General features: G+C 41.9%; 96 protein-coding genes, 1 tRNA gene and 10 pseudogenes (2 of these 107 only partly in view). 79 read left to right on the top strand and 28 right to left on the bottom strand.

Annotated elements, in window-relative coordinates:
• Positions 1–590: the 3' portion of a tetratricopeptide repeat protein gene (locus tag DQQ01_RS13415; RefSeq protein WP_242980403.1), read on the top strand. It extends 442 nt beyond the left edge of the window; the window shows 590 of its 1,032 coding nt (coding positions 443–1,032); its start codon lies beyond the left edge, outside the window; the stop codon is at positions 588–590.
• 156 nt (positions 591–746) lie between these two features.
• Here the strand turns inward: DQQ01_RS13415 and DQQ01_RS16725 are convergent, their stop codons facing one another.
• The 3 genes from DQQ01_RS16725 to DQQ01_RS16960 are packed head-to-tail and all read right to left on the bottom strand — an operon-like array spanning position 747 to position 3,562.
• The gene (locus DQQ01_RS16725) at positions 747–2,066 is read right to left on the bottom strand and encodes a discoidin domain-containing protein (protein WP_242980402.1); all 1,320 of its coding nucleotides are present in this window, start codon (positions 2,064–2,066) and stop codon (positions 747–749) included.
• A complete protein-coding gene (locus tag DQQ01_RS16965) occupies positions 2,038–2,667 on the bottom strand; it encodes an endo-beta-N-acetylglucosaminidase (RefSeq protein ID WP_278278152.1) in 630 nt (209 codons plus the stop codon). The genes DQQ01_RS16725 and DQQ01_RS16965 overlap by 29 nt, the downstream gene beginning before the upstream one ends.
• Positions 2,621–3,562, bottom strand: coding sequence for an endo-beta-N-acetylglucosaminidase (locus tag DQQ01_RS16960; protein ID WP_278278151.1), 942 nt, complete (start codon positions 3,560–3,562; stop codon positions 2,621–2,623). Before DQQ01_RS16960 ends, DQQ01_RS16965 begins: the two co-directional genes overlap by 47 nt.
• A 184-nt stretch (positions 3,563–3,746) precedes the next feature.
• Between DQQ01_RS16960 and hflX the strand changes: the two are divergent.
• Positions 3,747–4,998: pseudogene (gene hflX, locus DQQ01_RS13405) on the top strand (GTPase HflX).
• An 83-nt stretch (positions 4,999–5,081) separates the two neighbouring features.
• Here the strand turns inward: hflX and DQQ01_RS13400 are convergent.
• Entirely contained in the window at positions 5,082–6,308 is a 1,227-nt protein-coding gene (locus DQQ01_RS13400; RefSeq protein ID WP_111920428.1) for an argininosuccinate synthase, read from the bottom strand.
• Between the two features lie 111 nt (positions 6,309–6,419).
• On the opposite strand from DQQ01_RS13400, the gene DQQ01_RS13395 reads away from it, so the two are divergent.
• The 12 genes and pseudogenes from DQQ01_RS13395 to holA all read left to right on the top strand — a co-directional run bounded on the left by DQQ01_RS13395 (position 6,420) and on the right by holA (position 18,991).
• Positions 6,420–6,689 carry a hypothetical protein gene (locus DQQ01_RS13395; protein WP_111920427.1) on the top strand — a complete coding sequence of 90 codons (270 nt, stop codon included), beginning with the start codon at positions 6,420–6,422 and terminating at the stop codon, positions 6,687–6,689.
• A 31-nt stretch (positions 6,690–6,720) separates the two neighbouring features.
• Positions 6,721–7,761, top strand: a complete 1,041-nt coding sequence (gene argC / locus DQQ01_RS13390; RefSeq protein ID WP_111920954.1) for an N-acetyl-gamma-glutamyl-phosphate reductase — start codon at positions 6,721–6,723, stop codon at positions 7,759–7,761.
• 18 nt (positions 7,762–7,779) lie between these two features.
• Positions 7,780–9,005 (top strand): annotated as a pseudogene (argJ, locus tag DQQ01_RS13385) (bifunctional glutamate N-acetyltransferase/amino-acid acetyltransferase ArgJ).
• Positions 9,006–9,053: 48 nt separating this feature from the next.
• Positions 9,054–9,947 carry an acetylglutamate kinase gene (gene argB / locus DQQ01_RS13380; protein WP_111920426.1) on the top strand — a complete coding sequence of 298 codons (894 nt, stop codon included), beginning with the start codon at positions 9,054–9,056 and terminating at the stop codon, positions 9,945–9,947.
• Positions 9,937–11,124: an aspartate aminotransferase family protein gene (locus tag DQQ01_RS13375; protein WP_111920953.1), complete on the top strand. Its 1,188-nt coding sequence runs from the start codon at positions 9,937–9,939 to the stop codon at positions 11,122–11,124. Before argB ends, DQQ01_RS13375 begins: the two co-directional genes overlap by 11 nt.
• A gap of 69 nt (positions 11,125–11,193) precedes the next feature.
• On the top strand, positions 11,194–11,628 hold the full coding sequence (locus DQQ01_RS13370; RefSeq protein WP_111920425.1) for a DMT family transporter: 435 nt from the start codon (positions 11,194–11,196) through the stop codon (positions 11,626–11,628).
• Positions 11,629–11,925: 297 nt separating this feature from the next.
• Complete coding sequence (locus DQQ01_RS13365) at positions 11,926–12,603, top strand: ComEA family DNA-binding protein (protein WP_111920952.1); 678 nt, start codon at positions 11,926–11,928, stop codon at positions 12,601–12,603.
• Between the two features lie 10 nt (positions 12,604–12,613).
• A pseudogene (locus DQQ01_RS18245) lies at positions 12,614–13,304 on the top strand (response regulator transcription factor).
• A 9-nt stretch (positions 13,305–13,313) separates the two neighbouring features.
• A pseudogene (locus DQQ01_RS13355) lies at positions 13,314–14,742 on the top strand (sensor histidine kinase).
• Positions 14,743–14,753: 11 nt separating this feature from the next.
• Positions 14,754–15,704 carry a GerMN domain-containing protein gene (locus DQQ01_RS13350; RefSeq protein ID WP_242980401.1) on the top strand — a complete coding sequence of 317 codons (951 nt, stop codon included), beginning with the start codon at positions 14,754–14,756 and terminating at the stop codon, positions 15,702–15,704.
• Positions 15,697–17,967, top strand: a complete 2,271-nt coding sequence (locus DQQ01_RS13345; protein WP_162624323.1) for a DNA internalization-related competence protein ComEC/Rec2 — start codon at positions 15,697–15,699, stop codon at positions 17,965–17,967. Before DQQ01_RS13350 ends, DQQ01_RS13345 begins: the two co-directional genes overlap by 8 nt.
• Positions 17,968–18,010: 43 nt before the next feature.
• Positions 18,011–18,991 (top strand): DNA polymerase III subunit delta, encoded by a 981-nt coding sequence (gene holA / locus DQQ01_RS13340; RefSeq protein WP_111920423.1) that lies wholly within the window; start codon positions 18,011–18,013, stop codon positions 18,989–18,991.
• A 65-nt stretch (positions 18,992–19,056) separates the two neighbouring features.
• Here holA and rpsT read toward each other — a convergent pair whose 3' ends face one another.
• Entirely contained in the window at positions 19,057–19,320 is a 264-nt protein-coding gene (gene rpsT / locus DQQ01_RS13335; protein WP_111920422.1) for a 30S ribosomal protein S20, read from the bottom strand.
• Positions 19,321–19,544: 224 nt separating this feature from the next.
• Here rpsT and gpr point away from each other — a divergent pair, with 224 nt between their 5' ends.
• From gpr to DQQ01_RS13205, 26 genes are all read left to right on the top strand, one after another.
• Positions 19,545–20,456: a GPR endopeptidase gene (gene gpr / locus DQQ01_RS13330; RefSeq protein ID WP_111920421.1), complete on the top strand. Its 912-nt coding sequence runs from the start codon at positions 19,545–19,547 to the stop codon at positions 20,454–20,456.
• A 40-nt stretch (positions 20,457–20,496) separates the two neighbouring features.
• The gene (locus tag DQQ01_RS13325) at positions 20,497–21,732 is read left to right on the top strand and encodes a stage II sporulation protein P (RefSeq protein ID WP_111920420.1); all 1,236 of its coding nucleotides are present in this window, start codon (positions 20,497–20,499) and stop codon (positions 21,730–21,732) included.
• A 103-nt stretch (positions 21,733–21,835) separates the two neighbouring features.
• The gene (locus DQQ01_RS13320; RefSeq protein WP_111920419.1) at positions 21,836–22,552 is read left to right on the top strand and encodes an IspD/TarI family cytidylyltransferase; all 717 of its coding nucleotides are present in this window, start codon (positions 21,836–21,838) and stop codon (positions 22,550–22,552) included.
• A gap of 12 nt (positions 22,553–22,564) precedes the next feature.
• Entirely contained in the window at positions 22,565–23,617 is a 1,053-nt protein-coding gene (locus tag DQQ01_RS13315; RefSeq protein ID WP_111920418.1) for an NAD-dependent epimerase/dehydratase family protein, read from the top strand.
• Positions 23,618–23,696: 79 nt separating this feature from the next.
• A complete protein-coding gene (locus tag DQQ01_RS13310) occupies positions 23,697–24,563 on the top strand; it encodes a LicD family protein (RefSeq protein WP_207657629.1) in 867 nt (288 codons plus the stop codon).
• Positions 24,560–25,135 carry a polysaccharide biosynthesis protein gene (locus DQQ01_RS13305; RefSeq protein ID WP_111920416.1) on the top strand — a complete coding sequence of 192 codons (576 nt, stop codon included), beginning with the start codon at positions 24,560–24,562 and terminating at the stop codon, positions 25,133–25,135. The genes DQQ01_RS13310 and DQQ01_RS13305 overlap by 4 nt, the downstream gene beginning before the upstream one ends.
• Positions 25,071–25,826 carry a lipopolysaccharide biosynthesis protein gene (locus DQQ01_RS13300; RefSeq protein ID WP_207657628.1) on the top strand — a complete coding sequence of 252 codons (756 nt, stop codon included), beginning with the start codon at positions 25,071–25,073 and terminating at the stop codon, positions 25,824–25,826. The genes DQQ01_RS13305 and DQQ01_RS13300 overlap by 65 nt, the downstream gene beginning before the upstream one ends.
• Before the next feature lie 98 nt (positions 25,827–25,924).
• Positions 25,925–26,992: a glycosyltransferase family 4 protein gene (locus DQQ01_RS13295; protein WP_111920414.1), complete on the top strand. Its 1,068-nt coding sequence runs from the start codon at positions 25,925–25,927 to the stop codon at positions 26,990–26,992.
• Positions 26,989–27,693, top strand: coding sequence for a glycosyltransferase family 2 protein (locus tag DQQ01_RS13290; protein WP_111920413.1), 705 nt, complete (start codon positions 26,989–26,991; stop codon positions 27,691–27,693). The genes DQQ01_RS13295 and DQQ01_RS13290 overlap by 4 nt, the downstream gene beginning before the upstream one ends.
• Positions 27,690–28,055 (top strand): DUF2304 domain-containing protein, encoded by a 366-nt coding sequence (locus DQQ01_RS13285; RefSeq protein WP_111920412.1) that lies wholly within the window; start codon positions 27,690–27,692, stop codon positions 28,053–28,055. The genes DQQ01_RS13290 and DQQ01_RS13285 overlap by 4 nt, the downstream gene beginning before the upstream one ends.
• On the top strand, positions 28,056–29,951 hold the full coding sequence (locus DQQ01_RS13280) for a DUF2142 domain-containing protein (RefSeq protein WP_111920411.1): 1,896 nt from the start codon (positions 28,056–28,058) through the stop codon (positions 29,949–29,951).
• A 144-nt stretch (positions 29,952–30,095) separates the two neighbouring features.
• Positions 30,096–32,093: an LTA synthase family protein gene (locus tag DQQ01_RS13275; protein WP_111920410.1), complete on the top strand. Its 1,998-nt coding sequence runs from the start codon at positions 30,096–30,098 to the stop codon at positions 32,091–32,093.
• Positions 32,094–32,168: 75 nt separating this feature from the next.
• Entirely contained in the window at positions 32,169–33,983 is a 1,815-nt protein-coding gene (gene lepA, locus DQQ01_RS13270) for a translation elongation factor 4 (RefSeq protein ID WP_111920409.1), read from the top strand.
• 19 nt (positions 33,984–34,002) lie between these two features.
• Complete coding sequence (gene hemW, locus DQQ01_RS13265; RefSeq protein ID WP_111920408.1) at positions 34,003–35,145, top strand: radical SAM family heme chaperone HemW; 1,143 nt, start codon at positions 34,003–34,005, stop codon at positions 35,143–35,145.
• Positions 35,146–35,267: 122 nt separating this feature from the next.
• Positions 35,268–35,687 (top strand): CBS domain-containing protein, encoded by a 420-nt coding sequence (locus tag DQQ01_RS13260; RefSeq protein ID WP_111920407.1) that lies wholly within the window; start codon positions 35,268–35,270, stop codon positions 35,685–35,687.
• Positions 35,688–35,977: 290 nt separating this feature from the next.
• The gene (gene uvrA / locus DQQ01_RS13255) at positions 35,978–38,818 is read left to right on the top strand and encodes an excinuclease ABC subunit UvrA (protein WP_111920406.1); all 2,841 of its coding nucleotides are present in this window, start codon (positions 35,978–35,980) and stop codon (positions 38,816–38,818) included.
• A gap of 87 nt (positions 38,819–38,905) precedes the next feature.
• Entirely contained in the window at positions 38,906–39,901 is a 996-nt protein-coding gene (mreB, locus tag DQQ01_RS13250; RefSeq protein WP_111920405.1) for a rod shape-determining protein, read from the top strand.
• A 32-nt stretch (positions 39,902–39,933) separates the two neighbouring features.
• Positions 39,934–42,162, top strand: coding sequence for an SF1B family DNA helicase RecD2 (recD2, locus tag DQQ01_RS13245; RefSeq protein WP_111920404.1), 2,229 nt, complete (start codon positions 39,934–39,936; stop codon positions 42,160–42,162).
• The gene (locus tag DQQ01_RS13240; RefSeq protein ID WP_242980400.1) at positions 42,159–42,872 is read left to right on the top strand and encodes a ComF family protein; all 714 of its coding nucleotides are present in this window, start codon (positions 42,159–42,161) and stop codon (positions 42,870–42,872) included. Before recD2 ends, DQQ01_RS13240 begins: the two co-directional genes overlap by 4 nt.
• A 91-nt stretch (positions 42,873–42,963) precedes the next feature.
• Positions 42,964–43,395 carry a hypothetical protein gene (locus DQQ01_RS13235; protein ID WP_111920403.1) on the top strand — a complete coding sequence of 144 codons (432 nt, stop codon included), beginning with the start codon at positions 42,964–42,966 and terminating at the stop codon, positions 43,393–43,395.
• A complete protein-coding gene (locus DQQ01_RS13230) occupies positions 43,392–44,426 on the top strand; it encodes a hypothetical protein (protein ID WP_111920402.1) in 1,035 nt (344 codons plus the stop codon). The genes DQQ01_RS13235 and DQQ01_RS13230 overlap by 4 nt, the downstream gene beginning before the upstream one ends.
• A 66-nt stretch (positions 44,427–44,492) precedes the next feature.
• A complete protein-coding gene (gene cdaA, locus DQQ01_RS13225) occupies positions 44,493–45,389 on the top strand; it encodes a diadenylate cyclase CdaA (RefSeq protein ID WP_111920401.1) in 897 nt (298 codons plus the stop codon).
• The gene (locus tag DQQ01_RS13220; protein WP_111920400.1) at positions 45,367–46,653 is read left to right on the top strand and encodes a CdaR family protein; all 1,287 of its coding nucleotides are present in this window, start codon (positions 45,367–45,369) and stop codon (positions 46,651–46,653) included. Before cdaA ends, DQQ01_RS13220 begins: the two co-directional genes overlap by 23 nt.
• A gap of 21 nt (positions 46,654–46,674) precedes the next feature.
• Positions 46,675–46,938 (top strand): HPr family phosphocarrier protein, encoded by a 264-nt coding sequence (locus DQQ01_RS13215; RefSeq protein WP_111920399.1) that lies wholly within the window; start codon positions 46,675–46,677, stop codon positions 46,936–46,938.
• Positions 46,939–47,015: 77 nt separating this feature from the next.
• Positions 47,016–47,720, top strand: coding sequence for an AzlC family ABC transporter permease (locus DQQ01_RS13210; protein WP_111920949.1), 705 nt, complete (start codon positions 47,016–47,018; stop codon positions 47,718–47,720).
• Entirely contained in the window at positions 47,717–48,022 is a 306-nt protein-coding gene (locus tag DQQ01_RS13205) for a branched-chain amino acid transport AzlD family protein (protein ID WP_111920398.1), read from the top strand. Before DQQ01_RS13210 ends, DQQ01_RS13205 begins: the two co-directional genes overlap by 4 nt.
• 39 nt (positions 48,023–48,061) lie before the next feature.
• Here DQQ01_RS13205 and DQQ01_RS13200 read toward each other — a convergent pair whose 3' ends face one another.
• A complete protein-coding gene (locus DQQ01_RS13200) occupies positions 48,062–49,288 on the bottom strand; it encodes a glycosyltransferase family 2 protein (protein ID WP_111920397.1) in 1,227 nt (408 codons plus the stop codon).
• 177 nt (positions 49,289–49,465) lie between these two features.
• Between DQQ01_RS13200 and DQQ01_RS13195 the strand changes: the two genes are divergently transcribed.
• The 5 genes and pseudogenes from DQQ01_RS13195 (at position 49,466) to DQQ01_RS16715 (ending at position 54,138) form a co-directional block, all read left to right on the top strand.
• The gene (locus tag DQQ01_RS13195; RefSeq protein WP_111920396.1) at positions 49,466–50,242 is read left to right on the top strand and encodes an ABC transporter permease; all 777 of its coding nucleotides are present in this window, start codon (positions 49,466–49,468) and stop codon (positions 50,240–50,242) included.
• A gap of 10 nt (positions 50,243–50,252) precedes the next feature.
• A pseudogene (locus DQQ01_RS13190) lies at positions 50,253–50,986 on the top strand (ABC transporter ATP-binding protein).
• A gap of 23 nt (positions 50,987–51,009) precedes the next feature.
• A complete protein-coding gene (locus DQQ01_RS13185; RefSeq protein WP_111920395.1) occupies positions 51,010–51,615 on the top strand; it encodes a hypothetical protein in 606 nt (201 codons plus the stop codon).
• A gap of 23 nt (positions 51,616–51,638) precedes the next feature.
• On the top strand, positions 51,639–53,861 hold the full coding sequence (locus DQQ01_RS13180) for a glycosyltransferase family 2 protein (protein ID WP_242980398.1): 2,223 nt from the start codon (positions 51,639–51,641) through the stop codon (positions 53,859–53,861).
• 55 nt (positions 53,862–53,916) lie between these two features.
• On the top strand, positions 53,917–54,138 hold the full coding sequence (locus DQQ01_RS16715; protein ID WP_242980396.1) for a hypothetical protein: 222 nt from the start codon (positions 53,917–53,919) through the stop codon (positions 54,136–54,138).
• Between the two features lie 206 nt (positions 54,139–54,344).
• On the opposite strand, the gene DQQ01_RS13175 is transcribed toward DQQ01_RS16715, so the two are convergent.
• Positions 54,345–55,667, bottom strand: a complete 1,323-nt coding sequence (locus tag DQQ01_RS13175; RefSeq protein WP_242980394.1) for a D-alanyl-D-alanine carboxypeptidase family protein — start codon at positions 55,665–55,667, stop codon at positions 54,345–54,347.
• 142 nt (positions 55,668–55,809) lie between these two features.
• Between DQQ01_RS13175 and DQQ01_RS13170 the strand changes: the two genes are divergently transcribed.
• From DQQ01_RS13170 to clpX, 8 genes are all read left to right on the top strand, one after another.
• Positions 55,810–57,639 carry a glycosyltransferase family 2 protein gene (locus DQQ01_RS13170; protein WP_111920394.1) on the top strand — a complete coding sequence of 610 codons (1,830 nt, stop codon included), beginning with the start codon at positions 55,810–55,812 and terminating at the stop codon, positions 57,637–57,639.
• Positions 57,640–57,651: 12 nt separating this feature from the next.
• A complete protein-coding gene (locus tag DQQ01_RS13165; protein ID WP_111920393.1) occupies positions 57,652–58,608 on the top strand; it encodes a glycosyltransferase family 2 protein in 957 nt (318 codons plus the stop codon).
• A 25-nt stretch (positions 58,609–58,633) separates the two neighbouring features.
• Complete coding sequence (locus DQQ01_RS13160; RefSeq protein WP_111920392.1) at positions 58,634–60,514, top strand: polysaccharide biosynthesis protein; 1,881 nt, start codon at positions 58,634–58,636, stop codon at positions 60,512–60,514.
• A gap of 78 nt (positions 60,515–60,592) precedes the next feature.
• Positions 60,593–61,990: an undecaprenyl-phosphate glucose phosphotransferase gene (locus tag DQQ01_RS13155; protein ID WP_111920391.1), complete on the top strand. Its 1,398-nt coding sequence runs from the start codon at positions 60,593–60,595 to the stop codon at positions 61,988–61,990.
• A 21-nt stretch (positions 61,991–62,011) separates the two neighbouring features.
• Positions 62,012–63,274: an LCP family protein gene (locus DQQ01_RS13150; RefSeq protein ID WP_111920390.1), complete on the top strand. Its 1,263-nt coding sequence runs from the start codon at positions 62,012–62,014 to the stop codon at positions 63,272–63,274.
• Between the two features lie 114 nt (positions 63,275–63,388).
• Positions 63,389–64,303 (top strand): glycosyltransferase family 2 protein, encoded by a 915-nt coding sequence (locus tag DQQ01_RS13145; RefSeq protein ID WP_111920947.1) that lies wholly within the window; start codon positions 63,389–63,391, stop codon positions 64,301–64,303.
• A 111-nt stretch (positions 64,304–64,414) separates the two neighbouring features.
• On the top strand, positions 64,415–66,067 hold the full coding sequence (locus DQQ01_RS13140; RefSeq protein WP_111920389.1) for a S1C family serine protease: 1,653 nt from the start codon (positions 64,415–64,417) through the stop codon (positions 66,065–66,067).
• Positions 66,068–66,284: 217 nt separating this feature from the next.
• Entirely contained in the window at positions 66,285–67,712 is a 1,428-nt protein-coding gene (gene clpX, locus DQQ01_RS13135) for an ATP-dependent Clp protease ATP-binding subunit ClpX (protein ID WP_111920388.1), read from the top strand.
• Between the two features lie 178 nt (positions 67,713–67,890).
• Here the strand turns inward: clpX and DQQ01_RS13130 are convergent.
• Positions 67,891–67,974: transfer RNA gene (locus tag DQQ01_RS13130), tRNA-Leu, on the bottom strand.
• A 214-nt stretch (positions 67,975–68,188) separates the two neighbouring features.
• Here DQQ01_RS13130 and DQQ01_RS13125 point away from each other — a divergent pair.
• The 5 genes and pseudogenes from DQQ01_RS13125 (at position 68,189) to DQQ01_RS13105 (ending at position 74,644) form a co-directional block, all read left to right on the top strand.
• Positions 68,189–69,262: a carbamoyl phosphate synthase small subunit gene (locus DQQ01_RS13125; protein ID WP_111920387.1), complete on the top strand. Its 1,074-nt coding sequence runs from the start codon at positions 68,189–68,191 to the stop codon at positions 69,260–69,262.
• Positions 69,262–72,459 carry a carbamoyl-phosphate synthase large subunit gene (carB, locus tag DQQ01_RS13120; protein WP_111920386.1) on the top strand — a complete coding sequence of 1,066 codons (3,198 nt, stop codon included), beginning with the start codon at positions 69,262–69,264 and terminating at the stop codon, positions 72,457–72,459. Before DQQ01_RS13125 ends, carB begins: the two co-directional genes overlap by 1 nt.
• An 11-nt stretch (positions 72,460–72,470) precedes the next feature.
• Positions 72,471–73,344: pseudogene (locus DQQ01_RS18240) on the top strand (undecaprenyl-diphosphate phosphatase).
• A gap of 39 nt (positions 73,345–73,383) precedes the next feature.
• Positions 73,384–74,168: pseudogene (locus DQQ01_RS18460) on the top strand (threonine/serine exporter family protein).
• Complete coding sequence (locus tag DQQ01_RS13105) at positions 74,165–74,644, top strand: threonine/serine exporter family protein (protein WP_111920385.1); 480 nt, start codon at positions 74,165–74,167, stop codon at positions 74,642–74,644. Before DQQ01_RS18460 ends, DQQ01_RS13105 begins: the two are co-directional and overlap by 4 nt.
• 54 nt (positions 74,645–74,698) lie before the next feature.
• On the opposite strand, the pseudogene arcC reads toward DQQ01_RS13105, so the two are convergent.
• Together arcC and DQQ01_RS13095 are read right to left on the bottom strand one after the other, a co-directional pair.
• A pseudogene (arcC, locus tag DQQ01_RS18235) lies at positions 74,699–75,642 on the bottom strand (carbamate kinase).
• A gap of 232 nt (positions 75,643–75,874) precedes the next feature.
• The gene (locus tag DQQ01_RS13095; protein ID WP_111920384.1) at positions 75,875–76,909 is read right to left on the bottom strand and encodes a M42 family metallopeptidase; all 1,035 of its coding nucleotides are present in this window, start codon (positions 76,907–76,909) and stop codon (positions 75,875–75,877) included.
• Positions 76,910–77,095: 186 nt separating this feature from the next.
• On the opposite strand from DQQ01_RS13095, the gene DQQ01_RS13090 reads away from it, so the two are divergent.
• The 7 genes from DQQ01_RS13090 to DQQ01_RS13060 all read left to right on the top strand — a co-directional run bounded on the left by DQQ01_RS13090 (position 77,096) and on the right by DQQ01_RS13060 (position 83,936).
• Entirely contained in the window at positions 77,096–78,259 is a 1,164-nt protein-coding gene (locus tag DQQ01_RS13090; RefSeq protein WP_111920383.1) for an FprA family A-type flavoprotein, read from the top strand.
• 34 nt (positions 78,260–78,293) lie between these two features.
• Complete coding sequence (gene nrdR / locus DQQ01_RS13085) at positions 78,294–78,743, top strand: transcriptional regulator NrdR (RefSeq protein WP_111920382.1); 450 nt, start codon at positions 78,294–78,296, stop codon at positions 78,741–78,743.
• Positions 78,744–79,035: 292 nt separating this feature from the next.
• On the top strand, positions 79,036–80,610 hold the full coding sequence (locus tag DQQ01_RS13080; RefSeq protein WP_199797961.1) for an ABC transporter substrate-binding protein: 1,575 nt from the start codon (positions 79,036–79,038) through the stop codon (positions 80,608–80,610).
• A gap of 31 nt (positions 80,611–80,641) precedes the next feature.
• Positions 80,642–81,586 (top strand): ABC transporter permease, encoded by a 945-nt coding sequence (locus DQQ01_RS13075; protein ID WP_111920381.1) that lies wholly within the window; start codon positions 80,642–80,644, stop codon positions 81,584–81,586.
• Positions 81,587–81,596: 10 nt separating this feature from the next.
• The gene (locus DQQ01_RS13070; protein WP_111920380.1) at positions 81,597–82,403 is read left to right on the top strand and encodes an ABC transporter permease; all 807 of its coding nucleotides are present in this window, start codon (positions 81,597–81,599) and stop codon (positions 82,401–82,403) included.
• Between the two features lies 1 nt (position 82,404).
• The gene (locus DQQ01_RS13065) at positions 82,405–83,226 is read left to right on the top strand and encodes an ABC transporter ATP-binding protein (RefSeq protein ID WP_111920379.1); all 822 of its coding nucleotides are present in this window, start codon (positions 82,405–82,407) and stop codon (positions 83,224–83,226) included.
• Complete coding sequence (locus DQQ01_RS13060; protein ID WP_111920378.1) at positions 83,223–83,936, top strand: ABC transporter ATP-binding protein; 714 nt, start codon at positions 83,223–83,225, stop codon at positions 83,934–83,936. The genes DQQ01_RS13065 and DQQ01_RS13060 overlap by 4 nt, the downstream gene beginning before the upstream one ends.
• A gap of 7 nt (positions 83,937–83,943) precedes the next feature.
• On the opposite strand, the gene DQQ01_RS13055 is transcribed toward DQQ01_RS13060, so the two are convergent.
• Positions 83,944–84,456: a DUF4364 family protein gene (locus DQQ01_RS13055; RefSeq protein ID WP_111920377.1), complete on the bottom strand. Its 513-nt coding sequence runs from the start codon at positions 84,454–84,456 to the stop codon at positions 83,944–83,946.
• A 3-nt stretch (positions 84,457–84,459) separates the two neighbouring features.
• Complete coding sequence (locus tag DQQ01_RS13050) at positions 84,460–85,389, bottom strand: tRNA modification radical SAM protein MnmL/YtqA (protein ID WP_111920376.1); 930 nt, start codon at positions 85,387–85,389, stop codon at positions 84,460–84,462.
• A 139-nt stretch (positions 85,390–85,528) separates the two neighbouring features.
• Here DQQ01_RS13050 and DQQ01_RS13045 point away from each other — a divergent pair, with 139 nt between their 5' ends.
• The 13 genes and pseudogenes from DQQ01_RS13045 (at position 85,529) to xylB (ending at position 99,806) form a co-directional block, all read left to right on the top strand.
• On the top strand, positions 85,529–86,107 hold the full coding sequence (locus DQQ01_RS13045) for a DUF4317 family protein (RefSeq protein ID WP_111920375.1): 579 nt from the start codon (positions 85,529–85,531) through the stop codon (positions 86,105–86,107).
• Positions 86,108–86,203: 96 nt separating this feature from the next.
• Positions 86,204–87,928 (top strand): sensor histidine kinase, encoded by a 1,725-nt coding sequence (locus tag DQQ01_RS13040; protein WP_111920374.1) that lies wholly within the window; start codon positions 86,204–86,206, stop codon positions 87,926–87,928.
• On the top strand, positions 87,918–88,769 hold the full coding sequence (locus DQQ01_RS13035; RefSeq protein WP_162624321.1) for a response regulator: 852 nt from the start codon (positions 87,918–87,920) through the stop codon (positions 88,767–88,769). Before DQQ01_RS13040 ends, DQQ01_RS13035 begins: the two co-directional genes overlap by 11 nt.
• Positions 88,770–89,377: 608 nt before the next feature.
• Positions 89,378–89,575, top strand: coding sequence for a helix-turn-helix domain-containing protein (locus tag DQQ01_RS18455; RefSeq protein ID WP_111920372.1), 198 nt, complete (start codon positions 89,378–89,380; stop codon positions 89,573–89,575).
• Positions 89,576–89,703: 128 nt separating this feature from the next.
• A complete protein-coding gene (locus DQQ01_RS13025; RefSeq protein WP_242980388.1) occupies positions 89,704–90,726 on the top strand; it encodes an ABC transporter substrate-binding protein in 1,023 nt (340 codons plus the stop codon).
• 34 nt (positions 90,727–90,760) lie between these two features.
• Positions 90,761–91,003 carry a hypothetical protein gene (locus DQQ01_RS16695; protein ID WP_242980387.1) on the top strand — a complete coding sequence of 81 codons (243 nt, stop codon included), beginning with the start codon at positions 90,761–90,763 and terminating at the stop codon, positions 91,001–91,003.
• Between the two features lie 120 nt (positions 91,004–91,123).
• Entirely contained in the window at positions 91,124–92,029 is a 906-nt protein-coding gene (locus DQQ01_RS13020; protein WP_111920371.1) for a carbohydrate ABC transporter permease, read from the top strand.
• Between the two features lie 13 nt (positions 92,030–92,042).
• Positions 92,043–92,873 (top strand): carbohydrate ABC transporter permease, encoded by an 831-nt coding sequence (locus DQQ01_RS13015; protein ID WP_111920370.1) that lies wholly within the window; start codon positions 92,043–92,045, stop codon positions 92,871–92,873.
• Positions 92,874–92,977: 104 nt separating this feature from the next.
• Positions 92,978–94,759 (top strand): beta-glucuronidase, encoded by a 1,782-nt coding sequence (uidA, locus tag DQQ01_RS13010; RefSeq protein WP_111920369.1) that lies wholly within the window; start codon positions 92,978–92,980, stop codon positions 94,757–94,759.
• A pseudogene (locus DQQ01_RS18230) lies at positions 94,760–95,969 on the top strand (glycoside hydrolase family 88 protein). It abuts the gene before it with no gap.
• A gap of 98 nt (positions 95,970–96,067) precedes the next feature.
• Positions 96,068–96,658, top strand: coding sequence for a transporter substrate-binding domain-containing protein (locus tag DQQ01_RS13000; RefSeq protein ID WP_111920368.1), 591 nt, complete (start codon positions 96,068–96,070; stop codon positions 96,656–96,658).
• Positions 96,659–96,845: 187 nt separating this feature from the next.
• On the top strand, positions 96,846–98,324 hold the full coding sequence (locus DQQ01_RS12995; protein WP_111920367.1) for an L-fucose/L-arabinose isomerase family protein: 1,479 nt from the start codon (positions 96,846–96,848) through the stop codon (positions 98,322–98,324).
• Positions 98,325–98,336: 12 nt separating this feature from the next.
• The gene (gene xylB / locus DQQ01_RS12990; protein ID WP_111920366.1) at positions 98,337–99,806 is read left to right on the top strand and encodes a xylulokinase; all 1,470 of its coding nucleotides are present in this window, start codon (positions 98,337–98,339) and stop codon (positions 99,804–99,806) included.
• 200 nt (positions 99,807–100,006) lie between these two features.
• On the opposite strand, the gene DQQ01_RS12985 is transcribed toward xylB, so the two are convergent.
• The 10 genes from DQQ01_RS12985 to DQQ01_RS12930 form a co-directional block, all read right to left on the bottom strand.
• Positions 100,007–101,197 (bottom strand): site-specific integrase, encoded by a 1,191-nt coding sequence (locus DQQ01_RS12985; protein ID WP_111920365.1) that lies wholly within the window; start codon positions 101,195–101,197, stop codon positions 100,007–100,009.
• 78 nt (positions 101,198–101,275) lie between these two features.
• Positions 101,276–101,479 carry an excisionase gene (locus DQQ01_RS12980; RefSeq protein ID WP_002322728.1) on the bottom strand — a complete coding sequence of 68 codons (204 nt, stop codon included), beginning with the start codon at positions 101,477–101,479 and terminating at the stop codon, positions 101,276–101,278.
• 374 nt (positions 101,480–101,853) lie between these two features.
• A complete protein-coding gene (locus DQQ01_RS12970; protein WP_002322727.1) occupies positions 101,854–102,108 on the bottom strand; it encodes a helix-turn-helix domain-containing protein in 255 nt (84 codons plus the stop codon).
• Between the two features lie 3 nt (positions 102,109–102,111).
• Complete coding sequence (locus tag DQQ01_RS12965) at positions 102,112–102,531, bottom strand: RNA polymerase sigma factor (RefSeq protein WP_002322726.1); 420 nt, start codon at positions 102,529–102,531, stop codon at positions 102,112–102,114.
• Positions 102,532–102,822: 291 nt separating this feature from the next.
• Positions 102,823–103,197 carry a GntR family transcriptional regulator gene (locus DQQ01_RS12960; protein ID WP_002323006.1) on the bottom strand — a complete coding sequence of 125 codons (375 nt, stop codon included), beginning with the start codon at positions 103,195–103,197 and terminating at the stop codon, positions 102,823–102,825.
• A gap of 47 nt (positions 103,198–103,244) precedes the next feature.
• Complete coding sequence (locus tag DQQ01_RS12955; RefSeq protein ID WP_002323005.1) at positions 103,245–104,246, bottom strand: sensor histidine kinase; 1,002 nt, start codon at positions 104,244–104,246, stop codon at positions 103,245–103,247.
• A complete protein-coding gene (locus tag DQQ01_RS12950; protein WP_009264385.1) occupies positions 104,243–104,902 on the bottom strand; it encodes a response regulator transcription factor in 660 nt (219 codons plus the stop codon). Before DQQ01_RS12950 ends, DQQ01_RS12955 begins: the two co-directional genes overlap by 4 nt.
• A 58-nt stretch (positions 104,903–104,960) precedes the next feature.
• Positions 104,961–106,940: an ABC transporter permease gene (locus DQQ01_RS12945; protein WP_002323003.1), complete on the bottom strand. Its 1,980-nt coding sequence runs from the start codon at positions 106,938–106,940 to the stop codon at positions 104,961–104,963.
• Positions 106,930–107,700 (bottom strand): ABC transporter ATP-binding protein, encoded by a 771-nt coding sequence (locus DQQ01_RS12940; protein ID WP_002323002.1) that lies wholly within the window; start codon positions 107,698–107,700, stop codon positions 106,930–106,932. Before DQQ01_RS12940 ends, DQQ01_RS12945 begins: the two co-directional genes overlap by 11 nt.
• Before the next feature lie 199 nt (positions 107,701–107,899).
• On the bottom strand, positions 107,900–108,418 hold the full coding sequence (locus tag DQQ01_RS12930; protein WP_003436077.1) for a nitroreductase family protein: 519 nt from the start codon (positions 108,416–108,418) through the stop codon (positions 107,900–107,902).
• A gap of 125 nt (positions 108,419–108,543) precedes the next feature.
• On the opposite strand from DQQ01_RS12930, the gene DQQ01_RS12925 reads away from it, so the two are divergent.
• Positions 108,544–108,867, top strand: a complete 324-nt coding sequence (locus DQQ01_RS12925; RefSeq protein ID WP_003436079.1) for a winged helix-turn-helix transcriptional regulator — start codon at positions 108,544–108,546, stop codon at positions 108,865–108,867.
• Between the two features lie 57 nt (positions 108,868–108,924).
• Here the strand turns inward: DQQ01_RS12925 and DQQ01_RS12920 are convergent, their stop codons facing one another.
• The 6 genes and pseudogenes from DQQ01_RS12920 to ltrA form a co-directional block, all read right to left on the bottom strand.
• Positions 108,925–109,155: a hypothetical protein gene (locus DQQ01_RS12920; protein WP_002322999.1), complete on the bottom strand. Its 231-nt coding sequence runs from the start codon at positions 109,153–109,155 to the stop codon at positions 108,925–108,927.
• A gap of 102 nt (positions 109,156–109,257) precedes the next feature.
• A complete protein-coding gene (locus tag DQQ01_RS12915; RefSeq protein WP_111920364.1) occupies positions 109,258–110,160 on the bottom strand; it encodes a conjugal transfer protein in 903 nt (300 codons plus the stop codon).
• Positions 110,161–110,175: 15 nt separating this feature from the next.
• Positions 110,176–111,183, bottom strand: coding sequence for a C40 family peptidase (locus tag DQQ01_RS12910; RefSeq protein ID WP_002322996.1), 1,008 nt, complete (start codon positions 111,181–111,183; stop codon positions 110,176–110,178).
• On the bottom strand, positions 111,180–113,378 hold the full coding sequence (locus DQQ01_RS12905) for a CD3337/EF1877 family mobilome membrane protein (protein ID WP_021390039.1): 2,199 nt from the start codon (positions 113,376–113,378) through the stop codon (positions 111,180–111,182). Before DQQ01_RS12905 ends, DQQ01_RS12910 begins: the two co-directional genes overlap by 4 nt.
• Positions 113,378–114,322, bottom strand: a pseudogene (locus tag DQQ01_RS12900) (ATP-binding protein); the annotation flags it as partial. The gene DQQ01_RS12905 and the pseudogene DQQ01_RS12900, both read right to left, overlap by 1 nt.
• A gap of 112 nt (positions 114,323–114,434) precedes the next feature.
• A protein-coding gene (gene ltrA / locus DQQ01_RS12895) for a group II intron reverse transcriptase/maturase (protein WP_002298631.1) crosses the window boundary here: on the bottom strand, positions 114,435–115,343 show its final stretch. The gene runs 918 nt beyond the window's last position; the window shows 909 of its 1,827 coding nt (coding positions 919–1,827); the start codon falls outside the window, past its right edge; the stop codon is at positions 114,435–114,437.

Below are 115,343 nucleotides of genomic sequence, written 5' to 3'. Positions count from 1 at the left end.
ACAGTGATTTCTCCAGAGTGGTTTCCGGCTCTGAAAATTACGAGGATTATCTGGATATTTACAAAATTTATAAATCCTGCGAGTTGAATGCAGACGGCAGCACCTATCTGGAAAGCGCTTTGGAGATTAAGGCAAAATCCCCGGAGGATTATTACAATCAGGGGAGAGTGTATTATCATCTGCAAGAGTATGAAAAAGCGGAGAAGGCTTTAAAAAAGGCCTGGGAAGAGGAATACATCCCGGCGCTGGTGTATCTGGGAAAGGTTTATACAGAGGCACAGCAGCCTCAAGAGGCAGCCTCCATGTATAAAAAATGCCTGGAGCAGGAAGGGCTGAAGGCAGAAGGATATAACGGTCTTGCCTATTGCGCTATGCTTCAGGAAGATTATGCCGGAGCTTTGTCCTATGTAGAAAAAGGGCTGAAGGAAAAGGACGCCCAGGTGCAGCAGGCACTTTTGTTTAATGAAATTGTGATTTATGAGAAGCAGATGGACTTTACATCTGCAAAAGAAAAAATGCAGGAATACCTGGAATTGTATCCGGCAGATAAAGAGGCAGTGAGAGAGAATTACTTTTTGCAGACCAGATAGAGAATAAGAGAAACACATAGAAAAGTGCTGCCCCGGGAAAGTATATATGGAATACTCATAAAACTATTCCATATATACTTTTCCCGGGGCAGTATTTTTGTGTCATAGGACACATTTTCCTATGACACAAAAAACGCTTCACGAAATTCTTTTTTATTACAGGACAGGGGTTTCGCTTCCGTAAACCTGTACCTCATAGATGCGGGCAGCGGAGTCAGAACCCTGTGTAGGTTTCACAACAGATAATTTCACATATCTTGCATTTACCGGAGCAAAGGTATCCAGTGTTTCTCCGGCAGTGTTTTTGGTGACTGTGACAACTGGTGTATATTCCGTGCCATCTGCGCTGACAGAAATGGTGTAGGCCTTGGTATTCATATCTGCGCCTTCGCCGCCTGCTTCTGCATGGCTGAGAGCAATCTGACTTACTGTCATTTCTTTGCCAAGGTCAATAGTCAGATCATGAGGTGGAGTTCCGGTTGCACACCATTTCTTTGTGATATCTCCGTCTACTGCAAACTGAGGCGCTTCATTCTCATTGGTGAAGGCAGTTGCCTCAGCGGCCTTTCCCTGAGATAAAAGAGCAAGTTCACAATCTTTTGCCAGGTCAGAGGAAACCACAATACAGCCGGTGAGTGTTTTGGTATCTTCTCCAGATTCATTTTTTGCAGTTACGGTTACGTCGTAGATTCCTTCTTTGTCATAAGTCGCGGTTACAGAATCGCCCTCTGCGCTTTCCTGGCTGGAGCCCGGCAGTTTCCAGGTGATGTTTTCTGTGTTCTGTGAACAGCCGCTTTCAAAGGTAATGCTGGAACCAGGACCTACCAAGGTCTGAGAGGCTTTGGCGCCTGCCTTTGGAAGGCTATTATCCGGCCATTCAATCGTTGTTGAAGCAGATTTTCCTTTTTCCATAGTATTGGTAACCGGTACTACCATGAATTCGGATTTGTTTGTTTCATCAGTTCTTGGCAGAGTATTGATGTAGAAGCACTCTGTGTTGGATACACCCAGTAGGGACAGGGATTTGTCCTGATTTACCCGGTAAACTTCATAATAAGAAGCTGGCTGGCTGCTTTCCCAGGACAGGCGCACACCTGCGTACAGGCCGTCTTCATCAAATTCTACATCGTCTGCCGTAACCTTGGAAACCTCTGCTGTCTTTTCTTTTTCGGCTGTCATGGTAATGTTTCCGAAATACAGTTTATAAGAATCTGCATTTTCTTTTGTGGTTAATTCATAGGCGATTTTGCGAATATCTTTGCCTTCAAATTTGGAAAGATCATAGGTAATGGTTGTCCAGTCTTCTCCTGCTTTTTTGTCGCCTTTTATAGTTTCCGTGCTGTTGTCATCAAAGGTAAGAACCGCATTTACCTGAGTTTCCTGTGTGGCTTTTACTGTTGTGGTAAAGGTGGTATCCTTTTCTACCGGAAGGTCTGCGCTGTAAAGGTCAATGGTAGAAGCCGTGTCTTTTGCCATATTTCCCAGAAGGCGCAGGGAGGTTCCGCCATACCCAGGCATTTCCCACGTCAAAGGCGGCTGTGAGATGATTTTCCCCTTCGTTTTTAATAATCCAGCGATAGGTTGGAAGAATATCTCCGATGCTGCGGTTGTTCCAGTCCAGCTTGGAAATCTGTTCTCCGTCTTTAAAGAAGCTGTAGCCGCTTCCGGTGTTGAAATTGGTTACAAAAGGCAGAGAAGTAATGGCAGATTTTTCTGTTACATAAGTGGAAACACCGTGCCACTGTTCTGCAGAAGCATATTTTATGTCTGCGGAAGGGTCGCTCTTACTGTTTACCCAGAGGTTGTTTTCTTTTTTATGGAAGTCATCCAGGTTCTGTGCAGAGGAATAAGCCCAGTTCGGACAGTACAGCCCGAGAGAAGTATGTGCAGTGCCGTCTTCACCTGCGAATAAATCCCAGCGCACAGGAGTCATATATCCGTTTGCCTGTACGTCTACACCTGCAAACAGGTCATAGGAATCCAGCCCCAGCTCTTCTGCTTTTTTGGCAGAGGCTTCCAGAAGTTTCTGGTCAGCCAGTTTGTCTTCTGTCCACCAGAAGTTTAAGAAACATTTCATCAGCCACAGGGTTTCCCTCAGAATCCTGAAGGAACATGGAGTTCTTATCTGTCAGGGCATTCTGCCAGTCGATTTTTCCCTCAGAGGTCATGGAATCATAGTAGATTACCTTGGATTCCGGGGCTTTTTCTTTCATGTATTTGATAAAAGCCTGCATTTTTGTGGCATATTCCGGTGTCAGAGGTTTGCTTTCACTGCCTTCTGTTTCCTGATTAATGAACCAGCCGTCAAAGCCGTAGAGTTCTGCTACTTCAATGAGCTTATCTGCCAGAGGGAAGGATTTGTCTTCTTTTTGTGTCAGGAAGGTATCCAGCCATTCTGTTTTTCCGCCAGATACGTCCTGCGGGAAGAATACAGTACCAATAACAGGCACACCGTTTTTGTGCCCCAGGTCTGTGACATCAGGGCTTGGAGGCACAATCAGACCTTCGCCTGAAGAGCCGCCCCAGTACACCAGTTCATCGACATACTGCCAGTAAGTGAAGATATTGCAGTCTGCCTTATTCAGTCCATGAGGTGCATTACCGCTGGTGCTGGAGTTCATAATGGAAATTGCCATAACTTCAGTATCTGTATTTTGGGTACTGTTTACAGGGGTGAGGTTATCTTTATCCACTCTTTCGGCAAGAGGAATCGTGCTGACATTGTAAGCCAGATCTTTGTCCTCATCAGGATTCCATTCCAGAAGCTGTTCAGGAAACCAGTAAGAGGATTCCGGTTGCTTGTTCATGACAAGCTCTTTGTTTTCGTTTTCCTCTGTGACCTGATATTTACTGTCTGTCTTTTCTGCTTTTGGGGAATCAGAAGACGGAGTCTGACAGGAACACAGACTGGCAGCCATAAGCACAGACATTCCTGCGGCTGCCGGTTTTAAAAATTTTGTTTTCTTTTTCATAAGAATCTCCTTTCATAAGTTCTCCTTTACAGGATAATATACTAGAAAAAATGCAAGAAAAATAGTGGAAAGATAATAGGTTTTCTGTACGAATTATATAATAATTGGAGAAAAAAGTGCGGGGGCTTGCGGGAACGGAGAGAAGGAAGTATCATAAGAGCAAGAAAAAAGACAGGAGAAGTGTATGGAGTTATATGAATTAAAGGAAGAACAGGAACGTGTGGTTTTAGTAGGCGTACAGACGCAGGACGGAGATGATACAGAGGAATCCTTAAAGGAACTGGAGGAGCTGGTAAAGACAGCAGGAGCAGTGTCGGTGGGAACTGTAATACAGAGCCGGGAAGCGATTCACCCGGGATATTATGTGGGAACTGGAAAACTGGAAGAAATCCGCATGGCAGCAGATGCCTATCATGCAACAGGAATTGTGTGTGATGACGAGCTTTCCCCTTCTCAGATGAATAATCTGGAGCGGGAGCTGGGGTTGAAAATCATGGATAGAACTGTAGTGATTCTGGATATTTTTTGCTGCCAGAGCCAATACCAGCGAGGGTAAAATACAGGTGGAGCTGGCGCAGCTTCGATACCGGGCAGCCCGACTTACCGGCCTGGGAACTTCCATGTCCAGACTGGGTGGTGGAATCGGAACCAGGGGACCGGGCGAGAAGAAGCTGGAAATGGACAGGCGGTTGATTAAAGCCCGGATTTCTCAGTTAAAGAAAGAACTGGAACAGGTGAAACGCCACAGGGAGCTGTTGAGAGAGGGCAGAAAGCGGGAGAATATCAAAACCGCTGCTATTGTTGGCTATACAAATGCAGGAAAATCTACACTTTTAAATACCCTTACAGATGCCTGTGTACTGGAGGAGGACAAATTATTTGCAACTTTGGACCCTACGACCAGAGTGCTGGAGCTTCCGGGAAAGCAGAAGATTTATCTGACAGATACGGTAGGATTTATCCGAAAGCTGCCTCATCATTTAATTGAGGCATTTAAAAGTACCCTGGAGGAAGCAAAATATGCGGATTTTATTATCCATGTAGTAGACGCGTCCAATCCTCAGATGGAAGAGCAGATGTATGTGGTGTATGAAACCCTTCAGGAACTGGGCGTACAGGATAAAAAAATGGTTACCTTATTCAATAAGCAGGATAAATTAACTGATGAAGGAATTTTCCGTGATTTTAAGGCTGATTATGTAATTAAGACGGCTGTTAAGACCGGACAGGGGCTGGAGGAGCTGAAAAAGGTTCTGGAAAAGCTGCTGACAGAAGACCAGATTTATATAGAGCGGGTGCTGGATTATCAGGAAGCAGGACAGGTACAGCTTATACGCAAGTACGGACAGTTGATTTCTGAAGAATATACAGAAGCGGGAATTGAGATAAAGGCAAGGGTACCGAGGGATATATACGGAAAAATCGGCGGAAAATAAAAATTCAGCCAACCACAGGGTGCGAAATGTGGTTGGCTGAATTTTTTATACGGAAATCAAATTTCCTCTATCGAAAAGTAGTCTTATTTCTGATTTTTTTTAGCCTCAGCCATTTTCATAGCACGAACTTTTAACGGAAGTCCGAATAAGGTGATGAAGCCGTCTGCATCGTGATGGTCATATAAGTCGCCGGTTGTAAAGGAGGCCAGAGATTCGTCATATAAGCTGTATGGAGAGGTTGTGCCTGCTTTGATGATGTTGCCTTTATACAGTTTGAATTTTACTTCTCCTGTTACATACTGCTGTGTGGATTCCACGAATGCCTGGATTGCCTCGCGAAGAGGTGTGAACCATTTTCCTTCGTATACAATCTGTGCAAACTGGCTGCCCAGCTTCTTTTTCATTTCCATGGTGTCGCGGTCTAAAATCAGTTCTTCTAACTGGTTGTGTGCTTCCATAAGAATGGTTCCGCCTGGTGTTTCGTATACGCCGCGGGATTTCATACCCACGACACGGTTTTCTACGATATCAATGATACCAATGCCGTTTTCGCCGCCTAATTTATTCAGTTCAGTGATGATTTCAGATACCTTCATGGCTTTTCCATTTAAGGTTTTGGGAACACCGGCTTCAAAAGTCATAGTTACTTCTGTTTCCTTGTCCGGAGCTTTCTGAGGGGTCACACCTAACACCAGCAGGTCATCATAATTTGGTTCTGCAGCAGGGTCTTCCAGTTCCAGTCCCTCGTGGCTGATATGCCATAAATTTCTGTCACGGCTGTAGCTGTGGCTTGCGTCAAAGGGGAGGTCAATTCCGTGAGCTTTGCAGTAAGCAATTTCATCTTCACGGGACTGCATCGTCCAAACATCAGTCATACGCCATGGGGCAATAATTTTTAAATCAGGTGCCAGAGCCTTAATACCCAGCTCGAAACGAATCTGGTCATTTCCTTTGCCGGTCGCACCGTGACAGATAGCAGAAGCGCCTTCTTTTCTTGCGATTTCTACCAGACGCTTTGCAATACCCGGGCGAGCCATGGAAGTACCCAGAAGGTATTTGTTTTCATAGACAGCGCCTGCCTGTACGCAGGGAACAATGTAGTCATCACAAAACTCATCAACAATATCTTCAATATATAATTTGGAAGCGCCGGAAAGTGCGGCACGTTCTTCCAGTCCGTCCAGCTCTGCACCCTGACCGCAGTCGATGCAGCAGCAGATTACTTCATAATCAAAGTTTTCCTTTAACCAGGGAATTAAGGCTGTAGTGTCCAACCCGCCGGAATATGCTAAAATTACTTTTTCTTTCATGATGAATATCCTCCTTATCATTCACAACATTTATATGAATTTATCTGTTTTGTTTTCGTTGGTATTAATATACAACAAAAATTATAATTATGCAATAGAAAAATGCAAAAAATGAAAAAAATTTTAGGAGTGCAGACAGATATAAAGAAAGGTTATGTCTGCCATTACTCAGAAGAATCCTATGTATTCCTATTATATATAGGGATATGTACAGGGGATGAAGAAAAGAAAAGGAAAAAAGAAAAAAGTGAAAAATTACAAAAAATACTTGCATATATAAATGGAGAGATGTATAATTATTCAAAAATTCATAGAAATATGCAGGAAGAAAAAGAAAGGATACACAGAATTTCTTGCAGAGAAAAATATTCAGGAGTATGATGAATAAAATATGGAAGCGAGGGTGAAGACCATGATTAAAGTAGGAATTATTGGTGCGACAGGATATGCAGGACAGGAACTGGTTCGGCTTTTAAAAGGACACGGCAACGCAGAGGTCAAATGGTTCGGCTCCAGAAGCTATATTGATAAAAAGTATGCCCAGGTTTATCAGAACATGTTTGAGATTGTAGAGGACACTTGTCTGGACGACAATATGGAGGAATTGGCAGAGCAGGTAGATGTGATTTTTACGGCAACTCCCCAGGGGCTGTGTGCCTCCATGGTAAATGAGGATATTCTTTCCAAGGTGAAAATCATTGATTTAAGTGCAGATTTCCGCATCAAAGATGTATCTGTATATGAAGAATGGTATGGATTAGAGCATAAATCACCTCAGTTTCTGCCCGAGGCGGTGTATGGTCTGTGTGAAATAAACAGGGACAAAATCAGACAGGCAAGACTGGTAGCAAATCCGGGGTGCTATACGACTTGCAGTATTCTCACCTGTTATCCATTGGTAAAGGAAGGGATTATTGATGCTAATACCCTGATTATTGATGCAAAATCCGGAACCTCCGGTGCAGGAAGAGGGGCGAAGCTGGATAATCTGTTCTGTGAGGTCAATGAAAATATAAAGGCTTACGCAGTAGCAACCCACCGCCACACACCGGAAATTGAGGAACAGCTTGGATATGCAGCAGGAAAGGAAATTACACTGAACTTTACCCCGCATCTGGTTCCTATGAACAGGGGAATCCTGGTGACAGTTTATGCGTCCCTGACAAAGCAGGTATCTTATGAAGAGGTAAAGGCTGTATATGATAAATATTATGGAAAAGAGCAGTTTATCCGTGTGCTGGAAAAAGACGTAAATCCCCAGACCCGCTGGGTGGAAGGCAGTAATTATACGGATATTAACTTTAAAATTGATCCCAGAACAAACCGCATTGTTTTAATGGGCGCCATTGATAATCTGGTCAAAGGAGCTGCCGGACAGGCGGTGCAGAATATGAATCTGTTATTCGGAGAAAAGGAAAGCAGGGGGCTGGAACTGGTACCCATGTTCCCATAAGAAGGAGGAGGCAGACTGATGAAGGTTATTGAAAACGGAATTACAGCGGCAAAAGGATTTCAGGCAGCAGGAATCGCGGCAGGGATTAAAAAAGGAAATAAAAAAGATATGGCAATGGTGTACAGTGAAAAACCCTGTCAAACAGCTGGAACCTTTACCACAAATGTAGTAAAGGCAGCTCCTGTAAAATGGGATAAATATGTGGTGGATCATGCAGCTTTTACCCAGGCCATTGTATGCAACAGCGGCATTGCAAACGCCTGTACAGGGGAAGAGGGATACGGCTATTGTAAAGAAACCGCCTTGGCAGCAGCAGAGGCGCTGAAAATTCCACAGGAGGCTGTGCTGGTAGCTTCTACCGGAGTCCATCGGACCAGCAGCTTCCCATTGAAACCTTAAAGGAAGGGGTGAAAAATCTGGTTCCTGTGCTTTCTGATTCCAGAGAGGCAGGGATTCTGGCAGCCCAGTCTATTATGACTACAGATACTGTGAAAAAAGAATGTGCTGTGGAAATTGAGCTTTCCGGAGTCAAGGTTACCATTGGGGGTATGTGCAAGGGTTCAGGTATGATTCACCCCAATATGTGTACCATGCTGGGATTTGTCACCACAGATGTACATATAAAGAAAGAACTTTTGCAGGAAGCTTTAAGCGAAATCGTGCAGGATACTTACAATATGATTTCCGTAGACGGGGACACGTCTACAAATGACACAGTTTTGGTATTGGCAAACGGTATGGCGGGAAATCCTGTTATTCAGGAAAAAAATCAGGATTACGAGATGTTTAAAGACGCGCTTTTATATGTAAATACCAGTCTGGCAAAGCAGATTGCAGCAGATGGCGAGGGAGCTACCGCGCTTTTTGAAGTAAAGGTAACAGGAGCAAAGATGAAAGAAGACGCTGTGACACTGGCGAAATCTGTAGTGACCTCCAATCTGACAAAGGCAGCTATTTTCGGACATGATGCCAACTGGGGAAGGATTCTCTGTGCCATGGGATATTCCGGGGCGCAGTTTGATCCGGAAAAGGTAGATTTGTTCTTTGAAAGCACAGCGGGGAAAATACAGATTTTAAAGAATGGTGTGGCGGTGGATTACAGTGAAGCAGAGGCAACAAAGATTCTGTCTGAGAAAAAAGTGACAGCCATTGCAGATATGAAAGAGGGAGATGCAGAAGCTGTGGCGTGGGGCTGCGATTTGACCTACGACTATGTAAAAATCAACGCGGATTACAGGTCTTAATCAGTGAGGGATGATAGAGATAGAAGACAGAAGGGCAGGGAGAAGAATATGGTAAAACAGAAATATCTTGATAAGGCAGAAGTATTGATTGAGGCGCTTCCTTATATTCAGCGCTTTAACCGGAAAATCATTGTGGTAAAATACGGCGGCAGCGCCATGGTGGATGAAGAATTAAAAAAAAGCGTGATACAGGACGTGGTTTTATTAAAGCTGGTGGGATTTAAGCCCATTATTGTACACGGCGGAGGCAAGGAAATCAGTCGATGGGTAAACAAGGTGGGAAAAGAACCCAAATTTGTCAATGGACTGCGTGTTACAGATGCGGAAACCATGGAACTGGCGGAAATGGTCCTGGGAAAGGTGAATAAAGAACTGGTAAGTCTTGTGGAATCCCTGGGAGTAAAGGCTGTGGGATTAAGCGGCAAGGACGGAGGGCTTTTAAAGGTGGAGAAAAAGTTTTCCGATGGGCAGGACATTGGTTTTGTGGGAAATGTGACAGAAGTGAATCCTAAAATTTTGTCAGATCTTCTGGAAAAGGATTTTCTTCCTATTGTCTGTCCCATTGGTATGGACAGTGAATATGCTGCCTATAATATCAATGCTGATGATGCAGCCTGTGCCATTGCCAAAGCCATGCATGCAGAAAAGCTGGCGTTTCTGACAGATATTGAAGGCGTTTATAAAGATCCGAAAGACCCGGAAAGTCTGATTTCCAAGCTGTTTGTAAAAGAAGCAAAGGAATTGATTTCCAATGGAAATGTGGGTGGCGGCATGATTCCCAAGCTGCAGAACTGTATTGACGCCATTGAGGAGGGAGTTTCCAGAGTCCATATTCTGGACGGAAGAATTAAGCATTGTCTGCTTCTGGAAATTTTCACAGATAAAGGTATCGGAACCGCGATTTTAAGGAAGGAGGCCATACAGCATTATGATGTGCAGTAAGGATTATATAGAATTGGCAGAAAACAGTATTCTGCATACCTATAACCGTTTTCCAGTAGTACTTGACAAGGGAAAAGGTGTGTACCTCTATGATTTGGAGGGAAAAGAGTATCTGGATTTTGGAGCAGGGATTGCTGTTTTTTCTCTGGGATACGGAAATGAAGAATACAACGAGGCGCTAAAGGGACAGATTGACAAGCTGATACATACCTCAAACCTCTATTATAATGTACCTATGGCAGAGGCAGCGGATAAGCTTTTGAAGGCGTCAGGCATGAGTCGGGTGTTTTTTACCAACAGCGGAACAGAGGCTATTGAGGGGGCAATTAAGGCAGCCAGAAAATATGCCTGGTTAAAGGATAAAAGCACAGACCACGAAATCATTGCCATGCGCCATTCCTTCCACGGCAGAAGCCTTGGGGCATTGTCCGTCACAGGAAACAGACATTATCAGGAACCATTTAAGCCCTTAATCGGAGGTGTGAAATTTGCGGATTTCAATGATTTGGACAGCGTAAAGGAAGCAGTGACAGAGAAGACCTGTGCCATTATTCTGGAAACAGTGCAGGGAGAAGGCGGCATCTATCCTGCAGAAGAGGGATTTTTAAAAGGGATAAAAGAAATCTGTGCGGAAAAGGATATTCTTCTGATTCTGGATGAAATTCAGTGCGGTATGGGACGGACAGGAAGCATGTTTGCCTGGCAACAGTACGGTGTAGAGCCGGATATTATGACCTGCGCAAAAGCATTGGGCTGCGGTGTGCCGGTGGGAGCTTTTGTGCTGGGAGAAAAGGCAGCGGCAAAATCTTTAGAACCTGGGGATCACGGAACCACCTATGGGGGAAATCCCCTTGCCTGTGCAGCCGTGAGCAAGGTGTTTGATTTATTTGAAAAACAGGATATTTTGGCGCATGTGCGAGAAATTACCCCTTATTTGGAGGAAAAGTTGGACGCACTTGTGGATAAGTATGATTTTTTGAAAGAGCGGCGTGGAAAAGGTCTGATGCAGGGACTTGAGGTTATGGGAAGACCGGTAGGTGAGATTGTTTCAAGAGCATTGGGAAACGGGCTGATTGTGATTTCGGCAGGAACCAATGTCCTGCGTTTTGTACCGCCTTTGATTATAAGCCGCAGTCAGATTGATGAAATGACAGAAAAGCTGGAAAAAAGCTTTTAAAAAGAAGAGGTATAAAAACCGTTCCTCTGGAAATTCTATGTAACAAGATAGAAACGGAGGGACAAAATCATGTGGGGAATTTTGATTGCCTTGCTTTCCGGCGCGTTGATGAGTGTGCAGGGGGTTTTTAATACCGAACTTACAAAGCAGACCAGTCTGTGGGTATCTACCGGGTGGGTACAGATTTCGGCTTTTCTGATTTGCGTGCTGGCATGGCTTTTCACCGGAAGGCAGGAGGTGAGCGCGCTGGCGCGGGTAGATCATAAATATTTACTTTTGGGAGGAGTTATCGGTGCGTTTATTACCGTGACCGTGATTCAGAGCATGTCTTCCCTTGGACCGGCCAAGGCAGCCATGCTCATTGTAGTGGCGCAGCTTGCCGTGGCATATGTCATTGAGCTTTTGGGGCTGTTCGGAGTGGAAAAGGTAAGCTTTGAATGGCGCAGACTTTTTGGCATGGCTGTTGCTATTGTGGGAATTATTATTTTTAAGTGGGAAAAATAGAAAAAAACAGCGCTATTCCATAAAACTTCTTTTGTGGGACAGCTCTGTTTTTTGACTTGCAGAAAAACCTGTAAAGTGCTATAATACAAATACATATCAGATTGATATCCGGCGTTTCAGCCAAAGATTTCCAGAGATTGAACAAAAGTAGTAAACAGCAGAAGTGTGTTGTTTTGCAAAGAAGTTCCGATTTTGATATTGTAAAGAGTTTTCAAATTCGTTACAATAGGAATGTATGTACACATCCTGCTGTTTTGCAGAGTTCTTTTGCAGTATGCAGAAAGCAGGTGTGTGAAAATGAAGAAAACGGGTTTTTTAGGAATGTTTCTGGTAGTTTGCTGTCTGTGGATAACTAGCTGCAGCAGGGAAGAACTTGTGATTGAACAGCCCGAAGGAAAACAGGCCCAGGAAGCAGAAGAGGCAGAGTTGGAAACAGAATCCGGAGAACAGAAGTCTGCAATGGCAGAGGAGCAAAACCAGAGCAGCGGGCAGAAAGAAGACGACAGAGAAATCTGGATAGACGTAAGCGGGGCGGTGAAAACGCCAGGAGTTTACAGGCTGAAAGAAAATGCCAGAGTTTTTGAGGCTGTGCAGGCAGCAGGGGGATTTTCTGAGAACGCAGATACCCAGTGGCTGAATCAGGCGGCCTTGCTGGTTGACGGAGAGAAAATTCAAGTATATACTTTGGAGGAAACCAGACAGCTGAAGGAGCAGGGGGCTATACAGCCAGGCTGTGTATCAGACACTACAGAGGTTTCAGATACAGAATCCGGGGGAGGCAGCAAGGTGAATATTAATACTGTTGATGCAGCCGGACTCCAGGAAATTCCGGGTATCGGAGAAGTCAGGGCAAAAGCCATTGTAGATTACAGAGAAGAAAACGGGTTGTTTGGAAATATTGAGGCAATACAGGAGGTTCCCGGTATTAAGGGAAAAACCTTTGAAAAAATACGGAACTATATCACCACAGAATAAGGAGAATGAGATGAGTAAGCGAGTATTGGTCGTAGATGACGAAAAATTGATTGTAAAAGGAATTCGGTTCAGTCTGGAACAGGAAGGCATGGAGGTAGACTGTGCCTATGACGGAGAGGAAGCCCTGGAAAAGGCGAAGACAAAGGAATACGATATGATTCTTCTGGATATTATGCTTCCAAAGCTCACAGGACTTGAGGTGTGCCAGCAGATTCGGGAATTTTCTTCTGTTCCCATTATTATGCTCACTGCAAAGGGTGAGGATATGGACAAAATTCTGGGACTGGAATACGGTGCAGATGATTATATTACAAAGCCCTTTAATATTCTGGAGGTGAAAGCCCCGCATTAAGGCAATTATGAGAAGGACCAGAAAGGAAGAAAAAAAAGAAAGTGCAGGAAAAACCCTGGTAAGCGGTGATTTGAAGCTGGACTGCGAGGGGAGAAGAGTATTTATTGCGGATCGGGAAATTAATCTGACAGCAAAAGAATTTGATGTGCTGGAGCTTCTTGCCAAAAATCCAAACAAGGTATACAGCAGAGAAAATTTGCTGAATCTGGTATGGGGATATGAGTATCCGGGCGATGTCAGAACTGTTGACGTGCATATCCGGCGTCTGCGCGAAAAGATTGAAACCGTTCCCAGCGATCCGAAATATGTGCATACAAAATGGGGAATCGGATATTATTTTCAGGGATAGGAAAAACAGATGAAGATAAAGAAGCAACTGACTTTTTTTAAAAGTCTTAGATTTCGGATTATGGTGCTGCTGGTGGTGATCGGGTATCCTGCCCTGCCTGATTACAGAACGGTTTATTGTACGCAGCTATGAAAAACAGGCTGTGGAAATGCGGAAAATCAATGTAAAGAATCAGTGCGATATTCTGGGTAATCAGCTTATGAAGGAGGGCTATCTGAAATATCAGCAGTCAGAGATTATTAATAAAGAGCTTTCTCTGCTTTCTACTATTTATAACGGCAGAATCCTGGTTATTAACCAGAGCGGCAGAATTGTAAAGGATACCTACGGGATTGACGAGGGCAAATATGCACTGTCAGAAGAGGTGATTCAGTGCTTTGAAGGGGAGGATACCAGTTGTTATGACAAAGAAAATGCCTATATTGAGCAGACCATTCCTCTGACTGACGAGCAGACGAAGCAGATTGAGGGCGTGATGCTGGTCAGCACTTCCACAGGAGAAATTGTGGATAGCATTGCAGTTCTGGAACACAGAGGCGGACTTTTGATGCTGGCAATCTGTGTTATTGTGCTGGGACTTGGCTTTGTATTATCCAAAGTACTTGTGAAACCTTTCTCCAGAGTAGGAAAGGCTATTGAAGAGCTGACAGATGGTTATCTGGACGAGGAGATTTCTGTGCCGGATTATACGGAAACAGAGATGATAAGCAGTGTGTTTAATAAAATGCTGAGACGTATGAAGGTTCTGGACGATTCCAGACAGGAATTTGTGGCAAATGTATCCCACGAACTGAAAACTCCCATGACGTCCATTAAGGTTCTGGCAGATTCTCTGGCAGGGCAGGAAAATGTGCCGGTGGAGTTGTATCAGGAATTTATGCAGGATATTGCAGTAGAAATTGACCGGGAAAATCAGATTATCACAGATTTGCTTTCTCTGGTAAAAATGGACAAAAAGGCTTCGGAGCTGAATATTGAAAAGGTCAATATCAATGAGCTTATGGAAAACATCTTAAAGAGGCTGAAGCCCATTGCAGATAAGAAAAAGGTAGAGCTGGTGCTGGAAAGCTATCGTCCCATTGTGGCAGAGATTGACGAGGTGAAACTGAGTCTGGCGCTTACCAATCTGGTAGAAAACGGGATTAAATACAATGTGGAGGACGGCTGGGTGCATGTGACCTTAAACGCAGACCACAAGTATTTCTATGTGTCTGTAGCGGATTCAGGCATTGGTATCCCAAAGGAATCCATAGACCGGATTTTTGAACGTTTTTATCGGGTGGATAAGTCTCATTCCAGGGAAATCGGCGGAACCGGGCTTGGACTTGCCATTACCAGAAATGCCATTGTGATGCACAGAGGCGCCATTAAGGTAAAGAGCGAGGAGCATAAAGGAACTACCTTCTCTGTGAGAATCCCTCTGAATTACATTGCATAAGGAGATGTAACGTGAAAAAAAGAATAACCGCTGCGCTGCTTCTTCTGGCAGCAGGCCTTATGGTTTTACTGGCAGGCTGTAAGGAAGAAGAGGAGCAGAAGAGCAAAACAGAATATCATATGTATTATCTGTCCCCTACGGAAACCACTTTGGAAGAAACAGATTACGAGCCTTCTAAGCGAAATACAGAGGCTATGGTGCATGAAATTGTGAACATGCTGCAGGAAAAACCCAAAAGCGAGGAATATCTTTCTCTGTTCCCAAAAGAAGTTGTTATTGAGGACTGTGTTTACGAAGGACAGACAGTCACCCTTACTTTTAACCAGGAGTATAAAAAGATGAAAAATACCAGAGAACTTCTGGCAAGGGCGGGAATTGTCAAGGCGCTGACACAGATTCCCGGAGTCACTTATGTGGAGTTTTATCTGGGAGAAGATCCTATGTCAGATTCTGCCGGAACCGTTATCGGAAAAATGGATTCTGCGTCCTTTGTGGAAAATGAGGGAGAAAATATCAATTCCTATGTGCAGAGCAATCTGAATCTGTATTTTGCCAGTGAAGACGGAGAAAAACTGGTGAAGGAAAATGTTTCTGTGTATTACAGCAGCAATGTCCCCATTGAGCGAGAGGTGGTAGAGCGGCTTTTAAAAGGACCGGGAAGTTCCGGGCTGCAGCCGACCCTTTCTCCTAATACAAAGATACTGGGAGTTTCTATTGTGGAGGGAATCTGTTATGTCAATCTGGACAAAAGCTTTTTAAGCGATACCATGAATGTACAGGAAAAGCTGCCCATTTACTCCATTGTCAATTCCCTGACAGACGCCTGCAATGTCCGTGGTGTACAGATATCCGTGGAAGGAGAAACAAAGGTGACTTTTCGGGAGAGTATGAAACTGGACGAAATTTACCATGCAGACTATGAGATGGTACAGGACAGTGAGGAGCAGGAGGAAAATGAATAAAAGACCATTGTGTATGGCTGCTGTTTGCTGGGCAGTCCTGCTGTGGCTTTTGGGACAGGCGGGGATATCGTTTTTTACTTATGCCCCGCCCGTGCTTCCTTTGCAGGCTTCGGCCTCAGGAGCAAGGGTAACCGGCATTGTTTACCGGGTAGACTGCTATAGCTACAGCACAAATCTATATCTGAAAAAGACAAATCTGATTTTAAATTCTAAAAAATATCCCATAGACAGAATCAAAGTAACTGTGAAAAATGAAAAAACACCAGAGAAGATAAAACCTGGCTGTGAAGTGCTGGTAAAGGGTGATTTGCAGGAAATTCCCCTGCCCTCTAATCCGGGACAGTTTCATGAGCGGGCATATTATTATCCAAGGAAGATCAAGTGGTATCAGGAGGCATCAGGGGTAGAAGTCACAGAGCCGGAAAAGGATAAGTTTTTGTGTGTACAGGCAAAACTGAAGGAAAGGCTGAAAAAAGGAATATACAGTACAGTATCGGAAAAAAAGGCTGGTATTTTGGAAGCCATGCTTTTGGGGGACAAGGGAAATATCGGGACGGAAAACAAATTTCTGTTTCAACTTATGGGTTGTTCCCATATTCTGGCAGTATCGGGAACCCATTTATCTGTAATAGGCGGTTTGCTATTTGGTTTTCTGAGAAAAATAAGAATTCCCTATAAAACGGCAGGGGGCATGACAGTTCTATCCATGGGCTTTTATGGAAGTCTGACCGGAAACGGAGCGGCCATTTTACGGGCTGTAATTATGTTTGCAGTGTCTGTGGGAGCGTTCTGGACAAAACGCACCTATGATTTTTTGTCAGCAGCAGCTCTGTCAGCGATTTTGCTTCTGTTAGAAAGCCCTCTGTATCTTTATGACAGCAGTTTTTTGCTTTCCTTTGGTGCGATTCTGGGATTGGGGTCTGTTTTTCCTGTCCTTTTTTCTGAAAAAGCAGGAGAAAAAAGAGGAGAAAGCAGAAAAGAAAAGCTGTGCAGAGGAATTGCGGCAGGTTTACAGTTGGGAATTTCTGTATGGCTTGTATTGTTGCCTGTTGTCATGTACTTTTTTTATGAAATTCCTGTATGGGGAATTTTTATCAATCTTCTGATTTTACCCACTGCCGGGATTTTGCTCACTTTTGGGCTTTTGGGCTGTTTGCTGGGAATGGTTTTTCCGCTGTTTGGAAGAATAGTGATGCTTCCCGCAGCAGGGATTCTGGAAATATACCTGGATACAGGGAAGTTAGCCGCTTATATTCCAGGGGCTTTGTGGATAACAGGGCAGCCAAAGCTGTGGAAATGTGCAGGATACTATGTGCTGCTGTCCCTGGGACTTTTTTGGAAATGTAAAAAAGAAAGACAAAAGAGAAAGTGCGAAAAAGACAGAAAAAGGAGGGAAGAACTTGTACTGTGGGGTATGCTCACAGGAGCCTGTTTGCTGTTGCTCATCAGGCTTCCCGGTTCAGGGGTAATTGTTACCTTTCTGGACGTGGGGCAGGGGGACTGCGCCTGTATTCAGACAGATGCACACAGCGGATATCTCATAGACGGAGGAAGTAGTACCGTGTCCGGAGTTGGCACGTATCGGATTCTGCCTTTTCTGAAGGCATCGGGAATCAGAAAAATAAAGGGGATTTTTGTATCCCATATGGACGAGGACCATGTAAACGGTATTCTGGAATTACTGGAAAGCATCGAAAAAAGAAAAACCTCTCTGAGGGTGGAACGAATTTTTCTGTCCGCATGCAGGGAAACTGAGGAAAAGAGGAGGGAGCTGGAAAGGGTGGGGAAGGCAGCAGGCTGTGAAATCCTTTATGCAGAAAAGGGAACATGCATAAAGGACAAGTCTGTGGTGCTGGAATGTCTGTCGCCTTCTGGCAAATACCGGGGAGATTGGGAAAGCAATGAGGCATCTCAGGTGTGGAGAGTTCAAAGCAGGGGCTTTTCTATACTGTTTACCGGAGATGTACAAGAGCGGGGAGAAAAGGGGCTTCTGGGAGAAACAGGGAAGTGTCAGGTATTAAAGGTGGCGCATCATGGATCTAAAAATTCTACACCGGAGGAGTTTTTAAAGGAAGTAAAACCAGAAGCTGCTGTTTTGTCCTGCGGAGAGGAAAATCAGTATGGGCACCCACATAGAGAACTACTGGAAAGGCTGGAAAAATATGCCGGACAGATTTATAATACAGCAGAGGTTGGAGCCGTGGGTATGGAAGTGGGAAAAGGGAAAATCAAGATTTTCTGTTACAGGGAAAGGGAATCGTGATATAATAATTACACGTTGACGAGAATAAAAGAGGATAGTGATTATGAAAAGCTTACAGGAAGATATAAAAAATCAGGATTTTAAGAAGGTGTACCTGCTCTGCGGCGAAGAGGATTATTTAAAACAGCAGTATAAAAGAAAACTAAAGCAGGCGCTTCTGCCGGACGAGGATACCATGAATTTTGCTTATTTTGAAGGAAAGAAGACTGAGCCGGGGGAGGTTATCAGTCTGGCGGATACGCTGCCCTTTTTTGCGGAGCGACGAGTACTTCTTCTGGAAAATACAGGCTTTTTTAAAGGGCAGTGCCAGGAGCTGCCGGAATATCTTGCAGGACTGCCGGATTATTTGTGCATGATTTTTGTGGAACAGGAAATAGATAAGCGAAGCCGTATGTACAAAGCAGTGAAAAAATACGGAAGAGTCGTGGAGTTCGGAACACAGGATACCAACACTTTGATGCGCTGGGTTCTGGGTATGATGAAGAAAGAGGGAAAGCAGATTACCCAGAGGGATATGGAGTTGTTTCTGCAGAAGACAGGCACAGATATGGGAAACATAGAAAGAGAGCTGGAAAAACTCCTGTGTTATACCATGGGAAGAAATGTAATTACAGCAGCAGACATTGCAGCAGTCTGCACCACACAGATCACGAATCATATTTTTGATATGCTGCGGGCAGTGACAGATAAAAACCAGAAAAAAGCCCTGGATTTATACTATGATTTATTGGCATTAAAAGAGCCGCCTATGCGGATTCTGTTTCTTCTTGCCAGACAGTTTCATCTGATTTTGCAGGTAAAGGAGCTGGCAAAGGAAGGCTATGACCAGAGTCAGATAGCAAAGAAGGCAGGATTGCAGCCCTTTGTGGTGAGAAATTATCTGGCATATGCCCGTAAATACAGAGAAGAGGAGCTGCGAAATGCTGTGGAGGAATGTGTGAACACAGAAACAAAGGTAAAGACCGGATATATGACAGACAGTATGAGTGTGGAGCTTTTGCTGGTAAAATTCAGCAGTAAATAAAAATCGCCTGACTGATGACGGTTCAGTCAGGCGGAACTTTTCTATTTTGAATTTATCAGAAAAAATTATGCAAGAGTGTTTACTGCTTTAGATAAGCGGGAAACTTTTCTTGCAGCTGTGTTTTTGTGATAAACACCTTTAGTAGCTGCTTTATCAATAGTAGAGATTGCATTCTGTAATGCTACAGTAGCTGCTTCTTTGTCTTTTGCTTCAATAGCAACTTCTACTTTTTTGATAGAAGTCTTAACTGCTGATTTGATAGATTTATTTCTTTCAGCTTTTTTTCTGTTTACTAATACTCTTTTTTTTGCAGATTTAATGTTAGCCAAAGCGTACACCTCCAAATATCATTTACTGGTTTATCATTTATTTTTTTATCAGAGAAAGACACGGAACTCTCCGATATAACATGCTTTTTTATTCTAGTTGATTTAATGGAAAATGTCAATACATAAAATCCTTTAAATTGCAAAAAATGTTATTATCCTGCCTTTCTTTCAGGGAAAACCAAAGAATGGAGGAAGTCTGAAGAAGCAAAGAGAGGAAAAGTAAAATGGTATTGGGAAGAATCCGCACAGACCTGGCACTGGAAACAAAAGAAAAATTTGAAGAGGAGCGGGCAGAAGTCAGAGGTGTGGCAGTAAAAGAGGAGTACAATGAGGAAAAGGATATCCGAACCACTACAGTGACCATTGAAACAGAAAATGGGGCAAAAACTATGGGAAGACCACAGGGAGTTTACATTACGCTGGAAGCCCCGAATCTGTCTGTACCGGACGAGGGTTACCACAGAGAAATTTCAAAGGAGCTGGCAAAGCATATGCGAAGCCTGCTTCCCCCAAAAAAGAATTTAAGCATTCTGGTGGTGGGACTTGGAAATCGGGAGATTACTCCGGATGCCCTGGGACCTGACGTGGTTTCCAACCTGCATATTACCAGACATATCATCAGGGAATACGGAGCCGAGGGAGCAGGAGAGGAAGCTGTACACAGCATAAGCGGTCTGGTTCCGGGAGTTATGGCGCAGACAGGAATGGAAACTCTGGAGATTGTTCAAGGGGTGGCAGAGGAAACAAAGCCAGACGTGATTGTTGCTATAGATGCCCTGGCTGCCAGAAGCATTAAGAGATTGAATCGTACCATACAGATTACAGATACTGGCATCAGCCCGGGCTCCGGCGTAGGAAATCACAGAAATGGTCTGAACCAGGAAACTCTGGGGAAAAAGGTGATTGGAATCGGAGTGCCCACAGTTGTGGACGGCGCAACCATTGTAAGAGATTCTATGGCACATCTTTTGGACACTCTGGAAGAAGAGGAAAAAAAGGAATTTCTGGAGGAAATGATTGCTCCCTCTCTGCACAATATGTTTATGACGCCCAAAGATGTAGATGACACCATAAAGCGTCTTTCCTTTACGATTTCAGAAGGTTTGAATATGGCGTTTTCAAAAGCAGAGGAATAATCGAAAAGGATTCTCTCATATATAGATATGAGGTGATAGGGTGAAAAAAAGAAAAGCAGAAGCAGTGATAACCGCGGCAATATGGCTGAGTATGGCTGTACTTGCTGTTTATATTGTAATAAAAGGGCTGGCGCTTGACAGAAATACCGTGAAGCAGATGATGTATCAGGTGCAGCAGCAGGCAATAGAAACTTATTTTCCGGGTATTACAAGAGAATATGAAAAAAAAGACTTGAAAAAATGGATTTTAGACGCCATGGAATCCTGCCTGCCGCTGTTTCCTTTGGAGGAGAAGGAAACAACACAGCAGGCAGATACAGCAACTGCTTCTAAAATCGTGGAGGAGAATACAGAATTTTTGCAGGCAAAGCTTTTGGAGGAAAACCAGGAGGCCGGACCTCCGGAGTTGGGATATGAAAATACAGGAGGTGTAGACGCACAGAGCAGCCAGGTAGAGGAGCAAGTGGAGGAAACAGCAGCAAATCAGATAAAGCAGCCGGTGACCGACATTCCACTGGAGAAATTCCAGGATTTTGATTTTGTCATGAACAGCTTCTATACAGTAGACAAAACCACCAGTATGACAAAGGAGCAGCTAGATGCCCCAGCGCTGGTACAGATGGATATGAGAATGAAGACAGACAACAGTCAGCCTCAGATACTCATTTACCACAGTCATTCCCAGGAGGAATTTATTGATTCCATTCCCGGAGATGTATCAACCACCATTGTAGGTGTGGGGGAATATCTGGCATCTCTTTTGAGGGATACATACGGCTATCAGGTCATTCATGTGACAGATACTTTTGATATTGTAGATGGAAAACTGGACAGGGATAAGGCCTATACTTATGCCCAGGAAAGGGTGAGCGCAATTCTGGAGGAAAACCCCAGCGTAGAGGTGGTTATTGACCTGCACAGGGACGGTGTACCGGAGGGAAAGCGCCTGGTTACAAATGTCAATGGAAAGGAAACTGCCAAAATTATGTTCTTTAATGGTCTTAGCAGGACAAAAAAGAATGGGGATATTACCTATCTCCCAAACCCTTATATCAGAGAAAACCTTGCGTTTTCCCTGCAGATGATGTTGGAAACAAAGAAATATTACCCGGATTTAGCAAGAACGATTTATCTGAGGGGATACCGTTACAACCTCCATCTGCGTCCCAAAACTCTTTTGGTAGAATGCGGCGCCCAGACCAATACGGTGCAGGAGGAGATGAATGCAATGGAACCTCTTGCTGATGTTTTAAATAAAGTTTTGACGGGAAGTTAAAGGATAGCTTGAAATTCTTTAAGTTTTTTCGTACAATGTTATATAAATGTTAAAGAAGATTTAATAAATCCAATAGAGCAAACTACAAAGGAAGGAAAACAAAATGGCGAATGTGGCATTGATTATTGCAGGCGGTTCAGGAGCCCGTATGCACCAGAGTATACCAAAGCAGTTTTTGTCCGTAAACGAGCGTCCGGTCATTATTTATACACTGGAGGCTTTTCAGAAGCATGCAGATATTGACGCAATTGCAGTGGTCTGTATCAGCGGCTGGGAGCAGGTATTGTGGGCTTATGCCAGACAGTTTAATATTACAAAGCTGAAATATGTGATTCCGGGAGGGGAGAATGGACAAGGTTCTATCCGAAACGGTGTCTTTGAGTTGGAAAAGCATTTTGGAGAGGAAGATATTGTATTGATCCACGATTCCATACGCCCTATGGTTTCTGCTGATATTATTTCCGACTGTATTGTAAAAACAAAGCAGTACGGCTGTGCCATTGCCACAATCCCCTGTGCTGAGGCTATGCTGCAGACAGAGGACGGCATGTGTTCCACCGGAAGTTATCCCAGAGATAACCTGAAAAGAACGCAAACCCCCCAGGGCTTTCCCCTGGGGAAGATCTGCGATTTACACAGAAGAGCGCTGGAGCAGGGAATCACCAATTCTGTGGCGTCCTGCACACTGATGATAGAAATGGGCCAGCAGGTGCATTTTTCTCTCGGCTCAGAAAAAAATATTAAACTGACCACAGTGGAAGATTTGGATATCTTTAAAGCACTTCTTCTGGCAAAGAGAGCAGATTGGCTGAAGGACTGAGAGGAGAGAACTATGAGATTGTACAGCAGCAGGGTGTATGTACAGGATTTAGAGGAAGCTGTTTACAGGGTTAAGGAACTGGAGCAACTAAAGGGAAAAACTGTATTTCTTACAGGAGCATCAGGACTTATCGGCTCTTATCTGGTGGATATGCTTCTAACCGCAAACCGTATTTTAGATTTACAGGTGAGAATTTATGCGGCAGGCCGCAGCAGGGAAAGACTGAGAGAACGGTTTAAAGGAGCAGAAACAGAATCCCTTGTTTATGTGGAGCAAGATGTGGAAAAGCCTGTAAATCAGGGCTTTGCAGTGGACTATGTAATTCATGCAGCCAGCAATGCCTATCCGGCTGCTTTTTTGCAGGATCCGGTGGGGACTGTTATGGGAAATATTGCAGGTACGAAAAATTTGCTGGACTATGCCAGAACCCATGGAGCAAAACGTTTTTTATTTGTTTCCTCAGGAGAGGTATACGGACAGGGGGCTTCTGATGTGGAAGCTTACACAGAAGAATACAGCGGTTATGTGGATTATCTGTCTGTGCGTTCCTGTTATCCTGCTGGGAAAAGAACAGCCGAAACTCTGTGCTGTGCGTATACCAGTCAATATGGACTGGATACCGTGATTGTCCGTCCAAGTCACATATATGGACCAAATACTACAAAACAGGACAACAGGGCAACTGTACAGTTTATGGAAAATGTCATGGATGGAAAAGACATTGCTTTAAACAGTGCGGGGAATCAGATGCGATCGTATACCTATGTGGCGGACTGCGGAGCAGCAATTCTCACAGTCTTGCTGCAGGGAAAAACAGGACAGGCTTATAACATTGCCAACCGAAATTCCAGAGTTACCATTGCAGGATTTGCCAGGGAAACCGCAAGGCAGACCGGGCATCAGGTGGTTTTTCAGAATCCGGATAAGGTGCAGCTTGCCCAGAGAACCCCTGTTGCAAGACAGGTACTGGACAGCAGTAAACTGGAGGGGCTGGGATTTGCCCCTGTCTTTGATATTGAAGCCGGAATTTCCCATACGCTGCAGGTGATGCAGGAAATGAGATAGTTCTGGAAATACAGAGAATTTTATGTTATTCTGAAAAACATGCAGATATATACATTGATTGTTTAGAATGGGGAAAACTATGTTATATAAAGAATACGAGCCTGAAGTATTGAAAAAGCTTCAAAGGGCAGAAGTAGAGATACTGAAGGATTTTGATGAATTGTGCCAGAAGCATGGCATTGACTATTTTGTATGCGGCGGTACTGCCATCGGCGGTGTCCGTCATCAGGGTTTTATTCCCTGGGACGATGATATCGATCTGGGTATGACAAGAGAGCATTACGAACATTTTCTGGAAGTAGCGGAGCAGGAATACGGAGAAAAGTATAAAATTGTAAATGCAGATACGAATCCTGACTTTCCGGTAACCTTAACAAAATGGTACAGAACCGGTACCGTTTTCAGAAATGAAGAAATGATAAATCTGGATCTTCACATTGGAATTGCCATTGATATTTTCTGCTTTGATAATGTAGCAGACGAGCTTCCCAAGTTCAGACGTCAGGCAATGAGAGCATGGACCTGGGGAAAGCTGATGGTTCTGCGTCAGGTGGGGAATCCCACTATTTATGTGGATGGGTGGAAAGCAAAGATTACGCTTCTGGTGGCAAAGCTGGCACACTGGGGCTTAAAGGTGCTGCACTTTTCACCGCAGTTTTTGTACAAAAAGGCAATGAAGGCGGCCATGCAGTACAAAGATGTACATACGAAAAGGGTGGCGTATCTCTTTGATCCTACCCCGTATACCAGCGTTATTGACAAAAGGGATATTTATCCCACAGTACGGCGCAAATTTGAAACCATTGAATTGAATTTTCCATGCCATGTGGAAAAATATCTGGAAAGACGCTATGGAAGCAATTATATGGAATTGCCGCCAGAGGATAAACGTCATAACCATGCGCCTGAAGAGCTGGACTTTGGCAGGGAGTTTGCAGATATATGATTGAAAAATTTTTTATGCCCTCCAACCACAATATGAAACGGACGTATATCTGGACCGTACTTGCAGGTTCTGTTTATGCAGGAAGCTCGTTTTTGATGTCCATGTTTACCTCCAAGTGTATTGGTGTGGCAGAAGCGGGAATATTAGCACTGGCGTTGACGATTGGAAATCAGTTGGTAACCATTGGATTTTACAATATCCGTACCTTTCAGGTGTCAGATGTAACAGAAAAGTATACCTTCAGTGATTATTGCTTTCTGCGTGTGATTACAGTTTCTGCCATGCTGCTTGTAGGTTTTGTTTGGGTGTTAAAGGATTCACACAGAGGAGTAAAGCTGGCGGCTATCAGCTTTGCCATTCTTTTTCGTGCCATAGAGGCTGTATCAGATTTGCTGGAAGGAAGATATCAGCAAAAGGGCAGGTATGATGTGGCATGCAAAGGCGTGTTTGTCAAGGTATTGTCTTATCTGGCAGCTTTTCTGATTACACTTTTTATTACAAAGAACATTGGCCATTGCTCTGGGCGCTCTTGCAGTAACTTATCTGATTGTGCTTTGTATAGTCGACAGTAGGCTGATTGGAAGATTTGGAGGTGTTTCTTTCCATACGACCTTTATGCGGCAGAAAGGATTGCTGCTGGAGGGACTGCCTTTGTTTGTCAATGCATTTTTAAACGCCTATATTATTAATGCCTCTAAGTATGCGTTGGATAAATATTATGATTCGGAAACCCTGGGTATTTTCAATGTATTATATATGATGGCGTTTGTGGTAAATATGTTTGCTTCCTTTGTATTAAAGCCCATTATCTCTGTTCTGGCAGAAAAATATGTGAAACAAGATATTTCCGGCTTCGTGAAGCTGGTTGTCAGACAGATTGTTGTTATTTTGCTGGTGACCTCTGTGTGTATCGCAGGAGCCTGGCTTTTGGGTGTGCCGGTGCTGGGCTTTTTATTTGGCGTGGACTTGACAAATTACAAAGGTGCGCTGTGTGTGGTTCTGATTAGCGGCGGCTTTACGGCGCTTTATCAGCTTTTGCAGTATGGAATTATTATTATGCGTCATCAGTATAGCACCTTTGTCTGCTGCGGTCTGACAGTAGTGCTCACATATCTTGTAACTCCGGTGCTGACAAAGCGGTATGCAGTAATGGGGGCATCGGCCAGTTATACGATTTCAATAGGATTTATGTCAGCTCTGTTTCTGGGCTTTTTTATCTATCATCTACAAAAAGACAGAAAACAGATGAAACACAGAGATTAAGAGGAACAGCATGAGAAAAAATATGTATTTTTGCATCTCATTACTTCCCTTATCTGGGAGGAATTGAGAGATATACCTACAATCTTTCAAAAGCACTTATGGCTTTGGGAGATGAAGTGTTGGTAGTTACTAATAATGATGTAAAAGAAAAGAGTTTTGAAGTTATGGACGGAATCGGCGTGCTGCGTCTGCCCTGCTTTAATGTTATGGGAGGCAGATATCCGGTGACAAAACCGGACAAAGCATTCCGAAATCATTTGAAAAAGCTCTGGGAAAAGGAGTTTGACCTGGTGTTGATTAACGCAAGATTCTATCCTCATACACTTTTAGGTGCATGGTTTGCAAAGAAAAAAGGGATTCGGTGTGTGATTTTAGACCACGGAACCAGCCATATGACGGTGGGAAGAAAGCTGCCGGATTTGGCTTTTGCAGCAGTAGAACATGTGATAACCTGGGGTGATAAATGGCTCTGCAAGGAATATTTCGGTGTGTCAAAGGCATGCTGCAAATGGCTGGAGCATTTTCACATTCAGGCAGAGGGTGTTTTGTATAATGCGGTTGATGCAGAAAAAATAGCCCGTCTGGCTCAAGAACCGGTAAAGGATTATCGGAATGCCTACAGCCTTTCAGAGGATACGGTTTTGATTGTGTATACAGGAAGACTTTTGAAGGAAAAGGGAATTTTTAAGCTCATAGAAGCTGTGGAAAAAATAGAGAGTGACAAAAAGGTCTGTCTGTTTCTTGCAGGAGATGGAGAGGAAATGGAGGCAGTAAAAGTGCGGGAGAGTGAAAGAATAAAACCTCTCGGAAGGCTGGATTTTAAGGACATTGTTTCTCTTTTGGGACAGGCTGAGATTTACTGTCTTCCGACAGAATACCCGGAAGGCTTTCCCACGTCTGTGCTGGAGGCAGCAGCGGCAGGGTGCTATGTTATAACAACCAACCGCGGCGGTTCCGGAGAACTGATTTTAGATAAGAGCTATGGAACCATTCTTGAGAATGTGACGGTTCAAAATCTGAAACAGGAGCTGGAACGCGCTCTGGAACAGAAAGAGGAATGCAGGCTTGCAGCACGAAAAGCACAAAAGCGGGTGCATGAGCTTTTTACCTGGGATAAGACAGCGCAGAAGGTACACAATCTTGCAGAACAAGGAGTAGCAAAATGAGAAAGAGGAAATTAATTATTATTCCTGCTTATAACGAAAGCGCCTGTATAGAAAAAACGGTAAAGGATATTCAGAAATATGCTCCAGAGTTTGATTATGTGGTGATTAATGACTGTTCTACAGACAATACCAGAGAAATCTGTGAACAGCACGGATTTCATCTGATAAATCTTCCGGTGAATCTGGGAATTGGGGGAGCGGTTCAGACGGGATATTTGTATGGATATCGGAACGGCTATGAAATGGCAGTTCAGGTAGACGGTGATGGACAGCATGATCCTGCATTTTTAAAAGAAATGGCAGAAATTCTGGAGAAAGAAGGGCTGGATATGGTGATTGGTTCCCGGTTTATTGAGAAAAAGGGATTTCAGTCTTCCAGTATGAGAAGAGTGGGAATTCGTTATTTCAGCGCATTGATTAAACTGCTGACCAGAGCCCGTATCACAGACCCGACTTCTGGTCTGCGTATGGTAAACAGGAGGGTTATGAAGGAATTTGCACACAATTATCCTAAGGATTACCCGGAACCGGAAAGCGTAGTGGCAATTTTGGAAAGAGGTTGTAAAGTGAAGGAAATTCCGGTAGTTATGCGGGAACGTATGGGCGGTGTATCTTCCATTTCTATGAAGAAATCTGTGTATTATATGGTGAAGGTTTCGCTGGCTATTGTGATTGAGAAAATCAGAGGAGGGAAAAAATGAATATTCGTATTCAGGTTTTAATTGTAGCGGTTGCTCTTCTGTGTATGTTTTATGTGATAAACAAAATCAGAAATAAGGGAATTGAACTGAAATACAGCCTTATCTGGCTTGCTTTGGGAGTAGGGATTCTTCTTTTTACCTGTTTTCCACAGCTGACAAAGTGGCTGGCACATATGCTGGGAATCAGTCAGCCAATGAACATGCTGTTTTTTGCAGGATTCTGCTTTATGCTTCCTATTATTTTTTCTTTATCTGTGTCAGTTTCCAAGCTGTCCAATAAGGTGAAGAGGCTGACCCAGGAGGTAGCGCTTTTGGAGGAAGAGAAGAGGAAAGAAAATGAAGGCGACAGGGAGATTGAATAAATGAAAAAAAATAACTGGAAGGCTTATTTACTTAGAGTGATTCTTATTTTAGGTATTGGTTTGTTGGCAGGAACGATAGCGGAATCATTATATGAATTGAATACATGTCGCAGAGCCAAAAAAGGCGGTTATGAGATAGAAAAAGAAGAAATTTCCAAGCAAAACATTACAATTATTGACAATGGGGTTGTGGCGGAAGGAGAGCAAAAAACAAAAACAATTCATGTGCAAATTCCAGAAAGATATGTGAATAAGCTGAGATATGACTATAGCAGCGAAGTGACTTTTACACCTAACATACAGATAAATACAAAGGATATTTATAAGAATCCGGAAATGCGCACAATAAAAGACATTAGTCGATATAATTTGAATGAGTCCGTAATAAATATTAAAGATTATGTGACAGAAGTAAGAATTATAGTTCCGAGTAATGTGGAGATTGGAAAAATTATTGTTGATAATACATGGGATTTTAACTGGTACCGAGTATTTTATATCAGTATATTTGTTTCTTTAATCCTATTTGTTATTAACTTCAGAGGGGTACTTGCAAAAAAAATTGAGTATGGGTTTGCTGTAATAAGTTTGAGCTGCGGTCTTCTTTTTATAGCCATACAACCGCCGGAATGTGTGAGTTGGGACGAGCATATTCACTTTAGTAAAACTTTTGATTGGTTTGAGAATGGTATAGCAGATAGAAGCATATCAGAAGATTATATTTATAATAATCAAGAGGATTTTGAACGTTCCGCCTTTTTTTCCAAAGAAGAGAAAAGTATGCAGATTGAATACTTAAATGAAAATGCAGATACGGTAGCTTCTACATATGAACGAAATGCATTTTCTCTGAATGCAGTTGGGGAATTCCACATGGCGTTTCTGGTTAAAGTTGTGAAGCATTTGGGCTTGTCATTTTATGGACAATACCTGGTTGCGAAGATTGCAAATTTATTATTGTATACGATTTTGATGTTTTTTGCAATCCGTATTGCGCCAATAGGAAAAAAATTTCTTGCGGTAACTGCACTTATGCCATCTGCAATGCTTCAGTCCGTATCGATTACATATGATGTGGTTGTAATTGGATTTACAGTTTTAGGGTTCACATGTATTGTAAAAGAATTCTATGAAATACAGACAAAGTTCACATGGAAAAAATTATTTTTTATTACAATGATTTTTGTGATAGGCAGTTGCCCGAAACCAGTATATATTTTTCTGCTGGCAACACTCTTGGCACTTCCAAAGACCAAGTTTAGTTCTGGCAAGCAAAGAATTCTTATGAAGGGTATTATTGTAATCGTTTGTTTATGTATGATTATGACGATGCTTCTTCCAGCGGCGGCGGGAGCTGTAGAAGGCGATGAAAGAGGCGGTGACACGAATGTTATGGAACAGTTTGCATTAGTGCTTACTCACCCGTTTGCTTATATAAAAATATTTTTTAAGGATGTTTGGAGTAGTCTTGACGCATATTTATTTGGAAGCGAGAGTTTGGGATTTCTGGCATATGCAAATATGCACCCTTGGACTTCATTTTTGGGAGTTTTTAGTATTGGGGTTGCACTTACCGAAAAAAAGAAAGAGCTGGTTTTAAAAGGGAAAACTAAGATAATGTATAAGGTATGGTTAGGGACGTTGATATTTGTAGTAATAGGTCTTATCTGGTCATCGTTATATATTGTATTCACACCAGTTGGAGCAACGAGTATATTGGGGGTACAGGCAAGATACTACCTTCCGCTTTTATATCCTTTATGTATGGCGTTTTATTCAGAAAAAATAGAAGGAAAGTGGAATGAAAAGACATACACCATGATAATTTTGCTGGTAATGCTTTGGGTTACGCATGGAGCTTTTTATCAACAATATTTTCTGACATATTGTCAATAATTATTATAAACTATAAGACTGTTATATTAAGAGCGTATTAATAATACTTAGATGTTTATTCAGAAAAGACACAGGTGTTGTTAAAGGTTCTTTGATGTAATAGTCTTTTTAAACGTAAATAATTTTCAGATAAAGGATAAAAAAATGAAAAAGACGAAATTGGGAAAATATAAATTTCAAGATGTTGGAAACAAGTTATATAAAAAATTTTTTGAGAAAAGCAGCAAAGTCAGAATTCTGGGTGCGGCAGCAGTTTTCTTAATATATATATTTTTCTGGAATTTTATGGATACACAGATGAAAGCAGAAACAGAGAATCTTGGTGGTCTGTTTACTTTAGATGGAATTTTGATTTTAGGGCTGATGATAAAGTTCAGAATACCGGATAAGGTAAAGGAGTATTTGTCCTTGTTTTTATTTCTGGGAGCGCCGGCATTTTGCGTAGGGGTTATCGAATCCCTTCATGATAATTCTGTGGCAAAGATGCAGTTTTTATTTGTATTTTTAAATTATTTTCTGATACTGACCGTTTTTATGCTTCTGTATTTTCTTTTCAATAATACAGCCTGGACAGTCGCGGCGGGAACCGGAATTTTTACCTTTTATGGATTGTTGTACAGCTTTGTCAAGGAGTTTCGGGGAAACGGACTTCGGGCAGCGGATATCTATGCAGTGAAGACAGCCGCTAATGTGGCAGAAGGATATACTTTAGATTTTACGGAAGAAAGAATGCAGGTTCTTTTATGGGCAATCCTGCTGGTGCTTACAGGATTTTATATTTTCCGTAAAAATAAAAAAAGAGTCCGAATCATAACAGGCGCAGTCAGTTTATGTTTTATCAGTATTCTATCCCTGCTAATAGCAGATGAACCTTTTTTGGAGGAATACTCTGTAAAGCCGTATTTATGGGAATTGGAGGTCAGTGAAAAAGACCATGGCGCGTTTTTGGATTTTGCAGTAGGGCTTCCGTTTTTAAAGGTGGAAAAACCGGAAGGATATGAGCAGGAGGCAGTAAAATCTTCAGAAGCTGCAAAGGGAAGCCGGGAAGGACGGGGATTGAAGGTGGAAACCTCAGAGAATATAAAAAAACCCCATATTATAGCCATTATGAATGAATCCTTTTCGGATTTCAGAAAGCTTGGGGCTATAGAAACCAACAGGCCATTTATGCCAAACTGGGACAACAGACAGGAAAATGTTATCAAAGGGTTTGTGAGTGTACCGATTTTTGGAGGGTGGACGGCAAATTCTGAGTTTGAATTCCTGACAGGCTTTTCCAATGCGTTTTTCCCAAGCGGAACCATTCCTTTTCAAAACTATGTAAAGCAGGGAACTCCCAGTCTGAACAGTCAGTTGAAAGCGCATGGATATACTTCTGTATTTATGCACCCCATGGACAGCAGTGGCTGGAATCGAAAAAATGTATATGAATTTTTGGGCTTTGATGAGGCATTGTATCTGGATGATATGAAAAACCCGGAAACTCTGAGAGGAGTAGTGTCTGACAGAGGAGATTACAAAATTCTGAAAGAAGAATTTGAAAAGCATAAAAAGAACGGTCCACTCTTTCTATTTAATGTAACCATGCAGAACCATGGAGGATATACAGGAAGCGGTATGCCGAATCCCATACAAATTACAAATCCGGGAGAAAATTTTGTAGGGGCGGAAGAATATCTTACTCTGGTAGAGGAGTCTGATAAAGCTCTGGAAGAATTGCTGCAGTATTTTGAACAGGAGGAAGAACCTGTAGTTGTCTGTGTATTTGGCGACCATTACCCCAAAGTGGAAGAAGAGATTTACGAGGCACTGGAAGATACTGTTGCGGGAACTCCTGCAGAAAAAACATCGCTGAAATACCAGGTTCCCTTTATGATTTATGCAAACTACGATATCGCAGAAAAGCAGTATGAAAACATCAGTCTGAACTATCTGTCCACTCTTCTCTGTGAAACTGCGGGAATTTCGCTTACAGATTATCAGAAGTATCTGGAAAATTTGTATGAGAGCTATCCGGTAGTCAATGTTTATGGTGTGAAAAACAGTCAGGGAGAATGGTTTACCTGGGACGAGGCATCAGAATTTGAAGAAATCCGGGAATATGAGAAAATCCAGTATCGAAATTTGTTTGATAACAACTGATGAACATGGTATACTCAGACTGTATATTTTGAGAGTAAAGAAGTATAAGGAGAAAAGAGCATAGGAGGAACATATATGCCATTTATAGACCAGAGCAAAATTCGTAATTTTTGTATTATTGCCCATATTGACCATGGAAAGTCCACACTTGCGGATAGAATTATTGAAAAGACAGGACTTCTGACAAACCGCGAGATGCAGGCACAGGTTCTGGACAATATGGATTTGGAACGGGAACGAGGCATTACCATTAAATCTCAGGCTGTGCGTATTGTATATAAAGCACAGGACGGAGAAGAATATATTTTTAACCTGATTGATACACCGGGACATGTGGATTTTAACTATGAGGTGTCCAGAAGTCTTGCGGCCTGCGATGGCGCTATTTTAGTAGTGGACGCTGCCCAGGGCATTGAAGCCCAGACGCTTGCTAACGTGTATCTGGCATTAGACCATGATTTGGACGTTTTTCCGGTTATAAATAAGATTGACCTGCCAAGCGCAGATCCGGAGAGAGTTATTAATGAAATTGAGGACGTTATCGGTATTGAAGCCCAGGATGCACCTCTGATTTCCGCAAAGACAGGACTTAACGTGGAAGAGGTTTTGGAGCAGATTGTAACCAAAATTCCGGCGCCAAAGGGCAGCCCGGAGAATCCTCTTCAGGCATTGATTTTTGACTCTGTATATGATTCTTATAAAGGGGTTATTGTTTTTTGCAGAATTAAAGAGGGAACTGTGAAAAAAGGCACAAAAATCCGTATGATGGCAACCGGAGCAGTGGAAGAGGTTGTGGAAGTGGGGTATTTCGGTGCAGGACAGTTTATTCCCTGTGAAGAGCTTTCAGCAGGTATGGTAGGTTATATTACTGCCAGCATTAAAAATGTAAAGGATACCAGAGTAGGTGATACCATTACAGACAATGACGGTCCCTGTGCAGAGCCTCTGCCGGGTTATAAAAAGGTGAATCCAATGGTATTCTGCGGGGTATATCCGGCAGATGGAGCCAAATATCAGGACTTGCGTGAAGCCCTGGAGAAGCTGCAGTTAAATGATGCTTCTTTGTTTTTTGAACCGGAAACCTCCATTGCCCTGGGATTTGGATTCCGTTGCGGATTTTTAGGACTTTTGCATCTGGAGATTATCCAGGAAAGACTAGAGCGAGAGTACAACCTGGATTTAGTGACAACCGCGCCAGGCGTTGTGTATAAAGTGCATAAAACCAATGGAGAAGTCATTGATTTGACTAATCCGTCAAATTTGCCGGATCCTTCGGAAATTGAATACATGGAAGAACCTATGGTAAAGGCAGAGATCATGGTGACGACAGAGTTTATCGGGCCGATTATGGATCTGTGCCAGGAAAGAAGAGGGCAGTATCAGGGCATGGAGTACATGGAAACCACAAGAGCGCTTTTGCACTATCATTTGCCGTTGAATGAAATTATTTATGACTTCTTTGACGCTTTGAAATCCCGTTCCAGAGGCTATGCGTCCTTTGATTATGAAATGCTGGGATACGAGCAGAGTAATCTTGTGAAGCTGGATATTCTGGTAAATAAAGAAGAAGTAGACGCTCTGTCCTTTATTGTGTTTGCGGATTCTGCTTACGAGCGAGGCAGAAAAATGTGTGAAAAACTGAAAGAAGAAATTCCAAGACAGCTTTTTGAAATTCCTATTCAGGCAGCAGTGGGAAGCAAGATTATTGCCAGAGAAACCGTAAAAGCCATGAGAAAAGACGTGCTGGCAAAATGTTACGGCGGCGATATTTCCCGTAAGAGAAAGCTTCTGGAAAAGCAGAAGGAAGGAAAGAAAAGAATGCGCCAGATTGGAAATGTAGAAATTCCGCAGAAGGCATTTATGAGCGTATTAAAGCTGGACGATAAATAAGAAACCGGGGAAGGTATTTATGAAAAAAGATTTGGGATTGTATGTGCATATTCCCTTCTGTATGAAAAAATGCGGATATTGCGACTTTTTGTCCTGGTGCGGCACTGTAGAAGAGAAGGAAATTTATGTACAGGCATTGTTAAAAGAAATTGAGAGTTACAGGGAGTTTGCAAAGGGTTATCGGGTTTCTACCGTGTTTTTCGGCGGTGGAACCCCTTCCATTCTGGAAGCAGAACAGACAGAGCGAATTTTAAAGAAAATTCAGGAGATTTTTGAACTGGAAAAAAGACCGGAAATCACTCTGGAAATGAATCCGGGAACAGTTACAGAAGAAAAGCTTCGCTGCTATCAGGAAAATGGGGTGAACCGTCTGAGCATAGGACTGCAGTCTGTAAACAATGAAAAGCTGAAGCTTCTGGGCAGAATCCATACTTATGAGGAATTTTTGGAAAGCTATGAACTGGCAAGACAGACAGGATTTGATAACATCAGTGTGGATTTGATTTCTTCCATACCGGGTCAGAAGCTGGAGGAATGGAAAGAAGAACTGTCCGTTCTTGCCGCGCTCTCGCCGGAGCATATTTCGGTATATCAGCTCATTCTTGAAGAGGGAACCCCTTTTTTTGAGAAATATGCAGAGCACCCGGAGCTTTTGCCGGAGGAAGAGGAAAGCCGGGAGATTTACCTCTGGACAGGGAAATTTTTGAAAGAGCAGAGATATGAGCAGTATGAGATTTCCAATTATGCGAAACCGGGCAGGGAGTCCAGACACAATCTGAAATATTGGGAAAGAGGCGACTATCTGGGGCTTGGCCTGGGGGCGGCTTCCATGGTACGAAATATCCGTATGAGCAACACAAAGGATATGAATATTTATCTGGAACGCTGCGGGCAGCCGAAAACCATGCGGGAAGACGTGCAGTTTCTGGAAGAGGCGCGTCAGATGGAAGAATTTATGTTTCTGGGACTTCGTAAGACAAGAGGGGTATCCAGAAAAGAATTTCGCCGTACTTTTGGCCAGGAGCTTGATATGGTTTATGAGAAAGCACTGCACAAATGTCTGGAAAATGGTATGTTAAAAGAGCATAAGGACAGAATTTATCTTTCACAAGAGGGTGTGCTTTTAAGCAATTTGGTTTTGTCTGAATTTTTGTTTGACTGACTGGATAAGTAATAAAAAAGTTTCCGGGATTTTATAGATTTTTAATAAAGTTTAATGGTTTTGTTCTGGAATTCCCTTTTCTAATGTGGCAGAATAGAGAAGGAAAGCAGGGGAGGAACGACATGAACATATTATTTTTTCTTACCCCCAAAGTAGATGTAGCTTATATTTATGATACCTTCAGTCTTAGGCAGGTTCTGGAAAAGATGGAGTATCATAAATATTCCTGTATACCAATTATTAATGAAAACGGAAAATATGTGGGGACAATTACAGAAGGCGATTTATTGTGGGGATTAAAAAACCGTGCAGATTTAAATTTAAAAAGTGCGGAAGATGTGCCGATTACTTCTTTTAAGAGAAGGGCGGATTATACACCAGTGCGGATAGATTCTGATATGGAGGATTTGCTGGATAAAGCTATGCGGCAGAATTTCGTACCGGTGATTGATGACCAGAAGAATTTTATAGGAATTGTGACCAGAAGAGATATTATGCAGTATATCTGCTCTTCCTGTAAAAAGGAGCAGGAAAAAGCATAAGAAGACAGGCGCTGCCGCAGAAAACAGCAGTTGGAAATAACAATTTGGATTTCTGATGTGCGTATATGCGGCAGCTTTTTTCATTTATCAAAGCAACAGGACAAAATTTTTACAATTCAAACAGACTGTGACAGAAAAATACACAGTTTTCAGATTTATTTTCCCTATATTTTTGTGAATTAGAAAACAGAACAAATGTTTGAAAAATCCTGTGGGATATGATATAGTTATTTTACGAATAAAACTGACAGATACAGATAAAGATAAATATTATTTGGAGAGGTACAACTATGGCAGTGAAAATGCAGGCAAGACAATTTATTAAGATAAGGGGAGCGAATGAGAACAATCTGAAGAATCTGGATGTGGATATTCCCAGAAATGAACTGGTGGTTCTTACCGGACTGAGCGGTTCCGGTAAAAGCTCTCTGGCATTTGATACCATTTATGCAGAAGGACAAAGACGATATATGGAGTCCCTGTCTTCCTATGCCCGTCAGTTTTTGGGACAGATGGAGAAACCGGACGTGGAGAGCATTGAGGGGCTTTCTCCGGCTATTTCCATTGACCAGAAGTCTACTAATAGGAATCCACGTTCTACAGTGGGAACAGTTACGGAAATCTATGACTATTTCCGACTGCTTTATGCCCGTATTGGTACCCCTCACTGCCCGAAATGCGGAAGAGAAATCAGGAAGCAGACCGTAGACCAGATGGTGGACCATATTATGGGACTGCCGGAAAGAACCAGGATTCAGCTCCTGGCGCCAGTAGTCAGGGGAAGAAAGGGAACTCATGCCAAGCTTTTGGAGCAGGCTAGAAAAAGCGGGTATGTGCGTGTGCAGATTGACGGAAATCTCTATGAACTCAGTGAAGAAATTAAGCTAGACAAAAATATTAAGCACAACATTGAGATTGTAGTAGACCGGCTGATTGTAAAGGAAGGAATCGAGAAGAGGCTCACGGATTCCATAGAAACCGTGTTAAACCTGGCAGAGGGAAAACTTGTGGTGGATACCATGGACGGAAATCAGATAAACTTCAGCCAGAATTTTGCATGTCCTGACTGCGGCATCAGTATTGAAGAAATAGAGCCCAGAAGCTTTTCCTTTAACAATCCCTTTGGTGCATGTCCTTCCTGCTTTGGCTTGGGGTACCGCATGGAATTTGATGTGGATCTGATGATACCGGACAGAAGTCTGAGCATTTCGCAGGGAGCAATTACAGTTATGGGTTGGCAGTCCTGTACAGATAAAGGCAGCTTTACCAGGGCAATTTTGGACGCTCTGGCAAAAGAATATCACTTTGATTTGGATACTCCTTTTGAGAATTATCCTCAGCAGATTCAGGACATTCTGATTCACGGGACCAACGGAAGGGAAGTAAAGGTCTATTATAAAGGTCAGAGAGGCGAGGGCGTTTATGATGTTGCCTTTGAGGGGATTGTAAAAAATGTGGAGCGTCGCTATCGGGAAACCGGTTCTGACACAATGAAGCAGGAATATGAAAGTTTTATGAGAATTACTCCCTGCCCCTCTTGTAAGGGACAAAGACTGAAGCCGGAGGCTCTGGCAGTGACAATAGGAGGAAAGAATATTTATGAGGTTACCTCTATGTCCATTGAAAATCTGCAGCATTTCCTGCTGAATCTGGAGCTGACACCCACCCAGCAGATAATTGGAGAGCAGGTATTAAAGGAAATCAGGGCAAGAGTGGGATTCCTGGTAAATGTAGGCCTGGATTATCTTACTTTGGCAAGAGCTACAGGAACGCTTTCCGGCGGAGAGGCGCAGAGAATCCGTCTGGCAACACAGATAGGTTCCGGGCTTGTAGGGGTTGCCTATATTTTAGATGAGCCAAGTATTGGTCTTCATCAGAGAGATAATGACAAGCTTCTGGCAACCTTGAAACATCTGCGAGATTTGGGAAATACGCTGATTGTAGTAGAGCATGATGAGGATACCATGCGGGCAGCAGACTGCGTGGTAGATATCGGACCTGGCGCAGGCGAGCATGGCGGCAATCTGGTTGCCATAGGAACGGCAGAGGAAATTATGAAGAATCCTAATTCCATTACCGGACAGTATTTAAGCGGAAAGCTGCAGATACCAGTTCCTGCTGTACGGAGAAAGCCAACGGGATTTTTGACGATTCGTAAGGCGGCAGAAAATAATTTAAAGAATATTGACGTAAAAATACCGTTGGGAGTGATGACCTGCGTAACCGGGGTTTCCGGTTCCGGAAAAAGTTCTCTTGTAAATGAAATTTTGTATAAAAGTCTGGCAAGGAAACTGAACAGAGCCAGAATCATTCCGGGAAAACATAAGTGCATTGAAGGTGTGGAGCAGTTAGATAAGGTCATTGCTATAGATCAGTCCCCGATTGGAAGAACTCCCAGGTCAAATCCGGCAACCTATACAGGTGTGTTTGACCAGATTCGTGATTTATTTGCTGCCACAGCAGATGCCAAGGCAAGAGGCTATAAAAAGGGAAGATTCAGCTTTAACGTAAAGGGTGGCAGATGTGAAGCCTGCAGCGGAGATGGTATCCTGAAGATTGAAATGCATTTTCTCCCGGACGTGTATGTTCCCTGTGAGGTCTGCCATGGGAAGCGGTACAACAGAGAAACCCTGGAAGTAAAGTACAAGGGAAAAAGTATTTATGATGTGCTGAATATGACAGTGGAAGAGGCATTGGAATTTTTTGACCATGTACCGTCTATTAAGAGGAAAATACAGACACTTTATGATGTGGGGCTTTCCTACATTCGTCTGGGACAGCCGTCCACGGAGCTTTCCGGAGGCGAAGCCCAGAGAATCAAGCTGGCTTCTGAGCTGAGTAAAAGAAGCACGGGAAGAACGATCTACATTCTGGACGAGCCAACTACAGGTCTGCATTTTGCAGATGTTCATAAACTGATAGAGATTCTGCAAAGACTTTCTGAGGGTGGAAATACTGTGGTAGTCATAGAACATAATCTTGATGTGATTAAAACCGCAGATTATATCATTGACATTGGACCGGAAGGAGGAGATAAGGGAGGAACTGTGATTGCAAAGGGAACACCGGAGCAGGTAGCAACCAATCCGGATTCTTATACAGGTCAATATGTGTCAAAATATTTGAGATGATTGCCCCTTTTCAATGAAGGGGAAGTTGTATATAATGGAAAAGAAACCGGACTTGACGGTTAAAAAGTTCAGGAAAGGGGTAGTAAAATGGCAGCATCAGATATTGGAATTGATCTTGGAACAGCCAGTATCCTTGTCTATGCCAAGGGTAAAGGAATTGTTTTGAAGGAACCTTCCGTGGTTGCATATGATAAAGAAAGTAATAAGATAAAGGCAGTGGGAGAGGAAGCCCGGCAGATGATTGGAAGAACACCGGGAAATATTGTAGCAGTCAGGCCTCTGCGTCAGGGTGTCATATCGGATTATGAGGTTACGGAAAAAATGCTGAAATATTTTATTTCCAAGGCCATTGGAAAAAGAGCGTTTCGGAAACCCCGTATCAGCATCTGTGCGCCCAGTGGAATTACGGAGGTAGAGAAAAAGGCTGTGGAAGAGGCAACCTATCAGGCAGGAGCCAGAGAAGTGTCGATTATAGAGGAACCCATTGCCGCTGCCATTGGAGCAGGAATTGACATTACCAGACCGTTTGGAAATATGATTGTGGATATCGGAGGCGGAACGACAGATGTAGCGGTGATTTCTCTGGGAGGCACAGTTGTTTCCACATCGATTAAGGTGGCCGGAGATGATTTCGACGAGGCAATTACCAGATATGTGAGGAAAAAACACAATCTGATGATTGGAGAGCGCACTGCAGAGGATATTAAGATTCAGATTGGAACTGTATATGCAACACCTCAGGCAAAGAGCATGGAGGTGAAGGGGAGAGATACCATTACCGGACTTCCCAAAAGCGTAACGCTGAATTCCGAAGAAATCCGGGAAGCTTTAAAGGATGCGTCTGCACAGATTATGGAAACTATACACAGCATTCTGGAAAAAACACCGCCTGAACTGGCGGCAGATGTGGCGGAAAGAGGCATTGTGCTTACCGGAGGAGGAGCGCTTCTGGGAGGACTGGAGGAGCTTATAGAAGAGGAAACAGGCATTAATACCATTGTGGCAGAGGAGCCAGCTCTTGCAGTGGCAATCGGTACCGGACAGTATATGGAGCTGATGAGCAAAATGAACGGCAGGCTGTAAAATACAAAGTCAGAGAAACAGAGGGAAAAGACGTGGAAGAAATCATAGAGGGATATGTAGACCATATTATATACCGTAATCAGGACAATGGATATACAGTTGCCTGTTTGGTTGTAGATGGAGAGGAGCTGACCTGTGTAGGAACCTTTCAGTTTTTAAATGAAGGAGAAAATATTAGGGCAAAAGGGCATTATACAGAACATCCGTCCTATGGACAGCAGTTTTCCGTATATTCTTATGAAGCAGTGATTCCCCAGGATTCTTTGGCTATGGAGCGCTATCTGGGGTCAGGAGCTATAAAGGGAGTAGGCGCAGCTCTGGCTGCCAGAATCGTGAAAAAATTCGGAGAGGACACACTGAGAATTATTGATGAAGAGCCGGAGCGGCTTGCTGAGATAAAGGGTATCAGTGAAAGAAAGGCCAGAGAAATTGCCGAACAGGTGGAGGAAAAGTCAGATATGAGGAAAGCCATGATGTTTTTGCAGCAATATGGCATTTCTCAGAACCTGGGGGCAAAAATCTATCAGCAGTACAAGCAGGATATGTATCGAATCCTCAAAGAAAATCCTTACAAAATGGCTGAAGATATCAGCGGGGTGGGATTTAAGATTGCAGATGAAATTGCAGCCAGAATCGGGATTCATACAGATTCTGATTATCGTATCAGAAGCGGCCTTTTGTACATATTATTGCAGTCCACGGTGGAGGGGCATGTGTATCTTCCGCAGAAGATTTTGCTGCAGAGGGCAGAGGGGCTGCTGGGAGTAAAGGCACAGTATATGGAAAAACACATTGCAGACCTTTCCATTGACCGAAAAATTGTTTTAAAAGAAATAGAAACACAGGCAGGCAAAGAGCGTATTGTATACGCCAGCCAGTATTATCAGACAGAACTTCATACAGCCCAGATGCTTCATGAGCTGAATTTAAAGGATACGGCAGATGACCGTGTGATTCAGGATAAAATCAGGAGAATCCAGAAAAGCGAAAATATCGAGCTTGATGAAATGCAGCAAAAGGCAGTGGCAGAAGCTGTAAAAAATGGATTACTGATTGTTACCGGAGGCCCCGGAACAGGAAAGACTACAACCATTAACGCGATTATCCGTTATTTCGAGATGGAGGGCTTGGACATTGCCCTGGCAGCGCCTACAGGAAGAGCGGCAAAGCGTATGACAGAGGCAACCGGATATGATGCAAAGACCATACACCGCCTTTTGGAATTATCGGGAATGCCGGAGGAATCTTCAGGAGGGATTTACTTTGAGAGAAATGCCCAGAATCCTCTGGAAGCAGATGTGATTATCATAGACGAAATGTCTATGGTGGATATTTTCCTCATGCATGCCCTTTTATCAGCCATTGTATCAGGTACCAGGCTGATTTTGGTAGGCGATGTGAATCAGCTTCCCAGCGTGGGACCGGGAAGTGTTCTGAAGGATATTATTTCTTCCGGAAAATTTTCAGTAGTGGAACTGGTAAAAATCTTCCGTCAGGCGTCCCAAAGCGATATTGTGGTGAATGCACATAAAATTAATCAGGGCATTCCCGTTTCCCTGGATAATAAGAGCATGGATTTCTTCTTTTTAAAGAGATACGACGCCAATGTTATCATCAGCGTGCTGATTACGCTGATACAGAAAAAACTTCCGAAATTTGTTGATGCAGAGCCCTATGATATTCAGGTGCTGACTCCTATGCGGAAAGGACTTTTGGGAGTAGAGCGGCTGAATGTGATTTTACAGCAGTATCTGAATCCGCCGGAAAAGGAAAAGAAAGAAAAGGAATACAGAAACGGCCTTTTCCGTGAAGGCGATAAGGTAATGCAGATTAAAAATAATTATCAGATTGAGTGGGAAGTCAGGGGACTGTATGGGATTCCGGTAGAAAAGGGCGTGGGCGTCTTTAATGGAGATACCGGTATTCTGAGAGAAATCAATGCTTTTGCAGAAACTGTTACCGTAGAGTTTGAGGAGCGGAAATTTGTGGAATATTCTTTCAAACAACTGGACGAGCTGGAACTGGCATATGCAATTACTATACATAAAGCGCAGGGAAGCGAATATCCGGCAGTGGTGATTCCCCTTCTGGGAGGACCTAAAATGTTAATGAACCGGAATTTGCTTTATACGGCAGTGACCCGTGCCAGAAAATGTGTAACTCTGGTGGGAGATGAGAACACTTTTTATGAAATGGAAAACAACCGCATGGAGCAAAACAGGTATACGACCCTGGATTTGCGTATAAAGGAGAGCTATTGATAAGCAAAGCAGGAAAATTATTTTTAGATATTCTGTACCCCAGGCGCTGCCCTGTCTGTCATGATATTGCAATGCCAAGGGGGAGCAGAATTTGCAAAGGCTGCAGGGGAAAATTAAAGCCTGTGACAGGACCCAGATGCTTTAAATGTTCTAAGCCTCTGAAAAGTGGGGAGCAGGAATACTGCAGAGATTGTCAAAAATCGCGTCTTTTTGATGAGGGAATCGGAATATTCCCTTACAGTTCAATTCTTCAGGAATCTTTATTTAAGCTGAAATACGGAAAGCGGCAGGAATACGGCAGCTTTTATGGACAAATCGCAGCAGTTTATTCACGTGAACTTATAAAAAAATGGAAGATAGAGGTACTTATCCCCATTCCTCTGCATCAAAAGAGAATAGAAAAAAGAGGATATAACCAGGCAGAGCTTATTGCAGAAGCATTAGGAAGAAGCCTGCAGCTTCCGGTTGATTCCTGTCTTATCAAAAGAAAAGTCAATACCAGACCGCAAAAGGAATTGGATTATAAAGAAAGAAAACGGAATATGAAGGGCGCTTTTTCTCTTTCAAAAAAGAATCCTTATCATTGCGTTTTGCTGGTAGATGATATTTATACAACCGGAACAACCATGGAGGCGGCTGCAAAGCTTTTAAAAGACAGCGGAACAGAAAGGGTATTCTTCCTTACCATTGCCATAGGCGCAGATAGCTGAAAGGTCTTGATTCACTTGTCAGGAATATGCTATAATGCAATATGTATGATTGTAAGTTTTTCAAAAGGATAAACTTGGAAAGAGGTACGTTATGCTAAATAACCAGAAAATCAAGAAAATGCATAAATTGGCTGTTTATGAGTCCGGAGAGGGGAAAAAGCATCTTGCCATAAGCAATTACTATAGAAGTGATTATATCGGACTGGCATTAATCAAAAATTTTTTTCTGACGACCATAGCCTATGGATTGCTGCTGATGATTTATTTTGGATATAGAAGTGAGTATTTTATGGAAAACATTCATAAAATGAATCTGGTTTTTATGGCAGCAGAGGTGATCGGGCTGTATATTATTCTGTTAGTTGCTTACAGTATTCTGACATATGTTTACTGTTCTGTGAAGTATTCCAAAGCACAGAAGGGAATCCAGGAATACTACAGAGGTCTGACGCAGATGAAGAAAGCCTACGACCGAGAGGAAAGAAGAAACGGAAGAATTACAGGGAGGAGAACAAAAGAATGACCGTATTGTTGGAGTTAAAGCAGAAAATAAAAGAATTTTACAGCGAGCATGATGTGCTGCTTCTTTCTGTATTTAAGTTTTTTCTGGCTTTTCTGTTGTTTAACAGCATTAATTCCAGTCTGGGATTTATGGAAAAACTGGATAATATTTTTATTGTGTTGATTTTATCTATCATTTGCGCCGTACTTCCGGTAAATGTTATGACCGTGATTGGCTGTGTCCTGATTGTTCTGCATTGTTACGCAGTAGGACTTGAAGTGGCCGGATTTGCAGCTCTTTTGATTATTTTGCTGCTGATTTTATTTTTAAGATTTACATCAGAGGATAATCTGGCTCTGGTGCTTACACCTGCAGCCTTTCGCTTCCATATTTCAGCGGCTGTTCCCATTGGAGGAGGACTTTTAAGAGGTCCGGCCTGTGTTGTGCCTGCAGGCTGCGGGGTGATTTTATATTTTTTCATGCAGGTGGTAAAAGATAAAAGCACAGTTCTGCAGGGAAAAGAAACAGAAGCAGTACAAAAGCTGCAAATCTTGTTAGATGGTTTGATGAAAAATCAGGAAATGTGGCTGAATGTGCTGGCGTTTGTTGTGGTACTTATGCTGGTTTATACTATTTCCAGATGCTCTTTTGATTATTCTTGGAGAGTGGCAAATGCAGTAGGAGCTGTGGTTTATATTGTTATTATGATCTTAGGAGGCATGTTCCTCAATGTGGATATTTCTATGGGAAGTGTTATCTTATCAGCAGTTCTGTCCCTGATCATAGGATTTGTGCTGGAGTTTGCAGTTCTTGGTGTGGATTATTCCAGAAGTGAGAAGACACAATTTGAAGATGATGAATATGTCTATTATGTAAAAGCAGTTCCGAAGTCTTATGTGGCACAGAAAGAGAAGAGTATAAAAACAATTTCATCTGATTATGATAGAAAACCGGAGGAAGAACCGGACGATGATGCGATTCCTGTAGAGCGTGTGAATGAAGAGAATTTTGACTTTGAAAAGCAGCTGGAGGAATCATTAAAGGATTTGTAAATATCAGGTATCTGCCTCTGAAACAGAAAAAAAGAAACGTTGCTGAAGAAAGGGGAGGTGAAGAAAATGGGCAGGATTTTTGATTTTCTGGAAAATTATTTTGGCGCCTTTGCGTCCTTTTCCACGATTCGCTGGATTGATATTGTAGAAATACTGCTGATAGCAGTATTTGTATATCAGTTCATGCTTTGGATTAGAAATACCAGAGCCTATTCTCTTTTAAAGGGTATTTTAATTGTATTAGTATTTACGTTTATTGCATATCTTCTGGAAATGAACACCATTTTATGGTTGGTGTACAATGCCGGTGGATATGCCATTACGGCAATTCTGATTATTTTTCAGCCGGAGCTTAGAAAAGCGCTGGAAGAACTGGGACATAAGAAAATTGTGAGTACCCTGATTCCCTTTGACAGTAATAAAAAAGAAGAAACAGGACGTTTCAGTGACAGAACGGTGAATGAAATTGTACGCGCCAGTTTTGAAATGGGTGCAGTAAAGACTGGAGCATTGATTGTTATTGAAGAAGATACCATTTTAAATGAGTTTATCAGAACCGGGATTAATCTGGACTCTTTAATCAGCAGTCAGCTGTTAATTAATATTTTTGAACATAATACACCGCTTCATGACGGAGCAGTCATTGTAAGGGGTGACAGAATTGTAGCAGCAACCTGTTATCTGCCGCTGTCGGATAATCTGGAACTGAATAAAAATCTGGGAACCAGGCACAGAGCCGGAGTGGGTATCAGTGAGGTCAGTGATTCCCTTACCATTATTGTGTCAGAAGAAACGGGAAGAGTTTCTGTGGCAAACCGGGGCAGACTTCAGGTCGGTGTGACAAAAGAGGAATTAAGGGAAATCCTGAAAGTAGAACAGAATAACGTAAAACAGGAAAAACTGAAAAATAAAAGAAAGTTTTGGAAGGGACTGATGAAGAATGAAAAAAAGTCTGATGAATAAATTTACACTGAAAATTCTTTCCCTGTTTATTGCGGTTCTTATTTGGCTGATTGTCAAAAATGTTCAGGATCCTGTGATTGTTCAAACCTTTTATGAGATTCCGGTAACCCTGGTCAATGAATCTTATCTGGCAAATGATATGAAGATTCCTCTGCTTATGGAAGGAAACGATACGGTAAAGGTACGCATCAAAGCAGCGGAAAGTGTAATAAAGGATTTAAAAAAAGAAGATATTATAGCGCAGGCAGATATGACTCAAATTTACATGGAAGGGACTCCGAAAATGGTGCCGGTAGAGGTTTCCTGTAAAAATATCAGTGATGACAATCTTACGGTAACGCCCAGAAATATTCAGGTAGATATTGAAAATCAGACAAGTGTGGAGAAGACCATTGCAATCAATACCGGAGATACAACGCCGGACAAGGATTATGAGGTGGGAAATCTCCAGGCGAATCCTGCAAAGGTGACGATTTCAGGTCCGGACTCCATTGTGAATAAAATTGATAAAGTTGTGGCAAAGATTGATGTTACAGGCATGAAGAGCGAAAATGACGGAGAGATAGATTCTGAACTGAAAATATATGATAAAAACCAGGAAGAACTTTCAGAAAAGCAACTGTCGTATCTGAATCTGGCAGGAATCCATAACAATCAGATAAAGGTTCAGACAGAGTTCTGGAAAGTGAAGAAAAATGTGCAGCTTCAGGCAGAATACAGTGGTTCGCCGAAATATGGATATGAAGTGGATTCTGTCAGCGTGGTGCCGGAAACCGTGAGTCTGGCAGGTACAGATGAGGAGCTGCAAAGGCTGGCAGAGCTGGGAAATGTACTAACCATACCGGGTGGCTATATAGATGTTTCCGGTCGGGATTCAGACTTTGATGTAGAGGTTGATATCAGTGAACTGCTTCCGGAGGATATGCGTCTGGCAAGGGATATTAACAGCACGGTGATTGCAACAGTGAAGATATTGCCTTATAACAGCAGAGATTATGAGGTATCTCCAACACAGATTAAGGTGGAGAACAAGCCGGAGGATATGAATTACAAATTTGAACCGGATAAGGTGATTGCCCGCATCAAAGCAAAAGAGGAAGATTTGGATAACCTGAAGACAGAGGATATTCAGATGAAGATTAATTTGAAAGATGTCAAAGCAGGAGAAAATACTTTGCCGGTATCTGTATCCCTGCCTAAAGGATATGAACTGGTAGAGGATATTACTGTTAAGGTAACGTTGATTGAAGCATCTGAAAAATAGAAGAGGACAGGAAGTGAGTCTATGGTTAGTCAAAAAGTAACGATTACAAATCCCACAGGTCTTCATTTAAGACCAGCAGGACTTTTGTGTAAAGAAGCTATGAAATTCAAGTCGCTGATTACCTTTCGTTTTAAGGGGAATACTGCAAATGCAAAAAGTGTTTTGAGCGTACTTGGCGCATGTATCAAGTGTGGAAATGAAATAGAGCTTATCTGCGAAGGGGAAGATGAAGAAACTGCCTTAAAGACGTTGGTGGCGGCAATAGAGAGCGGACTTGGAGAATAGGAAAAGAAGGGCTGTTGTTTTGAGCGATGGTCCTTTTCTTTATAGAAAAAATAAAAAGAGGGTACGGGAGAGAAAAAATGGTACATAATAATATAAAAAAGGGAGTGAAGGACGGGATTCCCATTGGCATTGGTTATTTTTCAGTGAGTTTTACCTTTGGAATGCTGGCAGTGAAGGATGGAATTTCCCCTTTTCATGCAGTTTTGATTTCGCTGTTGAATCTGACATCAGCAGGGCAGTTTGCCGGATTAAATGTCATTGTTTCCGGAGCATCTCTTATGGAGATGGCACTTACACAGCTGGTAGTGAATATTCGATATGCACTGATGTCCCTGTCTTTATCACAGAAGCTGGATGCTTCTGTAAGTCTGGCTGACCGTATGTTGATTGCCTATGGAAATACAGATGAAATTTTTGCAGTGGCAAGTTCCAAGCCGGGGACTGTGGGAAAATGGTATATGTATGGACTTATGCTGCTTCCGGTCATAGGCTGGAGCGGAGGAACTCTGGCAGGAGCTGTGGCGGGCACCTTGCTTCCGGCAGATATTATCAGCGCTCTTGGTATTGCGCTTTACGGTATGTTTATTGCTATTGTAGTTCCTGTGGCAAAGGAACACAGAGAAATTGCAGTTGTAACCGTGACAGCACTGATACTGAGTACAACCTTTTACTATCTGCCTGTACTGAAGGAGATTTCTTCCGGTTTTTCTATGATTCTTTGCACAATATTGGCAGCCGGGCTTGGGGCTGTACTTTTCCCGGTCAAGGAGGAAGAGAAATGATTTACATCTATATTTTGGTAATGGCAGGTGTCACATATTTGATTCGTATGTTGCCATTGACTTTGATTCAGAAGAAGATTTCCAATGTCTATGTTCGTTCTTTCTTATATTATGTGCCCTATACCTGTCTGACAGCTATGACCTTTCCGGCGATTTTATATGCAACGAAATCTCCGCTTTCGGCGCTTGCAGGCTTTGTCATGGCTGTACTGCTGGCCTTAAAGAAAAAAAGTCTGGTAACTGTGGCTTTGTTTTCCTGCGGGGCAGTGTTCGTGGCAGAAAGAATTATGGAATTGCTATGATTTTTTTCAGGGTCTCATTTTTTTCAGGATACACATAAATCAGGTATGCTTCCGCAAATGCTCCAAAATATGACGGATGGGAGCAGTCAGTTTCCAGGAAGTAGAAGAGGTAAGCAGTTCAAGAGTATCGGATAGTACTTCTATTTGTTTTCTGGATTCCTCTAACTGTTTTTGGCAATCCGTCAAATGCTTTGTTAGTTTTTCGATTCTAACGGAATCAGATTCTGCAGTAAGGAGAGAGTCCTGAATAAACGAGTCGCAGAATATATGCTGTTGAGTGAGCTTATAATATGATTTTGCTGTAAAACCATAAGTATTTTCCAGTACTTCAGCGGTGGAAGGGCTGTTTAAAAGCTCTTCCAGCTTCATGATGCCAAGTATAGGATTTGCTTTGCCGCCATAATTACAGTTACAGAGTAAAAAAGCCTGTTCACAGAGCAGTTCTTCGCGGGAAGAGGCTTCTGCTTTGCGAAAATAAGGACGGAAGGTACGGACAAACAGCTCTGGATTCATGTCATCAAAAAAATGTTTGCGAACTAGTAAATATTCGTTCAGATATCTGGTTGTATCTTCTTCTGTTACGGAACTTGTATTCAATGCAGAGGAGGACAAAAAGCGACGCATAGCAGTTAGTTTTTCTTCCATAACAAAAATCGGATATTTTTTTGCAATGCGAATCCAGTAATCAAAATCGTGGACTTGGCGATAAGCAGGGTTAAATGCGCCGATTTCCTGTTGTATTTTAGTTTTCATTAACAGAGAAGGGTGAGAAAGACAATTTCCATGTATAAAGAAAAATTCCAGCCAGTGTTCCTGGCAAGAAGGGTGTTGTCCGTTAAACAGGTTGTAAAGATCTTGCTCTGAAGTATTAATATTTTTTCCGTTTTCATCAATCAAATCTGTCCAGGAAAAACATATCTCACAATCAGGTGTTTTTTGCATAAAGTTCAGCTGCTTTTGAAGTTTATCAGGATACCAGATATCATCACTGTCTATTCTTGCAAGATATTCCCCGGTTACTTTGCTGAAACCGAAATTTGTAGCATGGCAAATATGACGGTTTTGGGTTAAAAAATAATATTCAATACGGGAATCTTTTGCTGCATAATCAGCTATGATTTTCTGTGAGTTATCTGTAGAACCATCATCTACAATAACGAATTGAATATTTCGGTAGGATTGCGCCAGAACGCTTTCAATTGCCAGGGGAAGATGTATTTCATGATTATAGTTTACCATTAAAATACTTATTTTAGGGTTAAACATAGGACACCTCGATTTTATTATTACTGTCAGAGTATCACGGTGTGGAACATTTGTAAAGTGATATATAATTTGAAGAATATAGAGGGAAATCTCGGAGATTGAAAAAGCTTTAAGGAAGTGCTATAATACAACATAACTGAATATACAGTACAAGAATAAATGATTGGAGGATAAACTGTGTCAGTATATGTACAGAATTTTTTAAAATTCCGGCCACTTCTTAAAGAACTGGTTACAAGAGATATTAAGACAAAGTACAGACGATCCATTTTAGGTGTATTATGGACTCTTTTGAACCCTTTGCTGATGATGCTTGTGTTGTCAGTGGTATTTTCTCATATTTTTAAATTTCAGGTAGAAAATTATCCACTTTATATTTTAAGTGGACAGGTTGTGTTTAACTTTTTCTCAGAGTCAACGTCAAGTGCAATGTCTTCAATTATTCAAAATGCACCTTTGATTAAGAAAGTATATATTCCCAAATATTTGTTTACTCTTTCAAGAGTAGCATCGAGTATTGTCAATGTTATGGCTTCTTTTTGCGCTTTAATTGTCGTAATGATATTTTCAGATGTGGAACTTAATTTTACTGTTTTATTACTGATTGTACCAATGGCAATACTCATTGTGCTTTCTACAGGTGTCGGATTGCTGTTGGCAACAATTGCAGTAAAATTCAGAGATATTATTCATTTATACGGAGTTTTGATTACGGCACTGACATATTTAACTCCTGTTATTTATCCAATATCAATTCTTTCACCCAAAATAAGATTTTTTGTAGAATTGAATCCGCTAACAGGAATTTTAAATATGTTTAGAAATTTGATGCTTTATAATACATTACCTACTTTGGGGCAGCTTTTGATAAGTTCAGTGATAGCAGTAGGAACATTTTTATTTGGATTATTTGTATTTTATAAGAGTCAGGATAAATTTATTCTTAATATTTAGGAGAGAAAATATGTCAGAGATTATGGTGGAAGTTTCAAATGTTTCCGTAAGGTTTCATTTATCGCGGGAACGGATTGACAGCATAAAAGAATATATTATAAAGAAAATTAAAAAGCAGATAGAATACGATGAGTTTATGGCACTTCAGAATGTAAGTCTGACTGTAGAAAAGGTGAATCGGTTGCATTGATTGGACTCAACGGATGCGGGAAAAGTACATTGTTAAAAACTGTAGCAGGTGTATTAAAGCCATATACAGGAAGTGTCAAAGTTTATGGGACAGTAGCACCCTTAATTGAACTGGGAGCAGGATTTGACCATGATTTGACTGCGAGAGAGAATATTTTCCTGAATGGGGCAATTCTGGGATATGACAGGAAATCTATGGAAGCACATTATGAGGATATTGTAGAGTTTTCAGAACTCAGAGATTTTATGGACGTTCCAATTAAGAATTTTTCGTCTGGTATGCTTGCACGTCTTGCTTTTGCAATTGCAACGATAGGTACTCCTGATATTTTGATCGTAGATGAAGTGCTTTCTGTTGGAGATTTTAGATTTCAGCAAAAATGCGAGAAGCGTATTCAGCAGATGATGAAAAAGGATACGTCTATTTTATTTGTATCCCACAGTATTGAACAGGTTAAAAAGCTGTGTACGAAAACAGTATGGATTGAAAAAGGGCATGTTCGAATGATTGGACCCACAGAAGAAGTATGTGCTCTTTATGAACAGGCATATTAAAAGAAGGTCAGAGTGAGGTTTATATGAAAAAAATAGCAAAGAGAATAATCATCATGCTTCTTATGGTAACAGTTGGGGCTGTTCATGCATATGGACAGTGGAAACAACCAATATATGATATGACTGTAGATGCAGCAGCTTATCAGAATGTAGGAGAAATCAGCAATGGAGCAGAGATAGAACAGGAATTTGTAGTGCATTATAATGGAATGAACGGACTTCTGATTCGTACTTCTACCTGGGGACGGTCAAACGATAAACAGTTGACATATGAATTGGTAAATGTTAAAGATGATTCTGTTGTAGCGGAAGGCAAGTTGAAAATTTCAGAATTTGTAGATAACGATTATAAAGAGATTTCTTTTCCAGAGGTGAAGAACAGTAAAGAAAATCAGTACCGTCTTACGATTAGAGGGGACGGGGTTGATACAGGAGAAGGAATCAGTATTTTTACCACAAAAAAAGAAAACAGTGCAAAGTCCTTAAAAATAAATGGAACAGAACAGAATCAGGCGCTTGTTCTGAAAGTACTGGCAAAAGAGTTTAATATCAAGGATTTTATTGTTTTGATTGGTCTACTGTTATATGTAGTTGGATTTGTTAAACTGTTGTATAAATTTTTAAAATAAGAAATAGACAGATTGGAGAAAACATGCAGTATAAAAGTTGTATTGATGTAATCAAATACCGGATAAAGCCTGATGAATCTTATATTCGGGTCAATGGTTGGGCGTTTGAAAAGAATGGACAGCCTTTTGAACTAATTACAGAAATTAATGGAAAAGTAGTTGCCAATAGATTAAAAAAAATTAAAAGACCAGACGTGGTAAAAAAATTCAAACATTTTGCTGTAGATAAAATGTGCGGTTTTCATATAAAGGTATATGTAGACCCAGAAGAAACAATTGAAGAATTCCAGTTTTATATCCAGGCTGAGGGAAAGAAAAAGCTGATAAAGAAATTGGAAAAACAGGAAATATTGGATATTGTTGACAGAAGCAGCATATCACATAATATTGACCAATACTATATTGATAAAGAACATATTGTAGTTTCCGGCTGGACATTTTCAAATATAGAAAATATGTCTGTGAAATATAAAGTGTTTGATAGTGATGAAAAAGAAATAAAATTTACTGCGCAGATTTTAAACAGACCAGATCTTGTTGAGGCCGGATTTGCTTCAAAAGAAAACAGCAGATGTGGATTTCATCTGGAGTTTCCGTATGAAAGAGGAAAAACTTATAAACTGCGTCTATCAGATGGAATAAATGCGATTAATATTCATCTTTTTCCAGAAAAACTTATGCGAAGACAGAAAGTAAAATCAACCATTGGATTTGCAAGACAGGGAATAAAGAAAACAAATCCAAGAACTATAAAAAAGGTTTTTCACTATATGCGGGAAAATGGAGTGAGAGGCCTAAAAGCATACATCATACAGGGAGTAAATCGGAGAGAAAAGCCTTATGCAGAGTGGTTTGCAGAAAATATGCCTTCTGAGGAAGAACTGCAACAACAGAAAACTAAGATTTTTGAAAAACAGCCTAAAATCAGCATCATTGTTCCAACTTACAAGACACCAGAGGGTTTTTTGCGAGAAATGTTAGATTCTGTTGTCAACCAGACATATGCCAACTGGGAATTATGTGTTGCTGACGGCAGTGAAGGGGACAAAACAGTAGAAGAAATTCTGGATAATTATGCGAAAAAGGATAAAAGGATTCGCTATTGTATTTTGGATAAAAATCTTGGTATTGCAGATAACACCAATGCAGCCCTGCAGATGGCCACAGGAGATTATATAGGGTTATTTGATCATGATGATTTGCTGGCTCCCAATGCTTTATATGAAATTGTAGCGGCTCTTCAGGAAGAGGATTATGATATTTTATATACAGATGAAGATAAAATAACCGGTGATGGAAAAGAGCATAATGACCCGAATTTTAAGCCGGATTTCAGTATGGATTTATTCCGTTCTCATAATTACATCACACATTTTTTTGTGGTAAAGCATTCTATTATGAAAAAAATAGGGGGATTTCGTTCAGAATATGACGGTTCTCAGGACTATGATTTAATGTTTCGGTGTATTGAAAATTCAGAAAAAATCAAACATATTCCTATGATTCTTTACCATTGGCGAATTCATCAGAATTCGGTGGCTGGTGATCCGGCGAGTAAGATGTATGCGTATGATGCCGGAAAGAAAGCTATTGAGGCTCATTTGAAGAGAATGCATATTTCTGCAACAGTAGAACACCAGGGACTGTGGGGAATGTATCATGTGAAATATGATACACCTGGGAATCCAATGATTTCCATCGTAATCCCTAATAAAGACCATGTAGAAGACTTGGACACATGTATTCGTTCCATACAGAGTAAAAGCAGTTACAGGAATTTTGAATTTGTTATTGTGGAAAATAACAGTACAGAAAAAGAAACGTTTGCTTATTATGAAAGCATCCAGAAAGAGTTTGATAATGTAAGAGTAGTAACCTGGAAAGGTATTTTTAATTATTCAGCTATCAATAATTTTGGAGTAAACTATACAAATGGAGAGTATCTTTTATTCTTGAATAATGATACAGAGATGATTTCTGAAGATGCATTAAAGGAAATGCTGGGCTGCTGTATGAGAGAAGAGGTTGGAGCTGTGGGGGCAAAGCTTCTGTATGAAGATGATACAGTTCAGCATGCCGGAGTTGTAGTTGGCTTCGGAGGATATGCCGGACATGTCAATACAGGAATTGGACGGGATGACTATGGTTATATGGTCCGGGCAGTGATTAACTGTAACTACAGTGCAGTAACTGCTGCGTGTATGATGACAAGAAAAAGCCTGTTTCTTAGAGGCGGGGGGATTTGATGAACAGTTTGTTGTAGCCTGCAATGACGTGGATTACTGCTTGCAGCTTGGCAAAATGAATAAACTGATTGTGTATAATGCATATGCCGAGTGGTATCATTATGAATCAAAATCAAGGGGATATGAGGATACCCCCGAGAAACTTGCACGTTTTGAGAGTGAAGTGAATAAATTCCAAAAAAAATGGCCGGAAATTCTGGAAAAGGGAGATCCGTATTATAATCCCAACTTCCCAGTTACACAAGCTCCGTTTACTTTAGGTGAAAAAACTAAGTAAGATTAAAGAAAATTTTAGTTGATATCCTTCCTCATTCAAAGTATAATTTTTGTATAATAATATAGGGGTTCGCATACCTGTATTTTACATCAATAGCCGGATTTTTCAAAATCCGGCTACAATTTTTTGCACAGAAAAGGAGCTGCACACTGATTATTTAGTGTGGCAGCCCCAGTTGCGTTTTGTAGGGATTTTATGGTTCTATATCAATTCTTTTTCCCTTTCTTCCTTCTCTTTCGTTCTTTTTTTTCTCTCACGTCTTTTACAATTATCCACATCAGCATAGCACTGAGCCCTGTAAATACGATGACCATGCCCGGCAGTAGCAGGGGAGATACAAAACTTTTTTTTACGGTCTGTGTCTGGAACATGGACATATCTGAAGTGGTTCGTGTTTCTATCTGCAGGGGGAATTCTGCGGAAAGCTGCAGAATTTCTCTTCCCTGATAAGAGTAGGTTCGTACTCTGGCACTTTCCGTGTCCTCCTCTGTTATCAGCATAGCTCCTGTGGAAGCACCTTTGGGGAGAACTGCATAACCGTCAGGTGTGCCGGATTCTGAGGAATTCAGCCAGTACACAGGCTGTCTGGCAAAATTGTCAAAGCCATAGTCAAACAGTTTTCTGGTATCTGTAAAACGCTCATCGCCTTCTGAGCGCATAACAACACAGACCAGAGTCATATCTTCTCTTTTTGCCGCAGTAATCAGGGTATTTCTGGCAGCTTCTGTGTGTCCGGTCTTTCCTGCAAGAGCGCCTTCATAGTGGTATTCCCCTTCTGTGAGAAGTGCATTGTGGTTTTCCAGATTCCGGGGTGTTGAGGTTTTATTAGTTGCCGGAATGGTGTATTTGGCTGCACCGGCGATTTTACAGAAATTTTCGTTTTTTATTGCCTCAGATAAAATCAATGCCAAATCATAGGCAGTAGTGTAATGATTCGGATCCGGCAGACCGTTGGCATTGACAAAATGGGTATTTTTACACCCAAGCTCAGCAGCCCGCTGGTTCATCATATCCGTAAAAGCGCTGACAGATCCGGCTACCTCGACAGCCATTTGGGTACAGACTTCGTTAGCAGAGGCCAGCATAATTGCATAAAGACATTGCTCTACGGTCAGCTCTTCGCCTACCTGGGCATTAATAGTGGAATTACCTGGCGCCAGGTCAGGGAGAATGATATCAGTAAAGGTGATTTTTTTATTGATATTCGAAATGTTTTCCAGGATTAAAAGGGCAGTCATAGCCTTTGTGGTGCTGGCAGGATAACGGATTTCATTCATATCTTTGTCAAAAAGTACCTGTCCTGTGGAAGCTTCCAGAAGAACGCCGGTTTCATCTGCAATTTCAGGTGCAGATGGCCAGCCGGAAACAGAAGGATTCCGGGGCAAAGCGGTTGTATCTGCCTGTGCAGCTTCTGTGGTTTGCTCAGAATTATCTGCTTTTTCGGCAAAGGCCGGAGAAGCCGGTGTAAGTATTAATAAAAATGCCAGCAGAGGGCAAACTAGTTTTTGAAGTTTAAATTTTTTACTCAAATTAATTCCTCCTTTATGCAAATCAATATCAGTATACCATATTAATGGTTTCCTTTAAACAGAAAATGTGTTAGAATAAGGCAGGAATTAGTAATAAATAGTGGGATACACACTAAAATCCAGGTAAAGGCAGGTATCTTTTATGCCAAAGGGAAAGATAGAATGGGGGCGGCTGATAAGCAAAATGTCACCCTATACAATACAAAAGGGACTGCGCTATTTAAAGCACTACGGAGTAAAGGAATTCTGGGTGCGTCTTCATGAGCGGTTTGAACCAGAGGAAGTGCCGTATGGTCCCTGGTATGAAGCATACATACCAACCAGAGAGGAACTGGAAAAGCAGAAAAAGAAAAAATGGAAGTATAATCCCAAAATCAGTATCATTGTTCCAGCTTATAAAACGCCGGAGATGTTTTTACGTCAGATGATAGACAGTCTTCTGGTGCAGACCTATGAAAACTGGGAGCTGTGTATTGCCAATGCCAGCCCGGAGGACGCTTCCATGGAATATGTGCTGAAGGAATATGCGAAAAAAGACAGCAGGATTCTTTGGAAAAAGCTGGAGGAAAATAAAGGTATTGCAGAAAATACAAATGCAGCTTTTGAGATGGCGGGCGGCGAATTTGTAGGACTTTTGGACCATGATGATTTGCTGGCGCCCAATGCACTTTATGAAATTGCGGAAGCGCTGGAAAAAGAGCCGGATCTTGATGTTCTTTATACGGACGAGGATAAGGTTAGGGGCGACGAGATTCTGGAACATTTCCAGCCTCATCTGAAACCGGATTTTAATATAGATTTGTTGCGTTCTAATAATTATATCTGTCATTTTTTTGTTGTGAGAAAGGCCTTGCTTGAAAGAGTAGGGGGATTTCGGAAGGAATATGACGGAGCTCAGGATTATGATTTTATTTTCCGATGTACACAGGCAGCAGGAAAGATTCATCACATTCCGGAGATTTTGTACCACTGGAGAACTCATCAGTCCTCCACAGCAGACAATCCGGTCAGCAAGCTGTATGCCTTTGAGGCGGGAAAGAGAGCCATTGAGGAAAATCTGTGCCAAAACGGGCTTGTGGGAGAGGTGAGCCATACAAAGGATTATGGCTTTTACAGAGTGAAATATCCGGTACAGGGAGAACCTCTGGTTTCTATTATTATTCCCAATAAAGATGCAAAGGAAGATTTGGAAAAATGTATTTGCTCTGTTTTGGAAAAATCTACTTATAAAAATTATGAGATTTTAATTGTGGAAAACAACAGTACCGGAGAGGAGATTTTTCATTATTACAAAGAGATTTCCGAAAATCCTCACATTCGTCTTCTTCGGTGGAAGAGGGAGTTTAATTATTCCGCAATTAATAATTATGCAGCAAAAAAAGCAAAAGGTGAATATTTACTGTTTTTAAACAATGACACAGAGGTTATCACACCGGATTGGATTGAAGAGCTGCTGGGCTTTTGTCAAAGACCGGGGACAGGCATTGTGGGAGCCAGACTATATTTTGGTGATAACACCATTCAGCATGCGGGAACCATTATCGGAATTGGCGGTATTGCGGGACATATGTTTACAGGTATGGAGAGAGAACGCTCCGGATATATGCACAAAGCAGCTCTTATACAGGATTTAAGCGCTGTGACAGCAGCCTGTATGATGGTAAAACGTCAGGTTTTTGAAGAGGTTCAGGGGTTTGAGGAACAGCTTTCTGTTGCCTTTAATGATGTAGATTTCTGTCTTCGGGTGCGGGAAAAGGAGTATCTGGTAGTTTACAATCCCTATGTGGAGCTGTATCACTATGAGTCCAAGAGTCGAGGCACAGAGGACAGCAAGGAAAAGGTGCGTAGATTTCAGTCAGAGATTGAGTTTATGCGCTGCAGATGGGAAACACTTTTAAAGAAGGGGGACCCTTATTACAATAAGAATCTGTCTTTGGTGAAATGGAATTATTCTCTGAAACCAAAAGACTGAAAGGTTTAAAACATGTGTGAAGTTTCAGTAATTATTCCGAATTTCAATGGAAAGAAGTATCTGACAGACTGTTTGCATGCATTGGAAAACCAGGATTGGGAAAATTTTGAAGTGATTTTGGTAGACAATGGCTCCGAGGACGGCAGTGTGCAATATGTCAGGGAATGTTTCCCCAAGGTCAGACTTATAGAGCTAAAGGAAAATGCAGGCTTTTGTACAGCAGTCAACACAGGGATTAAAGTCAGCCGGGGAAATTATGTGCTTCTTTTAAATAATGATACCATTGCAGAAAAATCCTTTGTCAGGAGTCTGGTGAAAGGAATCCGAAAACACCCGGGAGCATTTTCCTGTCAGGCGAAAATGATACAGATGCATGACAGAGAGAAAATGGACGATGCAGGTAATTATTACTGTGCTTTCGGCTGGGCATTTGCAGACGGAAAGGGCAAAGCACAGGAGTATTACAGTACAGAGCGAAAAATTTTTTCTGCCTGTGCAGGGGCAGCCATTTACCGGAAAAAGATATTTGATAAAATCGGGCTTTTTGACCAAGAGCATTTCGCTTATCTGGAGGATTTGGATATTGGCTACAGGGCAAAGCTTTACGGATATGAGAACTGGTACTGTCCAAAGGCTGTAGTGTATCATGTGGGAAGCGGTACCAGCGGTTCCAGATACAATCTTTTTAAAGTACGCTATTCTTCCAGAAACAATATTTATATGATTTATAAAAACATGCCATTTTTGCAGATCATATGGAATTTTCCTCTGCTTCTGCTGGGATTTGGGTGCAAGGCGCTGTTTTTTGCAAAAAAAGGCTTTGGACGAGAGTACCTGGCAGGAATTAAAAATGGAATCACGATTTCACGGAAAAATCGGGAAAAAAAGGTAAAAGATATTGGAGTGGGGACATACCTGAAGGTGCAGTGGGAATTGTACTGTAATATCATAAGATTTCTCAGAAAATAGAGCTGAGAGAAAGGACAATAAAGATATGTGGAAAAAGGGCGGTATTTTATCAAGCAGAACCTTTCTGCTGATTTTACTGGATATATTGACCGTACAGGTGGCGGCATTTATGGGGCTTTTTATAAGATACGAATGTCGATTCAACAGCATTCCGGTGTATGAAATGGAACAGGTACTATATTATCTGCTTCCGAATACCATTATGACGCTGCTTGTTTTTGCCGTTGCAAAATTGTACCGAAGTGTGTGGCATCATGCCAGTACCAGAGAACTGGTGAATATTATTCTGGGCTGCAGCGCCATGTTCTTTATTCAGACAGCAGCGGCTGCTGTGTTAAAGCCGGTCATTCCCCGTTCTTTTTATTTTATTTACTTTTTTGCCATGGTGCTTGGAGTGAGCTGTACCAGATTTTCTTATCTGATTTACGGATTTTTGAAAGAAAATCTTATAGAAGTATCAAAGGCTGGAAAAAAGCGAATTAACGTTATGTTGATTGGAGCCGGAGCAGCAGGAAATTCTATTTTAAAAGAAGCCCAGGAAAGCCGATATCTGAATCTGAAAATAAGATGTATTATTGATGATAATCCTGCAAAGCTGGGAAAGTATCTTCGCGGTGTGGAAATTGTAGGAAACAGAAACGACATTCTGGATAAGGTACAACAGTATAATATCCAGGAAATTATTCTGGCTATCCCTTCTCTGGGGAATACAAAAAAGAAGGAAATTCTGGATATCTGTAAGGAAAGCGGCTGCAAAATCAGAATTGTACCAGGTATTTATCAGTTTATCAATGGAGATGTAAGTGTTTCCAAACTGCGGGAAGTACGTATTGAGGACTTGTTAGGCAGAGAGCCTATTGAGGTTCAGTTGGACGAAATTATGGGCTATGTACAGAATAAAACTGTGATGGTTACGGGCGGCGGCGGTTCTATTGGAAGCGAGTTATGCCGTCAGATAGCAGCACACAATCCTAAGACCCTGATTATTGTGGATATTTATGAAAACAATGCTTACGATATACAGCAGGAGCTTATTCGCAAATATCCGGATTTGCACTTGGTAGTATTAATTGCTTCTGTGCGGAATACACACAGAATGAATAATATTTTTGAAAAATACCGTCCCAATATTGTGTATCATGCAGCAGCACATAAGCATGTTCCTCTTATGGAGGACAGCCCAAATGAGGCAATTAAAAACAATGTGTTTGGCACTTATAAGACAGCAGAAGCGGCAGACCGATACGGAGTAGAGAAGTTTGTCCTGATTTCCACAGATAAGGCAGTAAATCCCACAAATATTATGGGAGCATCAAAGCGCATGTGTGAAATGATAGTGCAGATGTTTGCCAGACAGTCTAAAACAAATTTTGTTGCCGTACGGTTTGGAAATGTGCTGGGAAGCAACGGAAGCGTCATTCCTCTGTTTCAGAAACAGATTTCAGAGGGTGGTCCTGTAACAGTTACACACCCGGATATTATTCGGTATTTTATGACAATCCCGGAAGCTGTTTCTCTGGTACTTCAGGCAGGAGCTTATGCAAAAGGCGGAGAAATTTTTGTGCTGGATATGGGAAAGCCGGTAAAAATCGTAGATTTGGCCACAAATCTGATTAAACTGTCAGGTTATAAGGTGGGCGATGATATTAAAATTGAGTTTACAGGTCTCCGTCCGGGAGAAAAGCTTTATGAGGAGCTGTTAATGAGTGAAGAGGGGCTGCAGAATACAGCAAATAAAATGATCCATATAGGAAAGCCAATAGAATTTGATGAAGAAGAATTCAGACAGCAGTTGGCAGAACTGGAAGTATTGAGCAAAAATGACTCTCCGAATATTAAAGAAGCAGTACAAAAAATGGTTCCCACTTATGTCATTACTCCCAACAAAACCAGCCTTCCGGAATAAGAATTGCGTTTTTTAAAAAAATATGATATATTATTAAGAACTTATTAACTAATCTTAGCTATAGAGGGTGATAAAACCTTGATTAAAGAAAACCAAAAGCATTTTAACCGTTTACAGGTATTGATAGATGCTTTTGTAATTATAGTTTCCTATGTGGCAGCATGGGTCATTAAATTTCAGATTATCAGCAATGATGATGGAGCACTTTCCACCGGTACTTATATGCTGGCTCTGCCCATTACGGCAGTGGTGTATTTAGGGCTGTACTATTTGTTTAATCTGTATACGCCAAAGCGGGTGCAGGGCAGGCGTCTGGAACTGTGGAACATTGTAAAGGCCAATACGGTGGGAATTGCCTTATTTCTGGGGGTTCTGTATCTCATAAAGATGATGCACTTTTCCCGCGAAATGCTCTTCATCTTTTATGTAATTAATATTAGTCTGGAAACGGCAGCACGGAATCTGATTCGATATTTTCTTCGCAGTATGCGGAGAAAGGGATATAACCTCAAGCATATTGTGCTGGTTGGATACAGCCGGGCAGCAGAGGAATATATTGACCGGATTCTCGATAATCCCCAGTGGGGCTACAAGATCAGAGGCATTCTGGACGACCATATAGAAGCAGGAACAGAATACAGAGGAATAAAGGTTTTAGGGAGAATTGACAATCTTATGGTTATTCTTCCTGAGAATCGGTTAGATGAAATTGCCATTACTCTGGGTCTGAGTGAATACGACAGGCTGGAGGAAATTGTGGGATTGTGTGAAAAGTCAGGTGTGCATACCAAGTTTATTCCGGATTATAATCGTATCATTCCCACAAAGCCCTATACCGAGGATATTCTGGGGCTTCCGGTCATAAATATCCGGCACGTTCCGCTTACTAATACCTTTTATGCGGCAATCAAGCGGCTTATGGATATTGTGGGAGCGATTTGTGCCATTATTCTGTTTTCGCCGGTTATGCTGTTTTCTGTTATTATGATTAAACTTACCTCACCGGGACCTTTGATTTTTAAGCAGGAAAGAGTAGGTCTGCATAATCATACCTTTATGATGTATAAATTCCGTTCCATGGAGGTGCAGGCTCCGGATAAGGAAAAAACCAAATGGACAGTAAAAGACGATCCCCGTGTGACAAACTTTGGAAAATTCATGCGGAAGACCAGTATTGATGAGCTTCCTCAGCTTTTTAATGTACTGAAGGGAGAGATGAGTCTGGTGGGACCAAGGCCGGAACGCCCGTTTTTTGTGGAAAAATTTAAGGAAGAGATTCCAAGATATATGATTAAACATCAGGTGCGTCCTGGGCTGACCGGATGGGCACAGGTCAACGGATACCGCGGAAATACTTCTATTCGAAAGCGAATTGAGTATGACTTATATTATATAGAAAACTGGACACTGGGACTGGACATAAAGATACTGTTTTTGACTGTATTCAAAGGCTTTATTAACAAGAATGCTTATTAGTAAGGATAAAGGGGAACAAAAATGTCTAAGATGAAGAAAAAGAAAAGACACATAGGACGCAAGATTCTGTTTGGCGTGGAAATCGTTGTACTGCTGCTTTTGGTTGGCGCTTTGTTCGTCTATGCACAGATTAATAAAAAGATGGACAAACTGGATATGAAGGACGATGAAAAGCAGGAGCTTCAGGTACAGATGAATGAAAATATATCCGGGAATGAAGTGTTGAGTGGATACACCAATATTGCCCTGTTTGGCATTGATAAGAGAGCAACCGATGGTGGATATGGAAACAGCGATACGGAAATGATTGCCAGTATTAACAATGATACCAAGGAAGTTCGCATTGTTTCCTTATACAGAGATACTTATATGAGAGTTGATGAGGATTCTGAGGGAAATGGTATTTATAAAAAGTGTAATGCAGCTTTTAATATCGGCGGACCGGAAAAGGCTATTTCCATGATGAATACCAACCTTGACCTGGATATTCAGGATTATGTAGCCGTAGATTTCAGCGCGATGTCAAAAATCGTAGATTGTCTGGGAGGACTGGATATTCCTCTTACTTATCAGGAAATTATTCATACAAATAATTATTGTAAAGGCACTTCAGAGGAAACAGGAACGAGTTATGATCCCATTCCTATACCGGATCCAAAACCGGAAAATGAAGCGGAAATATATGGAACTTACCATTTAAACGGTGTACAGGTGACTTCTTATTGCCGTATCAGACAGACTGCTTCTATGGATATGGGACGTACAGAAAGACAGCGCCGGGTACTGGGACTTTTGGCAGAAAAAGCAAAAAAATCCAGTTTAACCACATTGCTGAATGTTCTAGACGAAGTGTTCCCCATGGTTCAGACCAGCTTCTCAAAATCTGAGCTGATAAAATTGGGAAGCAGTATTTTATCCTATAAATTTGGAGAAACCATAGGTTTTCCGGCAAGCTATGTGATGGGACCTGAGGTGACAAAGCCGGTAACAGGGTTAGATTGTCTGATTCCTACAACCCTGGAAGTGAATGTGCGGTATTTGCACGAGTTCCTGTTTGCGTCAGAAGCTTATGAACCTTCTGACACAGTGAAAATCAGAAGTGACTTTGTAGCAGATAAAACAGGATTTGGAAATACTTCGGTGAAGGAAGAATGGCAGCGATTTGTAAAAGAGCGAACCGAAGAGGTTTCCGATGATACCTCAGGTGAGGAGTCTGATATCTATACAGAAGAAGATTATGATGGATACAGTGATGACGGCAGTTATGAGGTAGACGGAGAGTAGTAAAAAGCAGGGCTGTTGGGGCTGCTGTACGAAGGGCAGAAAATGCGGCTTCGTACAGCAATTCCGGCAGTTTTTTGTTTTTTGATAACTTGTCTGTGGAAGGGAGATTTAGAAATGACAGTAACCGTAATTATTCCAACCTATAAGCCGGATAAAAAATTCCGAAGCTTAATAGAAATGCTGACAAGTCAGACGCGCAAAGCGGATCGGGTTGTGATTATGAATACAGAAGAGCGGTTTTGGAAAGACAGTTTCATGGATGGATTGGAAAACTGGGAGGTGCATCATCTTTCCTGTGCAGAATTTGACCATGGAAAAACAAGGGGGGAGGGTGCAAAAAAGACAGACAGTGATATTTTGCTGTATTTTACCCAGGACGCAGTACCGGCAGACGAAAAGGTACTGGAAAATCTTTTAAGGCCATTTGAAAATTCCAAAGTAGGAGCAGCTTATGCAAGACAGCTTCCGGCAGAGGACTGCAGACTTGCAGAACAGTATACCAGAAGCTTTAATTACCCGGATAAAAGCAGAATAAAAACAAAAGAAGATATTCCTGTTCTGGGGATTAAGGCGTATTTCTGCTCCAATGTGTGTGCAGCTTACCGAAGAAGCATTTATGAGGAAATGGGAGGCTTCATTTCCAGAACCATTTTTAATGAAGATATGATTATGGCAGCTAAGATGATGCAGGCAGGATATGCAGTGGTTTATGCAGCGGAGGCGAAGGTGGTACATTCTCATAATTACGGGTATGTGCAGCAGTTTCGCAGAAATTTTGACCTGGCAGTTTCTCAGGCAGAACACCCGGAGATTTTTGCAGCCGTTTCTTCAGAAAGCGAAGGTATTCGTCTGGTGAAGAGCACGGCAGCCTTTTTGATGAAACAGGGGAAGCCCTGGCTGATACCGGATTTGATTATAAGCAGTGGATTTAAGTATCTGGGTTACAAAATGGGGAGAAAATATAAGCGTTTGCCCCATTCCTGGATCAGGCATCTGACGATGAATCAGGCTTATTGGGAAAAAGAATAAAATCTACAGATTTTCACGTTTTCTTTTCTTTTTTATCACAATTTGAACACAATTCATTGATAAACTAAATTTCGTAAAAGGAAAAGAAAGATACGAAAGGGAGTTAGCGTTATGAGTGAAGAATACAGAAATGATATAAATACATTGGGAAATGACTCGGAAAAAAATAGAGAAACAGGCGTTGAGAAGACAGAAGCCCAAGGAGCAGCAGGAGAAGTATCTAACACAGAAGGTACAGTCAATACAGAAAAGTTTTCTGCAGAGCCGGGAAAAGCGCCGACTGCAGAAAATCCTTATTATGCGTACTCTTATAAAAGAGAAGCTGAGAGCGGAAAAGAGAGTCAAAGTCGGAATACAGAAGAGCAGAATAACCGGGGGGCATACAGTTCTTATCAGTTTACTCCGGTTCCTCCAAAGCCGGAAAAGCCAAAACAGAAAAAGTCAATGGGAACAGCGAAGAAATTCGGTTTTGTTGTGGCAGCGGCAGCGGTATTCGGCATTGTGGCAGGAGCAGCTTTTCAGGCTGTGAATTATGTGGGAAATCAGATGTTTCCACAGGAGAATACAAAAATTGAAAATACTCGGACCACACAGGGAAGCGAAGGAGCAACACAGAACATCAGCACCTCAGAGAGCGGAACAAGTGTAGCAGAAGTAGCAAAAAACGTAATGCCTTCCATTGTTTCCATTACAAATATCAGTATACAGGAAATTCCAAACTACTTTGGATTCGGTACACAGCAGTACGAAGGTCAGAACAGCGGTTCCGGTATTATTGTAGGACAGAATGATGCCGAGCTTTTGATCGCAACAAATAACCATGTAGTACAGGAAGCCAACAGTCTGACGGTATGTTTTACAGACCAGACGGGAAATGCAGTGACTGCTCAGGATTTAGAGAAAACCAGTGCAGAGAAAGAAACAGAAGACAGCGGAAACAGCACAGACTTGGGCGAAGGTACTGCAGTTCCGGCACAGATTAAAGGCACAGATTCTGATAATGACCTTGCTGTTATTGCAGTAAAGATTTCCGATATTCCGGAAGATGTATTGAGCCAGATTAAGGTGGCAACGCTTGGAGATTCGGATTCGCTGACCATAGGCGAGCAGGTAGTAGCCATCGGAAATGCCCTGGGATATGGACAGTCTGTGACAAGCGGTTATGTCAGCGCATTAAACAAAAAAGTAAGCTCTGAAAGTGTAGACAGCACTTTTATTCAGACAGATGCAGCCATTAATCCGGGTAACAGCGGCGGAGCTCTTTTAAATATGAAAGGAGAGCTTATTGGTATCAATTCAGCGAAAATTGCTTCTGATGAGGTAGAAGGTATGGGATTTGCCATTCCGATTTCAAAGGCAGAGCCGATTCTGGATAATCTGATGAGCAGAAAGACAAGAGAAAAGGTGGAAGATGAGAACAAAGCAGCTTATCTTGGAATTACCTGTAAAAATGTAACAGCAGAAGCATCTGAAATGTATAATATGCCAGTGGGTGTCTTTGTTGACAGCCTTGTAGAGGACGGCCCGGCAGCAGAAGCAGGCTTAAAGCCAGGGGATATTATCTGCAAGATTGACGGAACAGCAGTGGAAACCTATGACAACCTGACAGGACAGTTGGAATATTATGAAGCCGGAGAAGAAATTGAATTTGAAATTTCAAGAGCAGACGGTGGAGAATACAAAGAAAAGACTATTACAGTAAAGCTGGGAGCCAAAAAAGACGCTCAGATGAATGAAAACAACAGACGGACAGGCAACCGTTAAAAAGATATAAGGAATGAATCGGGGCAGCCCCCATGAGGCAGCCCCGATTTTGTCAAGTTCAGACAGTATAAGCGGGTAAAAGAAACTGGTGAATCGTTTGCGAGAAAATCTGAACAACCGTTTATAAAAAGTTTACTTGTGACTGCTCTTGATTTGTGATAAGATACCCACAAGTAAATGTTATTATAGTGGAAACACGGAAAAGGCGGTAACTCATATGTCGGATGATAAAGAATTTTTAGATACAACCAATACGTCTGATACTCCCGGTGAAAAGGAGCATAAAGATGAATACGAAAAAATATGTTTTATGTGCAGAAGACCGGAGAGCAAAGCAGGGAAAATGATTGACCTGCCAAATGATATCCATATCTGTACAGATTGTATGCAAAGAAGCTTTGATACCATGAACAATACGAATATCAATTATGATGAACTGATGAAGAATATGCCAAATATCAGCATGATTGATTTAAGCTCTCTGCAGAATCAGATTCCTCAAAGACAGAAGGTAAAGAAAAAACAGGAGCAGCCAAAGGCAAAGACCGCTCCTAAGGTATTTGATATTAAAAGTATTCCTGCCCCCCATAAGATTAAGGCAAGCCTTGATGAGTATGTTATCGGACAGGAGTATGCAAAAAAAGTGATGTCTGTAGGTGTTTATAATCACTATAAGCGTATATTTGCAGACATTTCAGATGAGGTAGAAATTGAAAAATCCAATATGCTGATGATTGGACCTACCGGAAGCGGCAAAACCTATATGGTAAAGACGCTGGCAAGACTTCTGGACGTTCCTCTTGCTATTACAGACGCCACTTCTCTTACAGAAGCAGGCTATATTGGCGACGATATTGAGAGCGTAGTCAGCAAGCTTCTGGCAGCAGCAGATAATGATGTAGAGAGAGCAGAGCACGGTATCATTTTTATTGATGAGATTGACAAGATTGCCAAAAAGAAAAATACCAACCAGAGAGATGTCAGCGGAGAAGCTGTACAGCAGGGTATGCTGAAGCTTTTGGAAGGCAGTGAGGTAGAGGTTCCGGTAGGAGCCAACAGTAAAAATGCCATGGTGCCGCTGGCAACTGTAAATACAAAAAATATCCTGTTTATCTGTGGCGGTGCATTTCCGGATTTGGAGGAAATTATCAAGGAACGTCTGAATAAGACAGCTTCCATTGGTTTCCAGGCAGACTTAAAGGATAAGTATGACCATGACAATAAGCTTTTAGAAAAGGTAACAGTAGATGATTTGAAAAAATTCGGTATGATACCGGAGTTTTTAGGCCGTATGCCCATTATCTTTACCTTAAGCGGACTGGACAGAGATATGCTGGTAGAGATTCTGAAAGAGCCAAAGAATGCGATTCTTAAGCAGTATCAGAAACTTTTGGCTCTTGACGAGGTCAAATTGGAGTTTGAAGACGGAGCTTTAGAGGCGATTGCAGATATGGCTATGGAAAAGCATACAGGAGCCAGAGCGTTGCGGGCAATTCTGGAAGAATATATGCTGGATATTATGTACGAGATTCCAAAAGATGATAATATTGGGGAAGTAATCATTACAAAGGATTACATTACCCATACAGGCGGTCCAAGAATCTTATTGAGAGGGCAGGAACCAGCGCAGATAGAAATGAAATAAAGAAACTGAACAGACGGGGGATTGTTCTATGAAGTGAAAAGAAAAAGGTACTTCATGAAACAATCCCTTTTTAAAAATATATATTTTGTGAGTAAGCGCAGCAAAAGAAAAACTGTATGAAAAACAAAAAAAGCAGCAGGACATATCCTACTGTTAAAAATGAAAAAGATGCAAAAGATGCAGGAGATGGGACTTGAACCCACACGATATTGCTACCACAGGCACCTGAAGCCTGCGCGTCTGCCAATTCCGCCACTCCTGCATTCCTTATGTTGTTCTGTGCTCTCTCAAGCACAAGACATATAATACACGAATAATTTTGAAATGTCAACACTAAATTTAAAAAAAATTAAAAAAATTTTTCAAGGTCTTTTGAAACAAGAAAAGGTTGAAAATTATGAGGTGTTGTGATACACTTTTTACAATTTGGGGAATTTTAAGGCTTTATGCTATCAGAAAGGAAAACAGGTGAAAAAATGAAAGCATTTTTGATACTGGAAGACGGTACCGTCTTTGAAGGAACCAGCATTGGATCTACAAAGGAAATCATTAGTGAGATTGTCTTTAATACCTCTATGACAGGATACCTTGAGGTACTTACAGACCCTTCTTATGCCGGACAGGCTGTCTGCATGACTTATCCTTTAATCGGAAATTATGGCATCTGCCATGAAGACCAGGAGTCTTTAAAACCGTGGCCGGACGGCTACATTGTAAGGGAATTATCTCGTATTCCAAGCAATTTCAGAAGTGAAGATACCATTCAGAACTTCTTAAAAAAATATGATATACCGGGAATCGCAGGCGTGGATACCAGAGCGCTTACCCGGATCCTGAGAGAAAAGGGAACCATGAATGGTATGATTACCACAAATGCAGCCTATAATTTAGAAGAAATCCTTCCGCGTCTGAAGGCATACACAACCGGAAAGGTAGTGGAAAAGGTAACCTGCACAGAAACACATGTATTAGAGGGAAACGGAAAAAGGGTAGCGCTTTTGGACTTTGGTGCAAAGGACAATATTGCACAGTCCTTAAACAGGAGAGGCTGTGAGGTGACAGTATATCCGGCAGCTACTTCTGCAGAAACCATTCTGGCGTCTGACCCGGACGGTATTATGTTGTCCAACGGTCCCGGAGATCCCAAAGAATGTACTGCTATTATAAAAGAAGTGAGAAAGCTGTATGAATCAGAGATTCCGATTTTTGCAATCTGTCTGGGACATCAGCTTATGGCGCTGGCAACCGGAGCAGATACAAAGAAAATGAAATACGGACACAGAGGCGGCAATCATCCGGTAAAGGATCTGGAAACCGGAAGAGTTTACATTTCCTCTCAGAACCATGGCTATGTGGTAGATACAGAAACCTTAAATCCGGAAGTTGCGGTACCGGCTTTTGAAAATGTAAATGATAAGACAAACGAAGGACTGAAATATACAGGAAAGAATATCTTTACGGTGCAGTTCCACCCGGAAGCATGCCCGGGACCCCAGGATTCCGGATATTTGTTTGACAGATTCTTAGAAATGATGGAGGTGAATCAATAATGCCAAGAAACCCGGAAATCAAAAAAGTATTGATGTTAGGTTCAGGTCCTATTGTTATTGGACAGGCAGCAGAATTTGACTATGCAGGAACACAGGCCTGCCGTTCTCTGAAAGAGGAAGGCATTGAGGTTGTACTCTTAAACTCCAATCCGGCAACTATTATGACAGACAAGGATATTGCGGATAAGGTATATATTGAGCCTCTGACAGTGGAAGTCGTAGAACAGTTGATTTTAAAAGAAAAACCAGACAGTGTGCTGCCCACTCTGGGCGGTCAGGCCGGACTGAATCTGGCTATGGAACTGGAAGAGCGGGGCTTTTTAAAGGAACACAATGTGCGCCTGATTGGAACTACCTCAGAAACCATTAAAAAGGCAGAAGACCGTCAGGAATTTAAAGATACCATGGAGAAAATCGGCGAGCCTATTGCTGCTTCCTTAGTGGTAAGAAATGTAGAGGACGGTATTGCCTTCAGCAATAAAATCGGTTATCCGGTGGTACTGCGTCCTGCCTATACCCTTGGTGGCAGCGGCGGTGGTATTGCCAACAATGAGGAAGAACTGGTGGAAATCCTGGAAAACGGACTCAGACTTTCCCGCGTGGGTGAAGTTCTGGTAGAGCGCTGTATTGCAGGCTGGAAGGAAATTGAATATGAAGTGATGCGTGACGGAGCAGGAAACTGCATTACCGTATGTAATATGGAAAACCTGGATCCGGTTGGTGTGCATACAGGAGATAGTATTGTAGTGGCGCCTTCTCAGACCCTGGGAGATAAAGAATATCAGATGCTGAGAACTTCTGCTCTGAATATTATTACAGAGCTTGGCATTACCGGAGGCTGTAATGTACAGTATGCTTTAAATCCGGATAGTTTTGAGTACTGTGTAATCGAAGTAAATCCCCGTGTATCACGTTCTTCTGCCCTGGCGTCTAAGGCAACCGGATATCCCATTGCAAAGGTTGCGGCAAAGATTGCCCTTGGCTACACGCTGGACGAAATCAAGAACGCAGTGACAGGCAAGACTTACGCCAGCTTTGAACCCATGCTGGACTACTGTGTAGTAAAAATTCCAAGACTGCCTTTTGATAAATTTATCAGTGCAAAGAGGACACTGACTACTCAGATGAAGGCAACCGGAGAAGTTATGAGCATTTGTAATAACTTTGAAGGCGCCCTGATGAAGGCAATCCGCTCCTTGGAGCAGCATGTGGACAGTCTGATGTCCTATGATTTTACAGACCTTACAGAAGAGGAATTAAGAGAACAGCTTCATATTGTAGATGATATGCGTATCTGGAGAATTGCAGAGGCAATCCGCAGAGGTATTTCCTATAAAGATATCCATGCAGTAACAAAAATTGATATTTGGTTTATTGATAAGATTGCTATTTTGGTGGAGATGGAACAGGGATTAAAGAAACAGGAATTAAGTGAGGATTTGTTAAGAGAAGCAAAACGCATGGAATTCCCGGATAATGTTATTGCCCAGCTTACCCAAAAGACAGAGGAAGAAATTAAGGAGTTGCGTAAAAAATGGAACATTACGGCTGTTTACAAAATGGTAGACACCTGTGCAGCCGAGTTTGCGGCAGTGACGCCATATTATTATTCTGTATACGGCGGTGAGAATGAGGCAGACGGAAAGACAGACAAGAAAAAGGTTCTGATTCTGGGTTCTGGTCCGATTCGGATTGGTCAGGGTATTGAGTTTGACTTCTGTTCTGTACACTGCACCTGGGCCTTTGCAAAGGAAGGCTATGAAACCATCATTATTAACAATAATCCGGAAACTGTAAGTACAGACTTTGATATTGCAGATAAGCTGTATTTTGAACCGTTGACACCGGAAGATGTAGAAAATGTAGTAAATATTGAAAAACCGGACGGCGCAGTGGTACAGTTTGGCGGTCAGACAGCCATTAAGCTTACCGAAGCCCTGATTAAAATGGGTGTGAAGATTCTGGGAACTTCTGCAGAAAACGTAGATGCGGCAGAGGATAGAGAACTGTTTGACGCAATTCTGGAAGAGTGTCAGATTCCAAGACCAAAGGGGCATACCGTCTATACAGCCGAGGAAGCTAAAAAAGCCGCAAATGAGCTGGGCTATCCGGTATTGGTGCGTCCTTCCTATGTATTGGGCGGACAGGGTATGCAGATTGCCATTCACGACAAGGACGTGGAGGAGTATATCGGCATTATCAACCGTATTGCACAGGAACACCCGATTCTGGTAGATAAATACCTTCAGGGAAAAGAAATCGAGGTTGATGCAGTGTGCGATGGCGAAGATATTCTGATTCCTGGTATTATGGAACATATTGAGCGCGCAGGGATTCATTCCGGGGACAGCATTTCCGTATATCCTGCCCGCACCATAAGCGACACAGCGAAAAGAACCATTGAGGAATATACAAGAAGACTGGCAAAATCCCTCCATGTGTTGGGTATGATTAACATTCAGTTCATTGTGTGCGGGGAAGAGGTTTATGTCATTGAGGTAAATCCAAGATCCAGCCGTACAGTACCTTATATCAGCAAGGTAACAGGAATTCCCATTGTACCGCTGGCAGCACAGGTAATTCTGGGACATAAGCTGAAGGATTTGGGCTATACACCGGGCTTACAGCCGGAGGCAAAGCACTATGCTGTGAAGATGCCGGTATTCTCCTTTGAGAAAATCCGCGGCGCAGATATCAGCCTGGGACCGGAAATGAAGTCTACAGGAGAATGTCTGGGTATTTCTGAAAGCTTTAACGAAGCGCTTTATAAGGCTTTCTTAGGTGCGGGAATCCACCTTCCAAAGCATAAAAACATGATTATTACAGTAAGGGATGAGGACAAGGGAGATATTATCCCTATTGCCAGACGTTTTGAGGCTCTGGGTTATAAAATCTATGCCACACGCAGCACAGCAAGAGTGTTAAATGACAATGGCGTAAAGGCAATCCGAACCAACAAAATTGAGCAGCCGTCCCCGAATCTTATGGATTTGATTCTGGGACATAAGATTGATTTGGTTATTGACACACCGTCCCAGGGTGTAGATAAGGCAAAGGACGGTTTTATTATCCGCAGAAATGCCATTGAAACGGGAGTCAACGTTTTGACAGCTCTGGATACGGCAGAGGCTCTTGTGACCAGTCTGGAAAACACAGACATTGAGAAACTGGAACTCATTGACATTGCCGAGATTTAAAGGAGTATGGCATGGATTTTATTGAATTATTAAAGGTTATCTTTCTGGGAATTGTGGAAGGTATCACGGAATGGCTGCCTATCAGCAGTACCGGACACCTGATTCTGGTAGAAGAATTTGTAAAGCTGGACGTCAGCAAGGCCTTTTGGGAAATGTTTATGGTAGTCATTCAGCTTGGCGCGATTCTGGCAGTTGTGGTGTTGTATTGGAATAAAATATGGCCTTTCCAGAATAAGAAGCCAAAGCATGAAAACGTAACAAAAATTGAGAAGGCAGCAGGCTTTGTGTGCCGTTTTACCAAGATTGACAAAATGGTCATGTGGTTTAAGATTCTGGTATCCTGTCTTCCGGCCATTATCATCGGATTGCCCTTTGATGATTTTATTGAAGAAAAATTTAACAACTGGTTTGTTGTGGCAGTGATGTTAATGGTCTATGGTGTGCTCTTCCTTTTAGTAGAAGACTACAATGAGAAGAGAACCGTAAAAGTACACTCCATTGCAGATATTTCCTGGAAAATGGCGTTGTATATCGGTATTTTCCAGGTGCTGGCGCTGATTCCGGGAACTTCCCGCTCCGGTGCTACCATTATCGGCGGAATCCTTCTGGGGAGCTTCCCGTACCGTGGCGGCGGAATACACCTTTTTCCTGGCAATTCCCGTCATGTTTGGGGCAAGCCTTTTAAAGATTGTGAAATTCGGTCTGGCGTTCTCTGCGCAGGAACTGATTATTTTAGGAGTGGGAACACTGGTGTCATTCTTGGTGTCTATTCTGGCAATTAAGTTCCTTATGGGTTACATCAAAAAGCATGATTTCCGTGCTTTTGGCTGGTATCGTATTGTACTGGGTGTTGTGGTTATGCTGTATTTTACGATTTTCAAATAAATACAGCAGAATCCCGCTACAGGGAACAGAGGTGTCTGTATGAAAAGTTATGATAAAAAAGTATTAGACCTGTCCATGGAGGCAGGTCGTATTCTTCTGGACGCAGGCGCGGAGATTTTCCGGGTGGAAGAAACCATTGAGCGGATTTCCAGAGCCTTTGGCATTGAGAAATGCAGCCCCTTTGTCATGAGTACGGGGATTTTTCTCACAGCGGAAAATGAAGAGGGAGAAATTTATGCCAGTGTAAAGCACATTCCCATTCAGGGCGCAAAGCTTTACCGGGTGGCTGCGGTCAATCAGCTTTCCAGAGAAATTGTAGAAGGGAAGTATACGCTGGAGGAAGCGGAGGAACGTCTGGAAACCATAAAGAAGATGCCGGGAAAGAGGTCTTTTATGAGGATTCTGGCAGCAGGGGTTGGGCTCTGGGAAGTTTTGCTATCTTTAGGGGAGAATTTACGGATATGTTTGCCGCCTTTTTATCAGGCGTACTCTTGTACTCCGTTCTGGTGCTGATAGAACGAAGAGAAAAGAAGACGTCTAAAATTGTGGTAAATTGTATTGGCGGCTTTTGCGTATCTCTATTTGCCGTACTTTTTTACCGTATGGGTCTTGGCAATGCGCCGGGAAAAATTCTGGTGGGTTCTGTGATGCCCCTGGTACCTGGTGTGTCCCTGGTAAATGCTGTCCGGGACTTTGCAGAGGGCAATTACATTGGCGGGGGCGTCCGGTTTTTGGACGCTTTAATGGTAGCTCTGGGAATTTCCTTAGGCGTGGGACTGATGTATATTTTGTATTACAGGCTGACAGGAGGAATTATCTTATGATATGGGAAGGACTTTTGCAGTTTCTGGCAGCAGGGTTTGGAACCGTGGCATTTTCTGTCCTGTTTTCTGTTCCCAGAGAGCATTATCCCCTGTGTGGTTTTATTGGCGGTGCAGGCTGGTTTATCTGTTGGGGAATGATAAATATTTTCCATATGGGACCTGTAGAGGCAAACTTTGCGGCAACCCTGTTTATTACCCTGGCTTCCAGAATCGGAAGCACTATAAAGAAATGTCCGGTAACGCTATTTCTCATAGCCGGAATCTTTCCAGAGGTGCCGGGAATCGGAATTTACAGAACCATTTATTATAGCATTCTGAACAATCGGGAGTTGAGCATGCACTATGGAAGAGAAACGCTGGGAATTGCCATTGCCATGGTGCTGGGAATTATTCTGGTATTTGAAATTCCTCAGAAAACCATTAACCGTTTGTTTGGAAAAAGACAAAAAAAGACTGAGGCTGTCGCACGAAGATGAAATTGGAGGATTCTTCCCGTTCATCTGATGGGCAGCCCCAGTTTTTTATGCTTTTTATGCGGTGATAATAGTACCTGTTTTTCCCAGATATCCTTCTTTTGCTTTTCCGATAGAAGTGATAACTGCTCTGCGTCCCGGTTTTTCTTCTACAAAGGCAACAGAAGCCTGGATTTTCGGGAGCATGGTATTGTCTTCAAACTGCCCTGCTTTCATATAATCCTTTAATTCGCTGACAGAAACTTTTTCCAGCTTTGGTTTCTGTGTATCCGAGTGATAATTGACGGAAACGTGTTCTACGCTGGTAAGAATCAGAAGCTCGTCAGCGTCCAGAAGACAGGCAAGCTTGCCGCTGATTAAGTCTTTTTCAATAACAGCGCTGGCGCCGGTCAGTTCTTCCTCCTGCTCTAAAACAGGGATACCGCCGCCTCCTGCTGCAATAACAATCTGACCTGCATCAGACAAAGCCTTAATGGCATCAATCTCAATGATTTTGTCAGGAAGGGGCGCTGCTACAATCCGTCGGTAGCCGTCTTCTGGTTTTGGGTGACATAATTGCCTTTCTTTTCTTCGTTTTCCGCCTCTTCTTTTGTCAGAGTTCTTCCAATAACTTTCACAGGTTCGTGGAAGGCATCGTCATAAGGATCTACGGTTACCTGAGTGAGAATGGTGCTGACCGGTTTGTAGATTCCCCGTCTTAAAAGTTCTGCACGCAGGGCGTTCTGAATATCATAGCCAATATAGCCCTGACTCATGGCAGAGCATACGGACATAGGCACTGCAGTATAGGCGGGGTGCACTTTGGCCGAATTCGTTCATCGCTGTATGTATCATACCAATCTGGTGGGGCATTGGCTGTGGTGTAATGGACAATATTCCGCACCGGCCTCCACCAGGTCTGCGAGTACCTTTGCAGAGGATTTTACAGCTTCCTTCTGTTCCGGAAGGGTGGTGCCAAGAGCTCTGTGGCCTAAGGCAACCACTACTTTTTTTCTGTTCATAATCTGGTCCCTCTTTCTTTCAAATAAAAGTTATAGAAAGATTATATCCATTCCTTACAGGAAAAGCAATAGAAAAAACCCGATACCGAAGTACCGGGTTTTTTCAACTTGAGGGGGGAGATAGTGAGTGGTTTATCAACTATCCAAGATTTATTATAGAGATAAAATGTTAGTAAAATATGTCTGTTTTATAAAAAAAGTGGAAACTTTTTGAACAAACTTTAAATCTTGCCTATCCCAAATAAGATTTTAAGAGCAAAAAGGCGTTTTTCATGCCGTCCACATGGCTTCGCTCATATCCGTGGGAAGCATATACTCCGACGCCGATAAGTCCGTGCCGCACATCATAGCCGGCTCTGAGAGCAGCTTCGGCATCAGAACCATAGTGAGGATACACGTCTACGGCGAAGTCCAGGTTTGCTTTTTTGGCTGCCTCAATCAGATTGCTTACAACTTCATAAGTATAGGGACCGCCGCTGTCTTTGGCGCAGATGGAAACCTGGTATTCTTTGCACTCCAGTCCATCTCCTACGCAGCCCATGTCTACAGACAGTACCTCAGTAACGCCTTCCGGAATGGAGGCAGCGCCGCCATGTCCCACTTCTTCATAGACGGTAAAATGCTGGATAGAGTTTACGTTCTGTAACAATATGGCTCTTCTTTTAAATAAGCGGCATAGCCAAGGAGAATGGCTGCACTTAATTTGTCGTCCAGGAAACGGCTCTTGATATATCCGCTTTGTGTAATGGGTGGTACGCGGGTCAAAGGCAACAATGTCCCCGGTCATAATACCCAGCGCCTTTGGTGTCTCTTTGGTATTTATCTTTTCGTCCGGCAGAACCTCTACGGTATCAAAGGTTCTCTGGGTTTCGTCGTATTTCCCGTTTACATGGACAGAAGCATTGCAGAGCTGGCAGGTACCCTCGTAAACTTTTCCGCTGCGGGTAATAATGCGGCAGTTTTCCCCTTCTGCATTGTTGGCATTCATACCGCCCAGAGGTGTGAGGGCAAGACGGCCGTTTCCTTTGATTTCCCGTACCATGGCGCCCAGAGTATCCACATGGGCTTCCAGAAACACGGCGTTTTTTTCATCTTTTCCTCCAAGGTCTACCAAAACGCCGCCTTTTACGGTTTTTTCAGGTTCATAACCAAGAGCTTTGTATTCCTTTATCAGATAATCGGTGACGCCCTTTGTGTATCCGGTAGGGCTGTCAATGGACAGCAGAGCTTTTAAGTGCTTTAAAATAAAATCAGTATAAGTATTCATAAGTAACCTCCTGTAATGTTGTAAGATTATTGTAGACGCTTCCCTTTCCTGCGTCAAGAAGGGAGCAAATTATATTGACATTTAAAAATAAGTGAAAAAAACAAGAAAACCTGTAGAAAAATTTTGCTTTCCCATATATAATAGATACGATACGGATATATTATAGCCAAGGAGGAAGTTAAACCCATGTATGATATGAAAATTTCTGATTCAGTTGTATTTATTGGCGTAAACGACAAAACCATTGATTTATTTGAAAGCCAGTATAAGGTTCCAAAAGGGGTTTCTTATAACTCTTATGTAATTTTAGATGAAAAAGTAGCAGTTATGGACACAGTAGATAAAAGAGCCACAGAGGAATGGCTGGACAACCTGGACAAAGCTCTGAATGGGCGCAGCGTGGATTATCTTGTTATTTCACACTTAGAGCCGGACCATGCTTCCAATATTCAGCGTCTGGCAGAAAAATACCCGGACATGCAGCTGGTAGGAAATGCGAAAATCTTTTCCATGCTGCCGCAGTTCTTTGACCTGGACTTCTCTGAAAGAAAAGTAGTGGTAAAGGAAGGAGATACCTTAAGTCTGGGAAGCCATACTTTACAGTTCTTTATGGCGCCTATGGTACACTGGCCGGAGGTTATGGTGGAATATGAACAGTCAGAAAAGATTCTCTTTTCCGCAGACGGATTCGGAAAGTTTGGGGCATTAGACGAGGAAGAAGACTGGACAGACGAAGCCAGAAGATATTTTATCAATATTGTAGGAAAATACGGCGCACAGGTACAGGCGCTTCTGAAAAAAGCGGCAACTTTAGATATCCAGACCATCTGCCCGCTGCATGGACCGATTTTAAAAGAAAATCTGGGCTTTTACATTGACAAGTACCTGACCTGGAGCAGCTATGAACCGGAAGAAGAGGGCGTAGTGGTTGCTTATACTTCTATTCACGGAAATACAGCCAAGGCAGCGCAGAAAATGGCAGAAATTCTGGAAAGCAAGGGTGCAAAGGCAGTACGTCTTTTTGATCTGTCAAGAGATGACATGTCCGAAGCTGTTTCCAGTGCATTCCGCTATGACAGGCTGGTAGTTATGGCGCCTACCTATGACGGTGCGCTGTTCCCGGCAATGGAGGATTTCCTGTATCATTTGAAAGTAAAGACATACAGAAAGAGAAGAGCCGGTATTGTGGAAAATGGTTCCTGGGCACCTATGGCAGGAAAGCTGATGAAAGCATACCTGGAAGGCATGAAAGATGTGGAAATCTGCGAACCGGTGGTATCTGTGAAATCTGTGATGAAGGAAGCAGATGTGCAGAACATGGAAGCTCTGGCAGAAGCGCTGCTTGCTTAACAGAGGCGTATACAGAAGACAGGAGGACTTTGTTATGAAATGTCCGTTTTGTGGTCAGGAGAATACAAGAGTTATTGATTCCAGACCTGTGCCGGATAATAACTCTATCCGAAGACGGCGTCAGTGCGACGAGTGCGGGAAGCGCTTTACGACTTACGAAAAGATTGAAACCATTCCGCTGACCGTAATTAAAAAAGATCAGAGCCGGGAGCAGTATGACCGTGCCAAAATACAGGACGGCATTATGCGCGCCTGCTATAAACGTCCTATTTCCGTAAAGACCATTGAGAATCTTATGGACGAAATCGAAACCGAGATTTTCAACCGGGAGGAAAAAGAGGTGCCAAGCACGCTGATTGGCGAGATTGTCATGGACAAGCTAAAAGAACTGGACGCAGTGGCATATGTACGTTTTGCATCGGTATACAGGGAGTTCAAGGACATTGATACCTTTATGGACGAACTGAGAAAAATGATGGAATAAAATTGTGCAAAAAGCCTATTGATAAAGACAGTAAAACTGTATATACTAATTTCAGAAAGACAGGAATGCCTTTTAGCAGATGAGTTGAGTGACGGTTCTGACTCAACGGTAGAATAAAAATTGACCGAGTGATGAAAAAAGCGTGGGGAAAGAATCCTCACGCTTTTTGTCAAAAGAGAGAAAATAATTCCCTCATGTTTCCCAAAAGATACTTGCATTTTTTTCTATTCCGTGTATAAAATAACCTTGACAATTACATAATGAGAGAACTGATATGTAAAAGGAGAGAATCATGAAAAAAGTAAGAAATCTTATTATGTTGCTTTTGGTGATGACCCTTACTCTTGTACTTGGCGGCTGTCAGGACAAAAAGGACGGGGAAAAAGAATCTCAAAATGACAGCAGTTCTCAGGAAACACAGGGGGAGCCGACCATGGGCGGTTCCATAGTAGTAGGGATTCCTCAGGATTTAGAGGATAGTCTTGACCCACACAAATCGGTAGCGGCAGGAACGAAAGAAGTCCTATTCAACATTTACGAAGGTTTGGTAAAACCTGATGAACAGGGAAATTACACAGACGCAGTTGCACAGTCCCATGAAATTTCAGAAGACGGAAGGGTGTATACCTTTGCACTCAGACCGAATGTGAAGTTTCATGACGGAAATACGGTAACTGCAGAAGATGTAAAATATTCCATAGAGCGCTGCGCCGGTATCAGTGAGGGTACGACTCCACTGGTAGCGGCGTTTTCTAATGTGGAAAAGGTAGAGATACCGGATTCCCAGACCATTGCCATTACACTCAAGGAGCCGGATACAGAATTTCTGGCGTATCTGACTGTGGCGATTGTGCCGAAAAATGCCAAAGATTTAGATAAAAATCCGGTGGGGACAGGACCTTTTCACTATGTATCACGCTCACCTCAGGAGAATATTGTGATAGAGAAGTTTGCAGATTACTGGGACAGTGAGCATCAGGCATATCTGGACAAGGTCACCTTTAAGGTGGCAGGGGACAGCAATGCCATTGTAACCGGATTAAAGGGCGGTTCCATTGACATGTACCCGAGAATCAATTCCACGGAGTCTGCACAGTTGGCAGGGGATAAGGAACTGGCGATTTACCAGGGCGGCATGAATCTGATTCAGGCTCTGTACTTAAACAACAAGGAAAAGCCCTTTGATGATGTGAAGGTGCGTCAGGCCATGTGCTATGCTGTGAACCGGCAGGAAGTGCTGGATATGATGGCAAACGGTAAGGGAACCATTATTGGCAGCAGCATGTTCCCGGCTTTTGAGAAATATTATATGCCGGAACTGGCAGACCGTTATCCTCAGGATATTGAGAAAGCAAAACAGCTTTTAAAGGAAGCGGGATATCCGGACGGTTTTGAAATGACTATGACTGTGCCAAACAATTATCAGCAGCACATTGACACTGCCCAGGTTTTGGCGGAGCAGCTAAAGCAGGTGGGCATTGACGCCAAAATTCAGCTTGTAGAATGGGACAGTTGGCTTGGAGAAACTTATGCAGAGCGGAAATTCCAGTCCACAGTAGTGGGGATTGACGCTGCCTATTTAAGTGGAAGAGCGCTTTTGGAGCGGTTTACCTCACAGGCAGACACCAATTTTATCAATTACAGCAATCCGGAGTATGACAGACTGTATGAGCAGGTGAGAAAAAGTACAGATGAGCAGGAACAGATAAAGCTTTATCAGGAAATGGAAACCCTTTTAAGTGAGGACGCCGCCAATGTGTATATTCAGGATATGGCATCAGAGGTGGTGCTGCGAAAGGACTTTGGCGGCTATGTATTTTATCCGCTGTATGTGCTGGATATGGCAAAAATTTATAAGGTAAAATAGGAAAAACAGAAGAAAAGGAGAAAGACGGAAGATGAAATATGTGATTAAAAAAACAGGAACTCTCATTATAACATTGTTGATTGTCGCATTCCTGTCTTTTTTGGCTTTTTCTGTGATTCCCGGAGATGCAGCAAGGTCAAGACTTGGCACAGAGGCAACACAGGAGCAGGTAGAGGCCTTGCAAAAGGAAATGGGACTGGATAAGCCAGTGCCGGTGCAGTTCGGTATCTGGCTGAAAAATTTTGTGACAGGAGATATGGGAGAATCCTACAGTTATTCCATGCCTGTTGCAGATATGCTGAAGAATAAAATTCCAATTACCATAGCCATTACCCTGATATCCTTTCTTATGATTTTACTGTTGTCCGTTCCTCTTGGGATTTTTACGGCTCAGCATGCGGGCGGGTGGCTGGATCGTGTTATTATGACGCTGAACCAGGTGGTGATGTCTGTTCCGGGTTTTTTGCTGGGAATTGTAATTACCTATGTGTTTGGACTGCTTTTTCACTGGTTTACGCCAGGTGCGTATGTGGCAGCTTCTGAGGATTTTGTAGGATTCTTGGGATATCTCATTGCTCCCTGTGCTGCCATCGCCCTGCCCCGGTGTGCCATGGGGGTAAAAATGCTGCGAAGTTCTGTGCTTTCTCAGATGGAGTCTGATTATGTCCGGACTGCCTTCGCAAGAGGAAATACGAAAACCCGTGTGCTGTACCGCCATGTGCTGAAAAATGCTCTGATTCCGGTACTCACCTTCTGGGGTATGACCATTGCAGATATTATGGCGAACAGTATGATTATCGAGCAGGTTTTTACCATTCCGGGTATGGGAAGTCTGTTGATTTCTTCTATTTCAAATAGAGATTATCCGGTGGTGCTGGGTATTCTGGTTCTGGTGGCAGGAATGGTGGTTGTGATTAATTTTGCTGTGGATTTATTGTATGGCAGAATTGACCCGCGTATCAGAGTCAGAGAATAGGGAGGGAAACATGAAGAAAAAACAGAAAAATTATAACCTGATTTTGGGCAGTGCTATCGCCCTTTTCATGCTGGTATTTCTCCTTGTGGGGTGCTTTTATACGCCCTATGACCCGGACGCCATGAACGGCGTAGCCAAATTTGCACCGCCCCAGGGAACCCATCTTTTCGGGTGTGACCATTTCGGGCGGGATATTTTCAGCAGGGTGATGAAAGGCACGGGAACCACTTTTCTGGTTGCTATAGCTACAGTGGCTCTTGGAGGCGGCATTGGTATTTTTATCGGTGCTTTTACCGGGTATTTCGGAGGCTGGGCAGACGAGGTGCTGATGCGGTTTAATGACGCGGTGTTTTCCTTTCCCCATATCCTTTTGGCACTGGTGTTTATCAGCATTTTGGGACCGGGCAAGTACAATGTGATACTGGCGCTTTCTGTGGTGTTTATCCCCAGTTTTGCCAGGATTACCAGAGGGGAATTTCTGGCGCAAAGGGAAATGGATTATGTAAAAAGCGCCCGGCTTATGGGGGTATCCCATCTGCGGATTATGTTTGTGCATATTTTTCCCAATACCCTGCCTGCTGTGCTTTCCATGGCAGCCATTGGCTTTAATAATGCGGTGCTGGCAGAAGCGGGCATGAGTTATCTGGGAATCGGTGTGCAGCCGCCGGACGCTTCTCTTGGAAGAATGCTGTCCGAGGCGCAGACATATCTTATGAGCGCTCCCTGGTGCGTGCTGTTTCCGGGACTTGCCATTATTCTGCTGGCATTGGGCTTTTCCCTTTTAAGTGACGGACTTTTAAAGAAAGGCGGGCGATAATATGAATTTACTGGAAGTGCGAAATCTGCATCTGACTTTTTATGACACAGAACCGCCTCTTGAGGTGGTAAGGGATATTTCCTTTTCCATGAAAGAGGGGGAAATTCTGGGGCTTGTAGGGGAATCCGGTTCCGGTAAAACCCAGACCGCTCTTTCAATTCCGGGACTTTTAAAACACCATGAAGAAATTTCGCAGGGGGAGATTTTCTTTGAGGGAAAGAATCTGGCAGAGCTTTCCCAAAAAGAAATGGAAGAAATCAGGGGAAAGGATATCAGCATGATTTTCCAGGAGCCCATGACTTCCCTAAATCCTGTATTGACGGTGGGAAAGCAGGTAGAGGAAAGTCTGCGGCTGCATACCTCTTGTACAAAGGAGGAGAGCAAAGCCCGGGCGCTCCAGATGCTGCAGGAGGTGGAACTTTCTGAGGTGGAAGAGCTGTATGAGAAGTATCCCCATCAGCTTTCCGGTGGTATGCGTCAAAGGGTTATGATTGCTGCGGCTCTGGTAACAGAGCCGAAGCTCTTGATTGCAGACGAGCCTACCACAGCTCTGGACGTAACGGTACAGACTCAGATTTTAAAGCTGCTTGGAAAAATCAATGCAAAACATCGCACAGGAATTTTGTTTATCTCCCATGATTTAAGCGTCGTACGCCGTCTTTGTCACAGGGTGATTGTTATGAATCAGGGAAAAATCGAGGAAATGGGCGCAGTGGAAGAGATTTTTAAAAATCCCCAAAAGGAATATACCAAAAAGCTGCTGGAGGCAGTTCCCACCAGAGGAAAATCTCTGCGAAGAAGAAAAGGCGGTGGCGCACAGTGAAAAATGTGTTGGAAGTAAAGCAGGTCTGTGTTTCCTATAAGGAAGGGAAACACCAGAAAGAAGTGTTAAAGGATATCAGCTTTGAGGTGCGGGAAAATGAAATTCTGGGACTGGTGGGAGAGAGCGGCTGCGGAAAGTCCACACTCTCCAAAGCCATTCTGGGATTTGTAAAAACCGAAAAAGGAGAGATTGTCCATTATACCAAACGTCCGCAGATGATTTTCCAGGACCCTTTTTCCTCTTTAAACCCCTGTAAAAAAGTAGAGTGGATTCTGGAGGAGCCTCTTCGTATGCAGAAAGTTTCCAAAAAGGAACGAAGAGAAAGGGTGCTTGCCATGGGGGAAAAGGTAGGACTTACCAGAGAACAGCTAAAACGCTATCCTGGAGAATTAAGCGGAGGGCAAAGACAGAGAGTGAGCATTGCTGCAGCTCTCATACAGGGGACAAAGTTTCTCATTGCAGATGAACCGGTATCGGCATTGGACGTTACCATACAGAAACAGATTATGGAACTTATGGTGCAGCTTCAGGAAGAACTGGGTTTGTCCATTTTATTTATTTCCCATGATTTAAATGTGATTTATCAGATGTGTGACCGGGTTCTGGTTATGAAAGACGGGAAAATAGAGGAGGAGCAGGAAACAGAAGCGCTTTTTGCAAATCCCCGTTCCCCCTATACAAAACTTTTACTGGAAGGGCTGCCCAAATAGGCAGCCTTTATAAAAGCAGTTCAATCAGATTTTCATAGATATCCTGGCTTTTATCCTTCCAGTTCATACATACAGCAGAGGCGGCTTCTTCTGTGGGGACAGCAATGGTTAAGTCCACCATGGGGAAGTCCCTTTTTTTCAGGCGGCAGCGCACCTGCCAGCCCCCTTCTTCTCCCTTATAATAATCTGCAATGGCAGACAACTCTTCTCGCATCTGTATAATATTTTCCTGAAAGAAAACAGAAATATCGGCTTTGATGCCATCTGAAATCTGATCTCCAAAATAGGAAAGGGTTTGTTCTCCCTGCTCTGTAATCTGGAAGTAAGAGGAATTTCGGATTGTTTTGGCTTCAATGAGATTAGAGTCAATGAGTTCCGAAATGGCCTGCTGCAGGTGGAAATAGTTGGTGTAGCCCTTGTCCAGCACAAATCCGGAAATCTGGGCATTGGTCAGTGGAAAGTCCACCTTTTCCAGCATATACAGAATAATCAGCTTGTAAAGTGTAAGAGGTTCCGACATGTTTTAATCCTCCTTATATTGTTTTCCCTGATAGGAATTTCTGGCTTTGCATTCCTGATGCAGGGTATTTAATACCGTTCGCTTTGCACTGCTCCATAAAGGGGCAAGAAGCAGTTCTTTTGGTCCGTCCCCGGTCAGGCGGTGAATGACCATATCAGGGGATAGATGCTCCAGACAGTCTATGAGCAAATCCAGATACTCTTCCATGGAATATACCTGAAATTTTCCGGCAAGATAATCTTCTGCCAGATCCGTGCCTTTTAACACATGGAGAAGCTGCAGTTTAATTCCCTGAATGTCCATATGGTTTAAATATTCCATAGTAGCCAGAATGTCTTCTTTTGTTTCATAGGGAAGTCCCAAAATGGTGTGTACAATGACTTCCAGATTCCGTTCTCTTAAGTTTTTCACCGCTGTATTGAAACAGGACAGGGGATAGCCCCGGCGAATATATCGGGCAGTTTTCTCATGTATGCTCTGCAGTCCCAGTTCTACCCATACAGGCTTGATGTGGTTTAATTCTTCTAAAAGGTCTAACACTTCTTCACCCAGACAATCCGGGCGGGTTCCGATAGAAACGGCAACCACGTTCGGGTGGGAAATAGCCTCTGTATAGATTTTTCTTAAGTATTCCACAGGGGCATAGGTGTTGGTATAGGCCTGAAAATAGGCGATAAAACGGTCTGCATTTCGCTTTTTACGGATACTTGCTATCTGCTTTTCTATCTGTTCGGTAATACCGTCCTGCCGATTTCCTGCAAAATCTCCGGAGCCCCCTGCGCTGCAGAAAATACAGCCCCGATTTCCAAGGGTTCCGTCCCGGTTGGGGCAGGTCATGCCTCCGTTTAGGGCAACCTTGTATACTTTGCCATGAAAGCGTTCTTTTAACATATAATCAAAAGAATGGTATGGTTTATCATTCCAGTTTTTCATTTGCCAGCCTTTCTTCTTATGTTTTCTACGTCTATCATACCATTGCGGAAAATCTTTTACAAGAGTGAGAAAAATTCAGATTGTTTTTACGGAAATGATATATTAAAATGGATAAAACACGATAGGAGAGAACAACATCATGGAAATAAACAGAGAAGATATGCTGCTGCTGACCAGGCGTATGACGCCAAAGCGCACGTCCATAACCAGAATAGCAGGGTGTTATGTGGACAGGGACGGATTTATAGACGGAACTTTTAACACGGATTTTTTGAAATTATCCCCAAAAGATAAGGAGAAAAATCTGGCGATAGCCAAAGCAATTCCCTTTGCAAAAACCAACGAGGAATTAAAGCGGCGCAAATTTTCGGAAAAGGAGAGAGGGAAAGACGGTTTATGGCAGCTTCTGTGGGCAATCCGGGACTGCGGGCTGAAAAACGATGCGCTTCTGGATATTTTTTATGAAAGAGTGATAGAAGACTGCCACTTTTCACAGGATTATGCCATTTACCTGTTCCATGACCGATATGATATCCCTGCAAAGGGGACGGATCATGCCCGTCTGGGGGAGTCGGAACAGACTTATGAATATTTAATCTGTACCCTTTGTCCCGTATCCGGGGATTATGAACCGGGCAGACCGGCAGGTGGCTTCCTCTTTCCGGCTTTTGAGGGCAACGGAAGTTTGTTGGAATATATGGATATTTACCAGCCATAATTTTTTTGCCTAAATATTCGGAAGAATTAGGATTGTTTACAGGGGAGGAGGTATTGTATAATAGAAAAAGAAATTATGGAATAAAGGACAGGCAAGATGAAGGGGAGAGAAAAAAGACGAAGAAGCAGTAAATTTCAGGCAAAAGTACTTTGGGGAATCCTGGTTCCGGTGGTGGTGTTTTGTTTGATAACAAATGTTATTATCAGTGTGATTCTGGGCTATCAGCTAATGCAGAAAAAGGAAACCATTGAAAAAGAATATTTATCGGTTTTGGATTCACAAATGGAAGATATGAAAGAGGCCTTAGATGTGCTGGCATTGAGGGCAGAGAGCAGCTTTAGTGTAAAATGGGCGTTGAATGGTTCCGGATTTGACACCATAGAAAAGAAAAAATATGCGCTGAGTGCGCAGAAGAGTCTTACAGCCTCTTTGGAGAGCAGCAGTGTAAATGAATATTTGAACCATATGATTCTGTTGAATAAAAACGGAGGACAGATTTCAGTCACTCCTCTTCCAAGGTTCATACCCGCAAAAGATATTTTTGCAAATAAAATATTCGAGAAAAAAGCAGAGGGCAAGGCGCGGATTGGTCTGGCAGAGTCCGTGGTAGACCAGGGGGAAATAAGACTGGTCTATGTATATCCTCTGGATTCGGCAGAAAACAGTTATATTTATATGGAATTAAATACACAGATCTTTGCAGAGCTGCTTCGTCCTTATGAAGGTTCTGCAAACATTGTGATTGCAGACAGAGAAAATGAGAATTGGGAATGGTGTTCTTCTGAGCATTGCCGGGAGGTATATGGAAAGCAGAAGGAAGGAAGTTATCATTTAAACACACTGGTATATGAGCCTTTTGCCATTACGCTGAATGTAATGTCTGGGGAAAGCCTGTATTCCCAGGATATGATGCGTATTATTTCCGTATTTTTAGTGACTCTGGCACTGGCTCTCAGTATTGGTGTCACGGTATCCAGACTGGTTTCCACAAAGATTACGAAGCCTTTGCGCCATTTGAGTCAGCATATCAGCAGTCTGTCAGATAAAAAGAACCTTTGGGTAGATTCTTCTATTGAAGAGGGGGAAGATGAGGTTGCAGATATTGGAAAGGCTTTCAATATGCTGGTACAGCATATGAACCTTCTGATGGAGCAGCAGAAGAAAATGTATGAACAAAAACAGAGATTAGAGATGAATGCCCTTCAGGCACAGATAAATCCCCATTTTTTATATAATACACTGGATTCTATCCGGTGGATGGCTGTCTTCCAGGACGCGGAAAATATTGCAGACACAGTTATGAGCCTTGAAGAACTTTTGCGAAATATGGCAAAGGGTGTGGGGGATAAAATTTCTCTGCGTGAAGAATTATCTCTTGTGGAAGATTATGTCAGGCTTCAGCAGGTTCGCTATATGGAAATTTTTGATTATGTATGTGATGTGCCGGAAAAATATCTGGATTATCAAATTGTGAAAATGTCTATGCAGCCGATTATTGAAAATGCAATTTTACATGGAATTGTACCCAGCGGCACTTATGGAGAGGTAAAGATTTTTGTGCGTGAAACAAAAACAGATTTATATGTTTCTGTGGAAGATAATGGAATTGGTATTGACAAAGAAGAGTTTCAAAAGCTTGTAAGAACAGGCGGAGATAAAAATAAAAATGCATTAAGCGGCATTGGGATTATGAATGTAGATGAACGGCTCCGAATGACCTATGGAGAGGACTATGGGCTTATTTATGAGGGAGAGAAAGGAAAATTTGCAAGAGTAACCATACATATTCCAAAGGACACAGGAGAAGATGATGATGTATAAAGTAATGATTGTAGATGATGAAACCATTATTCTGTCAGGGATTAAGTCTTTGCTGGATTGGGAAAAAAATGACTGCGAGCTTGTTGCAACAGCCAGAAACGGACAAGATGCTCTGGAACAGATACGGAGAATGCCGGTTGATATTGTGCTGGTAGATCTTAACATGCCTGTAATGGACGGGATTACATTGATGAAAACAGTAAATGAGGAGTTCCCGGATATTGTGTTCATTGTTCTGACAAACCTGGAAGAATTTGAACTTGCACGGCAGGCAATGAAATACAGGGCTATCGACTATCTGGTGAAGAGCAGGCTGGAAGCTTCCAGATTGGAAGAAGTCATCAGCCGGGCAAAAAAAGAGAGGGGAACCCGCACGTATCGCACCGTAGCAGACGCGGCAAATCACTTAAAATTTGATGAGCAGAGAAAGGTAGTCAGCAAAGTTATTCAGGAGGCTGTGTTTTTCAGAGGGGGAAAACAGAGGGAAGCCTATATTGAAATCTTAAAAGATTCCGGGGTGCTCTCTGATTACGGATATTTTTATATACCCTTTGAATTTACGGTTTCCGGGGAAGAGGCCGGGGAAAAAGAAGAAAAAAAACAAAAAGATGGATCTTCTGAGAGAAATGGTAGGCAAGGTAGCAGAGAATATTTTTGGAAATTCCTACTTTTTGCTGGACGTTGGAGGAATGCGTTCCATTGTGTTGTTTGTCTGGAATATCTACAGAGGAAAAGAAGGCACCTGGGAGCAGAAAAAGGAAATGTTTGGCCGGAAGCTTTCCAGTGTGGTGAAAAATGTAACACAGACCGAATGCCATATTTTTCCTACAGAAGTCTATAACGGCTATGAAGAGCTGGCTTTATGTGCAGAGGAATGCAGAGCTTTGTTTGAGCAGTATTATCTGGGCATGGAACAGAGCGGAAGCAGGAAAGAGCTGGACTATGAACCTTTGGGTCTGAAAGGAATCGGTTCTGAGCTTTACCATGAAATCGTGCAGAAAAATCTCACAGGGATTCACGCTCTGATGGATAAGGCAGTGGGGAGAATTAAAACCACAGTGCATCAAAAAAGTCAGGCCATTTGGCTTTTGAATGAACTGAATCGGGAAGCATCGTCTGCCCTTGCTAAATTTGGTATTATGGAAACCGGCAACTATGAAAGAGTGAGCAGTATAGGCGTGATAGAACGTATCAGTACCAGAAAACAGGTGCTTGCGTGGCTGGAAATGCTGAGAAATACCCTTGATGACGTCATAGGAAACGGAGATATGCCGGGCAATCCCCTGGCTGAAAAGGCGAGAAAATATGTGACCGAGCATGTGGAAGACTGTATTAATTTACAGGAAACGGCAGAATATGTAGGGGTTTCCGCAGGATATCTGTCTACAATTTTTAAGAGAGAATATAAGCAGAGCTTTGTGGATTTTGTAAACAGAACCAAAATGGAATATGCCTGTCATCTGTTGGAAAGAGAAAAAAATGATGGTCATGGAAATTGCCTACAGACTGGGATACGAAAACGCTTATTACTTTTCAAAGGTATTTCGCAAGTATATCGGAATGCCGCCAACCGACTATCAGAAGCGTGCAGAGGAGAAAAAAATACAAGAAGTGAAAAAAAGTAATCGTCTAAATGAGGAAAGTTAAAAAATTTACAACTGTTTTTTATAATTCTTAATTTTATTTCCGAATACAGACCTGTATAATGAAGGGCAGATGAAAAAAGAAAATTCACATTCATGAATGCAGAACAAAGGGTCTTAGGAGGAAATGAGATGAAGAGGAAATTTTTAAAGACAGTCGCATTCGGACTGGTATCAACAATGGCTGCAACTACTCTTTTGGCAGGCTGCGGAGGAAGCGATTCCAAAGAAGCGTCAGGAGATGGCAAAAAGGACGAAAAAGTAACACTGACTTTTCCGGTATGGGATTCCGCACAGAACCTGTATCTGGAAGACATTATCAAAGGTTTTGAAAAAGAGAACCCGAACATTAAAATTAATATGGTAGATGTAGCGGCAGCAGATTACATGAATAAATTATCTACCATGCTGAACGGGGGAAATGATTGTGATATCGTTTACATAAAAGATGCGGATTCCACCCCTTCTTTTGCAGAAAAAGGACAGCTGGAAGATTTGACATCTTATATTGAAAAGGACGGACTGGATACTTCCAAATATATTTCCTATGATGATTTCAACTTAGATGGAAAGCAGGTAGCGCTTCCGTTTAAATCAGATTATTATGTGCTGTATTACAACAAAGATATTTTTGATGCGGCAAATGTAGAATATCCTTCCAATGATATGACCTGGGACGAATGGGAAGAAATGTGTACAAAGCTGACCAGCGGAGAAGGCAACAACAAAGTTTACGGCGGATATCTTCATACATGGCAGGCATGTGTGGAAAACTGGGCAATCCAGGACGGCAAAAACACGATTCTGGGACCGGATTACAGCTTTATGAAACCATATTATGAAATGGCTCTGAGAATGCAGGACGCAGGAACCATTATGGATTATTCAACCTTAAAGACAGGTAACATTGCATATGCATCTCCATTCCAGCAGGGAACAGTAGCAACACTTCCTATGGGAACATGGTTCTCCACAATGATGATTACAAAGGCAGAAGCAGGAGAAACTGATGTAAACTGGGGAATCGCAACTTTGCCGCACCCGGAAGGCGTTGAGGCAGGAAATACAGTTGGTTCTACAACACCGATGGCAATTAATGCAAACTCCAAACACAAAGAAGAAGCATGGGAATTTGTAAAAATATGCAACAGGTGAAACAGGCGCAGCCGCTCAGATTGAAAGAGGACAGATGCCGGCTTATCAGGACGATACAACACTGGAAACAATCGCCGGAAAAGAAGGTATGCCGGAAGGAGCAGCAGAAGCTTTAAAGACAACAAACATTGTTCTTGACAGACCAATTGATTCCAAATCAGCAGAAATTAATCAGATGCTTTCAGAAGAACATTCTCTGATTATGATTAAAGAAAAACCAATTGATGATGTATTGGGAGAAATGGGAGACCGAGCAAAAGAAATCCAGGGTGAATAAAGAGAGATTTTATGGGCGTCGGGTTGAACCGCCGCCCATTTTATGTTCAGAGTGTTATAGATGTTTTAGAATAACTGTCATTATCCGGTAAGCCGGGAATGAAATAGGAAAGGAGAAAGAATGGAAACAAAATCCAAGAAACAAAAAGGTGTTTCCCGTACAATTCGTCAGAATCTGGTAGGATATTCTTTTATTCTGCCAAACTTTATTGGCTTTTTTATCTTTATTTTTATTCCGGTAATGTTTTCTCTGGCGTTGAGCTTTTCTGATTGGGACGGATTTACAGAGATGAAGTTTGCAGGGCTTGAAAACTTTATCAATATTTTTAAAGACAGAGTCTTTGTCAGCGCAATCTGGCAGACCGCATATTTCTCAATCTTTACTGTTTTGTTTTCTATGATAGCATCTCTTGCTCTTGCTCTTCTGTTAAACCAGAAGATGAAGGGAAGAGGATTTTTCAGAAGTGCGCTGTTTTTCCCTTATGTAGCTTCTGTTGTGGCTGTATCCGTTGTATTTAACGCAATGCTTCAGCCGGAATACGGACCGGTAAACGAATTTTTAAAAGCCATTGGTATATCCAATCCTCCGGGTTGGTTAGCATCTACCACATGGGTAATTCCCGGTTTGATTATTGTAAACGTGTGGAGAAACATGGGATACTTTATGATTATTTATCTGTCAGGTCTGCAAAGCATTGACCCAAGCCTTTATGAGGCGGCAGAATTAGATGGTGTAAAAGGCTGGAGCCGTTTCTGGAAAATTACATGGCCTCTGTTAAGCCCCAGTACCTTCTTTGTTGTTATGATGTTAGTCATTAACTCCTTTAAGGTCTTTGACCTGGTATGGCTGATGACAAACGGTGGTCCCGGAACTTCTTCTACCATGATTTCACAGTATATCTATAACCAGGCGTTTATTTCCTGGGATTATGGAAAATCATCTGCAGCGGCTATGATTCTGTTTGTGATTGTTGCTCTTCTTACTGCGTTCCAGTTTAAGGCAGAGAAGAAAGTTGTAAATTATTAAGGAGGATAGAGATATGGTAAAAAAGAAAAACCCGGTAAAAAGAGCGCTTCTCTATATCCTGCTTATTGCTTTGACCGTGATTACCCTGACACCTTTGATTTGGATGGTATCTTCTTCTTTGAAGCTGGACAGTGATGTGTTTTCTGTTCCTATCAAATGGATTCCTTCTGACCCGCAGTGGAGCAATTATACAAAAGTATGGGAAAAGATTCCTCTTTTAACCTTTACGTTTAATTCTGTAAAACTGACCGTTATTATTACCATTATTCAGGTCATTACTTCCAGTTTTGCAGCTTATGGATTTGCAAAATGTAAATTTAAGGGACGCGATGTTCTCTTTATGCTCTATGTGGCAACCATGGCAATTCCGTGGCAGGTATACATGCTTCCGCAGTATTCTCTGATGAACAGCCTGCATCTGGTAGATACACATATCGGTTATATTCTGATGCAGAGCTTTAATGCTTTTGGTGTATTTTTAATGCGTCAGGCATTTATCTCCATTCCGGACGAACTTCTGGAAGCAGCCAGAATAGACGGTTTGTCAGAATACGGCATTTATGGTAAAATTGTATTACCTCTTAGTAAAGCGTCAGCGACAACACTGATTATCTTTACTTTTGTAACTATCTGGAACGATTATATGGGACCGATGATTTATTTTAATACAGAAACAAACAAGACCATTCAGCTTGGTATTAAGATGTTTATCGGACAGTATTCCACAGAGTATGGTCTGGTTATGGCCGTATCTGTGCTGGCATTGATTCCGGTGCTGCTGATTTTCCTGATTGGACAGAAACAGTTTGTCCAGGGAATTGCAAGCAGCGGTATTAAAGGCTGATAAAGTAAAACAGAAAAGAAAGCCCTGTTGGACAATGAAAGTGTAAGATCTGATTGCTCCGGCAGGGCTTTTGAAGCATCGCAGAGAAAGGAGTGCGTAAAACTATGTTATATCCAAGAATGTCATCAGGAAGAATGGTATTTGATTTAAACGGAATCTGGGATTTCAAACTTCTGGAGAAAACAGGAACGGAAAGAGAACATGCGGGATTGCATCTGACAGGGGGCAGAGCCATGCCGGTACCGTCCTCTTATAATGATATTTATCCGGAAAAAGACTTTGCAGACCATGTGGGGGAAATGGTTTATCAGAGAACGTTTACGGTAACAGAGTCTATGAAAAAGGGGCGGCTGGTACTGCGATTCGGGAGCGTGACACATCAGGCAGAGGTGTACCTGAACGGAAAACGACTGGGAGAACATAAGGGAGGATTTCTGCCCTTTTCTTTTGAAATTGCAGAACAGGCAGTGGTTGGAGAGAATCTTCTGACCGTTTTTGTGAACAACATTGTAGATTATTCCACCTTGCCCTGCGGAAGAATGGTAACAGAAGAATTTCCCGGGCTTGAGCCGAGAACCGTGAATCTTCCCAATTTTGATTTCTATAATTATACGGGGATTATGCGTCCTGTGTGGCTGTATACAACGCCTGTGGTTTATATCAGAGATATTACGGTTTCAGGGAAAAAAGACGGCAGCTTTGCCTGGGACATAGAAGTATCCGGGGAGGAAGAGGAAAATGCAGAGGTGCAGGTACGCGTTCTGGAAATGAACGGGGCGTGTGTGTATGAGGGAAGCGGGAAAAGCGGCAGCGGAAAGATTGAAAACGTGAAGCTCTGGTCAGTAAAAGAACCAAACCTGTACCAGCTGGAAGTACGCTTAAAAACAGGAGAAGCTATAGAAGACGCTTATACAGAAACCTTTGGCTTCCGTGAAATATCCATTGAAAACTGCAGAATTCTGTTAAATGGAGAGCCTGTTTATTTAAAAGGCTTTGGGAAACACGAAGAGGGAGGAACACGGGGCAGAGGAACCGACCTTGCTCTTATGACAAAGGATTTGGGGCTTTTGAAGTGGATCCATGCAAACTCTTTTCGTACCAGCCATTATCCGAACAGTGAGGAGATGATGCAGCTCTGCGATAAAATGGGGATTCTGGTCATTGACGAGGCACCGGCTGTGGGGCTGAATACCGGATTTACAGCAACAGGACTTTTAGGTGGGAATCCAAAAGGGACCTGGCAGACACTGGAAACTGCCCAGCATCACAGAGAGGTTATGGAAGACTTAGTGGCAAGGGACAAGAACCACCCCTGTGTCATTGCCTGGTCTGTGGCAAACGAACCGGCAAGTCAGGAAGAGGGGGCAAAGGAATATTTTGAACCTCTGGTAAGACTTACAAAAGAGAAAGATGTACAGCATCGTCCTGTAACCATTGTAACTTATGAAGGTTCTGCGCCGGATACCTGTAAGGTAGCAGAACTGTGCGACTTTTTAATGCTGAACCGCTATCGGGGCTGGTATGATACAGAAGGAAATTTAAGAGGAGCTGCGGCAAAGTTAAAGGCAGAACTGGAAGGATTTCATAAAAGATGTCCGGATAAGCCGATGATGCTGGGAGAATATGGGGCAGATACCATTGCAGGTCTGCATGACATAAACGCCAGATTGTTTACAGAAGAATATCAGACAGCTTTTATGAAAGCGTACGGAGAGGTCTTTGATTCTCTTCCTTATATTACGGGAGAACATGTGTGGGTGTTTGCTGATTTTGCAACAGCGGAAAACATCAAACGGGTAGACGGCAATAAAAAGGGAATCTTTACAAGAGAGAGAAGACCAAAACAGGCGGCATATTTTTTGAAAGAAAGATGGGAGAACCTATAAATGAGTACAGAAAAGAAATGGATAGAGATAAAAGCCCTGGAAACTTATCCGGAGGCTGAGAAAACAGAGATTGAGCAGGCAATGCAGTTTGCAGTGGAACAGGTAATCAGAAATCTTCCGGAATTTACGGAAGCTTTTCCGGGACCAAACAGCTTTGGAAATTTCTACAAACCAGGAGAAAACGTAGAATGGACAACCGGCTTCTGGACAGGAGAAATCTGGCTTTCCTATGAAAATGCAAAGACGGGAGAGGAGAGAAAAAGACTGAAAAATGCCGGGAAAATTCAGGTGGAATCTTTCCTGAATCGCATTCAACAGAGAATTGACGTAGACCACCATGATATGGGATTTCTTTACAGCCTGTCCTGTGTGGCAGCATATAAACTGACAGGAATGGAAATGGCAAAACAGGCGGCTTTGGCGGCAGCGGACAATTTAATCAGCCGCTATCAGCCAAAAGGGGAGTTTCTTCAGGCATGGGGAGAAATGGGAGCCCCGGATAATTACCGTTTTTATTATTGACTGCCTGCTGAACTTACCGCTGTTGTACTGGGCGTATGAAGAAACAAAAATTGACGGGTACAGAGAAATTGCAGAAAAGCATATCCATACAGCCCTTGCAAATGTGATTCGCGAGGATAATTCTACCTGGCACACCTTTTTCATGAATCCGGAAACAGGAGAACCGGACCATGGGGCAACCTGTCAGGGGTATCGCGACGGTTCTGCCTGGGCGAGGGGACAGGCCTGGGGCGTATATGGAACAGCCGTGGGATATCGTTACACAAAGCGGGAGGAATATATTGCATATTTCAGAAGGGTGACCGGATATTTTCTGGAACATCTGCCAGAGGATTTGTGTCCGTACTGGGATTTGGAATTTGGTACAGGAGATGAGGAACCGCGAGATTCTTCTTCCGCAGTGATTGCAGCCTGCGGTATGCTGGAAATGAGTAAATATATGAATGCGGAAGAGGGGGCATATTACAAATCCATTGCACTGAAAATTTTGAAACAGATGGTAGACAAATACGGGGTGAAAAGTCCAAAAGAAAGCAATGGTCAGCTTCTGTGCGGAACGTATTCTAAGAAAAGTCCGTATAACACCTGTACAGAGGCAGGTGTGAATGAATGCGTGATCTGGGGCGATTATTTTTATATGGAGGCTCTCTACAGAGTGCTGAAGCCGGAGTGGGAAAGCTACTGGTAAAAGAAAGAGTATGCTGTATGGATTGACAAATCCTTTCTTTCCATGGTATGGTGGTCTGGAGAAACTACAGAAAACAGACAAAGCGGGAATGAAAGTATATGAAAAATCAGAAGAATATAAAAAACAGGCTGTTTTGTATAGAAAAGAGAAGTTTATGGATTTGGTCGGGAATACTGATTTTATTTCTGGCAGGCTGCCGGTTTCCGGGGGGAAAGGCAGAACCTTTGGAAAACGGGAAGCTGAAGGTGGGCATGTATCTGCAGTTGCCTTCTCTGTGTTACCTGTCAGAGGAAACCAGCAAGCCGGAGGGATTTGAGGCAGAACTGGCAGGAAAGCTGGCAGAAAAAATGGGACTGGAACTGGAGATTGTGGACACTTCAGAGGAAAATCTCTTAAAATCTCTGGATGCAGATCTGTATGACTGCGTGATTTCTGGTGTAGGACTTTCCCAGTGGAATGAAACACACTATTCTCATACCATGCCTTATGCAGATATCTCCTCTGTACAGGAAAAGACAGGACGGGATACAAAATATACAGAACTGTCCATTTTTACCAAAAAGGGAAATCCCATGGCAGGGGAATTGGAAAAGAATCTGCAGGAACTTTGGAAGGACGGGACTTTAAAGGCGCTTTCACAGAAATATTTTGAAAAGGATATTACATTAAAGCTGCAGGAAAAGAAGTGAAAAATAGTTGTAAAAAAGGAGGAAAAGCATGGAAATATGCCCTATGCTTCTCCTCTTTTTTTGTACAAAATTACGACGGATTTTTCAAAAAAACAACTTGATTTTTTGAAAAAGGAATGGTAGCATAAACATATAGTTTAATGACTGAACTAAATCGGGAAATAAGAAAATCAGGGAGGAAAATACTATGAATTTATCAAATATGCCGGAATTAAAATTAGGAATCGTGGCAGTAAGCCGTGACTGCTTCCCCATGTCTTTGTCTGAAAACAGAAGAAAAGCAGTGGTAGAAGCTTATAAGAAAAATTTTAACGGAGAAATTTACGAATGTCCGGTTATTGTGGAAAGCGAAACGGATATGATGAAAGCTTCCAGGGATTTAAGAGAAGCTGGTTGTAATGCGCAGGTGGTTTATCTTGGAAACTTCGGACCGGAAACAGAGGAAACCATGCTGGTGAAAGCATTCCACGGTCCTTCTATGGTAGTTGCAGCAGCCGAAGAGGGAAATCTGGTACAGGGCAGAGGCGATGCCTACTGCGGTATGTTAAATGCAAGTTACAACTTGAAGCTGCGTAATTTAAAGGCGTATATTCCGGAATATCCGGTTGGAACAGCTGAAGAAGTTGCTGAAATGATTCATGAGTTTGCACCTATTGCAAGAGCTCTGGTGGCAGTGAGAAATCTGAAAATCATCAGCTTTGGTCCACGCCCTGCAAACTTCCTGGCATGTAACGCACCCATTAAAAGACTGTATGATTTAGGTGTGGAAATTGAAGAAAATTCAGAATTAGATTTATTTGAAGCCTTTCATAAGCATGCAGATGACCCGCGTATTCCAGATGTGGTAAAAGAAATGGAAACAGAGTTGGGCGAAGGAAACATGAAACCGGAAATTCTGCCAAAACTGGCGCAGTATGAAATTACTCTTTTAGATTGGGTAGAAGCACATAAAGGCTGCAGAAAATATGTGACACTGACAACAAAGTGCTGGCCTGCATTCCAGACACAGTTTGGATTTGTACCATGTTATGTAAATAGCCGTCTTACTGACAGAGGTATTCCGGTTTCCTGTGAAGTGGATATCTGGGGAACTTTAAGCGAGTATATCGGTACGGTTATCAGTCAGGATACAGTAACTTTGCTGGATATTAATAACACGGTTCCGGCTTATATTTACAATGATGAAATCAAAGGAAAATACAATTATACACAGAGAGAAACCTTTATGGGCTTCCATTGCGGAAATACAGCAGCAAGCAAGCTGACTGCCTGCTCCATGAAATATCAGATGATTATGGCAAGAACTCTGCCGGAAGAAGTAACACAGGGAACATTAGAGGGAGATATTATCCCTGGAGATATTACCTTCTACCGTTTGCAGAGTACCGCAGACTGCAAGCTTCGCGCTTATATTGCACAGGGTGAGGTATTGCCGGTAGCTACACAGAGCTTTGGCGGTATCGGAATCTTTGCAATTCCGGAAATGGGACGTTTCTACCGCCATGTGCTGGTAGAGAAAAATTACCCGCATCACGGGGCTGTGGCTTTCGGACATTTTGGAAAAACACTGTATGAGGTATTCAAATACCTGGGCGTGGAAGTGGAAGAAATCAATTACAATCAGCCAAAGGGAACTTTGTATCCAACAGAAAATCCATTTGCATAAGAGGAGAAAGAGATGTTATACATTGGTGTAGATTTGGGAACTTCTGCGGTAAAATTACTGTTAATGGACGCAGAGGGCAGGATTCAGAAGATTGTTTCCAGAGAATATCCCCTGTCTTTTCCGCACCCGGGCTGGTCTGAGCAGAATCCGGAGGACTGGTGGAGAGAGAGCCTTGAAGGTATCAAAGAGCTGACTGCGGAGTGTGACAAGAGCCAGGTGGCAGGTATCAGCTTTGGCGGTCAGATGCACGGCCTGGTGATTCTGGACGAACAGGACAAGGTCATTCGTCCAGCAATTCTCTGGAACGACGGAAGAACAGGTAAAGAAACGGAGTACCTGAACCAGGTAATCGGCAGGGAAAAGCTGTCAGAGTATACGGCGAATATTGCCTTTGCAGGTTTTACTGCCCCGAAAATCCTCTGGGTAAGGGAGCATGAACCGGAAAACTTTAAACGAATCAGAAAAATCATGCTGCCAAAGGATTATCTTGCATATAAACTGTCAGGAGTACACTGCAGTGATATGTCTGATGCTTCAGGTATGCTGCTTTTAGATGTGAAAAACCGCTGTTGGTCAAAAGAAATGCTGGATATCTGCGGCATTTCAGAAGAACAGATGCCAAAGCTTTTTGAAAGCTATGAAACCGTGGGAACCTTAAGGCCGGAGCTGGCAGAGGAACTGGGGCTTCCTGCTTCCTGCAAAATCGCAGCAGGCGCAGGGGACAATGCTGCAGCTGCTGTGGGAACCGGAACTGTGGGAGATGGGCGATGTAACATTTCTCTGGGAACCAGCGGAACTATTTTTATTTCCAGCAGAGCGTTTGGCGTGGATCCGCATAATGCCCTTCATGCTTTTGCACATGCAGACGGAAATTATCATCTCATGGGCTGCATGTTAAGCGCAGCGTCCTGTAATAAATGGTGGCTGGATGAGATTATCGGTACAGGGGACTATGCAAAGGAGCAGGAAAAGATTACAAAACTGGGAGAAAACCATGTGTTTTTCCTTCCCTACCTTATGGGAGAGCGTTCTCCTCACAACAATCCGGACGCCAGAGGTACCTTTATCGGACTTACCATGGATACCACCAGAGCAGATATGACCCAGGCTGTTTTAGAAGGCGTTGCATTTGCCATTCGGGATTCTTTTGAAGTAGCAAAAGCGCTGGGCATTCAAATTGAGCGGACAAAAATCTGCGGCGGCGGTGCAAAAAGCCCGCTGTGGAAAAAGATGATTGCCAATATTTTAAATATTAAGGTGGACGTCATTGAAGCAGAGGAAGGACCTGCTCTTGGCGGCGCCATGCTGGCAGCTGTGGCAAATGGGGAATATGCTTCTGTGGAGGAAGCAGCGGAACGAATTGTAAGGGTTGTTGACACCATAGAGCCGGAACCGGAACTGGCAGCAAAATATGAGGAGAAATATGGAAAATTTGCAAAGATTTATCCGGCGGTAAAAGAATTGTTTACAGAAATTATTTAAGGAAAAGAAAATATATCTTTGACAGAAAAACTTACTAAATTTCTGATTATCTTTTCATAAGTTGGTAAATGCCGATATATCCCGTATTTTAGAGCTTTATCGGTATTTTCTTTTTGGAAGATACCTTGCATAAGCTGGCATTTACCAGCATGAAAATGCAACCAAAAGTAGTAAATGAGTAGTAAATATAAGCTCCGATATTAACAAGCCAGTCTTTCCAGCTCTGCTTTTGCAGATTGAAATGTACCGTGTGCGTAATAGCCAAGTGTCATGGTTATGTTAGCGTGTCCCATGAGATATTGCAGGGTGTTTGGGTTCATTCCTCTGTTTGCCATATTCGTACAATAAGTATGTCGGAATGAATGTGGTGTGATGTTCGGTAACTTGTCTGTGTGATACTTGTTATACTTCTTAATCAGTCCTCGCACCATGCCCTCATAGTTTCCTGCAACTTTAGGTAAGCCCTCACGGTTCAAGAATAGGAAATTGCTGTAACCACCTACAATCAGCGGTTGTGCTTTTCCTCTGTTCTTTAGTATTCTTTGGATTGCTTGATAAGCACGTTCTGTCAATGGAAGTTCCCGTTTTCCATTTTTGGTCTTTGGCGTTTCAATATAGTAGCCCATTTCGCTATCTTTCAATAACTGGTGGTCTATATTGAGTATTTTATTCTGCATATCAATATGCGTCGTCAATCCGCAAAATTCAGAAATACGAAGTCCCGTTTCCAGCAGAAGCACAACCTCATCATAATACTTGCTGTAAATCTTGTCCTTTTCCATAAAGGCAAGCAGGCGTTCTTCCTGCTCTGGTGTAAGGATAACTTTCTGCTCCGTATCATCTTCCAGAACATCACTTAGCTTAAATTCAAACGGGTTCTTTCTGATACAGTCGTCTTGTATCGCCATGTAAAATGACGCTTTCAAGGAACGCTTGTAGTTATCAATCGTTTTATAGGCATATCCTTTTTCGCTCATTCTGATAGCCCATTCTTTAGCGTCCGACTGCTTAACAGTATCAATCGCCCTCATACCCAACGGGTCATTTTTCAGAGCGTTCATAAGATACTGTCGTCCTTTTTCAGTAGCCCTCTTGATGTTCTTTCTTTGGCTGTTCTTCTTGTCATAAAGCTGGCAGACTGTCATTTTACCACCGACTGTGTCGATACCGTCGTTAAGGTCTTTTTTTATCTGTGCTTCTTTTTCCCTCAACGATATATCATCACGCTTTCCAGCAGGTGTCTTGTCTGTCGGTACAAGTTTCCAAGAATAGATAAATTGTGGCTTTCCGTATATATCGGTATATTTATAAACGTATCTTCCGTCTTTTCGCTGGCTCTCTCCATTACGCAAATTGCGATTTTTACTGTCTTTTCGTTTCACATTAGACATAGTGTAAAGCTCCTTTCCGTCATGGAATGAGCCGTGATACGCTATATCTTATTATACCATATCTACGGCTCAATGACATTAGATTTCGTCCAATGTATCTATGATTTTTTCAAATTGTTTTCGCTTAATCTGAATACGGTTGCCGTTCACGATAACCCAGCCAGCGTCAAGATTTTCTTCGGCTAATTTACGCAATTTCTTTTCGCCAATGCGGAAGTATTTGGACGCTTCTTCAACCGTCAGCGTATATTTTTCCCAAATAGGCACATCAGTATTGTTCATAATCTATGCACCCCCTTTACTGTGTGTCGTTTTTTACAAGCAGGCAGACGGCTTTGGAAAGCTCCATTAGTATCTCAACTATTCCCATTCTTGTGGGCAGAACCGCACCATGCGGACGTATCATTATTCTGTGAGGATAGGTCGTGGCAAAACAACTTTTCCAACAGTCGCTCTCGGATCACTGCGTGGGTCGCTCGCTTTCTTTTGAAAAGGTCGTGGCGTACAGTCCCCGTGGCTCGCCATCTCACAAACGTATCTGTCTGCTTTATTCAGTTGTCAAAGAGCTGTGGCGAAAGCGTGTTGCTTTCATATAAAAGCAGGTGGCAGAGCAGGAAAGAGGGGGGGATATTAAATCATGCTCCGCTAAAAACTGCTTATTCTTCTGGTTCTAAGTCCATATCTTCAATATCAAAACCTAAAATCATTTTGATAAGTGCTTCTCTGATACGTCCTTTTAATTCCATGTCTACAACAATATAAACATTGCCATATTCGTCATAAAGTGAACGTAAACAGCACTTTGATATGTACGGGTCATAAAATGCCAGCAATTTCTCAATCGCTTTTTCGTTTCCGTCCATAGCTGATGAAATCAAGTAATAGGACGGCTTTTTAAATAACTGTTTCATTTTCTAATGTTCCTCCTTGAGTATTTTTTTCATAATTTCCAAAGCGTGATGTCGATTTCTAAATACACCGCTTTGCGTGATTTTCTGCAAGTTGGCAATTTCACTTTCTGTCATTTCCAAAAAGTAATACATCAACAGAGTATTGCGTTTTCTTTCTGGAAGTTTCTTCAATGCTTCTGCCAATTCATCATCAAGGACACGAATATCAATGCCACATACTGAAAAGATTGTATAATCTGTTTCGTAGTCGTCCCAAACAGTCATTTTATCAACAATGACATCTGGCAATTCGCTGAAAGATATTTCTTTATTTTTACGACGGTTTAATTCCTTGTAATAATCTTTCACGACACTACGAACAACTTTCTTTAAACAACTTTCAAAACGACATTGAACTGTTTTCTGGAAGTCAGACGGTTTCATCAATCTCACCTCCTTTCCTTTATGATTTGAAAAGTGTTTATCCCTCTTTCCGCACCATATAAGGACAGCTAGGTGTGATTTAATGACCTCTTTGGAAAAATTTTTAAGTTTTTTTCGGGTATGAAAAAAGCCCGCACAAAACATATAGTCTGTACGAGCTTTTAAAGCTAAATAATATTTATTTTTTAATAGTGTACTGTTAGGTGGAATTAAATTGTAAAGAATTGCACTTAAAACATTCCATAACTCAAGCCCCCTTACAGCAAAATACTATGCAATGCCTAATCGAACTTATTGAGGAAATTTTAAAGTTTCTAATTTTCTTAAAATCAAGGATTTTGTTTGTTCTCTTGAATATCCCATTTCTGCTAATTCATGCAGACATTTGATTATCTGTAAATCTGTTTCTTCTTTCATTTTTGTTATTATACAGCAGTTATCTTTTGTAACAAAAAAATCATTTCCTTTTTTTACGATTAACTCTTTCTTTCTCAGTATTTTATAAGATAATTGAATTGTATGTTTACTAACATTTAATTCTTTACTTAAATTTGTTATTGAAAGTAGCTTTTGACCTGCTTTTAATTTCTGTTGAAAAATTTCTCGTTCTATATAATTTGATATTTGTTGTGCATAAGGGTAAACATCATTAAGATATAACTCCATGTGTATCACTTCCTTTGTTTTATCATCAATAAGCAACTATTCAATGCTTAATGTAAATTATGGACTGTTCCTTTTGGGAATGTAATTGTCAGTCTTGTATATTCCGTTTCTTTAGAAGTAATATCCAATTTCAAACCTAGTCTATCAGATAATTTTTTCGATAAATACAGTCCCATGCCCGTTGCATTTGCCTTGTTTCTGTTAGAACCAGTAAAGCCTTTTTCAAATACACGGGATAAATCAGACGTTTTTATTCCACAGCCATTATCTTCTATCACAAGCAGTATATTTGTTCCGTTGTCTTGACTGTATATCGTCAGTTTGTTTTCCTGCTTGTCAAAATACTTAATCGCATTTTGCACGATTTGAGATAGAATGAATGTCAGCCATTTTTCATCAGTATATACAACATTCTCTATGTCATGGATATTGATAATTACTTTCCTTTCCATAAGTGAATGACGAAATTTCAGAATGACATTATGTATCACTTCGTCTAACTGCAACTGTTTTACAAAATAGTCCTTTTCCGTATTTTCACTCCTTGCATAGTAGAGCATTTGTTCCACCAACTGAAATATCTTGTCTGTTTCTTTTTTTAACGTGTAATTTTTCGTATTATCGAACGTCAAAGACAATGCTCCTATCGGTATTTTAATTTCATGGGCGAAACTTTCCACATATTCTTGATAATCCTGCTTTTCCTCTGTGATTTTACCGATTTCATCATTCATAGATTTGCAGGCTTTTTTTAGTGCGTAGTAATAGGCTTCATTTTGAAATTCTTTTGGCTTTGGTAAAACATCTGCAATATAGTAGGTTTCTTCCAATCCGTCTACTAAATCAATAATATGTTGCGAAGCCTTACGTTTCTTCCGATACAAACACCATTGAAAAAGCCCTTGTATGCTGATGAACAGAATTACCAGCAATACAACAAATAGCGTATCTACACCGTAGAAAATCAAGAGAAATGCTACTAAGGCAAGAAAGAAAAGCTGAAACAATATCTCTGTTATTTTTTCTTCTAAGAATGTAAAAAAGCTCACAGTTTCCAACCCTTTCCTCGTATATTTTCCAATAAATGAACAATACCGATTTCTTTCATTTTCTTTTTTAGACGGGTCATATTAACCAGTAATACATTTTCGTCTAAATAATATTTGTCGTTCCACAGCTTTTCCAATAGTTCTTCCTTACTGATAACTTTATCTTCGTTCATAAAGAAGTAGTATAAGATACGAAATTCATTTCTTGTCAGTTCAATGCTTTTCTCTTGATACTTCAAAATGGATAAATGTAAATCAAGGGTACAATCTTTTTTGACAAGCTCACGGAAATTGTTCGGGTTTGATAACTGCAATGCACGCTTGATCTTCTCAAGAAGAATAAGCGTGTCATACGGCTTTGTGATAAAGTCAATTCCACCCACTTGAATACTTTTCAATTCGTCAGCATTTGTATCTCTGCTTGTTACAAAGATAATAGGTACTGGCATAGCTTGTTTTATTTTCCTGCATACTTCATAGCCATTTTCATACGGCAGGTTAATATCAAGCAAAACCAGCTCTACGCAATATTGCTTTAATTCCTCTGTCAGATTTTCAAAGTTAGTCAACAAGACTGTTTCATATCCTTGTGTGTTCAATAGTTTAGAAAGCTCCAGACGAGTGATTTCATCATCTTCGATAATTGCTATTCTCATTTCCACACCCCCTTGATTTACCATTATAATAATTCCACAGCAGGAGAGCTAGAAAAATCTAACTCTCCTCATTGATATTTCGTTTGAAACCGATATACGTTGCTATCCAATAAATTCCATAGATAAAGAAGAAAATCGCCAAACCTACTACGAAGTAAATTAAATAACTATACTCACTTTCTAAATAAATTTTATAAACATTATTGACTGATACCAGCATAAAGAAACTTGCAAGAATTGAATAAATAACTGGAACACCAAATAATATTAGTAATTGCTTTCTGATTGTTTTAAATAATGATTTATCATTCACTCCCAATCTTTTTAATGTTTGATAGCGGTATTTGTACTTTGTAGAGTCACTTAGTGATTGAATAGCAAGAACTGTTCCAACTGCCGAAATCAAAATAAAGGCAATATAAAGACAAATGCTTGCAATCATAGCGGTCATCGTATTTTGTTCTTCAATAGCAGAACCTCTTACAGAAAGTCTATAATATTGTACGACTGTTTCACCATCATCATTTACTATTACTAATCGATGTTTCAAATCTTGTTTGATTTTTTCTCTAAGTTTTGTATCTGTTTCTTCTATGGTATCTATAATCAGATGTTGCTCAGATACTTCCAAGCCTTGAACATATTCATCAGGCACAATAACAGCAAATCTTCCAGTATTATTTATTTGATACCAATACGTTTTTGTATCAATGCCCTTTAGTTTTAATTCTTTTCCACTTGTCAACTGAATTTTTTCAATATCCTTGTTGTTTTCAACTTTATATAACAAATCTTTGCTAGTTACAAGAAAATACTCGTCATTACTTAATTCTATGGTGTCCATATTCTTTAATTTCAGTATTTCGTTATAATCACTTAATTTCATTACTGGGTCATAATCATAAAATTGCACGTCAAAATAATTCTGCATTTGATGTTTCGGTTCTTTATAAACATCAAATTCGATTGCTTTATTTATTGTATAATCTTCATCAACAACATTCACATATTCTTTAAAATCTTTAAATGGTTGTTTTTCTTCAAACACATGAACATCAAACGGAGCTGTCATTTCTATGCTTGCTTTATACACTCCTTTATTGATACTTGAAAAATTTAAACATAACAAAGAAAGTAATATCAACATGGAAAGTGTCCCGAACGTAAAACTCATTGTTCTTGCTTTTGACGCAAAAGTTCTTGTTACAAAAAGGTTATCTTTTTGATATTTAAGTTTTTTATTTTTCAATAAAACCGACAACAACATATCTGCACAAGTAGCTGATACACCATAAATACTGATAATCAACATCATCATGCTAATCATCAAATACGTAAGAGTTTCTTGTTTACCGCTGTTTTCCATTGTCCAACGTGAAGCCCAAAGCAAAATAGCAGTAATTCCTAATATAACACTAACAATGAAAATAATATTTCTCTTTTTATTGCTACGGAACATTTTCTTTTCATTCTGCTTATCAAAATAAAGAAAATCATGTACCGTCATTTTTCTAATTCTTCGTAAAAGATTAAGCAGAACCAATACGTATATTGCCAAAAAGTAAATAGCAAGCAATCCTATGGAAACAAAATTTATTGAAATAAAGATTACTTCTGGAATACCTAATAAGTTTACAATTACCAATGATACAAATTGACTAAATATGAACCCAAGAGGAATAGCCAAAACCAAAGCACATATCGCTAATAACACATTTTCAATTACAAGCAATCGAGCAATTTCTTTTTTTCTAATTCCAAGAAGCATATATGTTCCAAGCTCTTTGCTTCGCTTTTCAAACATAAATTTTGTGGTGTAGTTAATCAAAAAACAGATAACAAATATAATAACAACATTCACAAAAGCTAGAATATACTTAAACGTATCCATGCCTGTCGATAATTCTATTACTTCTTCAGAACTTGCCACTAAGTTAAAAGCAAATATAAGAGAAAATGCGATAGTAACAGTTATCAAATAAATCAAATAATCTTTAATGCTTCTTTTTGTATTTCTAACCGCTAATTTACCTAACATTTCCCACTTCACCTCCGAGCAAGGTTAATATATCCAGTATTTCATTGAAGAAATCTTTTCTGCTTTTTTCCCCTCTGAAAATTTCATTGAATATTTTACCGTCTTTCAAGAACAAAATACGTTTACAAAAAGACGCACTAAACGGGTCATGTGTTACCATTAAAATAGTAGCCTGCATTTTCTTGTTGATGTCAGACATTGTTTCCAGTAACAATCTGGAAGATTTTGAGTCCAAAGCTCCCGTCGGTTCATCAGCTAATATCAGTTTCGGTTCATTGATTAAGGCTCTTGCACAAGCACAACGCTGTTTTTGTCCGCCAGAAACTTCATAAGGAAATTTCGATAAAATATCACGAATACCCAATTTATCAGCGATAGCATGAACTCGTTTGTCAATATCAGCAGGGTTCTGTTTGTTGATTACCAATGACAAAGAAATGTTTTCTTCAATCGTTAAGGTATCTAAAAGGTTGAAATCTTGAAAAATGAACCCTAGATTTTCACGTCTGAAATCAGCAAAATCTTTATCTTTGATTTTGGTAATATCTTGATTGTTGACTGTAATGTGTCCGCTGGTTACGGTATCAATCGTAGAGATACAGTTTAATAGGGTAGTCTTTCCAGAACCACTAGCTCCCATTATTGCGACAAATTCGCCCTTGTCTACATACATAGAAATACCGTCTACTGCCTTTGTGATATTTCCAGAGTTACCCCCGTAGTATTTTTTTACTTGTTCTAAATTTAAAATGTGTTCCATTAAAATCGCTCCTTTCTTCCTGCCACATTTATTTGTTTTGGAATACGATTAAATTATAGCAAGGGCAGTATTCAATTACACTTACAGTTTTGAAAGTAAACAGAGAGTAAAAGAGCCGTGATAATGCAGATCACAATTCTGTGAAGCATTTTCACGACCCGTTACTTTCATTGTCTAAAAAATTACAATTACAAACCTTTTATAAATAGTCGTAAGAAACCAATTCTTCCATAGGAATACGTGTAGCAAAATGACGTTCTGGGTCTGCTGGTGTTTCTTTCCCATAACCAATGACTAATATATTGACTGGTTCTAAATTATCTGGTAATTGAAATTCTCGTTTGATTACATTTGGTTTAAAAAAGCATACCCAAACTGTACCTAATCCCAACTCTGTTGCCTGCAACATCATGTGGTCTGTCAAAATAGTAGCGTCAATATCTGTTGTCTGTTTGTTATCAAAAGGTCGTTTCCACGCTTTTGAATGGTCTGCACAAACAATAATTGCCAATGGAGCATTATATATATTTCCAGCTTTTGCAATGCTTTTCAATCGTTCTTTGTCCTGCACCACCAACAATTTAACTGGCTGTAAGTTCGCCGCAGTTGGTGCAACATGAGCAGAAGCAAGTATTTTATCCAGCTTTTCTTTTTCTACGGGCTTATCTTCGTATGTTCTAACGGAATATCTCTTTTTTGCAATATCTAATACATTCATTTTTTTAATCTCCTTTGTTCTTGTGAATTAGGTCAACCTATACTATAATTATATCCGTAATAGTCTATTGGACAAGAACGCACTATTTTGTAATATACTACCTAAAAAGAAAGTGAGAGAACATCATGGAAAATAATTGTTGTGGTTTTAGTTGTCCCGTTGAAGCAACCATTCAACTAATCGGCGGAAAATATAAAGCGGTCATTTTATGGCACTTAATGAATAAAACATTACGGTATAGTGAAATTCATAAGCTCATTCCAAAAGCAACAGACAAAATGTTAGCACAACAGCTTCGTGAACTGGAAAAAGACGGATTGATTAACCGTAAGGTTTATCCTGTCGTCCCACCAAAAACAGAGTATTCCTTAACTGAATTTGGAAAAACCTTAACACCAATTCTTGATGAACTTTGTAACTGGGGCGAAAATTATTTACTCCAAAACTGATTGTAAGCCGTGATAATCAGATTTCTCGCTGTGAGTTGTTTACCACGGCGTTTTTATTTACAGCTTAACTTTTGTTTTTTTCGTAATCTTGTAAATATATTCTTCTGGCGTAGGACGTTTATTCCCAAAATACTTTTTGAAATTTGCCTGCACCTCTGGGTCTGTACTGTTCATAGCTTCATCAATCGTCGCTTCAATATCAGCCCGTATATCAGCTAAAGACACACCGCTAGCATTTGCACCTGCTTTCAATGCTTTTTTTATATCTCGTTTTTTAAGTCCTATCAAAATATCACTCCTAAATTAAATTTTCTGTTACACCAAATGCGGTATATTTCCTTTCAAATATACCGCATAAGAAAAAATAAATCAATAAATGAACTCTCTTGATTATCCTACAATCTTCCAGTTACTATCCTTATGTAGCACAAGCTCATACTGTGATACCTGCGTTGCCTTTGTCTGATTATCGAGGAATTTCACGGATACTTTGACTTTCACATTGCCCCCGTCCTTTGTAAAGATAGGGTTTACCAGTTCAGAATAAAGGTAGTCCCTGCCGATAGGTTCAAGCACATTTCCCGATACATAGTAGGCAAGTTCTTTTTCTGTGGCTGTCGGGTACAGCTTAAAGAATGTTTCCAGAAATGCGGCAGCGTCATTGACAGTATCAGCGTCCACGCTTGCGTCGGTTTCTGGTGTTTTAGGCTCATAGTCTGATTTTTCGATTGCTGGTGCAAGGGTAGGGTTCTGCACGATTACCATATTCCCGTCAGCGTCTACATGGACTTTCACGGTATAAGTTGCCTTGACATTGCTTGTCTGTTCTCCGTCTTTTATCTGCTGATCTACTTCGTAGGTGGCAGAAAAAGTGTCCGTTCCCGACTGTTCGATACTCCACACAATCACATCTGTAACCGTGGAGCTGGTCGGTATATCCATTCTGATTGTATCCACATTCAAGTCCTGCAATTCCTTTGTCAGATAACCGCTGATTGCCTGCGTCCTTGCTTCAATCACTTCTTTGCTGTTACTCCATGTGTAATAGGACTTCGCAAAGTTCTTTACGAAATTTTCTATCCCGTTGGTGTCCTGCAAGCGAAGCTCAATGATTTCTTTTTCATGGGTGGTGTGCTGGTCGATAGCGGTAAAATTCTTATACACCCCAAAGCTCACGCTTGCGATAAGCACCACCCACAACGCAATCACGGTTTTCTTATGTGTGCCTACTTTGACAGTACGCACCATTTTTTCTTTGACATTTTCTGTCTGTTTCTTATTCTTCTTAAACATATTTTCAAGTCCTTTCTATTGTTTTACTCGTCCTGCACCGATTAAGTGCTGTTGCCAGTAACTACTGCTTAGGTCTGCATATCCTATCGGGTCGCCTGCATGATATATCTGGTTATTCCCTACATAAATTGCAACGTGCGTTACATAAGTACCAGCGTTATAGGTAGAATGGAAAAACACCAAGTCCCCAGCCTTTGCCTGCGAAAGAGGAAGATGTTGGGTAGCGTCATACTGTGCTTGTGCTGTTCTCGGTAAAGAGATACCAGCTTTTCCATAGCACCATTGAACAAGTCCGCTACAGTCAAAAGAAGTGTTGGGATTGCTACCGCCATACACATATTTCCAGCCTTGATATTTTAACGCTTCATTCATTACCTTTTGTGCCAGCTCTCCCGATACCTGCGGAACAGTTAAATACTGATTGACTAATTCGACGTAGAACATATTTCCATAGCCATACCGCCAGCCCCCGTTCTTCGCAACGGCTATCGGGTTGGTGTAGGTTACTTTCTTTCCACCCGATTTCTCACGGGCGAAAATCTCTGCAAGATTGTATGTATGTTTCTTTCCTTTACCTGCCACATAGCCCACATAGCCACCGCCATAGTTATAGGACTGTATCGCTACATTCAAATCGTCGATACCTTGATTTTTGCAGGAAGAAAGCAGGGACGCAAAATACTTACACCCCTGCTTGATTGAACTTTCTGTATCTAAGGAATTAGGCGGTAAACCAAGACTTTCCGAACTCTGCATAACATCTTCTGCCGTACCGCCACTTTCTACTTGAATGATAGCCAGCAATACATTGACATACTCGGAAATACCGTATTCTTTGGCATATTTTTCCACCATAGGCTGATGTTTCAAGACTTCTGCTGATAAGTTCATACCCGTAATGCCAGAAGAAAAATTGCTGTTCTCGTCGTCGCTGTCCGCACTAATGAGGACACCAAAGAAAAGCACCAGAGAAAAGAGGAGAGGAAACAGACTGCCGATAAGAGCGATATGTTTCAGTTTCATTTTTTCTTCTGTCCTTTCTTCGTTACAAGGTTACGGGTTTTCTCTGTGGTCTGCTGGTTCTTCTGGACGCTCTGGGTCTGCTGAACCTTTGTCCTGCGGTCTTTGGTGTAATTCTGGCGTGTTTCCTGCGATACCACTTTTTCTACATTCTGCCTATGTGCTATCTGTGCCGACTGGGTCGCTTTCCTATCAGAAGCACCAGAAGATAACGGACGCTCTTTGATAACAGTTGTCTTGACTGGCTCACTTGCTTTAGAAGTGGTTGCTGTGGCAGGACGTTTGACTTCCTGCATTTTTTCTGCACTCGGCTTTGGAATGGTTGAAGCTGTGGCTGGTCGCTCATGGGGACGGGTAGCTCCCGTTGTCGCTGATCCGTCAGCCTTTCGCTGTGCCTGCCTTGCTTCTTGTGCCTTTTGAAGCTCCATACGCTTGTCAGCGATATTCTGCCTATGCTGTTCTTGCCTTTCCAAGCGTCCCGTTTGTCTGGACAGCTGTTCCTGCACCATGCCACGCTTAAAGTCGGACACGCTGGACTTTGCCTTTTCCTTTGCGGAATACACCGCATAAGCGGTCTGTGTCGGCATATCCTTGATATTCTCTTTGACAGCATTTGCCTTGTCTTTCACTTTATTTTTCGTATCTAAGACAGCCCCCACCTTTGAGCCTGCACGCTGTCCCATGCTGGAAGTAGATGTATTGCCCCGACTGTCTTTTGTGGCTGTGTTCCTTGTCGGTTTTCTGTTTGAAATCGTGCTACCTGCCACCGCACCAGCAACACCGCCAGCAGTAACCGCACCAGCAAGCCGTCTTTCCATACGCCTAGCTCTATGTCGCATAAACAGATATGGTCTGCGGAATATCCTGCGTCCCATGTTTTGACTGTCGCCAGCGTTCAAAGAGAACATACTCATTAAGTCGCCCAGCTTCATGTAGATACCAGCGAAACACACTATCTGTAAGAAAGCTACCATGAAAAACGGATAGTCCGTGGATATGTTATAAAACATACTGGAAATGCTGAACGCCACCGTTACAATGAGCGTTATTCCGGCCCTTGTCATTATGGTATTAAACACCCTTACGATTGCCTGCTTTGCCATGCTTTCATAGCTCGGTATCATAGAAAGTAGAAAACTGATAGGTAAAAACATTGCAAAGATAATAAAAAGTATCTGGCTAAACAACATCATGCCCGTAAGCAAGAATACAAATATCGTTATCCCTAAATTGAAGAACAGTAGGAAGAACACCATACCTAAACGGTTCACGACCTGCGGTATTGTTAGATTGTTGTTGTCATTGTCCTCGATTTCTGTTTTCACGACTTCCTCTCTGGTTTTCCCGTCCTCGTCCTCTGGGCTTGCCGATACAAGAGCTTCGACACGGTCTGTTCCGATTTCCTCTGCGTTGCTGTTACCGAATTGCAGAAGTAGCCACGGCTGTTCCACTTGAATAGAAAATAGGCTGTCCCGTATCAAGTCCACGCTGTCTTTGCCCTCGCTGTCAGAGTTGGGGAGCATGATTTTTGTTCCCAAGTCCAAAGAAGCGGTACTGATGTCGCTTGAAAACTCATTTATCTTTTTGATGTAGTCGGGAGCGTAGGCAATAAATGAAGCGGACAGCACGAACACCACCACAAAGTTGATAACAGCGTGAAGTGCCTTGCTTGTTTCCCGTTTTATCAGTCCCGTATAAGCAACATAAAGTCCCACCACCAAGATAATAAGAAGCAGGAAACCGACATAAAAGCCCGTGGAAGAAAAGCCGTTCTGTGTTACGCCTGCAAGGGTCTGTATGCTCTTTCCGATACTGTCTGCCATATCGTTAATAAAATCAAGTTTATAGGCTTCCTGCACCACATAGCCCGTTGCATTACTCAAATATAAACTGATAGTCCAGACAAAGTTGGTAATGCAATAAAGCCCGTACTGTACTGATTTTCCAATCCCGTCCAGCCAGTTCCACGGAAGCCATGACCAGCTATTATCTACATAAAAATCAAGCTGGTAGTTGGAAAGGGGATATTTTGAGTAAAGATTTTCTGCGTTTATGGTATCGTCCACAAGCCCCGTCGCATGAGCCACCGTCCCCAGAAGTGAAAGCAGGATAAGGGAGAGTGCCACGACAAACAGAGCCATTTTGAGAACGTGAAGTATCTTCTTTTTTGTGAACGCACCTTTTATCCTTTCTTTCATCACTCCACCTCATTTCTCTGTACGGGCGGTCTGGTATCAAAGGCGTGTAGCAGTTCTTCAAAGACTGGGTGTATCTGCACCACACCGACACGCCCGTATAAGTCCTGCAATAAGCATTGTCCGTTTTCCAAATCACGCAAGCGTTTCTGGTTGTTCTCATCGTCCTTGTCGATACCGAAAAACTCTAAGGTCTGTTTTATCTCGTTGATGTCGGTGCTTCTAAAGGCAAACTTCAAGCCGATATTGTTTTTCAGACTTTCTTTTGACACGTCCCCAGAAGATTGTGTAACAAAATAAACGCCTGCCTGCATAGCACGTCCAGCACGAACCAGCTTATTTGATAAAGTTTCGCCTTGTGCCACGTTTAAGAACGCCCACGCTTCGTCCAAATCGACAATCTTAAAAATGCTTCTGTCTGAATGGATAAAATCAAGAGCAAAGGTACTAATCACAATCAGCATAGACACCGACAATAATTCAATGGTCGTGTATTCCTCAAAGGTCGTGTCCTTATCTGGCAATACTAAGTCCGCTACTTGAATGATATTGAGCTGGTTATCAAGGCTGATAGCATTTTCCACCGTACCGTCTGAAAACAGCAGGTGTGCAAAGTCGTAGTCCGTGAAGCTGTCGATATGGTCTGCGATATTTCTTGATACTGGCGTATCTTCACGGCGTAACTCGTCTATCACATGAAGCAAGCCCCGTTTGTCGCTCTGGGTAACGGAACGCACCGCCTTACGAAGTACGGGGAACTTTTCTCCGTCCCTTGAAGAAATACCCGTAAGGAATGTCAAGATGTCGATTGCCAGACTTTCAGCGTCCTTAACATTCTTCATAATCACGAATGGGTCAAGAAGTCCTGCATTGTCCTTGTCGCTGGTAAGATTTACGATATTGATTTCATGGGCTATTTCTGGAAGTGTTTCTTTCCAGTTGCCACGCTATAGCGATAGGTAACTTTTTGATGTTATCTCCAAGTTTTCCCCCGCTTCACACCGTACATGAAACTTTCGCTTCATACGGCGTTCCATCATATCCAAATAGATTTATAAGTTATTTCCCAGTTATTGTCTGGTATCCGTAATTCGTCCGTATTCTGTTCAGTTTTTTCTTCTGCTGACTATTAAGAACATAACCTTTTAACAGTGATTTTGCTTCGTCTGCTGATTCTGTTAGGATTGCCTTTGCAATGGGAATTTCCACAAATGCCAGATTAGAATATCTATCAAGGTTATCTCCTTTGTCTGATTTGTGAATACATATCAGAGTGGACGGAGTTCCTCGACGATTCATTACATAGCAGTTGCCTTGTTGTGCGATATATGCCGAAATACGATTGTCGTTAAACTCTACGCTATCGGCAGGGTTTTCATTTTCCAACAACGCTCGGATTTCTTCTTTTGTTACAACTACAACGTCCTCATGCACCTTGTTTCTCCCTTGCTTTGTAAAATTACAAATATCTTGCGAGAAATTCATAGGATTTTTGTGTTGTACTCCTTGAATCGGCAATAGCGGATTATCCGCAATCATCACTATTTTTGTTTTTGGTCTGATTCCTTTTGTCCTGCTCTGAAATTCTGAACTTGTACTTTCAAATGGAACTGATTTTGCAATGTTCCTTAAACGGATTCGTATGGTCGGTAAGAGAGCGTAACTTACTTCTGTCAGGTTGTTATATACGTTAGTTGCTATGCAGTAGTAATTCTGCATACCGATAACTGTCAGATTATATCTGCTGATATTGAAGCCAGTCGTATGTCTGGCTATATCTTTTACCTTTAACTTTAGATTTGTTTTCGCTTTCTTTAATGCTTTTTGGTTCATATCTGTTTTGGCAACATAACCGTGTTTCGTTCTTCCTTTTGGAATGACTTTGATTTTGAACCCCAGAAAATCTGATGAATTTTTCTTCAGATTTACTACCTTTGATTTCTCTGGACTGATTTCTAATTTCAGCCT

This window comes from Blautia argi, assembly GCF_003287895.1.
GTDB lineage: Bacteria > Bacillota > Clostridia > Lachnospirales > Lachnospiraceae > Blautia > Blautia argi.
Note: the sequence above shows the minus strand (reverse complement) of the source record. Positions and strands in the feature narration are given on the sequence as shown.

What these genes read in the sequence shown, in the direction of transcription:
- DQQ01_RS13020 (WP_111920371.1), top strand. Translation starts at nt 91,124, where the DNA reads ATGGAAACAAAATCCAAGAAACAAAAAGGTGTTTCCCGTACAATTCGT.
- DQQ01_RS12945 (WP_002323003.1), bottom strand. Translation starts at nt 106,940, where the DNA reads ATGTTAGGTAAATTAGCGGTTAGAAATACAAAAAGAAGCATTAAAGAT.
- DQQ01_RS13075 (WP_111920381.1), top strand. Translation starts at nt 80,642, where the DNA reads ATGAAATATGTGATTAAAAAAACAGGAACTCTCATTATAACATTGTTG.
- DQQ01_RS13275 (WP_111920410.1), top strand. Translation starts at nt 30,096, where the DNA reads ATGAAAAAGACGAAATTGGGAAAATATAAATTTCAAGATGTTGGAAAC.
- clpX (WP_111920388.1), top strand. Translation starts at nt 66,285, where the DNA reads ATGTCGGATGATAAAGAATTTTTAGATACAACCAATACGTCTGATACT.
- DQQ01_RS13090 (WP_111920383.1), top strand. Translation starts at nt 77,096, where the DNA reads ATGTATGATATGAAAATTTCTGATTCAGTTGTATTTATTGGCGTAAAC.
- DQQ01_RS12995 (WP_111920367.1), top strand. Translation starts at nt 96,846, where the DNA reads ATGAATTTATCAAATATGCCGGAATTAAAATTAGGAATCGTGGCAGTA.
- DQQ01_RS18455 (WP_111920372.1), top strand. Translation starts at nt 89,378, where the DNA reads ATGCCTGTCATCTGTTGGAAAGAGAAAAAAATGATGGTCATGGAAATT.
- argC (WP_111920954.1), top strand. Translation starts at nt 6,721, where the DNA reads ATGATTAAAGTAGGAATTATTGGTGCGACAGGATATGCAGGACAGGAA.
- DQQ01_RS12970 (WP_002322727.1), bottom strand. Translation starts at nt 102,108, where the DNA reads ATGAAACAGTTATTTAAAAAGCCGTCCTATTACTTGATTTCATCAGCT.
- DQQ01_RS13095 (WP_111920384.1), bottom strand. Translation starts at nt 76,909, where the DNA reads ATGAATACTTATACTGATTTTATTTTAAAGCACTTAAAAGCTCTGCTG.
- DQQ01_RS13375 (WP_111920953.1), top strand. Translation starts at nt 9,937, where the DNA reads ATGTGCAGTAAGGATTATATAGAATTGGCAGAAAACAGTATTCTGCAT.
- nrdR (WP_111920382.1), top strand. Translation starts at nt 78,294, where the DNA reads ATGAAATGTCCGTTTTGTGGTCAGGAGAATACAAGAGTTATTGATTCC.
- DQQ01_RS13070 (WP_111920380.1), top strand. Translation starts at nt 81,597, where the DNA reads ATGAAGAAAAAACAGAAAAATTATAACCTGATTTTGGGCAGTGCTATC.
- DQQ01_RS13065 (WP_111920379.1), top strand. Translation starts at nt 82,405, where the DNA reads ATGAATTTACTGGAAGTGCGAAATCTGCATCTGACTTTTTATGACACA.
- DQQ01_RS13285 (WP_111920412.1), top strand. Translation starts at nt 27,690, where the DNA reads ATGAATATTCGTATTCAGGTTTTAATTGTAGCGGTTGCTCTTCTGTGT.
- DQQ01_RS12940 (WP_002323002.1), bottom strand. Translation starts at nt 107,700, where the DNA reads ATGGAACACATTTTAAATTTAGAACAAGTAAAAAAATACTACGGGGGT.
- hemW (WP_111920408.1), top strand. Translation starts at nt 34,003, where the DNA reads ATGAAAAAAGATTTGGGATTGTATGTGCATATTCCCTTCTGTATGAAA.
- DQQ01_RS12915 (WP_111920364.1), bottom strand. Translation starts at nt 110,160, where the DNA reads ATGTTTAAGAAGAATAAGAAACAGACAGAAAATGTCAAAGAAAAAATG.
- carB (WP_111920386.1), top strand. Translation starts at nt 69,262, where the DNA reads ATGCCAAGAAACCCGGAAATCAAAAAAGTATTGATGTTAGGTTCAGGT.
- DQQ01_RS16695 (WP_242980387.1), top strand. Translation starts at nt 90,761, where the DNA reads ATGCCGGCTTATCAGGACGATACAACACTGGAAACAATCGCCGGAAAA.
- DQQ01_RS13295 (WP_111920414.1), top strand. Translation starts at nt 25,925, where the DNA reads ATGGCTTTGGGAGATGAAGTGTTGGTAGTTACTAATAATGATGTAAAA.
- DQQ01_RS13230 (WP_111920402.1), top strand. Translation starts at nt 43,392, where the DNA reads ATGACCGTATTGTTGGAGTTAAAGCAGAAAATAAAAGAATTTTACAGC.
- DQQ01_RS13345 (WP_162624323.1), top strand. Translation starts at nt 15,697, where the DNA reads ATGAATAAAAGACCATTGTGTATGGCTGCTGTTTGCTGGGCAGTCCTG.
- DQQ01_RS13080 (WP_199797961.1), top strand. Translation starts at nt 79,036, where the DNA reads ATGAAAAAAGTAAGAAATCTTATTATGTTGCTTTTGGTGATGACCCTT.
- DQQ01_RS13045 (WP_111920375.1), top strand. Translation starts at nt 85,529, where the DNA reads ATGGAAATAAACAGAGAAGATATGCTGCTGCTGACCAGGCGTATGACG.
- xylB (WP_111920366.1), top strand. Translation starts at nt 98,337, where the DNA reads ATGTTATACATTGGTGTAGATTTGGGAACTTCTGCGGTAAAATTACTG.
- DQQ01_RS13315 (WP_111920418.1), top strand. Translation starts at nt 22,565, where the DNA reads ATGAGATTGTACAGCAGCAGGGTGTATGTACAGGATTTAGAGGAAGCT.
- DQQ01_RS16715 (WP_242980396.1), top strand. Translation starts at nt 53,917, where the DNA reads ATGAATAAACTGATTGTGTATAATGCATATGCCGAGTGGTATCATTAT.
- DQQ01_RS13025 (WP_242980388.1), top strand. Translation starts at nt 89,704, where the DNA reads ATGAAGAGGAAATTTTTAAAGACAGTCGCATTCGGACTGGTATCAACA.
- DQQ01_RS13015 (WP_111920370.1), top strand. Translation starts at nt 92,043, where the DNA reads ATGGTAAAAAAGAAAAACCCGGTAAAAAGAGCGCTTCTCTATATCCTG.
- DQQ01_RS13000 (WP_111920368.1), top strand. Translation starts at nt 96,068, where the DNA reads ATGAAAAATCAGAAGAATATAAAAAACAGGCTGTTTTGTATAGAAAAG.
- DQQ01_RS13365 (WP_111920952.1), top strand. Translation starts at nt 11,926, where the DNA reads ATGAAGAAAACGGGTTTTTTAGGAATGTTTCTGGTAGTTTGCTGTCTG.
- DQQ01_RS13150 (WP_111920390.1), top strand. Translation starts at nt 62,012, where the DNA reads ATGTCTAAGATGAAGAAAAAGAAAAGACACATAGGACGCAAGATTCTG.
- DQQ01_RS13055 (WP_111920377.1), bottom strand. Translation starts at nt 84,456, where the DNA reads ATGTCGGAACCTCTTACACTTTACAAGCTGATTATTCTGTATATGCTG.
- DQQ01_RS13160 (WP_111920392.1), top strand. Translation starts at nt 58,634, where the DNA reads ATGTGGAAAAAGGGCGGTATTTTATCAAGCAGAACCTTTCTGCTGATT.
- DQQ01_RS13305 (WP_111920416.1), top strand. Translation starts at nt 24,560, where the DNA reads ATGATTGAAAAATTTTTTATGCCCTCCAACCACAATATGAAACGGACG.
- DQQ01_RS13235 (WP_111920403.1), top strand. Translation starts at nt 42,964, where the DNA reads ATGCTAAATAACCAGAAAATCAAGAAAATGCATAAATTGGCTGTTTAT.
- DQQ01_RS13400 (WP_111920428.1), bottom strand. Translation starts at nt 6,308, where the DNA reads ATGAAAGAAAAAGTAATTTTAGCATATTCCGGCGGGTTGGACACTACA.
- uidA (WP_111920369.1), top strand. Translation starts at nt 92,978, where the DNA reads ATGTTATATCCAAGAATGTCATCAGGAAGAATGGTATTTGATTTAAAC.
- DQQ01_RS12950 (WP_009264385.1), bottom strand. Translation starts at nt 104,902, where the DNA reads ATGAGAATAGCAATTATCGAAGATGATGAAATCACTCGTCTGGAGCTT.
- DQQ01_RS13165 (WP_111920393.1), top strand. Translation starts at nt 57,652, where the DNA reads ATGTGTGAAGTTTCAGTAATTATTCCGAATTTCAATGGAAAGAAGTAT.
- DQQ01_RS13260 (WP_111920407.1), top strand. Translation starts at nt 35,268, where the DNA reads ATGAACATATTATTTTTTCTTACCCCCAAAGTAGATGTAGCTTATATT.
- gpr (WP_111920421.1), top strand. Translation starts at nt 19,545, where the DNA reads ATGGTATTGGGAAGAATCCGCACAGACCTGGCACTGGAAACAAAAGAA.
- DQQ01_RS13210 (WP_111920949.1), top strand. Translation starts at nt 47,016, where the DNA reads ATGGTACATAATAATATAAAAAAGGGAGTGAAGGACGGGATTCCCATT.
- DQQ01_RS13185 (WP_111920395.1), top strand. Translation starts at nt 51,010, where the DNA reads ATGAAAAAAATAGCAAAGAGAATAATCATCATGCTTCTTATGGTAACA.
- DQQ01_RS13140 (WP_111920389.1), top strand. Translation starts at nt 64,415, where the DNA reads ATGAGTGAAGAATACAGAAATGATATAAATACATTGGGAAATGACTCG.
- mreB (WP_111920405.1), top strand. Translation starts at nt 38,906, where the DNA reads ATGGCAGCATCAGATATTGGAATTGATCTTGGAACAGCCAGTATCCTT.
- DQQ01_RS13205 (WP_111920398.1), top strand. Translation starts at nt 47,717, where the DNA reads ATGATTTACATCTATATTTTGGTAATGGCAGGTGTCACATATTTGATT.
- DQQ01_RS13395 (WP_111920427.1), top strand. Translation starts at nt 6,420, where the DNA reads ATGAAAAAAATTTTAGGAGTGCAGACAGATATAAAGAAAGGTTATGTC.
- DQQ01_RS13220 (WP_111920400.1), top strand. Translation starts at nt 45,367, where the DNA reads ATGAAAAAAAGTCTGATGAATAAATTTACACTGAAAATTCTTTCCCTG.
- holA (WP_111920423.1), top strand. Translation starts at nt 18,011, where the DNA reads ATGAAAAGCTTACAGGAAGATATAAAAAATCAGGATTTTAAGAAGGTG.
- DQQ01_RS12910 (WP_002322996.1), bottom strand. Translation starts at nt 111,183, where the DNA reads ATGAAACTGAAACATATCGCTCTTATCGGCAGTCTGTTTCCTCTCCTC.
- cdaA (WP_111920401.1), top strand. Translation starts at nt 44,493, where the DNA reads ATGGGCAGGATTTTTGATTTTCTGGAAAATTATTTTGGCGCCTTTGCG.
- DQQ01_RS12985 (WP_111920365.1), bottom strand. Translation starts at nt 101,197, where the DNA reads ATGTCTAATGTGAAACGAAAAGACAGTAAAAATCGCAATTTGCGTAAT.
- DQQ01_RS13200 (WP_111920397.1), bottom strand. Translation starts at nt 49,288, where the DNA reads ATGTTTAACCCTAAAATAAGTATTTTAATGGTAAACTATAATCATGAA.
- DQQ01_RS16725 (WP_242980402.1), bottom strand. Translation starts at nt 2,066, where the DNA reads ATGGCAAAAGACACGGCTTCTACCATTGACCTTTACAGCGCAGACCTT.
- DQQ01_RS13320 (WP_111920419.1), top strand. Translation starts at nt 21,836, where the DNA reads ATGGCGAATGTGGCATTGATTATTGCAGGCGGTTCAGGAGCCCGTATG.
- DQQ01_RS13145 (WP_111920947.1), top strand. Translation starts at nt 63,389, where the DNA reads ATGACAGTAACCGTAATTATTCCAACCTATAAGCCGGATAAAAAATTC.
- DQQ01_RS16960 (WP_278278151.1), bottom strand. Translation starts at nt 3,562, where the DNA reads ATGAAAAAGAAAACAAAATTTTTAAAACCGGCAGCCGCAGGAATGTCT.
- DQQ01_RS12980 (WP_002322728.1), bottom strand. Translation starts at nt 101,479, where the DNA reads ATGAACAATACTGATGTGCCTATTTGGGAAAAATATACGCTGACGGTT.
- uvrA (WP_111920406.1), top strand. Translation starts at nt 35,978, where the DNA reads ATGGCAGTGAAAATGCAGGCAAGACAATTTATTAAGATAAGGGGAGCG.
- DQQ01_RS13105 (WP_111920385.1), top strand. Translation starts at nt 74,165, where the DNA reads ATGATATGGGAAGGACTTTTGCAGTTTCTGGCAGCAGGGTTTGGAACC.
- DQQ01_RS12965 (WP_002322726.1), bottom strand. Translation starts at nt 102,531, where the DNA reads ATGAAACCGTCTGACTTCCAGAAAACAGTTCAATGTCGTTTTGAAAGT.
- DQQ01_RS13125 (WP_111920387.1), top strand. Translation starts at nt 68,189, where the DNA reads ATGAAAGCATTTTTGATACTGGAAGACGGTACCGTCTTTGAAGGAACC.
- DQQ01_RS12930 (WP_003436077.1), bottom strand. Translation starts at nt 108,418, where the DNA reads ATGAATGTATTAGATATTGCAAAAAAGAGATATTCCGTTAGAACATAC.
- argB (WP_111920426.1), top strand. Translation starts at nt 9,054, where the DNA reads ATGGTAAAACAGAAATATCTTGATAAGGCAGAAGTATTGATTGAGGCG.
- DQQ01_RS13170 (WP_111920394.1), top strand. Translation starts at nt 55,810, where the DNA reads ATGCCAAAGGGAAAGATAGAATGGGGGCGGCTGATAAGCAAAATGTCA.
- DQQ01_RS12905 (WP_021390039.1), bottom strand. Translation starts at nt 113,378, where the DNA reads ATGAAAGAAAGGATAAAAGGTGCGTTCACAAAAAAGAAGATACTTCAC.
- DQQ01_RS13310 (WP_207657629.1), top strand. Translation starts at nt 23,697, where the DNA reads ATGTTATATAAAGAATACGAGCCTGAAGTATTGAAAAAGCTTCAAAGG.
- DQQ01_RS13035 (WP_162624321.1), top strand. Translation starts at nt 87,918, where the DNA reads ATGATGTATAAAGTAATGATTGTAGATGATGAAACCATTATTCTGTCA.
- DQQ01_RS12925 (WP_003436079.1), top strand. Translation starts at nt 108,544, where the DNA reads ATGGAAAATAATTGTTGTGGTTTTAGTTGTCCCGTTGAAGCAACCATT.
- DQQ01_RS13040 (WP_111920374.1), top strand. Translation starts at nt 86,204, where the DNA reads ATGAAGGGGAGAGAAAAAAGACGAAGAAGCAGTAAATTTCAGGCAAAA.
- DQQ01_RS13370 (WP_111920425.1), top strand. Translation starts at nt 11,194, where the DNA reads ATGTGGGGAATTTTGATTGCCTTGCTTTCCGGCGCGTTGATGAGTGTG.
- lepA (WP_111920409.1), top strand. Translation starts at nt 32,169, where the DNA reads ATGCCATTTATAGACCAGAGCAAAATTCGTAATTTTTGTATTATTGCC.
- DQQ01_RS13215 (WP_111920399.1), top strand. Translation starts at nt 46,675, where the DNA reads ATGGTTAGTCAAAAAGTAACGATTACAAATCCCACAGGTCTTCATTTA.
- DQQ01_RS13180 (WP_242980398.1), top strand. Translation starts at nt 51,639, where the DNA reads ATGCAGTATAAAAGTTGTATTGATGTAATCAAATACCGGATAAAGCCT.
- DQQ01_RS16965 (WP_278278152.1), bottom strand. Translation starts at nt 2,667, where the DNA reads ATGAAATGTTTCTTAAACTTCTGGTGGACAGAAGACAAACTGGCTGAC.
- DQQ01_RS13290 (WP_111920413.1), top strand. Translation starts at nt 26,989, where the DNA reads ATGAGAAAGAGGAAATTAATTATTATTCCTGCTTATAACGAAAGCGCC.
- DQQ01_RS13280 (WP_111920411.1), top strand. Translation starts at nt 28,056, where the DNA reads ATGAAAAAAAATAACTGGAAGGCTTATTTACTTAGAGTGATTCTTATT.
- DQQ01_RS12960 (WP_002323006.1), bottom strand. Translation starts at nt 103,197, where the DNA reads ATGGAGTTATATCTTAATGATGTTTACCCTTATGCACAACAAATATCA.
- DQQ01_RS13050 (WP_111920376.1), bottom strand. Translation starts at nt 85,389, where the DNA reads ATGAAAAACTGGAATGATAAACCATACCATTCTTTTGATTATATGTTA.